Genomic DNA, 111,314 nt, shown 5'->3' with positions numbered 1-111,314 from the left:
GCCGATAGGCGCGATCTCGATCACGCCTTCAGCCAGCATGTCTTTCAGCTGTTTCGGTGAAAGACGATCTGACAGGGCGTCATAAAGAGGGCGCAGGTATGGCGCGAGCTTGTCTTCCATTGCGCCTGGCAGGAAGCCAATCTGTTCGCCGGCTTCGACAGCAGGTCGGGCAAGGACGATCCGGCCCACTTCGCCTTTCTGAAGGGCCTCAACGGCTTTGGTGATCGCCAGATAGGTTTTGCCCGTACCGGCAGGGCCAAGCGCGCAGATGAGATTATGGCTATCTATGGCTTTCATCAGCTCGGCCTGACCCTCAGACCTCGGTTTCACATTCTTCGTATACCGCTGCTCCCGCTGCGGCTCCTTTGGCTTCCGGTTCCATGATCGACCCCGTTCTTCGTCGTCCGGGGACCAGCCGCCATCAATGGCGTACAGGCCTTTGGAGTTGTTCCGGGCTTCATCGTCGAAATAGGCTTCCGTGTTGAATTCGGCATTGCGAATTTTGCGGACTGCAGAACGTTTACCCATGGTACTCTCCTTGGCTTTGCACAAAGAAAAACGCCGCAGGCCTGTGGGGGCTGCGGCGTTCGAAAAAAGCGGGAAAAGAAGCGGCGGCTGCTGCCGCTCGAGTGTCCGGGCCGGGCCCGTCTGGCAAGGCAAATAATGCTGCCACATGCACCTCTTCTGACTGGTGCGAAGATCGGCTTGAGAGCGAATCTCCGCGAATCCTTAGACAAGTCCACCATACAACAGTTAAGAGATATACAAGACGCGTTTTACTGCGAATTTTGTGTGAATACTGAATGGGGAAGCTGAATATGGCGATCTATGACCTTGGAGATAAACAGGTTTCTGTGCCAGGTGAGGGCAAGTACTGGGTTGCGGACAATGCCACAGTACTAGGCAGCGTAGTGCTTAAAGAAGGTGCAAGTGTCTGGTTTAACGTCGTCATTCGGGGTGACAACGACCCGATTACCATTGGCGAGAACTCCAATGTGCAAGATGGAAGCGTGCTGCATACCGATGCCGGCGTTCCGCTCACCATCGGGAAGAATGTTACTGTCGGTCATATGGCGATGCTGCACGGCTGCACCATTGGTGACAATTCGCTCATCGGTATCGGCGCGACGGTTCTGAACCGCGCGAAGATTGGTAAGAACTGCATCATCGGTGCACACGCGCTTATTCCTGAGGGCAAAGAGATTCCTGACAACTCGCTCGTCATGGGCGCGCCGGGCAAGGTCATCCGTCAGGTCGACGAGGGCGGCGAACAAATGCTGACGGCTTCAGCGCTGCATTATGTCGAGAACTGGAAGCGCTACGTCACTGGCCTCAAGAAAGTGTAACTTCGTAACAGTGCGGGTTAAGAATTTGACCTGAATTCTTAACGCTTTGTTTGTCCGACATTCCTATCCTGTAGGTGGATGGGATGAATACAGATGAGCTTCTGGAATATTGCGCAGCAGAATGCCTGACAATGAATTTGTCGTCATTCTGGCGACACATAGAGGGCGACCAGACCGGTCACTATCAGAACCGCGCGTCGGATATCTGGCAGCGCATGATGCTGACGCATCGGCAGCTTATCGAAGAGGGCGGCAGTCAGGCGCTGCATGTGGACCCTGTTCGATGGGGCGGAGCATCCTGGGTGTCCGGCCCCGGCATTCTGATCGTGCAGGACCGGCATGATGATGTCGTCTTCGTCGACAGCACTGCGGACATTCCTGCGCAATATATCATGCATGCAAGGCGTACCCAGCTATCAACGCTGCGCCAGCGCATTGGTGAGCGGTTCCTCAATATGCCATTGCGGCCCGCGGCGACCGGCGGGCAGGCCTTCACTGAGAGCGGAGAGCTGGAAGTCTCCTCATTTCTGCGTTCGTGCCGTGTTTCCTTTTTCCCGGTCCAGATCGGTCGCGCAGAAGTCTGCGAAGACCTGATCGAGCGTCTGCGTCCGGAACTCAATGACTTTACTGGCGCGAGACCGTTTGAGCGCCGCCGCGAGTTTCACAGGCCGACCCACCGAAAGCACCGCATCTGGGGCTAAGTCCTGAAAAGCGGGAATTGTCGGTCAAATACGTGTAAACCTCTTCCCAAATTCCGCGAATTCGCCTCAGGCTTGCCTGAATTGGCGGGAGAATACCGTTCAATAGTGTCAGTCAGGAGAGCGCAGATGAAACGCGTCGCAGTAGTGTATGGCGGTTGGTCCTCAGAGCGGGACGTTTCCATTTCGTCGGGCACGGCTATGGCGAAGGCTGCGCGGGAAACTGGCAAATACGACGTCATCGAAATTGATGCGACACGCGAGCTGGCCCAGCAGCTGAAAGACGCTGCACCGGATGTGATCCTGAACGGCCTGCATGGCCCGGGCGGCGAGGATGGCTGTGTTCAGGGCCTGTTTGAGGTTCTGGGCATTCCTTACACGCATTGCGGCGTGGCAGCGTCCGCTGTTGCGATGGACAAGCGCAAATCCAAGGCTGTGTATGCGCAGAACGACATAGAAATCGCGAAAGACGTGAAAGTTACGCGTGCCGAAGCGTCCGCCGAGCACCCGCTTGAGCCGCCATATGTGATCAAGCCAATTGCGGAAGGGTCCAGCTTTGGCGTTGTGATGGTGAAAAAAGGAACGAATGCACCGGCCGACATTCTGATGTCTGAAAGCTGGACTTATGGCGATAATCTCATGGCTGAGGAGTTCATTCCGGGCCGCGAACTGTCTGTTGGAGTCATGGGTGATCGCGCTTTATGTATTACCGAGATCGTAACGTTAAGAGAGTTTTACGATTTTGACGCAAAATATGCGAGTGGGGGATCGCGCCATGTGGTGCCGGCTGACCTGCCCGAGGATGTGACGAGACGTGCGCTTGAAGCCAGTCTCAAAGCACACCAGGCGCTGGGCTGTCGCGGTGTGACGCGATCCGACTTTCGTTATGACGACGAGAGAGACCGGCTCGTGATTTTGGAAACCAATACACAGCCAGGCATGACGCCAACCTCTCTCGTCCCCGAACAGGCGGCCCATCTGGGAATTTCTTTCCCGGAATTGGTCGAGTGGATGATTGAGGATGCATCATGCCCCAGGTGAAGGGTGGCAATAAGAAGCAAGGTGGCCGTCAGAGCGGTGGTAGTGGACGAGGAAAGAGCAGCGGAAGTCGCACAAGCGGCGGTCGCGCCTCGAATACACCTGCGCGTGATGCGGTAGCCAAGCAGTCGGCTGATGTCGGCTCCATCTTCATGGGCGTATTTTTTCTCGGCGCGATCCTTATCGGCGCGGCCGCGTGGATGGGCAATTCCATTTCGATTGTTGAAGACAAAGCCAATGAGATCGCTGACGGTGTCGCAAAAACATTCGGCTTTTCGGTCCAGACAATCCATGTCGTCGATGATGTGAACCCTGATCAGGAACGACGCATTCTGGATGCACTGGGCGTTGTTCAGGGTGACAATATGTTTCGCGCTGATCCGCACCAGCTGAAAGAGCGTCTGGACGAGCTTCCGGGCTTTGGCGGCATTCAGGTGCACCGGTTCTGGCCGGACCAGATTACAGTCGTCGCAACCCCGTTGGAGGCTTCTGTTCTGTATCGTAACGATCAGACAGGCGATGTTGTGCCGGTTCACATGACGGGCGAAATCGCTGACGAGGTGAGCCAGACGGCGCTGTATCACACAATTCAGGGCGAAGGCGCCCTTGAGGCCTATCCTGTTCTTCACAGCGAACTTCAGGATTTTCCAACGATCGACACGCGCCTCGATTATGCAGAGCGCCGCGGCGAGCGTCGCTGGGATCTCGTGATGGTGTCTGGCACACGCGTGAAACTGCCATCAGGTGATGCACGAAGCGAGGCGCTGGCTGTGCTGGCGGCGCTGCAACGTGAGACGGGCGTTCTGGACCGTCAGGTAGAAATGATTGATCTGCGCGATCCTGCGCGGGTTTACGTAAGACGACGTCAGCTCGAAGCAGGGCTCGCTGGCGTGGAAAGGGCAGGTTAATGTCGAGCCTCGATCAGAGACTGATAGCGGGTAACGTACCGAAGCTCCGCAAAGCGGGGCAGGTGGTTGCGACGCTTGATCTTGGTGCGACCAAGATTGCCTGCCTTATCGTTAGGACTACTGATCCGTCTCAGGGCGGATTTGAACTGCTGGGCTATGGCCAGCAGTCCAGCCGCGGCCTGAAAAACGGCACGGTTATCGACGTGGAGAGCCTTGAGCGATCCATCCGTCTGGCCGTTGCCGATGCCGAGCGCATGGCAGGTCAGCAGGTGAGTTCTGTGCGTCTGGCTATTTCCGGCCCGAGCATGAAAACGCAGCGCGTGAAAGCAAACATCGAAATGGATGGTCGTGAGATCACCCAGAAAGATGTGATGAAGCTTTTGAACCGCGCACTTGAAAGCGGTCAGAACGAAAAGCAGAAAATCCTTCACGCTATCCCGTTCTCTTACATCGTAGACGGCAATGATGGTGTGCGTGACCCGCGCGGCATGTTCGCAGAAGACCTTGGTGTTGTGATGAACCTCGTCACCATGCCCGATGCGACTTACAAAAATATCGTTCTCTGCGTCTCCCGCGCGCATCTTGAAGTCGAGAGCGCGTCCTCCGGCGCAGTTATGAGCGCCGAAGCCGTGCTGGTCGACGATGAAATGGACAATGGCGTTGTCTGTCTGGATATGGGTGGCGGATCTACGGGCGTTACCGTTTATCTCGATGGCAGCCTCGCATTCATGGAAACGCTGCAGGTCGGCGGCAATCACGTGACCTCTGATATCGCCCAGGGCATTGGCACGACACTTCCTGCCGCCGAGCGGATTAAAACACTGAACGGCGCTGTTATGGCGACGGAAACGGCGCGCAAGGAAATCATTGATGCGCCGCGTATCGGTGATGAAGGTCGTCTTGAGGCGGCTGAAATGTCCCGCGGTGATCTGGTTCAGGTGATCGAGCCGCGTATGGAAGAAACATTCGAGCTGATTTCCAAAACACTTTCCAAGTCCGGTCTTGGCGGACGGCTCCCACGCCGTGTCGTGCTGACGGGGGGCGCAAGCGAGCTGCCGGGTGTTCGGGATCTTGCATCCAAAATACTGGCAATGCAGGCGCGTCTTGCGCGCCCTGTTAAAGCGGCACAACTTGGCGATGACTGCGCGCGACCAACTTTTGCGACGGCTGCCGGTCTTCTGACTTTTGATCATACGCGCGGCGGTGATCCGAAGGCGGCAAAAAAGACACCTAAGATTAACAGCGAAAACTCAGGCGAAACAGGCATCTTTGGAAAAGCTGTCGAATGGTTAAAGGAAAACTTTTAACTTTTTCTCGCTTCGTTAACGCTGAATTAAGCCTGCTAAACGACCATTAACCCAATTTCCGGGATTTTTGTGTTCGATAGGGCAAGTCATATGAGTTTAGATTTACAGCCTCGGATCGTAGTATTTGGCGTCGGCGGTGCTGGCGGAAATGCGGTCGATAATATGATTAAAGCGCAGCTTCAGGGCGTTGAGTTCGTTGTTGCGAACACGGACGCACAGGCGCTAGCGCGTTCATCCTGCGAACACAAAATCCAGCTAGGGCTCGAAACGACCTCCGGTCTTGGTGCTGGCGCTCGTCCGGAAGTCGGCACAGCTGCAGCCGAAGAATCCATCGAAGAAATTAACCTTCACCTCGACGGCGCACACATGGTGTTCATCGCTGCCGGCATGGGCGGCGGTACAGGTACTGGCTCTGCGCCGGTCATCGCACGCATGGCTCGCGAGCGTGGTATTCTGACAGTTGGTGTTGTGACCAAGCCGTTCGGTTTTGAAGGCAAACGCCGAATGAACCTTGCCGAGCAAGGTTTGGAAGACATCAAGCAACACGTCGACACTCTGATCATTATTCCGAACCAGAACCTGTTCCGCGTTGCAAACGAGCAGACAACATTTGCTGACGCCTTCCAGATGGCAGACCGCGTTCTGTATTCTGGTGTTCGTGGCATCACAGACCTCATGGTTATGCCAGGCCTCATCAATCTCGACTTTGCAGACGTTCGTACCGTTATGGCGGAAATGGGCGCAGCGATGATGGGCACAGGCGAAAGCGCTGGCGAAAGCCGTGCGCTGGAAGCAGCTCAGGCTGCTGTCGCGAACCCGCTTCTCGACGACATCTCGCTGAAAGGCGCGAAAGGCGTTCTGATCAACATTACCGGCGGCTACGACATGACGCTGTACGAAGTTGATGAAGCGGCTAACGAGATCCGTAACCTCGTTGATCCTGAGGCGAACATCATTCTCGGGTCTACATTCGACGAGAATATCGAAGGCAAAATGCGCGTATCTGTTGTTGCAACAGGTATCGACGATGAAGCACCTGCAGCGAAGCCTGCGGAAAGCATTTCCGGCTTTGCATCGTCTCTAAACCAGCGTCCGGCACCGGCTGAAAAGCCAGCTCCAGCTCCGGAAGTCGTTGCTGAAGCGGCAGCAGTTGAAGCGCCGAAGCCATCTATCGTCGTGTCTGAGCCAGCCAAAGCTGTTGAAGCACCTGTCGAAAAAGAAGTTGTCGCTGAAGCTGCGCCTGAACCAGTTGAAGAAAAGCCGGCTCGCCGTGGTAAACTCGTCGGACGTATCGATGACACTGCGCCATACGATTATGAAGTGGGCGCTTCCTCCTATGGTCAGGACCGTGTGCGCGCAGAAGATATCTTCGGCAAAAGCCACAAGAATGACGGCCGTCGCTCTTCAGAGACAGACCGGTCTATCGAGCAACGCACAAGCGGCCTTCACAACCTCTTCGGTTGGCGCCGTCCTTCAGGCGAAACAGATGCGCCGTTCGAAGATGTGAATGACACATCAAACGACTCAATGGGCCGCGGTATGCCAGCAGATGATTCCGATCTGGAAATCCCGGCATTCCTGCGACGCTCGGCGAACAATTAAGAGCTGACGCTCAACCCGGAAAGAAGGCGCCCCGCGAGATGCGGGGCGTTTTTTTTGTTTCAATACAGTGCCCTTCTGTGTGGCACAGATGTTACATTTTCAGCTTATTGCAGCAGTCTGATCACGGACTGTTACAGTCGAAAATATTTACCATGATGCAGAAATCATAATAAATTCAGATGCTTAGTTCGTGAATTGGAGCTTTTGGGGCTTTGGGGCGTTAAAAGCGTTACGAATCGAAACAAAGCGTGTGTTGAGCCACGGCGCTCAAGCCGCAAATTACTCTCAACAGGAGTATGTTGCGTGACCAGTATCGAATTTCAGCAGACATTAGCGAGTTCCGCGATTTGCGCCGGCATCGGTGTGCATTCGGGCGAACGTGCGCGTCTCACTCTGAAACCGGCACCGGTTGGAACCGGCATCCGCTTCCACCGCGTTGATGTGCCGGACGCGCAAGGCTGGATCGATGCGCGCGGCGACCTCGTGCATGATGTAGCGCTCGGTACAAAGCTCCGCAACGAATATGGCACAACACTGTCTACTGTAGAGCACCTGCTTGCAGCCGTTTATGGCCTTGGCATTGATAACATGATTATCGAGGTCGACGGTCCTGAAGTTCCGATCATGGATGGCTCCTCGTCTCTCTACACCGATCTGATTCTCCGCACGGGCATTCGCCAGCAGGCGCGCCGTGCGCGTTACATCCGCATTCTGAAGCCGATTGAGGTTCAGGACGGGCCTAAATCAGCCATGCTTCTGCCGTCTGATGATAATGGCTTCCATCTGGATGCGACAATCGATTTCGACTCAGAAGCGATTGGCCGCCAGCGTAAGTCTATCCTTCTGACGCCGCGTAGCTTTGCTCGCGAGCTGGCGTTTGCGCGTACATTCGGCTTCTACCGCGATATCAAAAAGCTGCACTCAATGGGCCTTGGTCAAGGCGCATCTATGGAGAACGCGATTGCCGTTGAGGATGATAAAATCCTCAATCCGGAAGGCCTGCGCGTTGAAGACGAATTCATTCGCCACAAAATCCTCGATGCTGTCGGCGATCTGGCGCTTGTCGGTCACCGTCTGATTGGTCGCTATGTGAGTGAGCAGCCGGGACACTCCATCAATAATCTGCTCGTTCGCGAAGTTCTGAACCGCCCGGATGCGTGGGAATTTGATACGCTGGAAAGCGAAAGTACAGATCGCGCTGAGACTGCGCTCGCGCACGCGCTCTAAGCTGTCCCGCACTTGAAACACCATTATAAGGCCAGCCGATCAGGGTTGGCCTTTTTGTTTCTGAAGTTTGCGGATGCGACCAATGGGGCAAGAAGCCCTCTATTAAAGACCTTTCATGGGGAAACGTCTTGGCGTGGCTGGAACAACACGCTATCACCGTGGAACAGTGACGATGTAAGGTGTAGTTCATGAAGTCTCGGGCGAAATCAATTCTGCTAGTTTCAGCCGCAGCTCTCGCAACAGCTGGCTGTAGCGTGCTCGACAACTCTCGTAGCGAAAGCCTTGCTTATGTCGCACGTCCGGTGGAGCAGCTTTACAACACTGCGTCCGAAGCACTGGTAAACCGCCGTTATGATCAGGCAGTGCTCCTTTATGATGAAGTCGAGCGCCAGCACCCGTATTCAGAGTGGGCGAGCCGGTCCAACATGATGTCTGCTTTTGCGAGCTATCAGTCGCGCGATTATGAGCAGGCCATCAACGCAGCGCGCCGTTATATCTCGCTGCACCCGGGCAATGACGAGACGGTTTACGCTTACTATCTGATTGGCATCTGCTATTTCGAACAGATCGTAGACGTCGGTCGTGATCAGGGAATCACCGAGAACGCGTATGCCGCGTTCGATGATGTTGTCCGTCGCTATCCTGAAACCGAATACGCTGCTGATGCGCGTCTGAAAATGGATATGATCCAGGACCAGCTCGCAGGCAAGGAAATGGAAATCGGCCGTTGGTATCTGCGTCGCAACCAGCACCTTGCAGCGATCAACCGTTTCCGCGAAGTTGTCGACGAGTATCAGACGACAAGCCACACACCGGAGGCGCTGTACCGTCTGACAGAGGCTTATCTGTCTGTCGGTCTCGAATCAGAAGCAATGGCTGCTGCATCCGTTCTTGGATATAACTATCCGGCGACCGAATGGTATGCAGACGCGTATGCGCTGATGGAAGACACAGGCAATACGCCTGGTGCAGAGCCGGAATCAAACCGTCGCGGTTTCTTCGGTCTCTTCTAAAAGAATCATTTGTTCGTATTTTGTTCTCATGGTATGTAGGGTGCATGTTAATTGCATTCTCTGTCCGTGATTTCGTTTTAATTGATGCCCTGGACCTTGATGTGTGCCGGGGCTTTACGTCTGTCACCGGTGAAACCGGTGCCGGTAAATCTATCATGCTTGATGCACTCCGCTTCGTGCTGGGCGGGAAGGCTGACAAGCGCTTCATCCGGCATGGCGCAGAACGCACCAGCGTATCGGCGAGCTTCGAACTTGAGGCTGACCATCCGGCACGGCTGGAACTTCTCGAACGTGGTCTTCTTTCCGATGATGAGACGCTGGTCACGTTCCGTCGCCTCTTATCTCAAAGTGGTCCGTCACGGATTTATGCAAACGACCAGATTGTAAGTGCCGATCTTGCGACGCAGCTCGGCAAGGATCTCGTTGAAATCCATGGTCAGCATGATGGCTCTGCGCTTCTGAACCCGAAACTTCATGGTGATGTGCTCGACGAGTTCGCTCAGGCTGGCCCATTGCTAAAGAGCGTCGCAGAAAGCTATCGCCTCTGGGCCGAAGCGCGTGACCGCGTCGAAGAGGTCGAAGCCCGCCAGAATTCTCAGGATGCAGAGATCGCCCAGCTGGAACATATGCTGGAAGAACTGGATCGTCTGAGCCCGGGTGAGGAGGAAGCCTCCCGCCTCGCGCTGGAACGCGCCATGCTTCTCAACAGCCAGAAGCTGATTGAATGCATGACAGATGCAGACGAAGCGCTTCGCAAGTCTGATGGCGCGTCCGCATTCGGTTTGGCGGCCCGTCATCTGGACCGCGCCATGCGCCTGCCTGAACTTGCTGAGGCACCGGAGGATAACCCGCAGCTTGTAGCGTTGAAAACGGCACAGGACGCCGTTGAACGGGCTCTGATCGAAATCAACGAGGCCAGCATTGCGGTCGAAAGCTCAATGACGGCCTTTGATCATGATCCCGATACGCTTGAGCAGGTCGAACAGCGCTTGTTCAGTCTTCGGGCCGCTGCGCGTAAGTTTGACGTCGATCCGGATGGCCTTGCGGCCCTGCATCTCGAGGCACGCTCTAAACTCTCCGAACTGGAAGCCTTTGACGATGTCATTGCATCAGCGCGTAAAGCCATGGCTGAGGCTGAAAAGGTTTACTGCGAACGGGCTGACAAACTATCAGCGCTCCGGAAATCCAGCGGTGAACAGCTCAGTTCGCTTGTGCTCAAAGAGCTCGCGCCCCTGAAGCTTGAGCATGCGAAATTCCGGGTCCGTATCGACCATCTCGAAATCGAGAAAGCAGGGCCTAACGGTCAGGACCGCGTTCTCTTCGAGGTTCAAACCAACCCTGGTGCACCATTCGGTCCTTTGAACCAGATCGCATCCGGCGGCGAGCTTGCCCGCTTTACACTGGCGCTGCGGGTTTGCCTCGCGCATGTCCACTCTGCGACTCTGCTTGTTTTCGACGAAGTCGATCAGGGCGTTGGCGGCGCGGTTGCTGCAGCAGTTGGTGAACGCCTCGGACGTCTGGCCGATATGCGTCAGGTTATGGCCATCACGCACAGCCCGCAGGTGGCTGCGTCCGGTCATCAGCACTGGCACGTTACCAAACGGGTTGATGATGGCGAACGCACTGTTTCCCAACTCAATGAACTCAAGGGCGAGGCGCGTCTGGAAGAAGTTGCCCGCATGCTCTCTGGCAGCGAGATAACAAATGAGGCGCGTGCAGCCGCAGATCGCTTGATGGCAGAGACAGTTTAAGCCAATTCTCTTGGCATGACTGATTCATCTTCTCTGCCTGAACGGCCTGCAACTCTCGATAAGAAAGCCTTATCTCTCGATGAGGCGCAGGCCGCTGCCGAACTGGCCTATCTGGCCGACGTTATTTCACGGGCAGACAATGCCTATTATGATGAAAGCGAGCCGCTCTTTACAGATGCGGAGTACGACTCGCTCCGTCGGCGCAACAGCATGCTGGAACGTAACTTTCCAGCATTGGTCCGCGAAGACAGCCCGACGGAGACCGTGGGCGCTGCCCCATCGAATGACTTCGCCAAGGTCGAGCATCTCGTGCCGATGCTGTCGCTCGATAACGCCTTCTCTGACGATGATGTCGAAAGCTTTGTGGCGCGAATGCGCCGTTTTCTGAAGCTGGATGGCAGTGATGCACTCGCTGTTATGGCCGAGCCTAAGATTGATGGTGTTTCTGCAAACCTCCTTTATCGAAACGGTGAACTGGTTCGTGCTGCAACGCGCGGAAATGGCCGGGTCGGTGAAGACATCACGGCCAATGTTCGCACGCTGAAAGACATTCCTGACAAGCTCACAGGTGACGACATTCCTGCGGAAATCGAAATCCGCGGCGAAGTCTATATGAGCTGGGAGTCCTTTCAGGCGCTCAATGCTCAGGCCGAGAAAAACGGTACAAAGACTTATGTGAACCCGCGTAATACAGCCTCCGGGTCTCTTCGCCAGATTGATCCTGAAGTGACGCGGTCACGACCTCTCGATTTCTTCGCCTATGGCTGGGGCGGTGTCTCCGAACCGTTTGCGACCAGTCAGTTTGAGGCGCTCCAGAAGTTCGGTGAATGGGGCCTTCCGATCAATCCGCTCGTGAGGCGCTGTGAGACGGTCAAAGACCTCATCGAGCATTATAATTTGATTCAGTCGAAACGCTCTGAACTCGGCTATGACATTGATGGTGTCGTCTATAAGGCAGATCTCCTTGAGTATCAGTCGCGCCTTGGCATGCAATCGCGAGCGCCGCGCTGGGCAATTGCCCACAAATTCCCTGCCGAAAAGGCCGAAACCACAGTCGAGGCGATCGACATTCAAGTCGGTCGAACAGGCTCGCTCACACCGGTTGCCCGGCTGACACCTGTCACCGTTGGCGGCGTCGTGGTGTCGAATGCAACGCTCCACAATCAGGATTATATCGCCGGTTACCGCCGGACGGATAAGGGAACTGAGAAAGTTACCCATGACATCCGGATTGGCGACAAGGTTCTTATCCAGCGGGCAGGGGATGTCATCCCGCAAGTCCTGCATGTGGTGAACCCGGATCGCGCCGACCGCGGTGATATCTTCGAGTTCCCTGATACCTGTCCGCGGTGCGGATCGCTCGCGGTTCGGGACGTTGACACTAAAACCGGCGAAGAAGACGCCCGCGTTCGCTGTACGGGCGGGCTGATCTGTCCGGCGCAGGCGCTTGAGCGCCTTAAATATTTCGTGTCCCGCAAGGCGCTCGACATTGATGGCTTTGGCGAGAAGCAGATCGAACTGTTCTGGTCGCGCAACATCGTCAAAACACCGGCTGATATTTTCAGGCTTCCAGAAGCGATTGAACGCGAAGGTTTTGATCCGCTCGGGACATGGGAGGGCTTTGGCGAAACGTCAGCCCGTAATCTGTTCGCGGCTGTTGATGCACGCCGGTCTGTCCCATTTGCGCGTCTCCTGACAGGCCTCGGCATTCGCCATGTCGGCGATGTTGTCGCCAGAAGCATCGCCACCAGCTTTGCCAAATGGCATGATTTCCACGCCCTCATGTGGTCGGCAGGCGAAGTCTCTGAGGGGCTTCAGGCCTATGAGGCGATCCGTCTTGCTAACCGGCTGACAGACCGTGTGGCGCTCGCTCTGTTCGATATTGAACTTGGCGACGATAAAGGTGAAGCTTGGCCGAACCCGCTGATCGAAGCGCTGCATGGTGCCGGGCTGACCTGGCGCGGTGATATCTCTGAGACGCTGAGCGTGCTTTTTGAAGACCGCGCCGCCTTTGAAAGTGAGATTGACCGCCTGAAGCCGGTCCATGCCGCCTTCCGCTCAATTGAGGGGATTGATGGCCTCGGAATGGCGGCGGCCAATTCGCTGATCGCCTTCTATGAAGAGCCTCATAACCGCGATGTGCTTCGTGATCTTGTCGGCGCGCCGGATGGCGAGCGCGGGCTCGTCACCGTTGAGGATGTTGAAGTCGTAGAGGCCAGCGCAGATTCGCCGGTGGCGGGGCTGACGCTCGTCTTTACCGGCACGATGACAGAAATGACCCGTGATGAAGCCAAGGCGCGCGCACTGGCGCTCGGTGCGAAAGTGTCAGGCTCGGTGTCTGCAAAGACCGATATTCTGATCGCAGGTGAAAAAGCCGGCTCCAAGCGCACCAAGGCTGAAAGCCTCGGTGTGCGTGTGATTTCTGAAGCCGACTGGATCGAGATGATTTCCTGATCGCGCCTTTTAAAAAGGCGCGCAGGCGGTTTTCATCCAGTCAGCGACGTCCGGATAATCGGAAAGCATCGGGGTGACCGTGTCAGCGACTTTCTTCAGATAGTCGTTCACCCAGTTCAGCTCTTCCGGCGTCAGAAGCGATGTGTCGATCAGGTTGCGCGCATATGGCGCCAGCGTGATCGGCTCGAAGCCCATAACCGGACGGAAGCTGTTCGGCAGCTCTTCGAAGTCGGTGATGTATTGAAGGTTCTCAATACGGATACCGTACTGGCCTTCAATGTAATAACCCGGCTCGTTGGAAACGATCATGCCCGGCGCGAGCGGCGTTGCGTTCCAGCCTTTTGCAATACGTTGCGGGCCTTCATGTACGCCGAGATACGCGCCGACGCCATGGCCAGTGCCGTGATCATAGTCGAGGCCGGCCATCCAGAGCGGCTGACGGGCAATCGCGTCGAGATGCGTGCCGGTCGTGCCTTCAGGGAAACGGATCATGGACATGGCCACATGGCCTTTCAGCACCAACGTGTAGTGCTTGATCATCTCCGCTGTCGGCTCGCCAATGGCGACCGTACGGGTGATGTCCGTTGTGCCTTCGAAATACTGGCCGCCGGAATCGACGAGGAAGAGATTACCCTCGGTGAAGGTGGCGTTGGACGCTTTGCTAACGCGGTAGTGCGCCATTGCGCCGTTAGACCCGAAGGCTGAAATCGTCTCGAAGGAAATATCCTTCAGAACGCCTGTGTCATTGCGGAAGCCTTCCAGCTTGCGCACCGCGTCGATCTCAGTGGTCTTGCCCGGCTCGATGCCTGTCTCCAGCCAGTGCAGGAAACGCGCAATCGGAACGGCATCGATTTCGTGGGCACGTGCAGCGCCAGAAATCTCCGCAGAGTTCTTTGTAGACTTCGGAAGAGCGACCGGGTCGGCAGCTTCCATAATGGTCGCCTTGCTTCGCTTCAGGGTTGAGAACACCCATTCGGAAGCCGTTGCCGGGTCTGCCCAGACTGTTTTCTCTTTCAGGTCGGCCAGACCTTTATTGAGCTCGTTGATGTCGCGGATCGACACCTGATTGCCGAGGTGCTCGCGGATTTCGTCCGTGACCTTTTTCGGCGCAACGAAAAGCTCTGCGCTGCCATCGGCATGCAAAATAGCGCGGCCGAGCGGCAGAGGCGAGCAGCGCACATCGCTGCCGCGAATATTGAACAGCCATGCAATGCTTGGCGGCGCAGTGATGATAGCTGCATCAGCGCCTTCTTTGCGAAGTTTCGCAGCAATGGCCTCACGTTTTTCCGGCGAGCTTGTGCCAGCGTATTTGAGGTCCTGCGGCACCAGCTCGGTCATAGGCTGGCGTGGGCGGCCTTTCCATGACTGGTCGATCGGGTTCTTCGGCAATGCCTTGGCAATTGCGCCGGCTTTTTGCAGCGCGAGGCGAAGCGCCTTGGCGGTGTGCGGCGTCATCACGCGCGGGTCATAGCCGATGACTTTGCCCTCAAGGTCCATGTCTGCGATCAGATCGAACGGGCCGGGTGGATCGAATTTCTGAATGTCGAACAATTGCTGATCGACTTGTTCAAGCACCTGAATGGAGTAGCGTCCGTCGACATAGATGATGGCCTTGTCGGACAGGATGAACGCCGCACCCGCAGAGCCCGTGAAGCCGGTCGCCCATGTCAGGCGCTGGTTAGCCTCGGGCTGATACTCGTTCTGATATTCGTCTTCGTGCGGCAGGTAAAAGCCGTCAACGCCTCGTGCTTTCATCGTTTCGCGAAGCAAGGGCAGGTGAGTGCGGCCAATTTCCGGGCCGCCGCGGACGTCGAATGTTTGTCTCATACACTAGGAGATAGCAGGGATAAAACGCCTGTAAATGCCCAGCATGTGGGAAAGATCACCGGAAGGCGGTTAAGGACGCAGCTTATGCGTCTTCAAATCCTTCAAAAGCTTTCAGCGCGTCCGTATTGCCAGCCTCAAGCGCTCTAATTAGATCGGCGAGATCGTCTTTGCGCGTCGTCTTCTTTCCGGGCTTCACCGCCACTGGTTTCTGGTAAACCAGAGTGGACCAGCCATCACGGCGGATACGGTCAACCAGCTTCAGGCTGCGGCCCGCAAACGCGCCGCGCACGCTCGGCTCCTGGAAGGTCAGGAGGCCAGACAGAATGACAACGCCGCCCGGCTTCAGAACACGCGTCAGATCACCAGACATGCTGATCAGCGGCTTTGCGAGTATGTTCGCAAAGATTGTATCGTAAGGCGCTGACGTCTGGATCAGTTTCGCCTTCGTGCCTTTGGCCTCGACGAGCTTGACCTGATTGGCGACCTTGTTGTTCTCGACATTCACCTGAGAAACGCGAACGCTTACCGGATCGATATCGCTGGCAATTGCGGACGAACCGCCGCGCTTAACCGCTGCGATAGCCAGAACGCCCGAGCCTGTGCCGACATCGAGCACTTTGCCGATCTTGCGACGGCGCGCATGGTTTTCCAGCGCGAGAAGGCAGCCTGCAGTCGTGCCGTGGTGGCCCGTACCAAATGCAAGACCCGCCTCGATCCAGAGCGGAATACGGCCCGGATGGCCTTTGGCGAGCTGGTGTGCACCGGCGACGACGAACGGACCGGCATGCACAGCAGGAAGTCCTTCGAGAGACATGGCAACCCAGTCCATGTCCTCCAGTTCCTGAACCACCGGGTTCAGATCCGGCGCGATAAGCTCCATAATGCCTGCGCAGCCATAGGCCGTGTCGAAGTCGGACGCATAAGCATCGATACGCCAGAGCGTGCGGCTTTCTTCCTTCGTGTCGACAGCGTCGGCAGGAGACGGATCGAGCCATGTCAGCGCGTCGGCTACGGCTTCAATCACTTTACGGGGTGCAGTTGCAGATACCATGTACATGACGCCCATAAACTACGGAACGGGCGTCGGTGGAATACCTTTTTTTCGTCTCGCGATGAGGCCGGAAAATTGCCTATCGGCTAAGCGGAGCTGCTTCGGTCTCGGTCAGCGCAAGGCGCGGGTCGATCCATGGCGGGAAATCGAATGGATTGCGTGGTGTGAGCCCGCGGCCCCAAACGCCTGCCTGATAGGTGCCGGTCAGAACTTCATAGTGCAGGTGAATGCCCGTCACGTGGCCGGAAGCGCCCATGCGGCCAAGCGGTTCGCCATAGTGCACGGGCTCGCCGACTTCGATATTGTCCTCGACATATTCAAGGTGGGCGTAGCGCGTATAGACGCCGCTACCATGATCAATAAGGATCGACAGACCGAAACCGGAGTTATAGCCCGCCTCAAGGATTGTGCCTGCACCGCCGGAAAACACACGGCTGGCCGGACGGGATGTAATATCCAGCCCGTTATGCGGGCGCGTTCTGCCATTCAGGGTACGAATGCCAAAGCCTGAGCTGACGCAGGCATTGTTGGCCGGAGCGGTCACGAGCGGCACGCCGTTCACGACAACGAGGCGGGAATATTCGATCACTTCGCGGTTGGAGTCTGTGTCGGGCGCATTTGATACCCGCGAGCCGGTGCAGAGGAACAGCCGCTCGTTCGGGTAGAGGCGTTCCACGTTTGCTTGGATGACCGGTCCACTTGCAGGCGGGACTGTCGCTTGGGTGCGTCCGTTTCTGACAGGTGCCGGATTGCTCGCACAGGCGGCGAAAAACAGAGCGCTGGCGGAAAGTACGGCTATCGAACGCAACATGTCTGACCCTCAGGATTTCTTCGCGTGGCGTGGTGTGACTATGGAAAACGCCAGATTAACCCTGAGGGGGTGAACGTTCGATAAATGTCGCTGCGTGCAAGAGTGAAAAACTTCGCTAAGATGGCCAGGAATAGGGAGGGGTGACGGATGAAACGGATACTTACAGCAGCTTGTTTGAGCGCGGCGAGTGCGGTGATCGCGCAAATCGCCTTCGCAGATGGGTATCCGCCTTGCCATTACGCGCCGGGCTATTCGATCGATTACACAGACTCTACCGAAGCCTTCCTGATGGTGAACTGTCTGGCCGATCCTGATCCGGTCATCAGAGACGAAATCGCCTACACCACCATTGTTGAAATCCTGCGTAACCACACACCCGATGCACCGGAACTCTTCGAGCTGATGAACATGCTGGTCGAGCGTCTGGATGAAGCAGGCAGTGACCCGAACGGTTTTCAGGGCCCGTTCGTCGCGCTGGCGCTCGCAGAGATTGCACGGACCGACCGCGTACATGGCTGGATGAGCGCCGAGATGCGATCAGACCTCGTCACGATAGGTGCAGAATACCTCTCCGGCGTGAGTGATTACCGCGCCTTTGATGACGACGAGGGCTGGCGGCACGGCGTCGCCCATGGCGCAGACCTTTTAATGCAGCTGTCGCTGAACGAGGCCATCACCGAAGATGATGCGCTGATGATCCTTGCCGCCATTGCAAGCAAAATCGCGCCGCCGGATGCGCCAGCCTATACTGCAGGCGAGCCGGAACGCCTTGCGCGCCCTGTCGTGTTTCTCGCGCGGTCCGGCAAGGTGAGCGACGAAACCTGGGACGAGTTCTTTGCGATGATCTCGCCTGATGAGAGCGATCCGCGCTGGCAGGCGCCTTACGCATCGCAAGCCGGCCTCAACGCGCTGCATAACACCCGGGCCTTCGCAAACACGCTGTATGTAAATGGCGATGTGAGCGATGCTGAAGCCCTTAACGCGCTTCGGGACCGCTCACTCGAATTGATAATTTCCCTGCCTTAAAAAAGGCGGGTCAGGCGATGACACTAAGGAAGTTCTGAGGGGCAGTGACTGTCGCCTGACCACGCGGAGAGTAGCCGGAAATCTGGGCGCCGCTGAAGCCTGTCTGGGGTTCCAGATCTTCATTGCGGACGTCGAACCCTCGCTCCTGGGCAAAAGCGCGAAGGCCGTCTAAATCGACATCGCCCCGATCCGACACGAAATTCGCAGCCTCATCGCCAAAACGGGCCGCAAGGTCTGTGCGGGTGGTGGCGGTCCGTTCTTCTGCGATGAGGTTTGTCAGGGCGTCGAGATCCACGACGCCTGACTCCGAGACTACTCCGTCGGCACCCTGACCGAATTCATCGGCCAGGCGGGTAGAGAGTGCTTCTGTATCAATCTCGGAACTGCGAATAGAATCCCGAAGTCGCTCAAGTGGTCCTGGGGGTGGAGGAAGATCGAGCTGGCTCGGGCGTTGTGCAGCCTGTTCAGGCTGGACGGGGGCGGAACCACCAAACGGCTGCAATGCAGCGTAAGCTGAGGCTCGCGATATACTATCAACCATATTGTTGCTCCTCGTGTTTACAAGGCGCATCTGCTGGAGGGCATCAGAGCGGCGTTCGCCATACCCATATCTGCCTTCCGCTCGGGCTGGGTGACTTCTGTCACTGCCGATACGTCGGTCTATGGGATTAAGACTATCTTCAAAAGTTTTAACAAACGTTACCAGAGCTTGATGAAATCTTAATGCTCCTCTGGCCTCATGGCGTCAGACAAGCCGGACCATAACCGGCGGGGACAGGGTGAATACCGATGAAGCTATTTCGATATCTTCCGATTGATGATGCGTTCTGGCGCGAACTAACAGGATCAGAGCTGTATTGCGGGCACGCCGACGGGCTCAATATAAACGATCCGCCCGAGTGTCGGATAGATATGGAAGCGGCCATTGCCCGCGCCCGCGCTGTCGTGACAGACCGCGAACGCCTCGAAGAGATTGCCTTTCTGGAGCGCCGCCTCGACCGGTATGAGGAAAAGCGCAGCGCTATGGGTGTCTGCTCTTTCAGCGCCGTGCCAGACAATACCGTGAACTGGTCCCGCCGCGCAGATGACCATAAAGGCGTCTGCCTGACTTATAGCCTGCCTGACGATTATATCATCCGTCCGTTTCCGCGCGCGGACGCTGGCTCTGTCCTCCTTGGTGTGCAGCCGGTGAAATACGGCAATAACGCCGTGACCGAATGGCTGGTGCATGGCGATTTCTACGCCCCGACCGGCGGCTCTATCGTCGATAATGCCGCCGTGCGTTCCGTCACAACCAAAGGCATAGCCTGGGCCTATGAACAGGAAGTCCGCCTTCTGACGCATGAAAAGACCAATTTCCGCCTGCCGCTGGACAGCCTCAATCAGGTCATGTTCGGCATGTCGATCAGCGAGGAAGCTAAACAACAGATTGCCCGACGCGCCAAAGAGCGGAACCCGTCAGTCAAGTTTCTGCAGGCGCAGCCGAGCGCGGCCTCTGACTATGGCATGCACGTCATGCTGACGGATTTCGTCTAGGCAGCCGGCGCGCAGGCGTGGGTGCGGTGCATCTTCGCCTCTTTCAGCCAGTCCCAGCCGAATGCCTCGTCGCTATCGCCATTAGTGCGGCGCAGCTCCAGCTTTTCCAGCGCTTCTTCCAGTGTCGGTTCATGGCCTTCAGGCACCCACCACATAACGAAATGCATCTCGCCAAGCACTTCGAACCATTCCTCGCGGCGCTCGTAAAACTTCTTATGAACCGTGCCCCAGACAAAGCGTTCAAGGCTTTCCACATCGCGCCAGACGGTCAGGTTCGCGACATGCTGCGGGTCGCCCTCAATCGTTGCATCGGTATTGCCGGTGCCCGGTTCGCCTGAGCCTTCCATCATCCAGACAAAGCCCGGCATGCGTTTGCCCAGCCCGTTGATGAGATCGAGATTGTCCATGAAATCCTTCACGCGCGGATCATCCGTCGGCGCAACAAGTCGCCCGACATTCAGCTCTGCCAGATGATATTTCATGATGTGTCCCTTCCGTCCTGCAGAAGAGGTGGGGAGGGCACGCAGAAATGGAAGTCGTAAAATGAAGATATGCAGGCGCAGCCGGGGTGAGCGGCTGATATGCGGGCAGCCCTGAGCGCGACCCATCGCGAAGACGGAGCCGGAGCGGGCGGTCAAACAAAGATGCACACAAGCGACCGCGCAGGCGCAGGGCGAGCGAGGCAACGAGCGATGCGCCCGAGCATAAAATCAGAGGCGTCTGATGTTTGGCGGTGGTGGCGGGTCGAGACAGGATAAATCCGGCAGGCCCGCATAAGGGTCGGGCCGGATACCGTAGCCGATCTCTTCCAGTTTTGCTGACGCAAGATAGTGAACGAAGTTCACGTCTTTGCGCTCAGCCGGTGTGGTCGCAGAGGCCCATAATTTTTCGGGCGGGCAGAAATGTGCCAGCGGCGCGAAATAGAGCGGGTGAGGAGGCCCTTCTCCCTCAGGGAGAAGGGTTTGGGATGAGGGTGAATGCGTCGTGCCAGGTCTGGCGTTTGCGTGTTTAAACGCACCCACCTCACCCCCAGCCCCTCTCCCCCCAGAGGGCGGAGAGGGGAGTTCCGCCACAACCCGACGCGCAAGATTTAGCGCGAACCGGTCAGCGTGCTCCAGCACATGAGACAGGCGTTTCAGGCGGGCAAAGAGGTGTCCGGCTTCCACAAGCTGCAGACGATCCGGCAGGAAGGTGTAACGGCGCGTTGTGCGGCGGCTCTTTCGTCCGCGCTCTTCGATGACAGGTGTCAGAACGCTGAATGCGGGAAGACGTTGCAGGTCGCGAAGCTGGTCGCGCAGGGCTTCATCTTCCTGTTCGGCGAGGCGTTTTTCCTGTGGCGTGTTCTGGCTTTTGCGTGGCTCAGCTGGCGTGTGCCGGCCGAGCGCGATCAGCTCTGCCGTCAGAAACAGGATGAAACAGCGCAGCAGGTATTCCAGCCGTTTCACATGGGTGAGGCCGTCGCTCATAAAGCGACGCTGCATATAGGGGCGTTTCGTCTGAACGCCTTCTGGCGGGGATTCGCGGTCGCCCTCTGCGCTATGATGCGCGCCCGCAATATAGCCCTTCAGCCGACGGGCAATTTCCCGCGGCTCATAGGACAGAATTTCTTCAGGGGCAGACACATCCGACATGACGGGAAGTGTGTGGGTGGAGTGTGCGGCGTTGGATTGTTTTTGTTGGAAAAACGTAGGGTGGATTAGATCGTAAGATCGTAATCCACCGTTAGACGGGTTAGGCCGCGCGTCCCCATTCGTCTTTGTACCGATGCCATGACGAATGTGGCCAGTCGGCTGGATCGGCTACATATCCATGTTTCACCGGATTCCAATGGATGTAATCCATGTGCGCACCGAGGTCGTGTTCATCGCGGATAAGGTGTTCCCAGTAACGCCGTTGCCAGATACCGCGTTCGCCATGGCGGCGCCCCGAAGGCGTTTCATTCAGTGATTTCGTGAAGTGGGTTTTAATCAGCCGCAACCGTGTTGCGAAACCATGATCATCTTCCGGCAGACGCCAGACCGTATGGAAGTGGTCGGGGAGTATCGCCCATGCGACTGTTTCGAAAGGATATTTGGCGCGCACTTTTTCAATGCATTGGTGCAGAAGATTGATTTCGTCCAGCAGCAGTCTTGAAGATCGGTCATCAAGACAAACAGTAAAAGCAAAAGTGCCACCCGGCACGAAGAGACGACGATAATTTGGCATGAAATAGAACATACCAAGAACATATGTGATTGAAAAGATAAAATGTAGGGTGGATTAGCGCAGCGTAATCCACCAATGTTCAGGTTTGTGGTGCATTACGACATGCGTCTAATGCACCCTACGGGGCTAAATCTTTAGTGGAAGAAGGCCCACCCAATGTTTTTACGTTTTGAGAAGTTGAACTTAGAATGCGCAAAGTCGTTTTAGATCAGTTTGAGTTCGATCGTGTTGAGAGCGAAGAGTATCTGATTGTTCAGGTTGCTGACAAACGAGGCCAGCGTCCACAATTTGGTAGTTTGTCCGAGTTTTGTGAAGCGCTGAGAACGGACTGCGAAGATCGTCAGACAATCGAGCAAATCGTGAATGCAATCGATGTCCCGATTAACTTTGGAGAAAACAAATACTTCACATGGGTGACTGAAAATTTGGAACGGAGTCAGATTTTGCGGGACTTTCAAAGATGGAAAGCAAAAGATTGGAAAATGTACAAAGTATACAATGACTGGAATTGGCGCTTTTACATTTTCGAGTCGAGAGAATACTATTTGGCGTACGAATGGTCTACCAGCGCCTGAAGTATTGCCCAAAACTTTTGGATGGAGGGCCAAGGCCCACCCTACCGGCTAAGCCGCTTCCAAAAACGTCGCGATGACCTTCTTCGTGCCGGCTTTTTCGAACTCCACCGTCATTTTTGCGCCTTCAATGACTTCCACGCGGCCATAGCCGAATTTGATGTGGAAGACGCGCTGGCCAATGCTGAAAGAGGATTTGCCGGGCGCAGAGGAGGCGATGAGTTCGGCCTTGCCATCAATGGTTGGCGGTGCAGAGCGCTTGCGCTCTGTCTTTTTCATGCGCTGCCAGCCGGGTGAGGAATAGGTGCTACGCTCGCCCAGATCTTCGAAACTATCCGAGGTTTTGCCACCAAAGCCGGAACTGCCAAAGCTGCCATAGCCCTGGTTCTGGCCATAGCCGGTCTCGCTCACGGCTTCGACATTTTCATGCGGCAGCTCGTCCACAAAGCGCGACGGGATGACAGACTGCCAGCGGCCATAAATCTGGCGGTTGGCGACAAAGGAAATCCGGCAACTCTGGCGCGCGCGGGTAATGCCCACATAGGCAAGGCGGCGTTCTTCCTCGAGGCCTTTATTGCCGTTCTCATCGATAGAGCGTTTAGACGGAAAGACTTCCTCTTCCCAGCCCGGCAGGAAGACGAGCGGCCATTCAAGACCCTTCGCGCCGTGGAGTGTGATGATCTGGACTTCATCATCCGTGCCGCTTTCGGTGGAGGCATCCATGACAAGCTGAACGTGCTCCAGGAAGGCAGCGAGGCTGTCAAACTGGCCCATCGCGTTGACGAGCTCTTTCAGGTTGTCGAGCCGCGTTGCCGCCTGAGGCGAGCGGTCAGCGCGCAGCATGTCTGTATAGCCGCTCTCATCGAGGATTTGCTCGGCGAGCTCGGTATGGCTGATGCCGGCATGGTGTTTGTCGCGCCACATATCCAGATGGTTCATGAAGCTGGTCAGGCCGCGTTTTGCCGAGCCTTTGACTTCGTCTGTCTGCAGAACCATGCGGCAGATCGTGTTGAGCGAGCGGCCATCCTCGCGGGCAATGGCTTGCAGCTTTTGTAGGCTCGCCGCACCGACGCCGCGCTTTGGCTGGTTCACTACGCGTTCGAAAGCGAGGTCGTCATCTTCAGAGCGGATCAGGCGGAAATAAGCCATGGCATCACGGATTTCAGCGCGCTCGAAGAAGCGCGGGCCGCCAATGACCTTGTATGGAATCCCCAGCATGATGAAGCGTTCCTCGAACGCCCGCATCTGCCATGAGGCACGCACCAGCACCGCGCAATCGGCCAGCTGACCGCCGCCGCGCTGCCATTGCTCAATGTCTTCACCGATCAGGCGGGCTTCGGCCTCACCATCCCAGATGCCGCGCAGCTGGACTTTCTCGCCCATATCGCCCTCGGTCCAGAGCGTTTTGCCGAGGCGTCCGCGGTTCTCCTGAATGATGTGGGAGGCGGCTGCGAGAATATGGCCGGTGGAGCGGTAATTGCGTTCCAGGCGGATCACCTCCGCGCCATCAAAATCCTGCTCGAATTTGAGGATGTTCGTCACTTCCGCGCCGCGCCAGCCATAGATGGACTGGTCGTCATCACCCACGCAGCAGATATTGCCCGTGCCGCGCGCCAGAAGCCGCAGCCACAGATACTGGGCGATGTTGGTATCCTGATACTCGTCTACGAGGATGTAGCGGAACTTGTTGTGATATTCCTCCAGCACATCCGGATTTTCCTGAAACAGGCGGATGGTGAGAAGCAGCAGATCGCCAAAGTCGCACGCATTCAGAACGCTGAGGCGTTTCTGGTAGATGTCATAGACTTTGATGCCTTTGCCATCTGCGAACTGATAGGCCTCGTCCGGCGGCACTTTGCCCGGCAGCAGTGCGCGGTTCTTCCAGCCATCGATGAGGCCCGCCATGAAGCGCGGCGTCCAGCGTTTCGGGTCAATGCCTTCGGCTTCAATGATCTGCTTGCAGAGCCGGATCTGGTCATCTGTATCGATGATGGTGAAGGTGGATTTCAGGCCGACCAGCTCGGCATGTTTGCGCAGAATTTGCGCGGAGATGGAGTGGAAGGTGCCGAGCCAGCGCAGGCCTTCGCCTTCCGGTCCGATCAGGTTCATCGCGCGTTCCCGCATCTCGCGGGCGGCCTTGTTGGTGAAGGTCACGCAGAGCGTCTGCCACGGCTTGGCGCGGCCCGTGCGGATGATGTGCGCAAGGCGGGTCGTCAGAACGCGCGTCTTGCCTGTGCCCGCACCGGCCAGAACGAGAAGCGGGCCGTCGACAGTTTCGACAGCGCGTTTCTGCTCCGGGTTCAAACCCTCTAGATAGGAGGTCGGCTGGCCGGCTGGACGTGCCATGGCCATTTGGGAAAGCGGGATCTGGTCTGACATTCTGTACGTACGATTTTTCTAGGGAATGATTCGCGTTTCGTTCTACTCTAACATGGGGTGAGAACGGGGAAAGTCAGCCTCTGAGATTCATCGCATGGCGCTCTGAATTTTCTGAACCTTTCTGCAGTGCGGCGCGTAGAGAGTTCATGGCTGATACGCTCTCCTCTGAAATTACTCTGACACCGACGGCGATCGGTCTTGCTGAAGCCCAAACGGACCGAAGCGGGTTTACCCGTCGCAGATGCGGTCGTGGCTGGACTTATCTGGATGAAAAAGGCGTCACGCTCAGAGCCGAAATACGCAGACGGTGCGAGAAGCTGGCTATTCCGCCGGCCTGGCAGGATGTGTGGATCGCGCCGTCGGCGTCGGCTCATATTCAGGCGTATGGAACAGACGAGGCAGGGCGGCGCCAGTATATTTATCACCCGCTCTGGACGGATGCGCGAGCTGATCTCAAGTTTGACCAGCTGGAGGAGTTTGGCCTTCGCCTGCCGCGTATTCGGAAATGTGTGCGCCGTATCCTGCACGGGTCGCAGGACGAGGAGGCTCTGGCGCTTGCCGGGATTGTCTCGCTGCTTGATCTGGGCGGATTGAGGATAGGCTCTGAGCGGTATCAGACGTCGAGCGGCACGGTGGGTGCGACAACCCTTTCGGCACAGCATATCCGCATCGATAGCGATAAGCTCGAGCTGGATTTTCCGGCGAAGGGCGGCACTCAACGCCATGTCGAATTAGAAGATGAAGATCTGATCGCTGCTGTAAAGCAGTGCCAGAAGTCTGATGCTGAGTATGTGTTTGCCAGAAACGGACGCCCTGTTTCGGCAGGTCGCGTGAATGACTTTCTGGAAGACTGTTGTGGCGCGCGTTTTACAGCCAAGACCTTCCGAACGTGGAAGGGCAGTGTGGCGGCGACGTCTGCGCTGAAAAAGACCTCTAAGCCGACGATCAAGGTCGTCAGCGAAGCTGCGTCTGACGCGCTAGGCAATACGCCTGCAATCGCCCGAAAGTCCTACATCCATCCCAGGATCATTGATGCGGCCTCAGACGGACTTGAAAGCATATTGATGGCAGGTCCAACCCGCTTGCGGGCAGATGAGCGCCGTTGTTTTTATCTGATCACCCGATAAACCGGTCCTGTAACCAGAGAATGCTCGGATAGGCGGCGATCCATGCCAGTACGAACCGGTTAAGGCCGAAGAACAGGGCATTGGACAGTTGAAAGTCAGCCCTTTGTTTTTCGCTGAAAACAGTGCGAAGACTTGGACATGACGGCGTTGATACGGGACAGGAGTCGAAGTGCAGATGAAACGAGTTTCTAAATGGATCGCGCTTTTTGCTTGTAGCTTCGGGGCCGCCGTCTCGGATGCGCAGACAGAACCCACCAAGTGGGAGTTGGGTGATGTTATGCGCCTCGTGACTGTTGAGAAGATTGCTCAGGAACAAATTGATTATCCTGAAGAGATTGTCTGCTTTTGGGAGGCTAGACAGCAACTTGCCGGTCAGCTTCAGGGCGTGGTCATCAATCCGTCGCGTATCGGGCAAATGATGTTCCATTTTTCTGTCGCGCCGGACAATCCGCTGGATATTGCCGCTAGTACTGTGTGGGAAAGCTGTAACAAACCGCTCGATATATCGCTGCGTCCTGATGGAAGTCAGATGGACGATCCTGTCGTGCCCATTTTTCGGGATGGGCCGTTCTGGTCGTTTTACACGATGGAACTGGCTGAGGAGAATGACTATTGGGGGTGGGGAACAGGCGTTGGTGAGCTTGGCGGGAGATTCGGGTATCCGATCGAATTCGTTTGCGCTGATGAAACGTCGGTCTACATCGCCATTTCAGCTCGCGAGCCTTCACCATGGTATTCTGACCAACTCCATAATCTGAATCAGCATTGGGAGAGGATAAGCGACTTCGGAGACGAAGAGCATTGGCGCGAGGACAATGCAGACGGTATCGAAGCATGCAGAACGCGTTAGAAAGCACCCGACTCGCGTGTCTGGCGATGCCTTCGCTCACCCGATAAATCGGTCCTGTAACCAGAGAATGCTCGGATAGGCGGCGATCCATGCCAGCACGAACCGGTTGAGGCCGAAGAACAGGGCGTTGGAAAGGTGAAAGCTCGCCGCCAGCACCAGAAACGGGATGAGCGTGTATTTCGAGGCGAGGCTGAGCGGGAAGAACAGCTCGCAGACCATGACGAGCCAGCTGCCCGCCAGAAGCAGGGTTTTCCTGTCTGCCAGCCTGCGCAAATTTTCCGCGACCGGATAGGCTGAGAAGGCGAATACATCGCGCAGGGCGCGGCCTGTGCGCCAGTCCGGATTTCTGATCTTCACCCAGCCCGAAATGAAATAGGAAAGGGTGAGCTGCAGGCCGAGATAGCCGAAGGCCAGTTCTTTCCAGTTCTCCTGCGGAAGCCAGTGGGCGAGCGTCAGGCAGAACAGAATGAGCAGGCTCATCCTGTCCGAACCACCATTATATGGGCCCTCAAACCGATGCAGAATGAGCACGGCAAGCCCGCTCATGGCGAGGCAGATATAGGCCGAGTACGCGCCGATCTCCGGATAGAGTAGCAATAGGCAAAGTATGAGCCGCAGGCCGAAGAGCAGGCGCTCTTTGCCGCCCGCGCGGATATGCTCGACGCTCGGCATGATGAGCGCGATGGCGAGGAGTATCTCCGTCCAGCGCATGGCAAGATCGAGCGTCATGCGAGCGGCTCCGGCGCTGAAGTGTAGAGGATTTCCTGCGTCAGCGTTTCGTCCTCGCGATGGATGAAGACAAGGCGAAAGCGGAATTGCACGGCGTCCGTTTCGGCTTGCAGGTCGCGCTTCATACGGGTGAGGATTTCGCGTTCCGAATGCTCTGGCGTGATGTCTTGTGAGAGCCGCTCGGCGCAGGAGACGAGGAACAGGCTCTCATTCCAGTGCGGGTTCCAGATGAGGCGTCGCAGCATCGTCAGAAGCGAGATGTTTTCCGGCTTCGCGCGAAAGGCTTGCCAGTCACGGCGTGGCTTACCGGTCTCGTCGAGCAATTGGTACTCAATCCGCGGGGACGGTGCGATCACGTCGAAGAAGTTCCAGGACGGAATAAGCGCGGGCAGAATGAGCTGGACAGTGCGGAGCATGAAACGTCAGGCCTTGAAGAGGTCCAACGCATCATGGTGCGAGCCGGTTAAGAGAAGCTTTTCGCGCCGGCGACCATCAGAACCGGTCTGCGCGTATCTGTTTTTCGAACACGCCGCCGCCGACAGTTGCCTGCACGATCACGGTCGCCATGGATACCGCGATCAGAACCGCCGCTGAGGTTTCATACGACCCTGTCAGTTCGAAGACGATCAGTGTGGTCGAGATTGGCGCACCAAGAACCGCCCCCGAAATCGCGCCCATGCCGACCAGTGTGAAGAAGCTTTGGGCCATCTCACCATGGCCGGTGATTGCTGCCATAATGGCTCCGAAAACGCCGCCCACCATGGCGCCGACAAAGATAGAGCTTGAGAAGACGCCGCCGCCAAAACGCGCGCCAATACAAATAGTCGTTGCCGCGATCTTTGCGACGGCAAGGATTAGCATGAAGGCGGCACTATAGCCGGTCGCGATGGAGGTTGCCGTTGCTTCATAGCCGACGCTCAACACCTGCGGATAGGCGAGGGCGAAGACGCCGATAATGAGGCCGGCGATTGGTGGCAGCATCCAATGCGGAATTTTGATCTTGTCTGCGAACCGGCTGCCAATGTGAGGCGCGGCAACCCATGCGCGGATCATCACAATGGCAAGGCCCGCTGCGATCAGGCCGATAAATGGCGTGCCGATGAAGAAGATCACCGGTGGGTCATCGAATACAGGCGGGGCAAAGACAGCGTTATTGCCGAAGATCAGGCGCGTGACGAGCGAGCCGGATACGCTGGCGACCGCAATCGGCCCGATGTCAGATGTCCGGTAGCGGCCCAGAACGACTTCGTGCGCAAAGAGCAGGCCTGCCAGCGGCGCGTTGAACGAGCTGGCGACGGCGGCCGCCGCGCCGCAACCGAGCAGGGCGCGGATCTGGGCTGGCGTCAGGTTGAAACGGTGCGCAAAAAAGCCTGAGAGCACAGCGCCCACATGCACGGCTGGTCCCTCCCGGCCCGCACTCGCGCCTGAGCCGAGTGATGCGACAGCGATCAGAAAGGTCTGAAGGCCGTCTCTGAGCGACATATGAAGGGAAACGAGCGGCGTTGTGCGCCCGCGCCGGTCCAGCACATGACGGCGGGCTTCGATGACGTCGCGAATGCCACCAATGCGCGGGTCGCCGCGAATGCCGAGCTTGAGGCCGATATACAGCAGGGCGGAAACAACAAAGCCGCCAATGACCGGGATGAGCAAGGCGCGCAGCGGGTGAAGCTGCGTCACCGCGCTGGTAATGCGTTCATCCTGAGCGCCAAAGCCGATAAACTCGATACCGACAATCGCGGCGCGCAGACCTGCCATGACAAGCCCGACCAGAAGGCCGCAGAACAGGGCAAGCAGCCAGACTTTACTCTCGGAGATCAGGCTGCGCCGACTATAGCGCGACACCATCGCTTTGGATTGCGAGGCGCGTTTTTTGATCTCTTCTGTCAGTGGACTGTTTGGTGAACCCATGCCCTCAAAAACGCCTATTGCCGCAGAACGTCAAGTTGATGGAGGGAGATATATCAGGAGAGTCTTTCAAACTCGTGTGAGCGGACTAGATTTGCTTTCCACAGATAATGTTTCGAGCCGGAAATCCGCGACAACACTTTGAAATTCCGTCCGTGTCCGGCCTGCTGCGTTAACCCAAAAAGGCGAATCCAGTTCGCTTATGAAATGAACCCCATTGTGTGATATGATTTGGATCGCTAACTAAGGGCCAAAGGGGAATACATTCGCTTATGACCGATGACATTGGCTATCAGGCGCTATTCGAAGCTGCGAAACGCGGTGTGATGAAAGAGGCGCTTAAAGTGGCAGCTTCACCAGCTGGCCTTCCGGGCAACCACCATTTCTACATTTCGTTCCGTACGAAAGCGCCTGGCGTGCAAATTGCCGAGCAGCTGCTGACGCGTTTTCCGGAAGATATGACGATTGTGATCCAGCACCAGTTCTGGGATCTGGAAGTGCATGATCATCACTTTGAAATCGTGCTTCAGTTCTCTGGCGTGCCGCAGCACCTGCACATCCCTTATGCGGCCGTGACTCGCTTCCTCGACCCAAGCGTCGATTTTGCGATGGAAATTCCGCCTGCGCACATGCACACGGCTGAAACGCTCGACATCTCGGACACTCCGGCAGCTGCCGAGCCTGCTCAAACCGTAGCAGAAGAAAGCGATGATGCTGAACCGTCACGTCCGGCCAGCGATGGTACGGTTGTGAGCATTGATGCATTCCGCCGGAAGTAACTGACTTGGCTGATCCCGCAGACGAAAAACCACGCCTGAGCGACGCAGAAATGCTCGCTAAGTTCAAGAATGCGAAGAAGCGTCCGGCCTGTTCGGAAACGCTTGGCATGGAGCTGATGTCCGTCGATCAGGAGAACATGTCTCTGCGCATGTCTTTCAATATTGGCGAGCAGTTCTCAAACCCGACGGGTGCCATTCAGGGCGGCTTTCTGACAGCCATGCTGGATGAGGCGATGTCAGTCTGCTGCATCATTGCGTCTAACGTGACGATGACTGCGCCAACGCTTGAACTAAAGACGAGCTATTTTCGTCCACTGTTTCCTGGCCATGCCGAAGCCGAAGCGCGCATTCTGCGCCGTGGTAAGTCGATTGCTTTCATGGAAGCAGAGCTTTTCGATCCGGAAGGCCGCGTGGTTGCCAAGGCAAGCGCAACAGCTGCCCCAAAACCGTTCAAGCGTCTCTGACCTTTCATTTTGCCTGAAATTCACCACGTTTTTCGCCTGAAATCACCTTACTGGCTGGTTTGAATCAGGCTGTTTCAAAATCGGGGGATTTCATGAGTTTCAGACTGTCACGCCGCACAATGCTTGTGAGCGCTGCAAGCCTTCCAGTGCTTGCGGCCTGTTCTTCATCTGAGGACGAGCTTCCTACGCCACCGGAAAATGAGGGGCGTATTGAAGGCGTGCGTACGGCAATCGCCTACATGGAAAGCCAGAATGGCGGCCGGTTTGGCGTGTCTGCGACGAACCTTGCGACAGGGCAGACGATCACCCATCGCGGCGATGAGCGCTTTGCCATGTGTTCCAGCTTCAAATGGTTGCTCGCCGCGCTGGTGCTTCAGCGGGTGCAGGCGGGTGAGGAAGACCTGTCGCGGATGATCGAGTTTTCAGAAGCAGATATGGTGATGCATGCGCCTATCACCGAGCCTGCTCTGGGTGAAAGGCGTCTGAGCGTCGAGGCTCTGTGTCGTGGAACGGTTCAGACGAGTGATAATCCGGCGGCGAACCTGTTGCTGCGCACGCTGGGCGGACCGGAAGGCTTCACGCAAATCCTGCGCGACAATGGCGAGATGACGACGCGTCTCGACCGGTGGGAGCCGATGCTGAATGAGAATGCGCCGGGCGACCCGCAGGACACCAGCACGCCGAACGCCATGGTCAGCCTGATGGGATATTACCTCTTCGGTGGCGGGCTCAACGCCGAGTATCAGACCTTGTTGAAAGACTGGATGATTGGCGCAACGACCGGTCTGGCACGTCTGCGCGATGGCATGGATGCGCCATGGATTGGCGGCGACAAGACGGGCACCAGCTCGAACAATCAGAGCAATGACGTTGCCTTTGCCTACCGTCCGGATGCGCCGAATAATCCTATCCTGATCACCAGCTATCTGAATGTCGAAAACCCGGTAGGTGCAGAGACGGATGAGCTGCACGCCACCATCGGGCGTCAGATCATGTGGGCGCTGGCCTAGGTCAGTTCCGGCCCTTCAAAATGGTCCAGAGCGCGTGAGCGGACAATGATCCGCTCGCGCTCGCCTTCGCGGCGCTCCACCAGCAGGCGGGCGACCTGACTGTCATCATGGAAGGCCGCGCCTGTCAGACTGTCCAGAAGGGCTTTGGCGAGGTTGTCGAGGTCCATGATTGGCGGGTCGCCGGTGAATTCCATCACGATGTGGACTTCATAATCGCCATAGCCAGGGCGCACACGCGTGAAGTCCTTGCGGAAGAAATCCTTGAACAGCGGTTTATAGTATTTGGCCTGAGTGGTGATGCCATTGCATTTGGCTTCCAGTGTGCCGTCATCGAGAAGCCGCGCGCGGACTTTCCCTTTTCCGATCCATTCCGGTTCGCTCATGCGTGCACAATCCCTCTCACTGGTTTGTGCATACAGGGCTTTAGGTCGCACGACCAGCGGCTTGACCTTTGCAGGGTGAAGGCGCGATGTGCGCTGACTGAATTTCTGCCGGAGCGACCCGATGACTGATGTGCCTGCATGCCCGAAATGTGGCTGTGACTATGCCTATGAAGACGGCGCTCTGTTCGTTTGCCCGGAATGCGCGCATGAATGGTCCAACGCCCAGCCAGCAGAAGCCGAAGGCCGCGTCTGGCGCGATGCCAATGGCAATATTTTGCAGGATGGCGACACGGTGACTGTGATCAAGGATTTGAAGGTCAAAGGCGCTTCAAAGCCGGTTAAAGTCGGTACAGTGGTCAAGAATATCCGCCTCGTCGAAGGCGATCATGATATTGATTGCAAGATCGATGGCTTTGGCGCGATGGGCCTGAAGACGGAGTTCGTCAAAAAGGTCTGATCGAACCGCTTATGAAACAGCCGGATCGTGTGGGAGCAAATGAACAGCGTTCCGCTTGAGGCGCTTCTGGCGCGCCATGTTCATGACGGACACAATCACTGAAACCAGTGCCGCTTCAGCGGCGAACCAGACGAACCTCAGACTTGCCATGCCTCCAGCCGTGCACGCACGTGCGCAGCAGATTGCAGTGTAAAGAGGGCCCGTTTTGTCTGGTTGTTTCAAGATTATTCTCCTTGTTGCAGAGAGATAATCCTCGATCGATCTAAAAGTTCCGAAGAAATTGTATGTGCAAGCTGGCCGATTACAGCCAGCCGCCCAGCTCGCGCTTCACCAGTGTTTCCAGAAGATCGATCGCAATGTCGGAATCGTTCAGACATGGCAGAGAGGCAAACTTCTCACCGCCTGCTTCCAGGAAGCTGTCACGGCCTTCCATGGCGATCTCTTCCAGCGTCTCAAGACAGTCTGAAATGAAGGCAGGTGCGGCTACGGCGACTTTCTTCACGCCGTCTTCTGGCAGGGCTTCCAGCGTTTTATCTGTGTAGGGCTGGAGCCATTCCTGCGGCCCGAAGCGGGACTGGAAGGTCGTGCGAATGAAGTTCTCATCCCAGCCCATTTTCTCGCGCACGAGACGTGTCGTCTTGTGGCAGTGGCAGTGATACGGGTCGCCCTTGTCGAAATAGCTCTTAGGAATGCCGTGATAGGACATGAGCAGCACGTCCGGCTCAAAGTCGAGTTTCGACAGGCTGTCCTTCAGAGACGCACAGAGCGCATCGATATAGTTCGGGTCATCATGGAAGGCCGGCGTGGTGCGCAGGGCAGGCTGCCAGCGTAGTTTCATCAGCGCCTTGAAGGTGCGGTCGTTCACGCTGGCGGTTGTCGTCGCCGAGTATTGCGGATAGAGCGGCACGGTGAGGATGCGTGTGCATCCCTGATCCTTCAGCGCGTCGATCTTCGACTTGATGCTCGGATTGCCGTAATTCATCGCAAAATCAACGATCAGCGAGTCAGACCCGATGCGTTGGTTTAACTTTTCGGCCTGTGCGCGCGTGTAGAAGAGCAGCGGCGAGCCGTCCTCCATCCAGACTTTCTTATAGGCACGGCCGGATTTTGACGGGCGGAATGTCAGGATCGGGCCTTGCAGGATAAGCTGCCAGATCGGCTGCGGCACCTCAATCACGCGCGGGTCAGACAGAAATTCCGACAGATAGCGGCGCATGGAGCCATAGTCCGTGCCATCCGGTGTGCCGAGATTGATCAGAAGAACGCCAATCTTGCCCTGTTTTACAGGTGGGTGTCCGGAAGGAAGGTGCATGTCTGCCATGAGAGTTCAGCCCGCTTGATTATGTACTCTTGATTTAGGGATTACGCAGGGAACGCAAGGGCGGATGATATTTTCTTTTGCGTTTGCCGGTGGAAGCGGTCAGGTTTGCGCAAAACGGGAGGACAAAATGAAACTCATGAAAATCGGTGCGCTCGCGGGCGTAATGTTGCTTGGCGCTGGCGTAGCTCAGGCAGAGACGGTCTATCGCGATCAGGTCCAGCATATTGTGCTGTTTGATCTGGTGGATGATAGCCCGGCTGCCGTCGATGCGCTGGTGAGCGGCTGTTATGAATATCTGGCTGATATTGATGGCGTGTATGAGATCAATGTCGGCGTGCGTCAGGCGGACCGTACAGGCGGCGCAAACGCAACGGACTATGATGTGGCGCTGACGGTCACACTGGCCGATGAAGCGGCGCATGTCGCTTATGATACCGATCCGTCTCACATGACCTTTATCGGTCTCTTCCGTGAAAATTGGGAAAATGTGCGCGTGTTTGACTCAGCGCTTACCCATTCGCCGGAATAGGCGCCTCTGATCGCTTGATCAGGCCTGGCAGATACGCGCCGAGCGATACGGCGCGTATCGCATACATCGCCAGAAACGCGGCCCAGACACCGGTATTTCCGAACTGTCCGCGCAGAATGATATCGCTCGCCACATAGAGAATTGTCGTGATAACGGCAGCATTGCGCAGCGCCTTGCCTTGCGTTGCGCCTAGGAAGAAGCCGTCCAGCTGCCAGCACGGAATGCCGATGAAGGGGATGACCGCGCAGAAGGGCAGGAAGGCAAGAGCAACCGAGCGGGCTTCGGGATCATTCACAAAGTTGGCGATGATCCAGCCGCCACCGAAATAATAAAGCGCCGAGATAACTGCCCCGCTTAAAAGCGCGAGTTCGGTCGTTACGCGCATGGCGCGGACGAGCCGTCTACGGTTCCGTTTGCCATAGGCCTCGCCAATCTCTTTCTCGGCGACGAAGGCAAAGCCATCCAGAATGAAGGCTGCAACATTCACGAACTGTAGGAGGATCTCATTGCCTGCCAGAATGGCTGTGCCTTGCGTCGCGCCGGAATTCACAAACCAGGCGAAGGTGAAGAGCAAGGCGAGGGTGCGGATCAGCACGTCGCGATTGGCGTTGAAGAGCGCGATCAGCCGCGCTTTGTCGAACAGATTGGCAGAGCGTGAGAGGCCCGCCTTCACAACGAACAAACCGAAGGCGAGCGCCACCCATTCAGCTATCGCCGTGCCTGCGCCAATGCCAGCAGGGCCCCAGTCGAGGCCTGCAACAAACCAGACATCCAGCACGCCGTTGACGCCGTTCATCACAATCTGAAAAGCGAGTAGCCAGCCTGTGCGCCCGGTACCGAGCAGCCATCCGGTAATGCCATATCCCATCAGGACGGCAGGTGCGCCCCAGATTCGGGCATCCCAATAGGAGAGCGCGAGCGTCTTTACATCGTCATTTGCGGCGAAAGGCGTGAATACGAGCTGTCGAAGCAGGGGCGAGAGGCAGAGAATGATGAGCCCCATGCCGCCACCAACAAGCAAGGCCCGCTGCAGCAGGGCATTCACTTCGGCGGTATCGGATGCCCCATTGGCCTGCGCGGTGAGGCCTGTCGTCGACATGCGTAAAAAGCCGAACGCCCAATAGAGAAAGTTCATGGCGACGGCTGCGACACCCACAGCGCCCAGCTCGACCTTGTCTCCGGTGAGGCCCATGACGGCGGTATCGACCACACCTGTAGATGCGGTCGCGGCCTGCGCAAGCATGACCGGCACGGCGAGTGCGATAACTTTGGAACGGGTGAGTGTGCTCGACGTCATCCAAGCGGCTTAGGCGAGGGACGCGTCATTGGCAATTCGGGCGGGGTTACTAAGCCGCGGCCGGAGACGCTTCGAGCGTGGAAAGCAGACGGCGCGCCGTATCTTCGATCAGCTCCAGAACTTCATCGAATGTGCGGGTGAAATACGGATCCGGCATCTCGCGCAGAGGCTGTTCCGGCGCATAGTCGAGGAAGAGCTTCACTGGCGTGTTATTGCCAGCAGGACGTTGCTTCTCGATCTTTTTGCGATTGTCCTCGTCCATAGCGAGAATGAGGTCGAATTTCTCGAAGTCTTCCGGCTTGAACAAGCGGGCACGTAGACTGTTGATATTGTATCCGTGGGAGAGTGCGGCAGCGCGCATCGGGGCGTAGGGATGCTCACCGATATGCCAGCCGGATGTGCCCGCGCTGTCTATCCTGAGTGAAAGTCCCATCTTTTCGCATTGCTGTTTTGCTATGCCTTCTGCAGCAGCAGAGCGACAGATATTACCAAGACAAACGAACAGGACTGAGCCGACCATACAAGAACCACTAAAATCTACGTGTTGCTTAAGTCTCGCCAGTTTGGCGTCGTAATTGGGCGAAACTATGCCGAATTCCTAAAATGCCGGGATTCTCTGTAAATTTGATCAAAAAATTGGCGGACTACAGGTGGTGGATGATCAATTTTCATCATCTGGTCGTCGGTTTGTTTCCGCTGCGGCAACAGAATTTGTCACACGGCACTGAAATAATCCCGTTTCAGGGAATGGATCGCGCCGGAAGGCCATTTACTTGGATTGTTTTGCTCGCTAGAAGGCGCGACTTGCGCGCGGCAAGCAATTTTGTTGCGCGAAACCTATGGAGACCTATTCATGAGCACCCGCTCTTTCCCTTCCAATCCGAATGTCGGCGTTGTCGGCGCAACTGGTATGGTTGGCGAGATGATGCGCGAAATTCTGGCGGAACGTGATTTTCCGCTTAATGAGCTGCGCCTCTTCGCCTCTGCAAAGTCTGCAGGCAAGGAAATTGAGTGGAAGGACCGAAAGATTATTGTTGAGGATGCGAGCACGGCGGACTTTTCCGGCCTCGACATCGTCTTCTTCTCTGCCGGTGGCTCAACATCGAAAGCACTCGCGCCTAAAGCGGCAGCGGCTGGTGCTGTCGTAATCGACAACTCTTCGGCTTACCGTTCCGATCCGGACGTGCCGCTCGTCGTATCCGAAGTGAACCCTTACGATCTCGATGACCTCAAAAAAGGTATCATCGCGAACCCGAACTGCACGACGATGGCGGCTATGCCTGTGCTGAAACCTCTGCATGATGCAGCCGGCCTGAAGCGTATGGTTGCGAGCACTTATCAGGCTGTGTCCGGTGGCGGCGTTGCCGGCGTTGAAGAGCTGGACGAGCAGATCAAAGCAGGCGCTGAAAACGGCGCTGCGTTTTCTACATCCAATGATGCTTCACACCTGCCAGCTCCGAAAAAATGGGCGGTTCCTATCGGCTTTAACGTTGTTCCTCTGAACTATGTTCTGGGCGAAGATGGCTATACCGAAGAAGAGCTGAAAATGCGCGACGAGAGCCGCAAAATTCTTGGCATTCCGGACCTGCCGGTATCCGGCACTTGCGTTCGCGTGCCTGTCTTCTCCGGCCATGCGCTGTCTCTGAACGTCGAGTTTGAACGCCCGATTTCTGTCGAGCAGGCAACTGAGCTTCTTGGTAAGGCTGAAGGCGTTGTTCTTCATGATGTGCCAAACCCGCTGGAAGCGACCGGACAGGACCCTGTCTTCGTGGGCCGCATCCGTCCGGATCCCACTGTGGCGAACGGCCTCGCGCTCTTCGTGGTTGGTGACAATCTGCGCAAAGGCGCCGCGCTCAACGCTATTCAGGTTGGCGAAGTGCTGCTGAAGCGTTTTCCAGAATAAGCGCTGCGGCGAAATTCAACTCAAAGAAACGGCAGGCGAAAGTCTGCCGTTTTTTATTTGTCCTAGGGCTGTATTTCGCCACCGGTATAGCTATCTTCGCGGCACGTATTTCAGGAGAGTTTCATGACGTTTTACAAAGCCGTTTCCGCTCTGGCCCTCAGTGCTGCGCTGGCTGCCTGTAATGGGTCTTCGTCTGGAACAGGTCAGGGGGAAGCGACCATGGTTGAGCTGCCAGAGGCGCAGACGGTGGAAGAACGGTTTGCCACGCTCGCGCTTGAATGTGTGCACCGCCCGTACCCGAACAAGATTTCCCATGTGATGACGTCTGATGATGACATCGCGACGCCGCGTGAGATGACGCCAGCCTTCTATGGTTGTTTTGACTGGCACTCGGCGGTTCACGGCCACTGGCTGCTGACACGCATTCTGCGTACCCAGCCGGACACGGAATTTGCTGAGCCGATCCGTGAGGCGCTGGCGCAGTCTTTCACCGTGGAGAATATGGCCGGTGAGCTGGATTATTATTCGCATCCGGATCGCGGCGGCTTTGAGCGTCCGTATGGCATCGCCTGGTATTTGCAGCTCGTTTCCGAACTCGAAGAGAGTGAAGATCCGCAGCTGACAGAATGGCGTGAAACGCTACGTCCGCTGGAAGATGCCATCGTCGAGCGCTTTTCTGCATGGCTGCCAAATCTGGCTTATCCGGTGCGTCTCGGCACGCATAACCAGTCTGCCTTCGCGCTCGGTCTGATGCTGGACTATGCCCGTACGGTCGGGAACATAGAGCTTGAAACGCTGATCGTCGAGAAGTCGACCGACTTTTTCGGTGAGGATCGCAACTGCCCGATTGGCTATGAGCCATCCGGCGAGGACTTTCTGTCGCCATGCCTGATGGAAGCCGACCTGATGCGCCGTATCATGCCGCGCGGTCAGTTCGCGGCATGGCTGGGAAGCTTCCTGCCAGAAATTCCGCTCGATGGTGCAGGCGACTGGCTGGAGCCGGGTGTGGTGCTGGATGCGTCTGATGGCAAACTTGTGCATCTGGATGGCGTAAACCTCTCGCGCGCCTGGGCGCTGGAAGGTATTGCCTCTGCGCTCAGCGAGGATGACCCGCGTATCGCGGCGCTTCAGGCTGCGGCTGATATCCACAAAGAGGTCGGCATCGCGTCCGTGTCTGACGAGCATTATTCCGGTAGTCACTGGCTGGCGAGCTTTGCGACCTATCTGACCACGCGCCGCGGTATCGCAGCAGAGTAATGCCTGATCCGTGGAACAATCCGATTGATGATTACGTGCCGCCGGAAAACCAGCGGCCGTTCAAATACAATCCGCCGGATGTGCCACTGGACGTTGTCTATGAAGACGATGCGATCTTAGTAATGAACAAGCCTTACGGGCTGCTCTCGGTGCAGGGCAAACCTCTGCACCATAAGGACTGCCTCGAGTTTCGGGTGAAGGATGTCTATCCGGAGGCGACTGCAGTGCACCGGCTAGACCATTCCACGTCGGGCCTCATTCTTTTTGCGCGGACCGAGGCGCTCAAATCTCTCATCTCGCGCCAGTTTCAGGAACGGACGGTAAAAAAGGTCTATCGGGCGCGCGTCTGGGGCGAGGTCGCCGAAGAAGAGGGCGTGATCGACGTGCCGCTTCGCAAAAACTGGGAAGACAGCCCGCGCCAGATGGTCTGTTATGAGCGGGGTAAACGGGCCGTTACACGCTGGAAGGTTCTGGAACGGGGCAAAGGCGCGACTTTGCTTGAGCTATATCCGGAGACGGGGCGCACGCACCAGCTGCGCCTGCATACGCTGCATGTCGGGCATCCAATACTGGGCGACGAGCTATACGCGCCGGACCCGGCCTATGAGGCGGCACCGCGTTTGCTGCTCCACGCCACCGAACTCTCATTCGAGCATCCGGAGACAGGCGAGACGGTGAGCTTCAGGTCCGAGCCTGATTTTTGATATGAAAAAGCCGGGGCGAACCCCGGCTTTTCATCTTACTTCTTACCAGCAGCGGCTGCGGCGCGCTTGGCGTCCATAGCCTTTTTGTGCTCGGAGGCTTTCGTGAATTCTTCGAACTCGCGTGCCTCCTTAGCTGCGGCAGCTTTTTTGGCTTCAGCCGCGCGGCGGATTTGATCCTGCTCCTCAGGGCTGAGCTTTGGTGGCGTTGGTTTGTTCATACTGGGTCCCTCCGTATCAGTGTTTTTAGTGTGCGCCCTAATCGGCCGGTTGGCCAGAGCAGGGCGGATTAAAGGAGGTAAGTGTTACTTGGTGGCGTCCTTCACGGCATCTTTGACATCACCGCCTACTTTGCGGGCTTTGCCTTCTGCCTGATCAACTTCGCCTTCGGCTTCCAGTTTCTTGTCGTCCGTTGCCTTACCGGCAGCCTCTTTAACTTTGCCTTCGGCTTCCTTGGCTGCGCCTTTCAGATGTTCTTTGTCCATTGTGTCTGTCCTTTCTTTCTACACAGAACCAACAAGGCGGAGCGCGGGAAGTTCCGTAACTTCGACGTTTTTCCACTGGCCAGCCCCATCAGGCCGCGCTAAGCAGCGCGCACGAATTCATCCACAGGCTGAGAGGAGCAAACCTATGGGATTGTTTGGCGGCAAATCAGACAAAATGCGCACAGAGACGGACAGCTTTGGTCCATTGGAAGTTCCGGAAGACAAACTCTTCGGGGCACAGACGGCGCGCTCTCTGATCAACTTTCCTATCGGTGAAGAAAAAATGCCGGCGCCGGTCATCCGCGCCCTTGGCATCATCAAACGCTCAGCAGCGCTCGCGAACAAAAAGCTCGACAATATCGAGCCGGAGATTGCAGACGCTATCGTGAAGGCGGCTTCTGAAGTTGCCGAGAACAAGCTGGACGATCACTTCCCGCTCTCTATCTGGCAGACAGGTTCTGGCACACAGTCCAACATGAACTCTAACGAGGTCATCTCTAACCGTGCGATCCAGATCATGGGCGGTACGGTCGGTTCTAAAGAGCCTGTTCACCCGAACGACCACTGCAACCGTTCACAGTCTTCCAACGACACGTTCCCGACAGCGATGCACATCTCTGCGGCTGAAGAAATTCACCACCGTCTTCTGCCTGCGCTGCAATACATGCGCAACGCGCTGAACGACAAAGCTGAAGCGTTCAAAGACATCATCAAAATCGGTCGTACGCACACGCAGGACGCAACACCTCTGACGCTCGGTCAGGAGTTCTCCGGCTATGTGGCGCAGATGGACCTCGGCATTAAGCGCGTAAAGGAAGGTCTCGAGCACCTCTGGCCGCTCGCACAGGGTGGTACAGCTGTTGGTACAGGCATCAACGCGAAAGTCGGTTTTGCTGAAGCGTTTGCTGAAGAAGTTGCCGCCTACACAGAGCTGCCATTCGTCACAGCGCCGAACAAGTTTGAAGCGCTCGCGGCGCATGACGCGTTCGTTTATGCACACGGCGCGCTGAACACGGTTGCTGCATCTCTCTTCAAGATCGCTAACGACATACGTCTTCTGGGCTCTGGTCCGCGTTCAGGCCTCGGTGAGCTGGCGCTTCCGGAGAACGAGCCTGGCTCTTCCATCATGCCGGGCAAGGTGAACCCGACACAGTGTGAAGCCATGACAATGGTCTGCACGCAGGTGATGGGTAACAACACAACGATGACGGTTGCTGGTTCCCAGGGGCATTTCGAGCTGAACGTCTATAAGCCGGTTATGGCTTACAACATGATCCAGTCTGTTCGCCTGATCTCTGACGCATGTAACTCCTTCACCGACAAATGTGTGGTCGGCATTGAAGCGCGCGAAGACAATATTGCTGATCTGATGAACCGCTCTCTCATGCTGGTGACTGCGCTCAACCCGCACATCGGCTATGACAATGCGACGAAGATTGCGAAGAAGGCTCACAAAGAGGGTACAACTCTCAAGGAAGCTGCGATCGCGCTCGATCTGCTGACATCAGAGCAGTTCGACGAGTGGGTTGTTCCTGCGAACATGATCAAGCCGAGCTAGGATCTGGCTCTATCCATTTAAGAGAAAGGCGGCTCACTGGGCCGCCTTATTTTTGTTTTACTGGTCCTCTGCGAAATCCGGACCATTGCCTGTATTTGCGGGGCGCTGGGTATAGGTGAGGCGAATGCCTCCGCCATCCGGGTCGCGCCATTCTGCAAACATCTGATGCGGATTTGAGGTTTTCTCAGCCGAGACGTCATAGCCGAGCTTCGCCATACGGTCGCGCGCGGCCCGCCATTCTGCCAGATCCCACATGCCAATCTCAAGCATATGCTCGCGGCTCTCTATGTCGGGATGGTCAGCATACTCATTCAGACAGAGCGACAGGCTTGGCAGGCGGGTATGGTTGAGGAAGGTCTGGCGGCGTCCGTCGCGTCGGGTCGTGCCGACAACGGCAAACCCAATGCCTTCGCAATAAAAGCGTTTGGTGGCTTCAGTGTCGGTGATGGCGGTGTGAAGTGTGGCGACGAATTCATCACGGTCGCGTTGTAGCCCCTGACTTTCATTCCCGAACCAGACCCTGACCATGTACCCCTCCGAATCGCAGACTTTTCGTTTCAGCTAACAGAACACCAGAAGCGGGCCGATGGTTCAAATTTTCTCGGTGGGCGTCGCGTTCAGGCTGCGACGCTATGGCCATTTTTAGCGGCTTGTGATGCCTCAACTTTAAGACCATAATTTCTTTATGGTTTTAGGAGGGCTAGATCATGCCAAACGTTACCGTAGACCCGCTTGCGATTGCTGCACTCGTCGGATTTGCCTCGCTGATCATCGTATCTCTGGGCGTTGTGGTCGTTTTCTGGAAGCTGTCCAAACAGTCTTAGAGTTCTCATTCTTGTAAGATGACAGACGCGCCGCCGCGCGTTAGCGTCGCCGCATGAAAATGAGAATGTCAGTTCCGCTGGCTGCCTTTGGCATGCTGGCCATGAGCGTCGTCGCAGGGTGCGCGACAACTGTTGATCCGTGCTCGACAGCGGGGATTGATCGCCGCGTATCGTCAACGCTGAGCGACTTTGCCAGAGAGAACCGGGCAGACCTTAATGAGGTTAAACGGGCTGTTGCTTACTTTGATGGTGAGACGGTGCTGGGCACGATGCGCATCGCGCAGGCTGTGAGCGCGCTGCGCCGCGTTGCGTCCGGCTTTGATGACGATGTCGTTCCGGAACTGCAGGCCATATCCCAGCAATGCGGGACGGCAGGGAATATGCGCGAAATCTTCGTCGATTTTCTGCGCGATGAAGGCTTCAACAGCCGCGTGCTTGAATGGGTTGAAGATTTCCGCTTTGATTTCGAAGCCTGATCGCATCTACGCAGATGTGACTGCGCGGATGCAATTGACCGGTTGACCAAGATCGGGGGAAGGCGCAAAGGGCGCAAATGAATCCCGTTATCAAGTTTCTGAACCGAATGGATAAATCCGCCTGGCGTGCGGTGATCGTGACAGCTTTGCTGCTCGCGGGCGTTCTCGGTTTGCTGATTGTTGGGAAAACCTATTTCTTCTCCGGGTCTGAACGCGGTCTGTTGGGGGATCTGCAATCCTTCCTGATGGAGCACAGAACCAATCCGATCATGTTCTTCGTGGTTGTCGCGATCTATTGCGCGCTCTCTTTTCTGGGCGCGCCGCAATTTGGTCTGATCGGGATGACGGTTCTGGCTTTCGGCACGGTGATGGGCTTTGCTTATTCATGGCTGGCGACGCTTTGTTCTGCGAGCATGGCGTTCTGGATTGGCCGGTCTTTCGGCATGAAACTGGTCCAGCGCTATGGCGGTGATTCTATCCTGCGCCTGTCCCGCTTTATGGGGCGCAATGTGTTCATTGCCAGCATGATCGTTCGTAACGTTCCGACCGCGCCGGCAATTGTTGTGAACATGGCGTTCGGCGCGACCGAAGCCCGCTATAGCTGGTTCCTCGCGGGCGCAGCCATCGGCATTATTCCGAAAACGCTGCTGATCGCGTTGTTCGGGCAGGCGGTGGCGCAAAGCCTGACTGGTAACCCGATCTTTGCCATCGCTTCCGTTGCGGCAGGGGCATTGCTCTGGATACCGCTTATGCTGTTCGCACGATCTAATCTTGCGCAGGAACGCGCACCAGCTTCCTCTGAAAACACCTCTGAAGAGGCAGAAAATACTCCGTAAGTTCGAATTGAGGGAAAATACGGGTTTCAGTGCCTATTTTTCTTGACTTATCGGGCAATTATTTGCGTTATGGGCAACATGAATACGGTTCTTGAACTTCTTCTCCTGCTCGAGGGGCTTACAAGCCCCTGTCCGCGTCTGAACTAGGACCCGGTATGGGTCCGCGCGGTCAGGGGGTGTCGTTTCGATGCAACTTCAGAACCAGCGTGAACCTAAATGACAAACGAACCACATATCCGAATTTTTGACACCACAATGCGCGACGGTGAGCAGTCACCCGGCGCCAGCATGACCTTGCGCGAAAAGCTCGATCTGGCCGAACTCATGTGCGAGATGGGCGTGGACGTGATCGAAGCCGGCTTCCCGGCAGCCTCTGCGGGCGACTTTGATTGCGTTCGTCAGATTGCCCAGCAATCACAGAGCGACACCATCATTTGCGGTCTGTCCCGCTCGACGCCAGGCGATATTGATCGCTGCGCCGAAGCAGTAAAGCACGCTGCAAACCCGCGTATCCACACGTTCATCGCGACCAGCCCGCTCCACATGGAGCATAAGCTGAAAATGGGTGAGAACGCGGTTCTTGAAGCCATTGGCCGGTCTGTTGCGCAGGCGCGTAATCTGGTTGGTGATGTGGAATGGAGCGCAGAAGACGCGACCCGTTCCGACTTCGACTTCCTGTGCCGCGCAGTAGACGTTGCTATTCAGGCGGGCGCGACAACCATCAACCTGCCGGACACAGTCGGCTATGCACACCCTGAAGAGTATGGCGCGTTGTTCCGCCGTATCATCGAAGCTGTGCCTGACTCCGACAAAGTAATCTGGTCCACACACTGCCATAACGACCTTGGTCTGGCTGTCGCGAACTCGCTGGCTGGCGTCACGAATGGTGCGCGTCAGGTCGAGTGTGCGATCAACGGTCTGGGCGAGCGTGCGGGCAATGCTGCGCTGGAAGAAATTGTCATGGCGCTGAAAGTCCGCCGCGACACGCTTCAGGCGACGACTCGTGTTGATACGACCAAGCTGTCCCGCGCATCGAAAATGGTGAGCCAGATCACAGGCTTCCCTGTTCAGTACAACAAAGCCATTGTCGGTAAGAATGCGTTCGCGCACGAAAGCGGCATCCACCAGGATGGCATGCTGAAGAATGCGCAGACCTATGAGATCATGAACCCGGCGGATGTCGGCGTCGCTGAAACTTCTCTGGTCATGGGTAAGCACTCTGGCCGTCATGCCTTCCGCGATAAGCTGGCAATCTTGGGTTATGATCTGGCTGACGATGCGCTGAACGATGCGTTCAAGCGCTTCAAGGATCTCGCCGACCGCAAGAAGCATGTATTCGACGACGATATTATGGCGCTGGTTGATGACCAGCTGTCAGCTGAAGGTGAACGTATCGTCTTCAAGCGCCTGCGTGTGGTTGCTGGTTCTGAGGGGCCGCAAACAGCCGAGATCGATCTCGAAATCGCGGGCGAGCACAAATGGACGACTGCGCGTGGCAATGGTCCGGTTGATGCGGTCTTCAATGCGATCCGTGAAGTCATCCCTCATGAGGCCGTTCTGGAACTCTATCAGGTGAGCGCGGTCACGCAGGGCACAGATGCTCAGGCAGAGGTCAGCGTTCGTCTTTCTGAGGATGGAATTGTCGCAACGGGCCGCTCATTTGATCCGGACACGTTGTGTGCCAGTGCAAAAGCCTATCTGCATGCGCTGAACAAGCTTGAAGCGCGTCGTCAGAAGCGCATGGCCGCCTGATCCATCCTAAAGCCTTAAAAGCGCCGTAATTACTGAAAAATATGCAGGCGGAACGATGTGTTCCGTCTGTGGTAATTTTATGCAGAAACACCCCCTTGCTTTACAAATTGTAAACCGGCACAAGCAAAGAAGGGGAAGTGTTGTGAATGAAGCGCAGGGTTAGTGATTCTCTGCAGAATGCGGCGGTAAAATATGCTTGGTAGTCTTCTTGGCCTCTTGTCGACGGATATGGCCATCGACCTTGGTACGGCGAACACTCTTGTTTACGTAAAAAATCAGGGCGTGGTTATCGATGAGCCTTCGGTTGTGGCTTATCGGAAAGAGGGTAACCGGAAGATCCCTTACGCGGTTGGTGCGCAGGCGAAAGCAATGCTCGGTAAGACGCCGATTGCGATGGAAGCCATCCGCCCGATGAAAGATGGTGTGATCGCCGACTTCGAAGTTGCCGAAGAAATGATCAAGGCCTTCATCCGTAAGGTTCACAACCGCCGCGCTTTCGTTTCCCCGCTGATTATTATCTGTGTTCCGACGGGTGCTACACCGGTTGAACGCCGTGCAATTCACCAGTCCGCGCTTCAGGCAGGCGCCCGCCATGTTGAGATGATCGAAGAGCCGATGGCCGCCGCAATCGGTGCCGGTCTTCCGATTGATGAGCCGTCAGGTTCCATGGTTGTTGATATCGGTGGTGGTACCACTGAGGTCGCCGTTCTCTCTCTTGGCGGTATTGTTTACTCTCGTTCTGTCCGCGTCGGTGGTGACCGTATGGACGAGGCGATCGTGAACTTCCTGCGCCGTCATGAGAACATGCTGATCGGTGAGATGTCTGCCGAGCGTATCAAAAAAGAAATCGGTACGGCTAAAGCGCCTGACGATTCCATGGGCATGTCTCTGGAAATCAAAGGCCGCGACCTGATGAACGGCGTGCCTAAGGAAGCTGAAATCACAGAAGCGATGGTTGCGGATGCTCTGAGCGAGCCTGTGCAGTCGATCATCGACGCTGTGAAAACAGCGCTTGAAGCTATGCCACCGGAACTGGCTGCCGATATCGTTGATAAAGGTATCGTGCTGACCGGTGGTGGCGCGCTTCTGCGTAACCTTGATGTTGTGATCCGCGAGCGTACACAGCTTCCGGTCACGATTGCTGATGATCCGCTGAAGTGTGTTGTTCTGGGTTCTGGTAAAGTTCTCGAGAACTACTCAGCGATGCGCGGCGTCCTGTCTCCTGACGTCTGATCTGAAATCACCGGCCTGATGAGGGGCCAGACCAGAAGGGTTTAAAGCATGGCAACGCTAGGGCGTGACCGTAAGGCGAAACGCCAGGTCGTCAGGACCTTCGTTGTTGTTGCGATCGTTGTTGCTCTGGCGCTGGTCCTGTTTCAGACCGCGCCAAGCATTCGCGGGGCAAGCCAGCCCTTGCGCGCGGGAATGGATGATATCGTCGTCCAGTCTGCCTCATCGACCCGTCCGGGCTCTTTGTTTGACTTCAATAATGATGAAGAGCTTCAGGCTGAAATCGAACGCCTGCAGGTCGAGAACCGCCAGCTTGCGATCTGGCGCGATGCTGCGACATCCATGACGGAACGTTTGCAGCGTTATGAAGAGCTTCTGAACCTTGCCAGCGAGCCTCTGCCACAGGGTATTTCAGCGCGCGTCGTGACTGAAACCGATGGTCCGTTCGCTGAAACGCGACTTGCCAATGCCGGCGCTTTGCATGGTGTGCAACTCGGGCATGTCGCGGTGAATACGCAGGGCGTGATTGGCCGCGTTATTCGTGTCGGGAACAGATCGTCCCGTATCCTTCTTGTGACTGACTTTAACAGCCGCGTACCTGTCATGGGTGAGATTAGCGGCGTGCGCGCTATTCTTGCGGGTGGCTCGGGTTCTGAATTCGGGCAACTGATCGACCGGCCTGAGCAAGCGCCATTCGTTCAGGGCGAGAGCATTGTGACATCCGGTGAAGGTAATGCCTTCCCGCGTGGGCTTCGTATTGCCCGTGCTGTTCTTTCTGGCGAAGAATGGGTGGCGCAGCTGTCACTCTCCGAAGCGCCGGTTGATTTTGTGCGTCTCTTGCCAGCGCAAACCATTCCGACACCAGAAGAAGACCCGCTGCCGGAACCGGTTGAGGCCGAGCCTGAAGCAAGCGCCGAGATGGGGCAGAGATGAGCGGATTTGCCAACAAGCCGTCTGCATGGGGACGTACAGGAAGTACGGCCCGTCTCATTATCGGAGCCATTTTTGTTCTTTTTGTCGGCTATATCGGTGTCGTTTTTATCGCGCCGACCGGGCTTGATGTATTCTGGCCATATGCGCCGCTCTGGGCCGCCGTTGGCTGGGGCGCGAGCCGTCTTTCTTTCCGTCCTGCTGGGGCTCTGGTGCTTCTCGGACTGATCATGGATCTGGTGACGGATGCGCCAGTTGGCTGCTGGTCTTCAATTTTGCTGGTCGCTTTTCTGACAGCATCGATATTCCGCCAGCAGGCGCTCACAGACAAAACCGGCGTCATCCGCTTTTTCGGTGATGTTTCGGGCTTTGTACTGAGTTTTATGTTCGCCCGCTGGCTGATGGGCTCCTATCTTGGGGGCGTGGAGACTCGTGAGATTATTGGCGGGTTCCTCTCAGCAGCACTACTTTATTACCCTCTGAGACCATTATTCAGACTGACCACAGATGAGCGGGTGGACTGATGGGCCGTAAACGCGAAGTCAAGGAACTCGATACAACACGTCGCCTGTTTATTGCTGGCGCGGCCGGTGGCCTTGTGTCCAGCGTGCTCGTTGGTCGGCTTGTCAATCTGCAACTTCTCAATCAGGAAGAATTCGAGGCGCGCGCGCTGGTCAATCAGATCAGCCTTGTGCCGGGCGTTCCGCGTCGGGGGCTGATTTTCGACCGTTTTGGCGAACCGCTGGCTACGCATCGGACGAGTTGGAACGTGTATGCTGCTCGTGAGGACCTTCCTGATCTTGAAGAAACGCTCGCGCGGATCGCTGAAGTCGTTGATCTCTCGCCGGAGCGTCAGGAACGTCTTGTACAGAATTTCCGCCGTGAGCAGTCCTTCATTCCGGTTTCGATCCTGACCGACCTGACCTATGAGCAGTTCACGCGCCTCAGCGTGATGCGACCGCAATTGCCTGGCGTGACGATTGAAGCGTCTCACGCGCGGTCTTATCCGCGTGGACGGGATTTTGCGCACGTGGTCGGTTATGTCGCGCGCGCAAACCAGTCTGAAATCGACGCCGCTCTTGAAGGCCTCGACCCTGAAATAGACCGTCAGCGTATTTCGCGTATTCAGGGCGTGCTGAAGCACCCGAATATGCGGGTGGGGCGTCTTGGCGTTGAGAAGGAAATGGATGACTGGCTTGGCGGTACGCCCGGCAATCACCGCTATGTCCGCAACGCGCAAGGCCGCACCATCCGCCGCCTCGATGATGATGAGAACGCGCCTAAGCCAGGCAAGGATGTGCACCTGACAATTGACGCCGACCTGCAAAGAGAGGCGATCCGTCTGTTCGGCGACCAATCGGGCGCTGCGGTTCTGATGGATGTGAACTCGGGTGATATCCTGACACTCGCATCCAACCCGACCTATGATCCGAACGACTTTGTGAACGGCATTTCCAGCGTGGATTACAATGCGCTGCGCGAGAATGAGCGCGCGCCGCTCTATCACAAGGCTTATGACGGTGTGTATCCGCCAGGCTCGACCTTCAAAATGATTGTCGGTGCGGCGGCGCTGCGCGCAGGGCTGACCGATTCAAGCGAGCGGGTGTATTGCCCCGGGCATTATGACTTTGGCGGTCGCCGCTTCCACTGCTGGGAACGCCGGGGCCATGGCAGCGTCAATCTGAAGGGTGCTATCCAGAGGTCCTGCGACGTCTATTTCTACGAGATTGCACGTCGCCTTGGCCCGGAGCGTATTGCTGCTGAAGCGCGGACATTCGGTCTCGGCATCAGCTATGAGCTTGGCATGACAGGTGGCGCGTCGGGTGTTGTCCCGAACGACGACTGGAAGCGCCGTCGCTTTAACGAGCCATGGTATGACGGTGAAACACTGAACTATGGCATCGGGCAGGGCTATCTGACCGTCTCGCCGCTTCAGCTCGCAGTGATGACGGCGCGGCTTGCACGAACAGATGGCGTAGCGGTTATGCCGCGCATGGTTGGCGTAGGCGATGCGGTGCCGCAGAATCCTCAATTCGGCGCAATGCCGGACGCAGCCATCATGCAGCAGCTGCGCGAGGGCATGTTCGCTGTGACATCCGAAACGGGCGGTACGGCGCTGCGTGCTGGTGACATCAACTTTAACGGCTATCGGATGGCGGGTAAGACAGGCACAGCGCAGGTGCGTGTGATTTCTGCCGCCGAGCGTGTGACGGGCGTGATTGATAACGCGGACCTCCCACGTCGTTTGCGTGACCACGGCCTGTTTGTTGGCTTCGCGCCTTATGACAATCCGAAATACGCGGTGGCCGTCGTTGTCGAGCATGGTGGCGGCTCAAGCTCTGCCTATCCGATTGCGCGCGATCTTATGCATGAGGCATTCGTGCGCGATTCAGGCCGAGCCGCGTCTTACCAGATTGCGTCGAACGCAACAGACACTGAGGCGATCTGATGCCAACATCATTTGCACAGACCAATGATGATTTCGTCTCACGGGTATTCCGACTGCCGTGGATCATGATCCTGATCATGCTGGGGCTGGGTATTTTCGGTGTCGCGGTCCTTTATTCGTCCACGATCACCAACCCGATTGAAGCGGGCCTTCCAGCCAAACACGCCGTGCGTCTGGGCATCGCGTTCGTCTTTCTGTTTGCGCTCGCCATGACGCCGCTCGGCTTCTGGTCAGCAGTGTCTTACACCGGGTATCTGGGGGCATTATTGCTTCTTGTCGGGGTAGAGTTCTTCGGCGCGATGGGCGGCGGGGCGCAGCGCTGGCTGGATATCGGTCCGATCCGCGTGCAGCCATCAGAGTTTATGAAGCTCGCCTTATTGCTGGCATTGGCGCGGTTTTATCATCAGGTGCGTGCGTCTGGTGAGGTGAAGTTCTTCCACCATATTTTTGCGCTTCTTATGATCGCCGCGCCGGTTATGCTGGTCTTTCGTCAGCCTGACCTCGGTACGTCGCTCATGCTGGCGGCAACCGGTTTTGCGGTCATGTTTTTTGCCGGCATGCGCTATTGGATCATCATCGCCGGTCTTGTGGCTGTCGTGCTCAGTGCGCCGCTCGCTTACTTCTATGTTCTGAAGGACTATCAGCGCGAACGGGTTCTGACTGCCATCGATCCAAGCCGTGATCCTCTGGGCGCAGGCTATCAGATTCAGCAGGCTGAAATTGCGATCGGTTCTGGCGGCGCGGAAGGGCGCGGCTATATGCAGGGCACGCAGAGCCAGCTCGACTATATTCCGGAGCAACATACCGACTTTATCTTCACGGTGATCGCCGAGGAATTCGGCTTTGTCGGGTCTGTTGGCCTGATCGGGGCATGGATCGCACTCTTCGCCCTCGGGCTGATGGTTGCCGGTCGAAGTCGTTCGCATTTCGGATATCTGGCCTCCAGCGGCGCAGTGGTCACAATTGCGTTTTATGTGTTTGTGAACATCGCTATGGTGAGTGGCATGCTGCCCGTTGTGGGGGTGCCTTTGCCGCTGATCTCTTACGGCGGAACAGCGATGTTGACCGTTATGGCCGCCTTCGCGGTAATTTGTGCTACCAATCTCGACAGAGACAAGCATCTTTCGATCAGCGGTTTCTTCTGATCGGGCAAGATCGTCTAACGCCAATTGACCTTTTCACGAAGCGCTGCAAGTTATGCGGTGGGATGACGCAGGGCTGACCTCTGCGTCCACGAGTGCGGAGTAGCAGTATGGCGGGTCCGGTAGTCGCCGGTAAGTCGGATCATTGGGGATCTCGATTCGGTTTTATCATGGCAGCGGTTGGTTCCTCGGTTGGTCTGGGGAATATGTGGCGGTTTCCGTACATCGCAGGTGAGATGGGCGGCTCTGCGTTCATTCTCGTGTATCTGGGATGTATTCTTTTGTTCGGCCTGCCGGTTCTGATGGCGGAATACGCGCTTGGCCGTTACGGCCAGCGATCTTCCATCGCCAGCATCCGTAAGATCGTGACCGAAGAGAAAAAGCCGATTGCCTGGGTCGGTATGGGCTGGCTCGGCGCGATCGCGTCTCTTCTGCTCTTCTCTTTCTATATCGTCATTTCAGCCTGGGTGTTCGACTTTATCCCGCAGGCTTTCATGGGCGATTTCTCAGGCTTTGACGCGGCTGCATCGGGGGCAAACTTTGATGACACGACCGGCAATAAGCTTGAAATCTTCGCATATATGGCAGGCTTCCTCGCGCTGAACGTGATTATCGTGGCACGTGGCGTCCATGGCGGTATCGAGAAGGCGGCTGAGATCCTAATGCCCGCCTTTTTTATTATGCTTCTGGGCATGGTCGCGTTCGCGGTCTTCACCGGTGATGCGGCAGCGACAGTACAGTTCCTGCTGACACCTGACTTCAGCAAGATGGGCTTTGAGACGTTTATGGCGGCCGTTGGTCAGGCCTTTTTCTCTCTGAGTGTCGGTAGCTGTGTGATGTTCACCTATGGTGCGTATCTGACGCGAGACACCAATATTCCGAAGAACGCAGGCCTCGTTGCGAGCGCGGACACATTCGTCGCGCTGATCGCGGGCTTCGCTATCTTCCCAATCGTCTTTGCGTTCGGTCTCAACCCTGCTGAGGGTCCTGGCCTGTTCTTCGTAACTATGCCGGTCGCGTTCGGTCAGTTGCCGGGCGTTGTAGGCGGTGTGTTCTTCACGCTGGCACTCTTTGCGGCCTTCACGTCTTCGATTTCGCTGCTCGAGACCGGCGTATCATGGCTGGAAGATCAGAAGTCTATTGGTCGTCTGAAAGGCGCAATCGGCCTTGGCGTGATCATGCTGGTCCTCGGTGCAGGCTATATCTGGGCGCCAGAGTTCATTGACCATGCAAGCTTCCTCTCCGGCGATGTGATGCTTCCGCTGGGTGGCGTTCTCATCGGTATCTTTGCAGGCTGGGTCGTGCCGAAGCGTATTCTGGCGTCCGAGCTGGGCGAAGGCGTGCATCTGGAGATCGTTCTGGTGCTTCTGCGCTTCGTTGTGCCGGTCGCGATTTCAGTGATACTCGTGATGGGCCTGATCAACAAATTCGGTTGATACACACGAGATATGAAAAAAGAAAAGGGAGGCTCGGGCCTCCCTTTTTTGTATCTGATTATTCGGTGAAAGATTAGCCGAGAAGCTGCTGGAATTCTTCAGTCGCATTGATCAGGGCATTCACAATGCCAGGCTCGAGGCTTGAGTGTCCTGCATCCGGAATGATTTCCAGACGGGATTTTGGCCACGCCTTGTGCAGTGCCCAGGCTGACGACATTGGCGTCACAACATCATAGCGGCCATGCACGATGACGCCGGGAATATCCTTCAGAATATGTGCCTGATCGAGCAGCCATCCGTCTTTCTCGAAAAAGCCGCCATTGTGGAAATAGTGGCACTCAATACGAGCAAAGGCGTCTACGAAGGCGTTGTCGTCGAAGCGCGGCGGGCGTACGGCTGGCCCGCGAATAGACAGGGTTTCGCCCTCCCAGCACGCCCATGCCCGCGCGGCTTCCAGACGTGCTTGTTTGTCGTCTGACATCAGGCGTTTGTAGAAGGCCTCAAGCAGGTTATCGCGCTCGTCTTCCGGAATTGGCGCGATATAGCGGTCATAGGCGTCAGGGAAGATATGGCTTGCGCCTTCCTGATAGAACCAACGCAGCTCACGCTGTGTCAGCAGGAAGATGCCGCGCAGAAGAAGACCGCTCACGCGCTCCGGGTGTGTCACCGCATAAGCCAGAGACAGCGTGGAGCCCCAAGAGCCACCAAAGACGAGCCATTTCTCAATACCGAGTTCTTTGCGAAGCTTTTCAATATCTTCGATCAGATCCCATGTGGTGTTGTCTTCCAGAGAGGAATAAGGCGAAGAGCGTCCGCATCCGCGCTGGTCGAATAAGACGACGCGGTAATGGCGGGGATCAAAAAAGCGGCGCATCTCTGCGCTCGCGCCACCGCCCGGGCCGCCATGCAGACCGAGCACCGGAATGCCGTTCACAGGGCCGGCGTCCTCCCAGTAGAGTTCGTGAAGGGATGAAACCCTGAGGCGACCTGCGCGTCTGGGATCTGTATGCGGGAAGAGTTTTCTTCGGGAAACGGGCTTAGTATTCATGCATGCTTCACCTATAGTAGGTCAAAACATAGATAAAGACTGGACGGGCGTTAAAAATTCCAGTTCTGTACCATTACAGAACATAAAATGAGAGTTTAGGGCGATATGGTTTTGCGTTTTTTGGGTACCGCGGCTCTCGCAGTACTTTGCGCAAGTTGTGCTACGGTGTCTATGCAGCCGGCCAGCATGACAGCTTCAATAGTCAGACCGAAGTCTGACCTTCAGCAAACAGCTGAAGCCTTCAGTGACGACGCTGCCGACGCTGGCTGGGTCCAGAGTCGCGATGCTGTCTCCTTCATCACAAACAGTCTGTTCGGAAATAATGACGACGAGAGCGCTACTGCTGACTATGTCGAAGTCATTCAGGCAAACTCAGCGCCGGTCGCAGATGTGCAAAGCCGTCTTCAGGCTGATACAGAGCAGACGCTCATCGCGCTGACTGAGATCAATGCACAGGCAAATGCGCTTCTGTCTTCAGAAAATGAAATCGTTCGCGGTGATGTCTCCAGCTTTGAAGATGTGCTGATCACCGCGCGTGACTGCCGCCGGTCTTTCAATCACGCAGCGGATGCTCTGGCTGAACGCGACGCCACTGTGACAGTCGAAACGGAAATAGCGCTCTCAGGCCTTGATGAGCAGATCGACCGTATGAGCGGCCTTGCGGACCAGCTGGTAGAGCGTTGGCGCAATGAGGACGTCGCAACGTCCTAAGTTGAGCTCGATTAAAGGCGTGAGCGATAGCCTTCAAAGGCAAGCCACGCCCAAGCAATCAAAAGACTTATGCCGCCAATCGGCGTGAAAGCACCTAGCCAGCGCGGCGCGCCGAGAGCCATGCTGTAGAGCGTGCCTGCAAAGACCAGAATACCAATGAAGAATGCGAGTGCCGGGCCTCTGAGGAGTTCCGCGCGGGCCTTATTCAGGCCAATAGCAATCATCGCGACAGAGTGGGTTAGGGCGTAAAGCGTCGCGGTATCCCACCAGTCGCCTGCGTCACCGACCAGAACATCACTCAAACCGTGCGCGCCGAACGCGCCGCAGGCTACGCTGATAAATCCGCAAATCGCGCCAAGTGTCAGAATAAGCATCTGGTCAGTTCCCGTCGGACATCTTCTTTGAAGGCAGAGCATAGGTCACAATCGAGTGGCTCGCCGGTTCGTCCATTGTTTCTTCGCGTACATCAACTTCGATGACTGCGAGCTTCTTCCCGATTTTCAGAACCTTGCCCTGAGCGAGCACATTGCCAGCCTTGCAGGCGTTCAGAAAATTGATGTTCAGGTTTGATGTGACTGCATATGGTTCGATACCCGTGCGGGTAAAGATCGCAAAGTAAGCAGCACAATCTGCGAGCGCCATTTGTGTCGGACCAGAAATGACGCCGCCAGGCCGCAGCATATTATCGTCATACGGCATGCGTACGGTAACTTCACCGTCGCCGACATGCGTAACTTCCATACGCGGGTTTTGTCTCTCGCTTCCAAACGCCTTGGTCAGAAAGGCGTTGATCTCCTCTGCGCGCACTTTTGACGTCACGGGAGTCCTCCAATTTTTTTGAGCAAACTAACGGGACTGACGCGCAGGGAAAGCATACATTTAGCCGCAGCTAAGCAGTGTACGAATTCTGTGCGCTCCCTTGGTAAATTTACTACACCTGTGAGGAGAAACTCGCCTGTATGTAGAAGAGACATGGTTTAGACACAGTGATTCCCGTATTTTCGGGTTTCGTAATTTTAAAGTGGAATTCTGAGCTTGAGCGCGTTCCGGGTGGACAATCAAAACGGTGAGGCGGTGCTTCACGTTGAAGGAGACTGGACGGTCAAAACCGTCGGGGCTCTGGAGCGTGAGATTCGCCGTGCGCGTTTTGAGAGGGCGCCGCAGCTTGTCGATGTCAGCGCGCTTGGTGCTGTGGATACCGCAGGCGCCTTCCTCATTCATACCATGCTCGAAGATGGGGGCATCGAGGCCGACAAAACCTATCAACTGATTGGCGAGCATGCGCAGGCCAAAGCCTTGCTGGAGCTTGTATCCGGACGTGAGCGTCAGGAGAAGGTGGTCGCTTCGCAACCGCTTTCGATCATCGATCTTCTGGCCCGTGTCGGCAAGGGCAGTGTTCACTTCATGGACGAGGCTGTCGGTACGCTGAGCTTTATCGGCGAAGCCATGCTTACAACGTTCAAGCTGCTCCTGCAGCCGCACAAAATTCGCTGGACCAGCGTGTTCGCCGTTATGGAAGAAGCCGGGCTGGATGCGCTACCAATCGTGTCTTTCCTCTCGTTCTTTGTTGGCATGGTGATCGCCTTTATTGGCGCGACCATGCTTCAGCAAACGCTTGGCGCGACGGTGTTCACTGTCGAGCTGGTCGGCTGGGCAGTTATGCGTGAATTCGGCGTGGTGCTGACAGGCATTCTTCTGGCCGGGCGGACCAACTCCTCGTTTACTGCGCAGATTGGCTCGATGAAGATGCGTCAGGAGATTGATGCCATGCGCACGCTTGGTATTGATCCGATCGAAGCGTTGGTGACGCCGCGTATTCTGGCCATGCTGATCATGACGCCGCTTCTGGCGTTCGGCGCAACACTTTCCGGCCTGTTGGGCGGGCTTATGATTTCATGGGTGGCGCTGGATATTTCGCCTATCCTCTTCATTACCCGCATCCAGGATATTGTAATCATCCAGAACTTCTGGGTGGGCATGTCCAAGGCGCCGGTCTTTGCGGTGGTGGTTGCCATGATTGCCTGCCGTCAGGGGCTGCTTGTACAGGGCGATGTTCAGTCGCTCGGCAAAGCGACCACGGCGTCGGTCGTTCATGCCATTTTCCTGATTATCGTCGTCGATGCGATTTTCGCCATGATGTATATGGAGCTCGGCATATGAGCGATCCGATCATTCAGGTGCGCGGGCTTAAAACCCAGTTCGGCGATCATGTGGTTCATGAGAACCTCGACCTCGATATCTATCGCGGCGAAACAATTGGCGTTATTGGCCCGTCCGGTTGCGGCAAGTCGGTTCTGTTGAGCGAGATTGTAGGCCTGCTGACTCCCACGGCGGGCTCCGTCACCGTGTTTGGCGAGACACTATCTGAGCTATCCGATAGAGACCGCCAGGCCATTGAGCGGCGCTGGTCGGTGATGTTTCAGGACGGCGCGCTCTTCTCAAACCTCACCGTGCGCGAGAACGTGATGGTGCCGATGAAAGAGCACACAAACTTCTCTCATGATTTGATGCACGATCTGGCTGACCTCAAGATCAGCCTGTCCGGCCTGCCGCTCAACGCTGCGGACAAAAAGCCGTCCGAACTCTCTGGCGGTATGCGCAAAAGGGCGGCAATGGCGCGTGCACTGGCGCTTGATCCGGAGCTTGTGTTTCTGGATGAGCCGACAGCGGGTCTCGACCCGATTACAGCCGGACGTTTTGACTCGCTCGTGCGTGAACTCAGCCGCCTTCTCGGTCTGACGGTCTTTCTCGTGACGCATGATCTCGACACGCTGAAGGCGACATGTGACCGGATTGCGGTGCTTGGCGACAAGCGGGTAAAGTATACCGGAACGCTCGAAGAAGTTTCACGGATCGATGATCCGTGGGTGCAGGAATATTTTGGCGGCCCACGCGGGCGGTCGGTGGTAGGATAGTTATGGAAACACGTGCCAGTTATGCCCTGATCGGCGCAGCAGTTCTGGCTGCTTTCGCTGCACTCATTGCCTTCACCATCTGGCTGGGCAAGGTCGAGTTTGATCGTGAGTTCTCAGAATACGATGTTGTGTTCGAAGGCGCGGTGAATGGCCTGTCGGAAGGCGGGCAGGTCCGTTATCTGGGCATTAATGTCGGCGAGGTGGTCAGCCTCTCACTTGATCGCGAGAACACCGAGAATGTCATCGCCCGCATTCGTGTTGATGCCGATACGCCGGTTCGTACAGATTCTACAGCCTATCTCGACTTCGCAGGACTGACAGGCGTGACGTTTATCCAGATCAGGCCGGGTTCGGCTCAGGCCGATCTGATGCCCGGTAGTGCGACGAACCCGCCCGTGCTCGAAACGGAGCAGACACAGCTGCAGGAAATCTTTCAGGGTGGTCAGGATCTGATGGCCAACGCGCAGGTGACGTTGTCACGTTTGAATGCCGTTCTGGACGCAGAGAACGCGGAGACCTTCCGCCAGACGCTCGGCAATATCCAGCGCATTACCAACGCGTTTGCTGAAGACGAGCAGCTTATGCAGGATGCTGGCGCTGCGCTGCGTTCGCTTGCCGATGCGGGTGAGGCAGTCGCTGATGCGGCGCGCAGCTTCGGATCGCTCGAAACGGATATCCAGACGGCGCTCACGGACATTGCTGACAATGCAGATGCGTTGATTGATGATGCGCGGCGCCTGATCCAGACATCTGAAACGGCGGTGCTCGAAACACAGGAAAGCATGCGCGGTGTGCGTGAGGCCGTCGAGGAACCGGCAGAACAGACCCTGCAGGAAATCCAGCGCCTGACGACCGATATGCGATCGCTTGTGCGCCGCCTTGATCGTATCGCACGCGAAGTCGAGCAGAACCCGCAGAGCTTCATTCAGGGCCAGCCGCGGCCTTACCGAGAGGATTGATGATGAAACTGAAGACAACCGTTCTCAGCCTCACGGCTCTATCGCTTGCCGGATGTGTCTCGGTTTTGCCTGAGCCTGTCGTACCTGATGCGCTCTACCGTTTCACCAGCACCTCTCAGCCGATGAGCGGTGCGCCGGTTTCGCTGCCCGCCAATATCATCGTGTTCGAGCCTGAAGGCTCGTCTTTGCTGCTGGGCCGCAATATCGCTTATGAGAGCGAAGACGGGGCGCTGAGCGTTTTGCCGGAAGCCGAATGGACAGAATCCGCTTCGCGCCTTTTACAGTCCGCGCTTCTGGATCGATTGTCGCTTCAGGGCGCTGACAGTGAAGGCGTGGCTGTGGACGAGCGCCTGACGCTCAGCGCGGCGTATGAACTGCACTGGACTGTACGCGATCTGGTCATTGGCGAGGAAGATGCGGTGGTGACGGCGCGTGTTGAGATTCTCAACGGGCGTACGGGCGGCATTGTTGGCCAGACCTTCATCACCAAACGTGAGTCCTATACCGGCAGAGCGGATACAGAGGGTACGCGCGCACTTATTCGTGCGGCACGCGGCGTGATCGATGAGATTGCGGCAGAGCTGCCCGACCTGATGTCAGACAGCTGATCTGCTAGTTCTTCTGGCTGTGAAACGCTGCATCCAGAAGTAGGAAGGCCGTCAGGCGTTTGGCTGCGGCGGTGCGGCTGCGATCCGCCTCATTCAGAGACCGCATCGCATCCGTCGTTTCTTCAGAAAGGAAGCGTTCGACAGCCGCGTGGAAATGCTCCTGATCTTCGATACGGTATTGCAGTTCCTGAACCTTTGGTCCCGCAAACTCGCGAACAGCGCGGCGGCGATTGCGTTCATTGCGACGTGACGCACCCGCAATTTTACGCGTTTCCTTCATCGTGAACGCATCCGTCAGCGCGATGCCCATATCCTCGACTTCGCTCAGAATGATGCGGGCTGCATCGTCACGTTCTTCTGGATCGGAGGACAGGCCGGCCAGAAGGTCTTTCCAGGACAGGCCCATTTCTTTTTGCGATGCGCTGTCGAACGCGAGATCAAACAGAGAGCTTTCCTCGCTGGTTGTCTCACTGTTTTCCGGCGCGGGAGTGCGTTCCTGAACGCTCGTTTCGCCATCGTTTTGCGTTGCAGCCTTCTGCCTTGGCTGCGACAACAGCATGGACGAGGTGCTCTTATCCGGTTCGCCAAGCGTCTCGAAGGATGGTTTTGGCTCATCCGTATCAGGCTGGCGCCGGCGCAGATTTTCCGGTGGTGCCGGTGCTGGTGTTGGAGCAGGCGGTTGAGGCTGCGGCGCTACGGGCTGGGCCGGTGGATCCGGCATAGCAGGCGCTGCGGAAAGAATGTCTCCGTCGCTTAGACCGTTCAGCAGCGCAGAGGCGCGCTCAATGCGCTGACGGGCGCGTTCGAGACCGGCTTCAGCGGTGGATGTCGCACGCGTTGCTGCGTCATACAGCATCTGCGAGAGCGCCATGATGCGGTGTTCTGTTTCATCGGCCTGAGAGCGCGCAGCATCGCCTGCGGCACGCGTAGCCGCTTCAGCCTGCTGACCAGCCGTCTTGAGCTCGGCAAGACCTTTGAGGGCTTCCTGAACGGCTTCGCGGGACTGGGCTCGGATGAACTCAGAGGCTTCGCGTGTACCATCAAGCGCGTTTGCGACAGCCGAATTGAGGGCGTCGCCCGTCTCGGTCGCAGCCGTCGCCGCAAGCTCGCTCGCGCGGATCGCTGTTTCGACAGTTTTGGAGGACTCCGTGAGGCGTTGCTCGATCTCTTCAACAGACGTGTTTATGCGCGCAGAGCGGGCTTCAGCATCTGCAGACATCGCGTCGAGCGCAGCCAGCTTGTCGGTGAGCGTCATCGTTGAATCGTTGAGAGATGTCAGACGGTCATCCAGCGCCTTGTCGGCTTGCGCGACCTCGTGTTGGGCAAGGCGTGCTGCCTCGGCCATGGCGCGGGCCTGACGTGGAATGGCTTCGGAAATTGCGGCAGTTTGTGTCTCAACGGCGCTGGAAAGCTCGCCGAGGGCCTGACGCTCTTCTGCGAGCTTGTTCATCATGCTCGCAATGGTTTTCGTATTCTTGGTGACGAGCTCCGAAAACTCTTCACGCTCAGTGCCCAGTGTGGCGCGCAGCTCAACCAGTGAGGCGTGAGCGGTTTCAACCAGCTCGTCGACCTTCTGTGTCTCTTCGCGGACCTTATCTGTCAGCGTCTCAATACGTGAGCTCGCAGCATCGGCTGGCATGAGCAGCATTTGTGAGGCGCGAAGAACCAGCGTGTTAGCGCGTGCATGGCGCATGGACTGGCGGCCCATAAAGCCAGCGAGAATGATTGCGATCGCAGGCCCTGCCAGAATAGTGGCGCCAGCAGCGAACCAGAGCGGGTTCATGAGAAGGAAAGCTTGGGTGCCCAGTGCTGCCCAGGCCGTAAGAACAGCGCCTACATACAGAAATGCGGCTGCAGCAAAGCCTGCGGTAACCATCCAGGTACCGGCTGTTCGGATCTGTTGAAGCTCTTCCTGAGTTTCCTGAAGGGCTTTCAGATAGTTTTCATCACGCGACTGGGACATGGGGACAGATACTGCAATATTTTGCGGGATCATGCGACCGGCAAACGCAGTATTTTTTTAATTTTGTGTTAACAAAACGGCCGGATTCTGCGGCTTGCGGACCGGAGTTCACTTAAGACCGGAAAAGCTCGTGCTGTGTCAGCGGTGTGTCTTTACGATAAACCGGCGCAGAGATCAGCTGAACAGGGGCTTCTGTCTGCATGTAGATTTTTGCAGCCTGACGCTGCTCTGCAGAACGATCGGGCTGCGATGTGTAATCAACACCGATCCAGCTCAGAACGGTGACGAGGATTACGTCTCTCAGTATGACAAGAATTTCTAACATCACTGACTCCAGACCCCTTGAAGCATGCTTAATATCGCTGAAAATGGCATCTACAACAAGACTGCGGCGCCGATTATTTGATGAAACCCTGTTAATGTATTCCTGCTACTGCGAGTACTCTGGAAGCGTTCGCACAGGATATCATTATGGACCGCTGGATCGACCGGCAGCAGCTCGCAAACAATACCGCTCTGGATGCGGAGCTTGCTCTTGAAGTTCTTGAGATTTTCAAAGGCCAGGTTGAAACCTGGGGGCAGATGCTGGACGCAAATGATGCGCCCGAACGCTGGGCTGATGCGGCTCATACCATTAAGGGCGCAGCGTTGGGTATCGGTGCCGGACCGCTTGCAGAGGCCTGTAAAGCGGCAGAAGCGGCGGGTCGGTCAGAGCCACCGCCATCAAAAACGCGCGCAGCCGTACTCATCAACGATATCCGCGATGTTCTATACCCCACGCTGGAAAGCGTCGCGCGCGTCGATCACGAATTGCGCGTGTCGGGCTTTTTGAGATTGTCGTAGGATTTGAATTCGTAAGCGATCGACTGCTCGATCAGGAGGCGCCAGACAGGCTCTGCAATTTCAGGCGCGAGGCCGTATTCCTTGCAGGCTTCCAGAACATTTGAAACGACCTGCTCGATGCGTGGTTCGTCGCGAACGGCCTCACGTTTTGGCTTGATGCGAGCCGCTGCGTCCATGAAGGTCTGGCGTTCAGCAAGAATCTCCACGAGCACCCGATCCAGCCGGTCCACTTCATAGCGGACGTCCGACATCGTTTGAGCTGTCTCTGCAGTGTGCTTGCGCGGCACGGACGTATAGCTGGTCATGTGAAACTGGGCTCCTGACATCTCTCTGTTAAGACCGGAGCCCGTTTGCAATGTAATCGCTACCGCGTCCACGATATGCCATAGTAATGGCGGCGTTTAGCCCGTTGAGACGATGCGAACCGTGCCGAGATTTGGCTGTTCTCCATCGGGAGAAAACAGCGTTTCTATGGTATGTTGTGAGCTTCGGATCTCAATCAGGTCAGAAAGCTTTTCCGGACGCCCGAGCAGGAAGCCCTGAATCTCGTCACAGCCTTCTTCTTTCAGAATGCTGAGTTGAGCCGCGCTCTCGACGCCTTCAGCCAGAACCGGAATGGAAAGACTTTTGCCAAGCGACAGAACCGAACGCACGAGTGCGCGGGATTCACGGCTGACCTCGATTTCCGACATGAAGAAGCGGTCCAGTTTGATCTTGTCGAAGGGGAAGGAGCGGAGAATTTCCAGCGAGGAATAGCCTGTGCCGAAATCATCCAGCGCCACCTTAACGCCGAGCGCTTTGATCTGGCGCAACACGTGGAGAGATCGGTCACGGTCTTCCAGAATTGCGGTTTCCGTTAGCTCGATTTCGAGACGGTGTGGCGGCAGGCCGGTCTCCAGGAGTGTCTGGTGGACGATGCGCGGCAGTTCTACCTGCGTAAGCTGCAGAGCCGACATGTTTACAGCGACTTTGTCTTCCGATTCCCAGCCTGCAGCATCTTCACATGCACGGCGCAGAACCCATTCGCCGAGACGAATGATAAGCCCGCTTTCTTCCGCGATAGGGATGAAGACGCTTGGAGAGATCGGCCCCAGCTTTGGATGCGTCCAACGCAGAAGCGCTTCAAGGCCGCTGATTTTGCTTGATTTAACAGATGCCTGAAGCTGGTAGTAAAGCTCCAGCTCATTGTTTTCCAGCGCTTGTGCCAAAGATGCGGCAAGCTCCCGCTTCTGCCGTGCTTCTTCGTCCATAGAGGCGGTGTAGAAGCAGATTGAGTTGGAGGCATGTATCTTCGCGCGATACATTGCGAGGTCGGCATTATTGCGCAGCGTGTCGCTGTCTTTGCCGTCGTCAGGGTAGCAGGCGATACCAATGCTGCCGCTCAGATGGAGCGTGGTTTCATTGACCTGAAGGCGCGTATTCAGTGCCGATTGAAGGCGCGAGAGAAAGTCTTCCAGCTCTTCCTCGGTGGAATATTCCTTCGTCGCGGCGAATTCATCGCCGCCGAGCCGCGCGACAATTTCGCCGCTATGACATTGCGCTTTGAAGCCGTTGGCGAGCGCGATCAGAGCTGCATCACCAGCTTTGTGGCCATGGGAGTCGTTAATGTCCTTGAACCGATCCATATCAATGCCAATCACGGCCAGACGCGAGCCTGTACGCTCCGACTTCTCGATGCGGCTGTTCAGGTCATCCATGTAGGCATTGCGATTGGCCAGACCCGTCAGCGTGTCCGTCATCGCCATTTTCAGGAGTTTTTCATAACCCGCTTTCTTCTGGTCCTGATCGAGGAAGAAGGTGGCCGCGCCAAGAGCAATCACCATCATACCCGCGAATGCAGTCGCAATAGACAGCGCCGTAAAGGTTTCAGCATCCATAGGCATATCGGAAATGGACAGAGATGTGATCTCCATCGCGGACATGCCGGTGAAGTGGAGGCTGATAACGCCCAGCGCGTACAGTGCGACGGAGGGCAGGTTGAAACGCAGGTTCGAGAAACGATTAAACGCCCAGCCGGATGCTGCAGTGAACAGGCAGCTGAGATTAACGGACGCGGCAACGTAGGACATGTCCCACTCAACAATGCCATCCACGCGGTATGCGAGCATGCCCACATAATGAAGTGCAGCCATGCTGCCACCCAGTGTGAGATTGCCTGTAATGACTGTAAGCGGCGTGCGCCCATAGATCACAAGTGCTGTCGCCATGAAGAAGCCGAACATTGGCGCAATCAGCGACACCAGTGTGAGGACGGGATCGAGAACGACGGGTACATGAGCTTGGAAGGACAGCATTGAAATGAAGTGTGTACACCAGACGGTCGTACACAGCGCCGCGGCGCTGATGCCCATCCAGCTAACTCTCACCAGGCCTGTCGAGTGCAGACACTGTCTTAAAAGCTGTACGTAGGTCAGAGACCCGGCAATACAGATGAAAGCTGCGAGCAATACGAGACGAATGTCATGCTCGAAAGCAAGGCAGTAAATAACGTTTATCATCGAGTCCCGGCGAGTGATTTGTGTTGCAAACCTGAGTAAACTCGTCGGATTAAGATGGCGTTCGAGAGATCGGATAATTTGTCCGAATGCGTTTACGTTTGAGTATGAAAAAAAAGCCACCGGCAGGGCCGATGGCTTTTATGTTTTTCAGTGTGTTAGCAGTCGTTAGCCTGCGAAGGCTTTCTCAATAACAAAGTCGGCTGGCGCGGCATTGGAGCCTTCAACCAGGCCTGCCTTTTCGCAGAGCGCTTTGGTGTCCTGAATCATCTGCATGGAGCCGCAAATCATGACGCGGTCTGTCTCTGCATTGAGGGGTGGAACACCCAGATCTTCGAACAGTTTTCCGCTCTCCATCAGGTCAGTGATACGACCCATGCGCGGGAAGTCCTCACGTGTGACCGAGTTATACAGACGGAATTTATGCGCATACTCGTCGCAAAGCGGATCGTCCGGCAGAGCTGCTGTCAGCTCTTCGCCATAGGCCAGCTCTGAGATTTCACGACAGGTGTGTGTGAGGATCACTTCGTCGAACTTCTGGTATGTCTCTGGATCGCGCATCAGGCTCGCGAATGGCGCGATGCCTGTACCGGTGGAAAACATGTAGAGACGTTTCGCCGGTGTGAGTGCGTCATGCACCAGCGTGCCTGTCGGCTTCTTGCCAAGCAGAACCTTATCGCCCGGTTTAATGTCGCAGAGGCGGGATGTCAGAGGGCCGTCCGGCACTTTGATTGAGAAAAACTCAAGCTCTTCATCCCAGGACGGGCTGGCGATAGAGTAAGCGCGCAGAAGCGGTTTGCCGTCTTCTTTTGGAAGACCGATCATTACGAATTCACCCGAACGGAAGCGGAAGCTACCTGGACGCGTGATCCGGAACTTGAACAAACGGTCTGTATAGTGTTGGACGGAAAGTACCGTCTCCTCTGTCGGCGCGTTCGGATTTACCTTTTTCACCGGGCTGGCTGCTTGCGTCTCGCTCAACGGCCTGTCCTCTTTTCTTTAGGTTATAACGTTTCTGAACTTGCGGGTCAGCATTTACGCTTGGATAGACATAGGAGCAACCGGTCAACAAGTCGCGCCTGTCTAACAGAGCCTTGAGAAATGCTAAACTCCCACAATTTCATCGCGGATGGCTTCGGTTTTGAGCCATTTAATGAAGGTTCTGGATTCAATGGTCTGGGTCCGGCCCCTCGGCCAGACGACGAAGTAAGCAAAATCGATCAGCGTCGAGCCATCAGGGAAGGGCGCGACCAGTCGGCCACTCGCAAGGTCAGCTGCGGCAATCGCTTTCTTGGCAAGCGCCACACCACGTCCTGTCGCTGCGGCTTCGATGGCCAGCATAGATTGGTTGAAGTGCGGCCCTTTATGGCCATCAATATTCTCAACGCCGCGTGCACGTAGCCAGCTAGACCAGTCCGGACAGGACGGATCGCGCTCGGTGCCCGCATCATGCAGCAGCGTGTGCCGCGCAAGGTCTTCCGGGCGCTTGATCGCGTCCGGACCTTCCATCAGATGCGGAGAGCAGACCGGCAAAACTGTCTCTTCCATAAGTTTTTCTGATTTGAGGCCCTCATACACGCCGCGGCCATACCGGATGGCGAGGTCGGTATCGGCGGTCGTGAAATCGGTGAGCCCCATATCGGCGGAGACCCAGGCTTCTATTTCTGGGTGGGCTGTGTGGAACCGGTCCAGTTTTGGCGCGAGCCATTTGGCGGCAAAGCTCGGCGCGCAGGAAATCATCACCTTACCCTTACGGGCAGGGGCGCGCATGATCCGGCCAGCTTCAACCAGCTTGTCAAAGGCGTCGCGCACCAGCGGCAGCGCAGCCTGCGCTGCATCCGTCAGAAGGACCTGACGGCCCGTGCGGCGGAACAGAGGCACATTGGTGTATTCTTCCATCAGCCGGATTTGCTGACTGATCGCGCCCGGCGTTACGTCCAGCTCTTCGGCTGCCTTCGTGAAGGAAAGATGGCGGGCAGCGGCTTCAAATGCCTTCAGCGCATTTAGAGGAGGTAATCTGTCTTTTGAGTCCGACATAAGGCAGGGGTCCCGAAAATGGTGTATAGAAAGGCTTTTGCCGCCTGTATTCCGCACAATACATAAAGGCCTATCGCAAAATTGTAAGATAAGTATTTCTAAACGGTCGCATTAATGGTGAAGACTTGTGATAAGCGCCTCAGACGGCATTTTGCAGACTGAGGCTAACTGACTAGCCATTGGAGCGTCGCGTGGAACTGTTTCCCGTCTTTTTCGGTACAAAATCTCTGAACGTCGTTGTGTTCGGCGGCGGAGAGAATGCGCGACGTAAGGTGCGGCTTCTTGCGAAAACTCATGCGCGCGTCGATGTGATTGCGCCTGTCTTCTCGCCGGAGTTCGTCAACGAGTTTGCGGGCCGCGTCGGTTTCGCGCCTGAAGCGCTGACCGAAGTGCTGGTCTCTGAAGCCAAGTTTGTGATCATTGCGATTGAGGATGCCGAACCGGCGCTTGAAGCGGCGCTGCACCTTGTGCGTCAGTACAATCTGCCTGTGAACGTGGTGGACCGTCCGGAGCTTTGCGACTTTACCGTTCCGAGCATTCTGGATCGCGGCAGCGTAGTTGGCGCTATCGCAACAGGTGGTGCTGCTCCTGTCATGGCGCGCAATATCCGCTCTCGCCTCGAGGCCTTGCTTCCGAAGCGCACGGGCGATCTTGCAAACTTTGCACGCGGATTTCGCGGCAAGGTAAAGGCGCGTTTTGCCGAAGAGTCCGACCGCCGCGCTTTCTGGGAAAACATGCTGCGCGGACCGATCGCGGAGAGAGTTCTCGCTGGCGATGAAGACGCAGCGCGTGTGGAAATGGACGCTGCCATTGAGGCAGGCAAAACCGAAAAGACCGGCATTGTTCACATTGTCGGGGCAGGGCCGGGTGATCCGGAGCTTCTCACGCTGAAAGCATTACGCGTGCTTCAGGATGCCGACATCGTTTTCTATGATAATCTCGTTGGCGCCGACATTCTGGACCTTATCCGCCGCGATGCGGATCGTGTGTCTGTCGGCAAGTCCAAAGGCTATCACTCAGTACCGCAGGAAGACATTCACGAGCTTCTGATCATGGCGGCGAAGGCTGGTAAGCGTGTTGTACGCCTCAAAGGCGGCGATCCGTTTATCTTTGGTCGCGGCGGTGAGGAGCTTGGCGCGCTTCTGGCTGAAGGCATTGAGGCGCAGGTTGTGCCGGGCATTTCGTCTGCGCTTGGCTGCGCGGCGAGTGCAGGTCTGCCGCTTACCCATCGTGACCACGCTCAGTCTGTAACCTTCGTAACCGGCCATGCCCGCAACGGGCAGGTGCCTGATCTCGACTGGCCATCCCTTGCACGCCAGAACCAGACCGTCGTCGTCTATATGGGCGTCGGAACATCCGCGCAGATTTCAGAGAATCTGATAGCGGCAGGCCGAGGCGCCGCCACACCGGTGGCGGTTATCGAAAACGGCACACGCGAAAATGAAATCCGCGCTTATGGCGAATTGAGCGAGCTGGCGAACCTGATTGAAGGCAATGGCATTAAAGGGCCTGCGCTTCTGATTATTGGTGAAGTCGCGGCTCTGCCTGAACAATTTCTATCATCCATGCAAAAGAGTCTGGAGATCGTTGAATGACATCTGTACGTCCGAAACTTAAGGCTGACATTCCTAAAGTTATCACAGCCTGGGACGTTGCGACCGGCGCGACTGTGTACCAGACGGCTGACCGTAACTGGTCTGAGAACGTCGCTGACGCAGAAGTGGTCGTCGGTGAGGCTGCTGATGCAGCGCTTGAAGCAGCGCAAGGTGACGAGCTTCGCATTCTTGACCCGTATGTCATGGAAGTGACCGAAGACGGTGAAGTGACTGGCCGCGAAACGCTGCGTGAAACCATTCGCGCAACAGGCCCGACAACGCACACAGAATTCCACAAGGCTGCGCGGGGCGTAGTCGATGCCTGATCGCGATATCACGCGTCTGACGCTCTACGGGGATTCCATCTCCGGCAACTGCATGAAGACCAAGTGGGTCGCAGAGCTGCTCGAGCTAGATTATGACTGGGTCGAGATGGACCTGATGGCGGGTGCCACGCAGACAGAAGACTTTCTAGCGTTGAACCCTGTCGGTCAGGTGCCGCTGGCGCGCTGGCCGGATGGCCGCGTTCTGCCGCAGTCAAACGCCATAATGCTGTATCTGGCCGAACAGGCTGAAAGCGATCTGGTGTCGAGTGATCCGTTCACGAAAGCACAGATGATGAGCTGGCTCTTCTGGGAACAGTACAGCCATGAACCTGCGATCGCCGTGCGCCGCTTCCAGAAGCTTTATCTGAAGAAGTCCGATGATGAAATCGAGCCGTCTCTGATGGCGAAAGGCCGGCGCGCGCTCGGCGTTATGGAGCTTCAGCTGACACGTACGGACTGGATCGTCGGTGACACCTTCACCCTCGCGGATATCGCGCTGGTCGCGTATACTCGTTTGGCACACGAAGGCGGATTTGATCTGAGCGAGTTTCCGTCGGTTGAACGTTGGGTCAGCCGTACCGAGGCAGAGCTCGGCATTCCGCATGCCATGCCGAAGGAGGGGCACGCGCTATGACGAACGTCGAGAATTCCATCAATTATATCGAGTTTCCAATGACTGACCCGGAAGCGGTCATCATGTTCTATGAGACCGTATTCGGCTGGACATTTCAGCGATGGGGCGACGACTATATCAGTTTTAATGGCGCGGAAGTCGAAGGCGGCTTCAACCGTCAGGCTGACGTGAACACCGGTCGCTCCGGCGCTCTGGTGATCCTCTATACAAACAATCTTGAGAAGAAACTGGACCAGATAAAAGTGGCTGGCGGCACAATTGTGGAAGACATTTATGCCTTCCCGGGCGGTCGCCGTTTCCACTTCACAGATCCGTCGGGCAATGAGCTCGCCGTCTGGTCCGAAAAAGGGTAATCCATGTATCGGTATGACGAATTTGACGCTCAGATCGTTCGTGAGCGTGCGGCGCAGTTTCGCGGGCAGGTCGAACGTCGTCTAAGCGGCGATATCACTGAAGACCAGTTCAAGCCGTTGCGCCTGATGAACGGCGTTTATCTGCAGCTTCACGCGTATATGCTGCGTATCGCTATTCCTTACGGCACGCTGCGTGGCGAGCAGATGCGCAAGTTTGCGCATATCGCGCGCAAGTATGACAAAGGCTATGGCCACTGGACGACGCGTCAGAACATCCAGTTCAACTGGGTTGCGCTGAAAGATATTCCGGACGTTCTGGACGAGCTGGCGGAAGTCGAAATGCACGCCATTCAGACGTCCGGTAACTGCATCCGTAATACGACGTCAGACCAGTTTGCCGGTGCGACAGCCGAAGAGATTGAAGACCCGCGCCCATGGTGCGAGATCATCCGTCAGTGGTCCACCTTCCACCCGGAATTCTCCTTCCTGCCGCGTAAATTCAAGATCGCTGTTACTGCGGCTGAAAACGACCGCGCTGCCATCCGTGTTCACGACATTGGCCTTCACATGCGCCGCAATTATGCGGGTGAAACTGGCTTTGAAGTGATTGTCGGTGGTGGGCAGGGGCGTACGCCTCATGTTGGCGTGACGATCAAGCCGTTCGTCGCGAAAGATCAGCTGCTTGATTATCTGGAAGCCATTATGCGCGTTTACAACCGCTTTGGCCGCCGCGATAACAAGTACAAGGCGCGCATCAAAATCCTCGTCAGCGAAACAGGCGCAGACGAGTTCACGCGTCTGGTGGACGAAGAATTTGAAGCCCAGCGCGACGCTGAGAAGATCGTTCTGCCGCAGGCCGAAGTCGATCGCATCACGCAGTATTTTGCGCCGCCAGCGTTCGAAGACCTGCCGGACACATCTGATGTTCTGGAAGCGGCGAAAGCTAAAGACGAAGCCTTTGCCCGTTGGGTGCGCGTGAATGTGCGCCCTCACACACAGGCTGGCTACGGCATAGTGACGATCAGCTGTAAGCCAATCGGTGCGCCTCCAGGCGACGTGACGGATACGCAGATGGAGGTCACGGCCGATCTTGCAGAACGTTACAGCCTTGATGAAATCCGTATCACGCACGAACAGAATATGGTTCTGCCTCACGTGAAGCTGGATGACCTGTTCGACCTTTATCAGGAGCTCGATAGCGCAGGTCTGGCGACAGCTAACTATGAGCTGATTTCAGACATTATCTGCTGCCCGGGTCTCGACTATTGTAACCTTGCTAACGCGCGTTCCATTCCGGTTGCTCAGGACCTGCAGAACACATTTGCAGACCTTGAGCGTCAGGATGATATCGGCGAATTAAAGATCAAGATTTCAGGCTGTATCAATGCCTGTGGCCACCACCATGTCGGCCATATCGGCATTCTCGGCGTCGACCGTAAGGGCGAGGAATTCTACCAGATCACCTTTGGTGGCCGCGCGGACGAAAAAGCGGCTATCGGCCAGATCGCCGGTCCGGGCCTTCGCGCCGAAGACGTACCGTCTGCGCTGGAGCGTGTGATCGAGGCATATCGCGAAGTTCGTAACTCTAAAGACGAACGCTTCATCGACGCGCTGGAGCGTGTCGGCCATGACCCATTCAAGGAGGCACTCTATGCCGCTGGTTAAAAATGGCGAAGTGACCGCCAATCCGCACGGTGAAGTTCTGACGCTTGAGCCGTTTCTCGAAATGGCTGCAGCTGATCCGAAAGATGCTGTGATCGTTCGCCTGATGCCGGATGATTGCCCGCTAAAGCTTGAGCCGTTTCTCGACCAGCTTGAAGTGGTTGAGATCAGCTTCCCGCGCTATGCCGATGGCCGTGGCTATAGTCAGGCACAGCTTCTTCGCCGCCGTCTCGGCTATAAGGGTGAAATCCGCGCTGTAGGTGACGTGCTGCGTGACCAGCTTCTTTTCATGCTGCGGTCTGGCTTTGATGCTTTCGAGCTTGGCCGTGAAGATGCGGCTCAGGCATTTGCGGCGGCGTCTAAAGAGTACAGCCATTTCTACCAACCCGCGGCGGATGGTGAGTCGGGCGTGTTTGCACGTCGACACAGCTGATAATTTGCACTCATTCAAACACGAAAAAGGGAGCTACGCGTGGGCTCCCTCTTTTGTGACTGGCACCTCCGCAAGACGTGATTTTAGCTCACGTAAGCGGGAGTAAATGTCAATTAAATCAAACGCCTATTTGGTTTGTCTGTGACTGGTTCTTTCCCTTTATCTGAAGGGCGCAAACGCGTTTCTTCTTGGAAAGGACACTTTATGGACAACCGCAAAATTCTGCTCTCGCTCGCTCTTCTGGGCGGCGTCGCTTCAACCTCTATCGCTCACGCTGAAACCGGCTGGTACTTGCTTGGTGGTGTGAACTCGACAACAGTCGATCAGTTCAACTCCCGCAACACAGGCACGTCTGACCCGAACCAGGGACCTGTTGGTGGCCCGAGCATCTCAGTCACCGATTCAGACACAGGCGTCAGCGCCTTCATCGCCGGTGGCTATCAGTATGACTTCTCACCTGATTTCTACGGCGCGGTAGAAGTTTTCTACTCAGATGAGCAAGCTGAGACACAGACGTTCAACAGCGTGAAAATCACCGATATCGAACTTGATGCCTCTTACGGTATCGACTTCAAATTCGGTCACAACGTAACAGACCGTCTGGCAATCTATGGTCTTCTAGGTGTTACCCAGTTCGATTTCGACGGTCAGGCGTCTTACACGTTTGCACCGCCAGTTGATGACCTGTCAGACGAAGAAGCTGCCTTCGTTTACGGTGGTGGCCTGGAAATCAGCTTTGATGATCACTGGTCCACAATTGCCGAATTCCGCCTCTCCAACGATGTCGAGTTCGATACACCAGTTGACCGCGGCGGCGTTCAGTCTGAAGACGAGTTTGACTTCGCTGTCATCCGTACCGGTCTGAAATACCGCTTCTAATTTCGCGCGATCCGCCCTCGCGCGGGCCCCTGTCCCCGGTCGAAACAGCTGTTATAGTGACAGACTGTAGCGACTGGGGAAGGTTGCCAGATGATATGGTGGATTATTCCGGCGGCAGTCGGATTTTTTGGACTTGTGGTCACGCTGGCCGGTTTCGCCCGCATGGGTAAGCGCAAGGCCATGTCCGGTGGAATGCGCTTTATTGGCGGCATTCTTGTGCTGTCTGCGGCAGCACTGCTCACTATGGTCGGCATTAATCTGCAAACCTATTCCCGTCTCAATCAGGAACGCCACGTCGCTGATATCGAGCTGGAGCGTGTCGACGATCAGCATTTTCGCGCCGAGGTGACGCTGGACGGTGAAACGACACCGACGGACTATGTGATCCGCGGCGATGAAGTGCTGTTTGAGGCGCGCATCATCAAATGGACGCCGTGGGCAAATGTGATCGGCTATGATGCGATCTATAAGCTCGACCGTATGTCCGGCCGCTATACCTCCATTCAAGACGAACGGACAGGCGAGCGCACGCTCTATGCGCTGCAAAACGATCCCGGTGTCAGTGCGTTCAACCTCATCAACGAACATGGCAAATGGCAGAGTACGGTCGACGCCTATTACGGGTCCGGCACGTATGTACCGATGATCGATGGCGCGCGGTATGAGATCCGCATCACGCAAAGCGGCCTCATCGCCCGTGCTTTGAATGAAAGCGCGGAAGACGGTCTGCGACTTTGGGCGTCGCCCACGCGCGGAGAATAGGGAGAGCGACTATGGGATTTTACAGCCGTTATATTCTGCCGCCGCTGATTGATTGCGCCTGCTCGACAAAACCGATCATGAAACAGCGGGAAAAAGTGGTGCCTCATGCTGAAGGTCGCGTGCTGGAAGTCGGCTGCGGAAGTGGCACGAATTTTGGCCTGTATGATAGCTCTAAAGTCTCTCAGGTTTTCGCGCTGGAGCCGGACGCGCAAATGATCAAAAAGGCTCAGAAGCGCGCGGATGCTGCCGATGGGCTGAACATCGAATTCATGGAAGCGGGCGGCGAGGCAGTGCCGCTGGAGGACAACTCCGTTGATACAGTCGTCTTCACTTTCACCATGTGCACCATTCCGCCAATCGATGCGGCGCTCGCCGAAGCGCGACGTGTTCTGAAGCCCGGCGGTAAGCTGCTCTATTCAGAACATGGCGGTGCGCCGGATGAAGGCATTCTGAAATGGCAGAGACGCCTTGAGCCTATCCAGAAAACGCTCGCCGGTGGCTGTCATCTGACGCGTGTGCCGCCGCGCATGCTCGAACGTAACGGCTTCACTGTCACGGATGGCGAGACGATGTACTTACCGAGTACGCCGAAAGTGCTGGGTTTTGCGTATTGGGGGCAGGCAGTCGTTAGTTGATGGGTATGCTTCGAACGCCGCCTCATCTGCCGTTTCTCGATGGGCCCGCTGTGATGGCGCCCAAGCTCAGACCGATTGACGAAGGCGCGTGGCTCTTTCCGGATACCGAGGCGGAGGCATGGCTTGAGGATAAGCGTCGATTGATGGTCTCACAGCGCGATCAGGTGTGCGCGCAAGCTGGAGACTGGGCGACCGACGCAGCTGAAGAAGCCGCAGCACTGGTTCTGAATACGCAATTATCAGCCCCGCTCGAGAATGAGGATGTAACGCCAATCGAACGCGCGGCTTCAACTGTCAGCGATGATTTATGTGTGATGGTGCCGCGCGACGGTCAGTTTGTGCTTGGTGCCGCCAGCCTCTGTGCGCCGACATTCTGGTCACTCAAGGAGAATATCGGAAAGCCTCTGTCGGGGCTGCATTCGTTGCTGCCGCAGGGCGGGACGGAGCTTTCATCGCGTATCAACCGGATATTTGCGGGTCTGCAGTCCGGATCGGTTCTGGAGCGGTTCAACTGGACAGTTCAGCTCGGGGGAGAGCGGTTTACGCCGTCGTCGGTGCCTATGAAGCGTGCGCTGGCTGAACTAAATGAGAAAGACGCCGCGAGCGATTTGTTCATGCGGGTCGAACGCCAGACCATCCGTAAATTGCCTGAGACGGGCGCCGTGCTGTTCAGTATTCGCATCTGTGTGGATCCACTTCCACCAATTCTGGCGGATGGTGAGATGAAAAAGCGGTTCGCGCAGGCCTGGCAATCTACTGCAGAGGATGTCGCCGCCTATAAAGGCTGGCCGCACTATCAGCACGCTATTGATTGGCTACTAGCCTCGGCATAGCTTCATCGCACGATAGGAGATGTGCCATGGCATACTGGCTTTTTAAATCCGAACCGTCCGCATGGAGCTGGGACCAGCAGGTTGCCAAAGGCGATGAAGGTGAAGAATGGGGCGGTGTTCGTAACTATCAGGCGCGCAATTTCATGCGTGAGATGAAGGTCGGCGATAAGGGCTTTTTCTATCATTCGCGTGAAGGGCTGGAAGTTGTTGGAATAGTCGAGGTCTGTGCAGAGGCGCACCCTGATTCTACGACGGACGATGACCGCTGGGAGTGCGTCGACATCAAAGCTGTAGAACCCGTGCCGAATCCTGTCTCGATGAAGGATATCAAAGCTAATCCGAAGCTTGAGGATATGGTTCTGGTGAAGAACTCACGTCTGTCGGTTCAGCCTGTCACCGAAGACGAATGGAAAGAGGTTCGCCGGATGGCAGGTCTCAAATCATGAGCGAGATACCTGAGCGCAAACCCGTTCGCAGCGCTGCACAGGCGGCTGCGCTCATCCTGTTCGTCGTTGCCCTCGCTAACCTGATTTACGGGGCATATTTCGGCGGCGGGCCGCCTTTGATCGTGATGAGCATTATGGGCTTTGGCATGTCCTTCATCCTGTGGCGGATGAAGCCGAAGGACTGATCAGCGGGCGCCGTCTTCAAAGTCGGCCAGCGCCCATTCAGCGAATTGGTGCACGTTTCCGCCGGTAAAGAAGAAGCCACCCACGCCCGCGGCGTGTGCTGCTTCTATGTCTGTCTGTTTGTCGCCTATCAGAAAGCTCTTCTCACGCGCGATAGGGAAATCTGCCATCGCCGACATGAGCATGCCGGGCTTGGGCTTGCGGTCGAAACTGTCTTTGCGATAGCGCTTGATCTCGCCTGCTTCATGGAAGGGGCAATGGTAAAACCGGTCGATATGCGCGCCGGTTTTCGCAAGCTCTACGGACATATGGTCGTGCAGGGCTCGCATATCGTCTTCGGTGTAATAGCCGCGTGCAATGCCTGATTGGTTCGTGACGACGAAAACCCACCAGCCGCGGTCGTTGAAGGCTTTGACGCATTCTCTGGCGCCTTCAACCCATTCGAAGTCTTCCACGCGGGAGACATAGCCCTTGTCGACGTTCAGCACGCCGTCACGGTCTAGAAAGAGGGCAGGGCGAATGCGGTCCATGAATCGATCTATGAGCTTTGCAGGTTGAAAGACAAATCAATTTGTCTGGCTGCTGGCGCTTTCCGTGTCGCTGCCTTCAGCTTCGGCAGCAGTGTTGGCTTCAGCGAGTTCGGCAACCTCTTCGGCTGATTTGGGTGTGTCGCCATGCTTCACCTCTTCATCGATAGAGCGGACGACGCCTTTATTTGCGCGCACACCTTTCATGAACGGGATAAAGGCGAGGGCCGCCAGAATGCCCGCGAGGACAAAGTTAGCACCTTTAAACTGAATAATCGCTTCGGGCTTGGCGAAATAGCTCAGCGTCTGAGACATGATAAGCGGACCGATAATGGTCGTGCTCAGCGCCTGTACGCTCGCCAGTGCGCCCTGTAGTTCGCCTTGCGCATTCTTTGGCGTGACACCCGTCATCAATTGTTGGGTTGCAGGACCAGCTACACCGCCAAAGGCTGAAACGGCGAGGAAGGCATAGGCCATCCATCCGTAAACGGCGCTTGCGAACAGGAACATGCTGAATGTTGTAACGGCGAGGCCAAACAGCGCGGTCCGGACTGGACCTATGCTTTTAGTCAGGCGCCCTGTCAGAAAGCCCTGAACGAATGCCGAGCCTATACCTACAAGCGCAAGTGAGAGGCCAATCTCATTCGGCGTCCACTCATACCGGATTTCACCGTGATAACTCCAGGTCGAGGAAAAGACAGAATGAGAGAGGCCGAAAATGCCTACGCCTACAATGAACCAGCTGACTTGTGGAAGCTTGGAGAAGTGCTTGAAAGCGCCGAACGGGTTGGCGCGCCGAAGCTCGAACGGGCGACGGTTTTCTTTCAAAAGGGATTCTGGAAGCACCAGTAGACCGTAAAGGAAATTGCATGCGGCTATGCCAGCGGCCACGAAGAATGGCAGGCGTGTGTCGATGTCGCCCAGAACGCCGCCAATGATTGGTCCAAGGACGAAGCCGATACCGAAGGCTGCGCCAATCATGCCGAAGGCTTTGCCGCGCTCCTCAGGTTCGGTGACGTCTGCGATATAAGAGCTCGCCGTGGAATAGGTTGCGCTCGTGAGGCCAGCCAGTGCGCGCCCGATGAATAGAACCAGCAAGGAGTGCGCAAAGCCCATAATGATGAAGTCGATGCAGAGGCCGGCTATCGAAATAATCAGAACCGGGCGTCTGCCGAATTTGTCTGACAGATTGCCAATGATAGGCATGGACAGGAAATTCACCACGCCGAAGGTCGCCATCAGAAGGCCGCCGACCAGAACCGTATCTTCACCCGGTTTGCCCGTGATTTCTTCCAGATAGGCGGGCATGACCGGAATGAACAAGCCGAACGCCAGCATATCCAGCGCGACGCAGACTATTACGAAGAGGAAGGCGTTTTTGCCGTGCTTGCCGCTCAATTGTATTGTCCCTCAACGCGTTCATATCCCGTTATGTTGGCAATAGGACGTTTCAAATTGGAAGTCGATAGACGTTCTGGCACAGGTGTTCACGAGTGTCCGCCATGCTGAAATTTTATCGTTAAAAGAAAAAAGGATGGGTGCAACTCAATCTGACTCATTATAGGTTCACCTGAAATATATCGGTGGGATGATGGGACGTACTGATCAGAGTGAGATGAAATCGCTCCGCGGCAAGATTCGGGACGGGGAGCTCATTCCGGCATTGGAGCAATGCCAGAGATTGCTGCAATGCGATCAGAATAATCCGTATCTCTGGCTCGTGTGTTGTGAAGTTCTCGAAAACCTCGAACGCTTTGGCGATGCGCTGGACAGCCTGCGTCGAGCCAAGCGTCTGAGTGGTGACGCGGTGACTGTCGCGGATCGGGAAATCCAGCTGGCCCGGACAATGCAGGATGATGCTGCTGAGTTTACAGCGCTCATTCGCAAGGGCTTTCTTTGCGATCAGGCTGACTTGAAACACTGGTACTGGATAAGAGTATCCACACTGGCATGGCAGACAGGCGAAAAGCCGATCGCGCTGAAGGCGCTTTCAGAGGCGTTCTCGCGGTATCATGCATGTGAGACGAGCCGTCACGAAGGCGCGCAGGCTATTCTGAATGTCCCGCCCTCTCTGCTTGCCGAATTACTGCCTTTGGTTGCGCGGCTGTATCAGGACTGCGCGTTTCTGTATGAAGCGCTCTTTTATGCGCGTATGCTGGAAGGCCAATCCAGCCTTGCGATAAATGCGTTCCTGGAGGCGAGAAAAATTGCGCCTGAAAACCGGCTTTCAAAGCCGTTCCTGGAGCGGTTCAAGCGTGAGGAGATAGATTGGGATGTGTTCGAGACACTTGCGCTCGATTACGTCACCGACGGCACGGCATGTGCCGAGCTCATCTGGCTGCTCGTCTGGTATCGTCAGTACTCGGGGAGAGTTCCTGATGCGGTCGCGCTCTTAAAAGACAATATCGATCTCCTGCGATCAGAGCCTTTGCCGTTATTTATGGCTGCGCTCGATTTTGCGTCTTCTGCCGGTATCAGTCTCAAGCAGATCGACAACGAAAAAATCTCGCCCATGGCGGCGTTCCAGAAAGCCGTGAACGAGGACCGGTGGCATGATGCTATCGACTACACGGACAACGAAGATCTGAAGTCCTTCGTGCGACAAGCGCTGCCGTTGCTGGATTCAGGTAGGCCGAGGCTAAGTCATCCGGCTCTGGAGGAGGAAGTGATCATCTCCGGGCCGGAGCGGCCTAATGGTATTGTCTTTATCTTCACCGGCTTGGCGGATGCGCTGATCGTACCCATCAACCTGATTGACGTTTTTCTCGCTGAATTAGGACTGACGGCTATTTACTGCCGCGACTTCCAGCGCATGATTGGCTGTAACGGCATCAAATCTCTCGGAAACGACTTCGACGAGACAATTGACGGCTTCAAGTCACTCATTGCGCAGTATGGTGAGAACAAGCCTGTCTTCACCATGGGGAATTCCGCAGGTGGCTATCTGGCCGGGATTTACGGAGCGAAGATCGGCGCTCAAGCGTCTTTGCTCTTCTCGCCCGTCTATTCAGTGGATGCCGCAGAACTTCTTGACCGTTTTCAGGATAAGCGCGCGCGTGTCGTAATTCGCCGCATCAATAAATCATGCGATCTGAGCCGGCTTCGGATGCCGGATGCCATGGAAGAAATGGGTGATCGTCCTGTCACTGCATATGTACCCACAGGCAATAACGAGGATGCCCGCCACGCGCAGGGGTTTGCCAGCCATCCGAACGTTACGATCCACGAGCTTGACCACTTTACAGGTCACGCGACGATTACCCGTGCGGCAGGGCAGCGGGGCTTTCTGAACGTCGTGAAAGACGCTTACGGCTTGTAAGCGCCTAGACCTAAATTATCGGGACAGCTCTTTCATAGCGTCTTCGAGACCAGCAAGTGTCATCTGGAACATGCGGTGCTGTCCGATGAGTTCGCCGATCAGCTTTACGGATGCAGTATACTGCCAGGAGCCTTCCGGAGACGGGTTCAGCCAGACAAGGTCCGGGAATTGCTGAACGAGACGCTGTAGCCAGACGCCGCCAGCTTCTTCGTTCCAATGCTCGACGGAGCCACCCGGATAAGTGATCTCGTACGGGCTCATGGTTGCGTCGCCCACAATCATCACTTTGTAATCGGATGAGAATTTGTGGAGCACATCCCAAGTCGGGATTTTGTTGTTGTGACGGCGACGGTTGTCCTTCCACAGCCCCTCGTAAATGCAGTTGTGGAAATAATAATATTCGAGGTTCTTGAACTCTGACCGCGCTGCGGAGAACAGCTCTTCACACACTCGGATGTGCGGATCCATCGAACCGCCAACATCGAGGAATAGAAGCAGGTTCACAGAGTTGCGGCGCTCCGGACGCATGACGAGGTCCAGATAACCTTGCTTGGCCGTTGCGCGGATTGTGTTGTCGAGATCGAGTTCGTCCGGCGCACCCGTGCGAGCCCACTTACGTAGGCGACGCATCGCGATCTTGATGTTGCGCGTACCGATCTCGACCGAATCGTCGAGGTTTTTGTATTCGCGCTTGTCCCAGACTTTTACGGCTTTGCGGTGGCGGGATTTGTTCTGCCCGATGCGCACACCTTCAGGGTTATAGCCATTCGCGCCAAATGGAGAGGTGCCACCTGTACCGATCCATTTATTGCCGCCTTCATGGCGTTTCTTCTGCTCTTCCAGACGCTCTTTCAGCGTATCCATGAGCTTTTCCCAACCGCCGAGAGATTCGATTTTCTCCATCTCTTCCGGCGTCAGGAACTTCTCAGACAGTTTACGCAGCCATTCTTCCGGCAGGTCCTGCACATCCACGGCATCGCCCATGGATTCGATGCCTTTGAAGGTTTCTCCGAAGACTTTATCGAACTTGTCGATATTGCGCTCATCCTTCACCAGCGCTGTGCGCGACAGGTAGTAGAACTGCTCGACTTCCATATCGATAACGCCCTTATCCATGGCATCCATAAGGGCCAGATATTCTTTGAGCGTGACCGGAACTTTGGCGTCCCGCAATTCGGTGAAGAACTTCAGAAACATTGTGCGCTTTCTCCCATTACTCTGAACCTAGCGCGATGTGGTGCGTCTGTCCAAGAGAGAAGCGCGAATTCGGCGGGTATTACGGCTTGTAGGGGCCAGACTTTCCTAACCAATCGGTGCTATAACTGAGTCATGACTTCAAACACTTCTGCCACCGAACCCGTTCAGGGCTCCAAGGAAATTGGAGCGATCGCTCACCTTTACCGTGCGGAAGCTTACCGATCGACGATCTGGCGCCAGCGTCTCGATATGACGACCAACTGGGCCGTTGTGACGACAGGTATTGCCTTGTCGCTGACGTTTTCCAGTGCGGACGCTTCCGCTTTGCCGCTTGTGCTCGTCGGGTTGCTGGTTGCGATGTTCCTGCATCTGGAAGCGCGCCGATACCGGTATTTCGATGTGTTCCGCTTTCGGGCCCGTATTCTGGAAATCGGTTTTTACGTGCCAATCCTTCGGGGTCAGGAAGCGACCATCCCGCAGGATAAAGGCAATCCGCTATCTGAGGATTATATTCGCCCGCGTTTCAGAACCTCATATCTGAGAGCCGTCGGTAAGCGCCTGCGCCGGAACTATTCTTTCATCTTCATCATCCAGCTGATGGCGTATTTCGGAAAACTGGAAATCCATCCGACCGATCTCGAATCCTATGAGCAGCTCATTGAACGCGCTGCGATCGGTCCTATCGACGGTCATATCGCGCTCGCTTGTGGCGCTGTCTTTCACATCGGTTGGGTGCTGATTGCGATCTACACGCTGTTCCAGGAACGCGCGGATAAGTCTGAAACCAAGGATGTGCTGGATTGGGATGAGGTGCCGGACGACCAGCCGCCAATCTGACAGGAAAGACGGCCTATTTTTTCAGGGCGTCCAGCAGTTTGTCGATGATGTCGACAGCCTTGTCGCGGTCAATTACGTCAACCCATAGTTCATCGCCTTCGACCTGCAGCGCGATGGCGCCAGATTTCTCGATCTCACGCAGGATCGAGGCGGTTCGCCCGTCCAGACCGCTGGCCATCATCGGCTCGAGCGCTTTGTCTGTTTCTTCCAGAATGCGCAGCAGCGCATCCATGTGAGGCGCCGGCGCGACGGTCTGTATTGCAGGTTTAGCTGCGTCTTCAGATTTCTTCGGCGTCGGGAAGGTCATTCTACTTACTCAGAGTTGGTACGTGTCACATTCCGAGTTTTGGCAGGGAATGTGGAGAGTTCATGGCATAGAGTGACAGAAACTGCATCCTGCCTAGCTAAGCATGTATCTGCCGTAAACGCATCAGCTGTATATGCTGATTGACGATTCACAGGGTTTCACATCTGTTGGAAACAGGTTGCGGGAGAAAGATCATGAGAAAAGCCGTCATTTTAAGCCTGTTCGTTCTGACAGCGCCAGCCGCGTCTGCGCAGTCCTTCGGGGACTTTTTGCGCGGGGTGTTGGGCAATGAGACCGAAGAAGAAACGACTAGCCAGACAAGCAATTTCAATATCAGTGCGTCGGACGCAGATGCCGGATTGCGTCAGGCGCTGACGATTGGCGCGCAGGCGGTAGGCCAGCAGCTTTCGCAGTATAACGGCTATTTCGGTGATGGAGACATCCGTATTCCGCTGCCGGGGCGACTGGGCGAGCTTCAATCCCAGCTTTCAAGGCTCGGACTGTCTGGCCCGCTGGATGATTTGCAGGAGCGCATGAACCACGCGGCAGAGGACGCAGCGCCATATGCGGCCGATCTTGTGGTCGATGCGGTCAGCTCTATCACAATGGGCGACGCTCTCGAGATTTTGAACGGCGGCGATACCGCCGCAACAAACTATCTGCGCGGACGCACCGAGGCAGACCTGATGGTGCTGGTTGAGCCGTATATGCGTTCGGCGCTCGAAGATTCAGGCGCGCTGACTATGGTAGACTCAGTTGCGGGTCGTTATGGCTTACAGAGTCTCAGTGGCGATCTCCGCGACCAGTTAATTGACCATGCCGTAGAGCGAGGACTTGACGGATTGTTCTTTTATCTTGCCAAGGAAGAGCAAGAGATACGGAGCAATCCGGTCAAACGGTCTACCGACCTGCTAAGGCGGGTCTTCGGGGGTTAGGTAAATATGCGTCGGTTTCATGTGGAGCTGGAGGATGGTCGCCTTGCGGGCATCGCCTTCGGAGACCCAATTCGCTCCGTAGATTGCCTGCTTCTGCATGCCAATGGCTTCAATGCCATGACCTACCAGTCCATTCTGGCGCCGCTTGGTCTGCGTGCACATGTGGCCGCGCTGGACATGCGCGGTCATGGTCGCTCAACCGTGGAAGCCAATCCCCGTAAGCAAATCGGCTGGGATGTTTATCGCGACGATGCCATCGCTGCGCTCGAAAAGCTCGCGCCGGAGGGGACAGTTCTCGTCGGGCATTCAATGGGCGCGACCACCGCTATTCTGGTTGCCGGAAAACGCCCTGACCTTGTGACCGGTCTAGTACTGGTCGATCCGGTTCTGATGGCGCCCTCATTCTACCGGTATATGCATTTGCCGCTGGTCCCATCCATGTCCAAGCGCGGATACCCGATGGCAAAACAGGCAGCCCGTCGCCGGAACAATTTTGAAAGTCCGGACGCGGCTATTGAAAGCCTGACAGGACGCGGCGCTTTCAAATCCTGGCGCGAACCGTTTCTGGAAGACTATATCACTGACGGCTTGAAGCCTTCGGAAGAGGGCGAGCATTGGGAGCTATCCTGCTCGCCGGAATGGGAAGCAGCCAATTTTGGCGCGCACCGGTATCGCCCTTGGGCAGCTGTAGGGGCGATTAAAGCGCCTATCGTGCTGATTCGTGCTGAGCGTGCCTCGACAATGCCAAAACCGTCCCTGCAACGCTTTATGCGCGCACAGCCATATACTGTCGTGCTGGAGCCGTCTGGCACGACTCACTTCGTTCCAATGGAGCGGCCATATGTGGTCCGCGATGCGATTTCTGAATATCTGGCGCGCTTTGTCGAAGGATTCGAAGTCGGCGAAGAAGGACGCGTACAAAGAAACCTTGGATCTCATATTGGTGAGAAGGACTAGCCCAACCACGCACTTGAAGTGTGACATTTTGGGCTCATGCTGCACGTGCGAGATATTTGCGGCATTGCGAAAAACTTATTAAAAAACAAAGAAAAACAAACTTCGAGTAGGGGCGCTATAGCCAAGTCTGTTCGGCAGTAAATACTGCCTTTAGAAAAATTTTCTTGCGTCGCACAACCGATCTGTTGTCTTTTCAGGCAAAAATAATCTCGAAGTGGGTATTATGAAAATTGTTGTTCTAAAAGAACGCAGCTCTGAAGAGAGTCGCGTTGCAGCCGTTCCCGAAACGGTCAAGAAGCTAACGGGAGCCGGTCACACACTCATCGTTGAGCCGGGTGCAGGCCTCGTTGCGGGTTTTCCTGATGCGGCCTACGAAGAAGCTGGTGCGCAGATTTCCAATAAGGAACTGGGCAATGCTGATCTGGTCATGGGCGTGCGCCGTCCACCTGCAGAGGTTCTCTCTCAGGTGAAAGAAGGCGCGGGCGTTATTGGCCTTCTGGAGCCGCACTCCATCAAAGACAGCCTCGGCGACTTCAATGCGCGTAAACTCATGGCTCTGTCCATGGAATACACGCCGCGTATCACACGCGCGCAGTCTATGGATGCGCTGTCATCCCAGTCCAACCTTGCGGGCTATCGTGCCGTGATTGAGGGCGCTGCTCTCTATGGCCGCGCCATGCCAATGATGATGACTGCGGCGGGCACAGTTGCGCCAGCTAAAGTCTTTGTGATGGGCGCTGGTGTGGCAGGCCTTCAGGCTATCGCGACAGCGCGTCGTCTCGGTGCGATTGTTACTGCGACTGACGTACGTCCTGCTGCAAAAGAGCAGGTCGCGTCTCTCGGCGGTAAATTCATCGCGGTTGAAGACGAAGAGTTCAAAGCCGCGGAAACTGCAGGCGGTTACGCCAAGCAGATGTCTGAAGAGTATCAGAAGAAGCAAGCTGAACTCACGGCAAGTCACATCGCCAAGCAGGACATTGTCATCACGACAGCTTTGATTCCTGGCCGTCCGGCGCCAACGCTCATCTCTGAAGAGATGGTCGCGAACATGAAACCGGGCGCTGTCATCGTCGATATGGCTGTGGCGATGGGCGGCAACTGCCCGCTCTCCAAGCCTGACGAAGTCGTCAATGTGAACGGCGTTAAGGTTGCAGGTTTCTCTAACCTGCCAGCCCGTCTCGCAGCGGACTCGTCTTCGCTTCTGGCGAAAAACCTCGTTTCATTCCTGCCGCTCATCACTGGTGAGAACGGCGAATTTGCTCCTAAATTCGACGATGAAATCGTTGCGGCCATGACACTGACCCGCGACGGAGAAACCGTCCATGCAACACTCAAGGAGGGTTGATCACATGACCTTCGTTCGTGCGCTGACTGCGCTTTTCCTTTCGGGCCTTGTGGCCCTTCCGGCTTTCGCAGCCGGCGGAGCAGGTGAGGGCGTTGACCCGATCATCTTCCGTTTCGCTATTTTCGTGCTTGCGATCTTCGTGGGCTATTACGTTGTCTGGTCCGTTACACCGGCGCTTCACACGCCTCTGATGGCTGTGACCAACGCGATTTCTTCTGTGATCATCGTTGGTGCACTCATCGCTGCGGCGGCTGGTGCGGGCATGGAACTCACAGGCGATCTCTGGATATCAAAAGGCATGGGCGCAGTCGCGGCCGGCCTCGCAGCCGTCAACATTTTTGGCGGCTTCCTCGTAACCCAGCGCATGCTGGCTATGTACAAGAAGAAGGAGCGCTAGAGTCTCATGAACGCGAATATTGCTGCGCTTCTGTATCTCGTATCCGGGATACTCTTCATCATGTCCCTTCGCGGACTTTCGAGCCCTGCCACGTCTCGTCAGGGTAACTATTACGGCATGATCGGTATGGCGATCGCTGTCGGCACAACGCTGGCTGTGCTGGCGACCGGCGGTGCGCTTGATGTCGTCACGCTCGGCCTGATCCTCGGTGGTATCGCTGTCGGTGGTATTGTCGGTGCGATCATCGCCAAGAAAATTCCGATGACGGCTATGCCTCAGCTCGTTGCGGCCTTCCACTCTCTGGTAGGTTTGGCGGCTGTGCTTGTGGCGGCGGCTGCGCTCTATGCACCGATCAATTTCGGCATTGCAGAGCTCAACGCTGACGGCTCTATCGGCAATCTCCACACAGCCTCTCTGATCGAGCTATCGCTGGGTTCTGCGATTGGTGCGATCACCTTCACTGGTTCCGTTATCGCGTTTGCCAAGCTGAACGGCAACATGTCAGGTGCGCCGATACTTCTGCCAATGCGCCATGTTCTGAACATCCTGATCGGTGTCGCAATCGTCGCGCTGGTTGTGATGATGGTTCAGACAGGTGGTTCTCAGCCATGGATGTTCTGGGCGATTACGGGCCTCGCGCTTCTGCTCGGCATCACGTTGATCATTCCTATCGGTGGCGCGGACATGCCTGTTGTTGTGTCCATGCTGAACTCATACTCCGGTTGGGCGGCTGCCGCGCTCGGCTTCACACTGGCAAACACGGCGCTGATCATCACGGGTGCTCTGGTTGGTTCGTCCGGTGCGATCCTCTCTTACATCATGTGTAAGGGCATGAACCGTAGCTTCATCTCGGTCATCCTTGGTGGCTTTGGTGCAGACGATTCCGGCGCTGGTGCTAGCGGCCCACAGGTCGACCGTCCGGTGAAAATGGGTTCGGCTGACGACGCGGCCTTCATCATGAAGAACGCGGGTAAAGTCATCATCGTACCAGGTTACGGTATGGCGGTTGCTCAGGCTCAGCACGCTCTGAAAGAGATGGCTGAGAAGCTGAAAGAAGAAGGCGTCGATGTCGCTTACGCGATCCACCCGGTGGCCGGCCGTATGCCGGGTCACATGAACGTGCTGCTCGCTGAAGCGAACGTGCCATATGACGAAGTGTTCGAGCTTGAAGATATCAACTCTGAATTCTCCCAGGCAGACGTAGCCTTCGTCATTGGCGCGAACGACGTCACCAACCCTGCGGCGAAAACAGACCCGACATCTCCGATTTTTGGCATGCCGATTCTGGACGTTGAAAATGCAGGCACGGTCCTCTTCATCAAGCGTTCGCTTGGCTCCGGCTATGCGGGCATCGAAAACGAGCTGTTCTTCAAGGACAACACAATGATGCTGCTCGCAGACGCTAAAAAGATGGTCGAAGACATCGTGAAGGGCTTGTAATCACAAGCAAATCACTTGAGCACTGCACTCACTAAATGCACCCTTATGCCCCGGAGGTCTTCACGATCTCCGGGGCTTTTTTTATTTTTTAATTGCGGCTATGGAGCAAATGTGAGCGCGTTATGTGCGATCAGGATGACAATTATTCCTGATGAGGATAACCTCTGGCATGGCCCGGATTGAGAACGATAAAACATTACCGCATGCCGAACGTATTCTGACGACGATTGAGTCGGGAGCAGCGGCAGCCAAGTCCATGGTGGTGGCATCATGGGCGCGCTCGGTGAATGTGCACGGGCTTGCGCCTGATTTGTCTCCCAGCGTGCAACGCTGGAGCGAGAGCGACCTGTCTGAGCGCCGCGATCGCATGTCCCGCATGCTTCATGTCTCCCAGCCGACTGTTGAACGCCTTCTTGGCATGGTCTCGCTGGCAGGTTGCGCGGTCTTCCTATGTGACAAAGACGGCGTGATTCTCGAAAGCCACAGCACATCGAATGATCGCGATCATTTTGAAAAAGTTGGCCTCGGTCGTGGCGCAGACTGGTCTGAGGGCGCACAAGGCACGAACGGTATTGGAACCTGCATTGCCGAGGGCAGGGCGGTTTCTATCCATCAGGACCAACACTTCATCGCCAGCAATACGCCGCTTCACTGTATGGGCGCGCCGATTTTCGACGTTGAGGGCAATCTGGCAGCGGTGATCGATATTTCTGCCTGCCGGTCTGACCTTAACGGCGCGATGTCCACGCTCATCTCTCAGGCCGTGAATGATGCAGCGGGTCAGATCGAGGCAGATAATTTCTGCGACGTCTATTCCGGTATGCGCATCCTGAAAGGCAATAGCGATAACCGTCGCACGCCGGTGCTGCTAGCGGTGAACAGCGATGACCTTGTGATTGGTGCAACCCGTGCTGCGCGCAAGCTGTACGGCCTGCCGACCAGGGAAGCCTTCACGCCTAAGCCGACAGCTGATCTGCTTGGTGAACAGGAAGTGCGCGGTATTGGCCTCGACAATGCCGAGCGCCGTGAAATCAATCGCGCCATCGCGCGTGCCAAGGGCAATATGAGCGAGGCAGCCCGTCTTCTCGGCGTTAGCCGCGCCACGTTCTATCGCCGCGCCAAGAAGCTCGGCCTGCTGAACGGCTAACGCAATTCCCAATGAAACTGTGTCTCAGAAGTGAGACAGAACTGTCTCAGCCGCTGTTTCACCCCCGCTGACAGGTCGCCCACGTTCCGTCAGACATATCTCCAGACGCCCCGATCTCATGATGGGCGCAATTCTGGAGGAAAAAATGGCAGACACGCTTCATTCAAGCGACGCTAAGTACACGTCACCGTTCAAATCCCGCTATGACAACTTCATCAACGGCCAGTTTGTTGCGCCGAATGCGGGCCGCTATTTTGACAACACATCTCCGGTCACCGGCGGTGTCATCTGTCAGATCGCACGGTCGGACGCGTCTGATATCGAAGCTGCACTCGACGCGGCACACGCTGCGAAAGATGCATGGGCACGCACATCAACAACAGAGCGTGCCAACATTCTGAACCGTATCGCAGACCGTATGGAAGAGAACCTCGAGCTTCTCGCCACATGTGAGACCTGGGATAACGGCAAGCCGATCCGTGAAACCATGGCAGCTGATATGCCGCTCGCGGTTGACCACTTCCGCTATTTTGCCGGCTGTATCCGTGCGCAGGAAGGCGGCATTTCCGAGATCGATCACGACACAGTCGCGTATCACTTCCACGAGCCACTGGGCGTTGTCGGCCAGATCATTCCGTGGAACTTCCCGATGCTCATGGCAGCATGGAAGCTGGCGCCAGCGCTCGCGGCAGGTAACTGCGTTGTTCTGAAGCCAGCAGAGCAGACACCGGCAACAATCCTCGTTTTTGCCGAGCTGATCGCTGACCTTCTGCCGCCTGGCGTTCTGAACATTGTGAACGGTTTCGGCCTTGAGGCTGGTAAGCCACTGGCTTCCAGCTCTCGCATTGCGAAGATTGCTTTCACGGGTGAAACGACAACAGGTCGTCTCATCATGCAGTACGCGTCTGAGAACCTCATTCCGGTCACGCTGGAGCTCGGCGGTAAGTCTCCGAACATCTTCTTCGAAGACGTGATGCGCGCCGACGATGACTATCTCGACAAGGCGATTGAAGGCTTTGTTATGTTTGCGCTCAACCAGGGCGAGGTTTGCACCTGTCCGTCACGCGCACTCATTCACGAGAACATTTATGACCGCTTCATGGAGCGTGCTCTGAAACGCGTTGAGCAGATCGTTCAGGGTGACCCGCGCGACATCAACACCATGATTGGTGCGCAGGCTTCTTCCGAGCAGAAAGAGAAAATCCTGTCTTATTTCGACATTGGTCGTCAGGAAGGCGCGGAAGTTCTCATCGGTGGTGAAGCTGCGAATCTCGACGGCGAACTAGCGAATGGCTATTACGTTCAGCCAACCGTCCTGAAGGGCCACAACAAGATGCGCATCTTCCAGGAAGAGATCTTCGGTCCTGTTGTGTCGGTCACGACCTTCAAGGACGATGAAGAAGCGCTCTCCATCGCGAACGACACGCTCTATGGTCTGGGCGCTGGTGTGTGGAGCCGTGAGGCAAACACTTGCTACCGCTTCGGCCGCGCCATTCAGGCGGGTCGTGTCTGGACAAATTGCTACCACGCATACCCTGCACACGCAGCGTTCGGAGGCTACAAACAGTCCGGCATCGGTCGTGAGAACCACTCCAAAATGCTCGACCATTACCAACAGACGAAGAACATGCTCGTGAGCTACGCGCCACAGAAGCTGGGCTTCTTCTAAGAACTACCACTGAACTGGCAGGCTCTCAGACGTTAGGCTGACTGACGTTTCCTTCCCTCCCTTGAAGCAGTCGGCGTCTGCTTAGCTAAGGGCCTGCCACTCTTTTTTCAGACAATTTCTGACTTCACGCGCTGACGCTCAATGATCAGTCGGGAGTCCCCGTTTGCCTTCGGATAGGGGCGAAGCACCGGACAATTCTTAGGCGAGAGACTGAAGAGGAAAAAATACCTCGGGAGGAAAAGGAGTCTCATCCCATGTTGTACAGAGTAACAAAAACACTGATCGGGGCGTGCGCAGCTTGCGTACTTGGTTTCAGCGGCGCAGCGAATGCTCAGGACGCAGAACAAAATGAAATTTCATGGTCAGCCTCGCTGACCGGCGCAACAGAATATATCTGGCGCGGCGTAGAACAGTCAGCCGGTGACCCGGCAGTGTTCGCAGCCGTCAGCGCATCTTACGGCAACTTCTATGCTGGTGCAGGCATTGAGAATGTCGACTTTGCAGGCATCGACACTGAATATGATTTCTGGGTCGGCTACGCGGCGCCAATCGCCTACGGCACGACCTTTGATATCGGTCTTGTCCGCTATGGATATCTTGATGCGCCATCTGGTCTTGATCTTGATACGGTCGAATTGAAGCTGGCTCTCAGTCATGACTTTGGCGGTTTTTCCGCAGGCATCACCGCGATGATTACGGACGACTTCTTCGCAACCGAAGCAAGCGCCCAGCACATCGAAGTGAATGCCAGCACGCCGGTGTCAGAAAACTGGACCATTTCCGGTTCGGTTGGCCATCAGATGCTGGATAACAGCACGGGCAATTACACACATTGGAATATCGGTGCCTCACGCAGTGTTGCTGGCAACGTAACCCTTGATATCCGCTATATTGATACCGATGCCGACTATCTCGGCGGCGCGGCTGACGAGCGCATTGTCGCGTCGTTCAGCGTCGCGTTCTAACTGTCTCTCGCCTGCTCCCGATGTGGAGGCCGGTGCTGTTACATCTGCAGGCGCATCGGGAGACTTTTTGTAAAAGATAAAGCAGGAGGAAGAGAATGACTGATCAGCCAAACCGCGTGAGCGCAACCGATGCGGCAAAGGCCTTTATCGCCGAGATCAGAGCAGATCATCCGGAGATTCTCTTCCATCAGTCAGGCGGGTGCTGTGATGGCTCCAGCCCGATGTGCTATCCCGCTGATGATTTCAAAGTCGGCGAGAGCGACGTGAAGCTTGGCGAGATTGATGGTGTGCCGGTCTATATCTCAGCTTCGCAGTTTGAGGCGTGGAAGCACACGCAGCTGATTCTGGATGTGGTGCCGGGACGCGGCGGCATGTTCAGCCTGGACAATGGCCGCGAGAAGCGCTTCCTCACCCGATCCCGCGTGTTCACGGATGAGGAAATGGCGTCTCTGGGTTAGACCTTACGGCCAGCTTCTTCCCAATATGGCGCGCGCAGCTTAGCCTTGAAAATCTTGCCGCTATCCTGACGTGGCAGTTCATCATGGACATCCAGCTTGCGTGGGATTTTGAACTTCGCAAGACGCGGTTCCAGCCAGGCTTTTACATCCTGAAGCGTGACCGACTTATCGGGCTGGCAGGTGACTGCAGCGACGATTAATTCGCCAAATTCCGGGTCAGGCGCACCAAACACCGCGCAGTCGGCAATCTCTGGCATAAGAATCAGCTCTGCTTCGATCTCCGCAGGGAAGATGTTCGCGCCGCCGGAAATGATCATGTCCTTCTTCCGGTCGGAGATGAAAATGTACCCGCCCTCGTCGACATATCCCATATCGCCAACGGTTGAGAGATTGCCCTGTCGCTGGCCGTCCAGATTGCCATCCTGATTCGTGTATTCGAAATCGCCATAGGTTGGCAGATGGATGTAGAGCGTGCCGACTTCGCCCGTCGGGACTTCGTTGAAGTCATCATCCAGCACTTTCACCGTGCCGCCTGGCAGGATTTTGCCTACAGAGCCCGGCTTGGCTTTGGCTTCATCTGAGCTGATCAGGGTCATGAAACCGATCTCGCTCGCGCCATAGGATTCGTTGAGGATCGGCCCGAACCAGTCGATCATCTCGTTCTTCACCTCAATCGGCCAGGGCGAGCCGGTAGAAATGGTGAAGCGGAGCGAGCTGACATCGTATTTCTCGCGTACTTCCTTCGGCAGTTTCAGAAGCCGGATGCACATGGTCGGCACGATATAGGCGTGGGTGATGCCGAACTTCTCAACGGTCTGGAGGAAGCCTTCAGGATCAAATTTCGGGTCAACGAAGATATCAACGTCACCCGCTGCGAGGCAGAAACTGGAAAGCGTGTTCGGTGCACTGTGGTAGAGCGGGGCAGAGACATAGAACCGGTCGCCATCCTGCGCGCCCATCAGGTTTCGACAGAGGCCAAGAAAGGCATCCCACCTGTCCGGCCCGTCCTCATTGAAGGCGCGCTTAATGCCTTTCGGGCGGCCGGTGGACCCTGAGGTATAGGCGAACATGCCGCGCAGCTTCTGGGCTTCGCCTTCATACTGATCTGTCGATGCCAGTAGCTTTGTGAGGCTGATCGTACCAGCCGGGCTGCGGTTATCTACGCCATACGACAGCTGGATGCATTCCGGCACGGGAAACGCGATGACGGGCAGGTCTGTGCTCAATTCAGACATGACGGGCTGCAAAAGATCGGAATGCCCGTAGAGGATTTTCGACTGCGAATCCTCGACGATGTATTTCACTTCCTTTGGTGCCGCATGCCAGTTGATCAGCGCAAAGCGAACGCCAACAATGCGGCACGCTTCCATCAACGCGAACATCATCGTGTCATTGCGAAGGAGGACCGCGACAGAATCATTCGGTTCTACGCCGCGTGAAACCATATCGGCCGCAATGCGACGGGCGTTTGCAAGATGCTCGGACTGGCTCGTCCGTACACCTGCCAGATAAAGATCTCCGGCCAATTATTCCTCCCAGAATGATGTTTTCAGAGAGCATGCTTTGAAGGCGGGGGAGGCGTCAATGATGACTCTGCGGTAGGTCGGAACATCAGTAAGGGCATCATGATTTGAAGCCGTATTTCATCACTAAGGTGTGATCAGGTTTCGGAGCGTGGCTGCTATGCTCAAATGCATGAAACCCCACATGTTTTCAGACGTTTGCAAGACGAACAATGTTACATGAAAGGCATTAGAAAATGAGTGAGACTTTTGAGATTGCGGTCCTTGTAGGTAGCCTGAGAAAGGAATCGCTGAACCGGAAGCTCGCTGAGGCGATGACAGCGCTCGCACCGGACGGTTTATCGTTCGAGTTCGTTACAATCGGTGATCTGCCGCTCTACAATGAAGACTTGGAAGCGGATGTTCCCGACGCGTGGACGCGGTTTCGCGACACGATAAAGACCAAACAAGGCGTTCTGTTCTTCACACCGGAGTATAACCGGTCGGTTCCGGGCGCGCTGAAGAACGCGCTGGATGTCGGATCAAGGCCTTATGGCCAGAGCGTCTGGGACAAGAAGCCGGCAGCGATTGTCACGGCATCACCGGGGGCTCTGGCAGCATTCGGCGCTAACCACCATCTGCGTCAGTCTCTGGTCTTCCTGAATATGCCAACTCTACAGCAGCCTGAGGCCTATATCGGTCAGGTCAATAAGTTGCTCTCTGAGGACGGTGAGATCGTCAGTGATGATACCAAATCCTTCCTGACGACTTTCATGAATGCCTTCGCTTCATGGGTGGAACGTCACAAGGATTACTAATCGGCGCGCAGACTGCGGGGCTAGATGGTCAGGCCCCGCACGGCTCGCTCTTCCAGCAGAGCCATATGCTCCGGATTAGCCTGAATTACTTTGCGGGTGTCCAGATCAAAGGTCACGGCGACGGCCTCTGAGGTGCACCATGCCTTGCCAGTGCGCGGGTCCATGATCCAGTGCACAAGGCTGTGGACCTTTGGCATGACTTTACCGAGGCCCGTGCGGACTTCGACAACATCGCCAGCTTTCGGCCATGCTCGGTATTTCAGGCGGTATTCCAGCACGGCAGCGCCAGAGCGTACCTTTTCGCCTTTGGCTTCGGCGGCTTTAGCAACTTCATCGCGCCATGCCGCCATGAGGTTTGGAACAGAATCAGAAACGCGCCCGATGAAGTGTTCCGGCATCATACGGCCATGTGAGTCGCAATGCTGGATCTGAACTGCGCCGCGTCCAATCACCGGCACGCCCAGCTTCTCCGGAAGCGAGGCGACGGCTTCATTGTCCGGCAGGCATGGGCCATTAGGATCAAGCGAGCGCGGCGCCGTATGGTCTGGCGGCGTTACGCGCAGCTTTTCAAAGGCTGAGAGTGTTTCATCCTTCCAGGCAAAGCCGCGAAGCGTCTTTGATTCGACATGGCGAACACGCGTGCGGAAGGCTGCTGCCGTGTCACCTGAAACAGCGTGAATAAGCTCCTGATATAGAACGACTTCTGTCTCGGTCACATCAAGTACGCCGCCCACCATATAGATTGGTCGACCCGGATGAACTTCCTTCATGAAGCGAATGTGTTGGTCTACAGGCACCAGTGTGGAGGAATTCTCCGGCGTAAACGCATTCGGCAGCCCAATCGCATGAGCCAGAATATGCAGGCCTTCGGTCTGCTTGTTCACATAGAACCGCACATTCATGTGCCCCATCTCATCGCATTCCCATGTGTTGGTGATGCCTCGATAGAGCTCGATCATGCTGGTTCCCTCGCGTTGATTTCAGTTTTGGTGCTGATTGATCGGACAACTGTAGAGGGGGTGATGTGATTTGCCTACAGCTCGCGTCGCGGCAGGTAGCTAATTTATTCGCGCGGTTACCGGGTGGTAGCGCTTTCCCTTGCAAGGTCGATCAGCCGGGCTGTGATAACCGCCTGATCCGGCAGAACGGGCAGGGGAGAACCGGAGCGCAAAGCTTCTGCAAGCATTTGATAGAAGGTCAGCCAGTTTCCGGTTTCGATAGTGAGGTCTTCACTGGCGCCATCAGGCATGTGCCGCTTGCCGGAGAGGTGCCCATCAGGGTGGCCAAAAGCTGGGGCATCGGCTGGAATACCATCGCGGAGTTGAGGCTCCTGCGGATCAATGCCTTCCATTTTGAGGCTTGCTTTGGTGCCATCGAGGCGGATTTCCCGCGATGGGCCTGCGGCGAGCGAAGACGAAGAAAGCTGTACGCGCAGGCCATCCGGATATCCGAAATTGATTAGGAAGCTGTCATCCACCGCGTCTGGCGCATTGCTACGCGCTGACCAGATATCCGCCTCAATCCATTCTGGTGGGCCGAATAGCGTCACAGCCTGATCAATCAGATGGGCGCCGAGATCAATGAATACGCCGGAGCCAGGCCCGGGTTTTTCCCGCCAGCGATCGCGAACTTCATTGCGATGGCGGTGCCATGCGGAAACGAGGCGTACCGGCCTGCCAATCTCGTTATTATCAATGGCGCGTTTCAGGGTGAGGAAATCTGCATCCCACCGGCGATTCTGGAAAACAGTGAGCGGCGTGCCCGTCGTTTCATACAGCTCCGCCAGTGTTTCGACTTCTTCCGCCGTAACCCCAAGAGGTTTGTCGACGAGTACAGGAATACCAGCCTCGAGCGCTTGGCGTGTCTGGTCGGCGTGCAGATAGGACGGCGTTGCAATGACGAGCAGTTCAGGTTTCGCCTTGATCAGATCGTCAAACGTGGCAACCGCAACTGCGTCAGGCCAGACTTCAGCAACTTCACTCGCGCGGCTCGTCTGGATGTGGCGGACATCAAAGCCGGCAGCTTTAAGAAGCGGAGAATGAAGAGTTCGACCGGCAAGGCCAAACCCTGCCAGTGCTGTACGGATAGGGGGTGTCATTCAGTCGGGAATCAGGCCGCGGCCGCGCAATTCGCGCATTTGCCGTGAACTTCCATCACGCTGGATGTGCGATCAAACCCTGCGGCCTGAACCTCTTCATCCAGCGCAGCATGGGTTTTATCTGCATGCAGCTCTGAGATGGCCTTGCAGTTATCGCAGATCAGGAAGACTGCCATGTGCTTATGGCCCCAATGGCCACATGCAACATAGGCGTTCAGGCTCTCAATCTTGTGGGCGAGACCCATTTCCAGAAGGAACTCGAGCGCGCGGTAAACCGTCGGCGGCTTGGCTGCCCCTTCGCCATCCAGGCGTTGAAGCAGGTCATAGGCTTTTGCTGGCTCGCGGTGTTCCAGCATGAGGCTGAGAACCTTGCGACGGATCTTTGTCAGACGCGCGCCGCGTGCTTCGCATACGGCTTCTGCTTCATTCAGAGCTTCGTCGACATCAGTCGGAGCGCAATCAAGATGTGAGTCGGTCATAGGCCTTTTTCGCAGGAATGGCGCATTTCGCCAAGTCCTAACCCGCAGGGTGCGAATACGAAGGAGCGCCCGTGGAATACGGGCGCTGTGTGGTCGCTGTTAGCGTCGATCCATAACCAGCCAGACTGCGTGCACCTGCGCGGGCAGATAGAACAGAATGGTGAGCAGCAGGTTCAGCCAGAAGTGACCACGAAAACCGGTCACGAGGAATGCTGCGAGGGGTGGGATGAGAATAGCCAGGACGATCAGAAGGATGCGGCTTGCGACGCCATCTTCTGCTCTGTCATCGCCGTAATCGCGGAAGGCGTGGCGACGACGATCATAACGGCGCTCATAGTCGTATGAGTCATAACCATCATTATATCGGACGTTCATTGTATTGCCTTTCAAACAAGTCTTATTGAAAAACAATATAACTGATTATTCGGAAAACGCAAGCAGATTTATCGAAAAACATAAAACGGGCCGTCCGTGTGGACGACCCGTCTTATCAGTTTCTAGCTCGAAAGTCCGGCTATTCGCGAACTTCGATGCCGTCTTCATTCACAGAAATGGAGAAGTCTGCATTGTCAGAAGGCGTGCCTTCAAGGCCACCGAAATAATAGACACCGAATGCGGCGACGACTGCGACGAGCGCGCCAACGATGAAGTAAATTGCGCCATTACCGCTATTGGAATTGTTGTTAGCCATTTCCGTCTCCTGTAATCAGAACGCGTTTTTGCGATGAGGAGAAAACGGAATTGTAGCTACACGGTTCCAAAATACCGTGCTTCAGCGCCAGCTAACCGGCGCTGAAGAAATAAACATTAAGATGCCAGGCGAGGACGCAGGCGAGATAAATCGAGAAGAAAACGGCGAAGAGAGCCGCCAGATCATCGACGAATTTTTTTGTCACCTGCTGCTCCTTTCAGATCAGCCTTCAGGACCGCGGCGTTCGCGGCGTGAGAGGAATGCCAGACGCTCGAACAGCTGGACATCTGCCTCGTTCTTGAGGAGCGCGCCATGAAGTGGCGGCGTCAGCTTGTCCGGGTTCTGCTCTTTCAGCGTATCCAGGTCCACATCTTCATTCATGAGGAGCTTCAGCCAGTCGAGCAGTTCTGACGTAGACGGCTTCTTCTTCATGCCCGGAAGGTCGCGCATGGAGTAGAAAGTCTGCAGCGCGTCTTTAACGAGCTTCTGTTTGATACCCGGATAGTGGACTTCGACGATGTCGCGCATCGTCTGGTCGTCAGGGAATTTAATGTAGTGGAAGAAGCAGCGGCGCAGGAACGCGTCTGGAAGCTCTTTCTCATTGTTCGACGTAATGATGATGATCGGGCGCTGTTTCGCTTTGATCGTTTTGTCGAGCTCGTAACAGTAGAACTCCATGCGATCGAGCTCCTGGAGGAGGTCGTTCGGGAATTCGATGTCGGCTTTATCGATCTCGTCTACGAGCAGGACCGGGCGCTTGTCAGCTTCGAATGCTTCCCAGAGCTTGCCCTTTTTGATGTAGTTGGAAATGTCTGTCGCGCGCTCGTCACCCATCTGGCCGTCACGCAGACGCGATACGGCGTCATACTCATAGAGGCCCTGATGCGCTTTGGTCGTAGACTTAACGTGCCATTCGATCAGTTCTGTACCGAGCGCCTTAGCGACTTCGATCGCGAGGACGGTTTTACCCGTGCCCGGCTCACCTTTGATCAGAAGAGGGCGCTCCAGCGTGATCGCAGCGTTGACTGCGACCTGTAGGTCGTCTGTCGCCACATAGTTATCTGATCCTTCAAAACGCATAAAACCTCTCCCGCGGGTCCAACTGATTATTGGCGCTAACACTAGTTCATGCCGCGCATGTTGCAAGCGCTAACCATGCGTCACGCAGCGGAAGAATTTGCAATGGAGAAATCTCGTGATAGCTCAGTATCACAATATGTATCGCCGCAGAGCGATCAGGGAGGAAAAATGAAACATCTCTTCAAAGGGCTCACCGCCCTCAGCCTGTGCTGTATTGCGCCTGCCTCTTTTGCTCAAAGCGAAGGTGATGCGCCGCATCCGGGCGCGGCTGTCTATGAAGAGTATTGCGCCGCCTGCCATGACAATAGTGAAGTGACGCGCGCACCAAGCATGGATGCTCTGAATCAGTTCGACCGGACGCAGGTTCGCGCTGCGCTCGTGTCCGGCATTATGAGTGCGCAGGGCGGGATGCTTTCCTCCGCCGAACTGGAAGCGGTTGCTGATTATCTCGGGCGCGCCGGTCCGGTAGAGACGAACTGGACAGGGGCCATGATGTGCGAGGCAGATCGCGCCGCGCCATCCCTCAGTGCGACGCCGACTGTCACGACATTCGGTTTTGACCTCAATAATTCACGCCAGCTCAGCTATCAGCAGGCCGGTCTTGAGGCTGAAGATTTTGAAAATCTGGAACTGGCCTGGGCTGTGGGCTTCCCGGGTGCTGTTTCCATGCGCTCTCAGGCCGCTGTCGTCGGTACGTCTATTTTCCTACCCGTGGGTGAGAGCGACCAGCGCCTGTTCGCTTTTGATATTGGCGGCGAAGCGCCGTGCATTGAGTGGATTTACGATACGGATATGACGCTCCGCTCCAGCGCAGCTTATGGCGTGCTGCCAGATGGAACCGAGGCAGTGTTCGTTGGTGATCGGGCGGGCGATGTTCACATGCTGAAGGCCGAGACGGGCGAGCTTGTCTGGAAAGCGCCAGCCGGTCTGTTCGGTGGTTCAATGATAACCGGCACGCCGGTTCTCTTCGAAGACCGTGTGTTTGTGCCGATCTCACAGGCGGAGATCATGCAAGGCGCAAACAATGCTCACCTCTGCTGCACGACGCATGGCGGCGTGGTCGCGCTCGACGCAATGACAGGCGAGCGCATTTGGGAAATGCACACAATGCCGGATGCCGAACCGGTGCGGGATCGCGGCGACGGCCAGATGTTGCTCGGGCCATCTGGCGCGCCGATCTGGAATTCGCCTTCGATCGATCCGGAGCGCCGCCAGCTTTATGTTGGTACGGGTGAGGCGACCTCTCCGCCAGCGCATCCGAATACAGATGCGCTGATCGCGGTCGACCTCGATACAGGTGACATCAACTGGTCCTATCAGGCGACGGCGAACGATATCTTCCTTGTGGGCTGCCGGAGCGAGGAACAACTCAACTGTGTTCCACGCACGGAAACGGTTTTCCGTGACGTAGACTTTGGCGCATCAACCATCTTGGCCACGACGCCTTCAGGCCGTGAGCTTCTGATTGGCGGCCAGAAGTCCGGAACGGTCTGGGCGCTTGATCCCGCCTCCGGTGAGGTAGTCTGGCGCCGCGATATCGGCACGGGCGGGCCAAGCGGCGGTATCCATTGGGGCATCGCCGCCGATGAGACACACGTTTACGCGCCAATCTCTTTTCCGGGTCGTGACCTGCCGGACCAGACGGTTCCAGATGACATCAAGCCGGGGATTTACGCAGTGAATCTCGAAACCGGCGAGATTGACTGGGCTTTCCATGTCGAAGCCAGCTGTACAGAAGAAGAGCGCGAATTGATGCCGCGCTGCGCTGCGCTCTATGGGCTTTCCGGTGCACCGTCAGTCATTGGTGATTATGTCGTGACGGGTGGCCTTGATGGCATTCTTTATGTGCTGAACCGCGACACGGGAGAACTTGTCTGGCAGTACAGCACGGCCCGCGAATTCGAGACGGTGAACGGTGTCGAGGCTCATGGTGCGGCTATTGATAATGCCTCCATCATCGCAACCAACGGGCTCCTCATTATGAATTCGGGCTATGGCCTGTTCGGGGCAGGGGCAGGCAATGTGATGCTCGCCTTCCGTCCAAAAACCGACTGATTTGCCCGAGGCAATCTGCGCCAGTGAGGGCTGGCGCAGACCGTGGTAGTGTGTTCGCCGAAAGGTGAGCTCATGCCCAAGCTCGTTAAATTCCTGATATTCCACGCCTTGCTCGGATTCGTCATCGCGCTTGCCGGTGTGCTCGTGATTTTGGCGCTGGATATTGCGAGCCTTCGGACGTTGATCATGTCATCCGATGTGAAATGGATGGCGGCGTTTGCGCTCATCTTCCTGATGACGATCACCATTGCGTCGGTCACCATGGGCGTTGCCGTGATGCGGCTGCCTTATGATGATGACGATGATGATTTGCCGGGCGGCGGGCTGCGCCAGCACGATATTGGCGGAATGATCCTCGGGCATCACATTCTGCAGCCTGCAAAAATCCGGCGTCCATAGCCGCTCTGCCTGAGATTCAGGCTGGGCCTCGCTTTCTTCTAAACAGGGTTTGCCATGGCGAATTTGCCAGCATAGCCTCGCTGACAGGGAAATGGAGAAGGTAGATGACTTTCAAGACAGCGCTCGCAAGCGTGAGCATTCTGGGGCTGTTGGCTGCGTGCGGGCCAACAACGACCGAACCTGCAACCGACACAAGTGCAGCCGAAGCGGTGGAAACAACGGCAACCGCACTGCCTGAATACGATGCGGCCGCGTTCTTTGATACGGTTTCGCTCGGCAATACATCGCCAAGCGGTTTCGCATTTTCGACGGATGGTTCGAAAGTCCTGATCAGCTCCGATGAGACGGGCATCTACAATGCCTACACAATCGATATCGAAACGGGCGAGCAGGTCGCGCTGACGGATAGCACGGTCGATTCAATCTATGTCGACTCGTTCTTCCCGAATGACGAACGCATTCTCTACAACGCTGACAATGGCGGCGATGAGCTGAACCATGTGTTTGTTCGCGAGCTTGATGGCACTGTTACGGATCTGACGCCGGCTGAGAATACCAAAGCCGGCTTTATGGGCTGGAGCGATGATGGCAGTACATTCTATGTCATCACCAATGAGCGTGATCCGCGCTTCTTCGACGTCTACGCCTATAGCGCAGAAGACTATTCACGCGAAATGATCCTAGAGAACAATGATGGCTACAGCCCGGCCGAAGTGTCCTCTGATGGCGCCTACATTGCGCTGGGGCGTGAGCGGACAGCAGCTGATTCCGATGTCTTCCTGTATGAAGTTGCCACTGGCGAAATGACGCTTGTGACCGAGCATGAGGGCAATATTGCCTACGGTGTGTACGGCTTTACGCCGGATAATTCGGCTCTGGTCTATGCGACGAACGAATTCGGTGAGTTCAATCAGGCTTGGGAGTACGGCATCGAGTCAGGCGAGAAAACCGAACTCCTCAGCGCCGACTGGGACGTTTCTTATGTGAGCTTCTCGCCGTCAGGTGATTATCGCGTGCATGGCGTGAATGCTGATGGCCGCACTGAAGTGGAAATCACGGCTATCGGTGATGTCGATTTCCCGGGCCTCGATATTCCTCAAGGGCAGATTGGCGGCGTTCGGTTTAATCAGGATGAGACAAAGATCGCCTTCATGCTGAGCCGTGACACGTCTCCAAACAATCTTATGGTTGTTGATCTGGCAACCGGCGAGGCTGAGCAACTGACCAACACGCTGAACCCTGCCATCGACGAAGAAGTTCTCGTAGACGCACAGATCGTGCGCTATCCGAGCTTTGACGGTCTCGAAATTCCAAGCATCCTCTATGTGCCGCATGGCGCGTCGGCAGAAAATCCGGTTCCGGCACTCGTCTGGGTGCATGGCGGACCAGGCGGACAGACACGCGCAGGCTATTCTGCGACCATCCAGCATCTGGTGAACCATGGCTATGCCGTTCTGGGCGCGAACAATCGTGGCTCATCCGGTTATGGCAAAACCTTCTATCACATGGATGACCGTCGCCATGGTGAAGTCGACCTACAGGATATCGTCTATGGCGAGCGTTGGCTTGCTGAACAGGACTGGGTGAACCCTGATCAGATCGGCATTATCGGTGGCTCTTACGGCGGCTATATGGTCGGTGCGGCGCTCGCGTTTGAACCTGACGTCTTCAAAGTCGGCGTGAATATTTTTGGTGTCATGAACTGGGTGCGCACTCTGGAAAGCATCCCGCCTTGGTGGGAAAGCTTCCGCGAGGCGCTCTACGACGAGATGGGTGATCCTGCGACCGACGGCGAACGTCACCGCGCAATTTCTCCGCTCTTCCATGCGGAGAATATTCAGGTGCCGCTTCTGGTGGTGCAGGGTGCAAACGATCCGCGCGTTCTGCAGGTGGAAAGCGACGAGATTGTTGAAGCCGTCCGTGAAAACGGCGTTCCGGTGGAATACGTGATCTTCCCCGATGAGGGGCATGGCTTCTCGAAACGGGAAAACCGGATCACCGCCTCGGAGGCTTTTGTAAGTTTCCTCGACACCTATCTGGTCGGCGAAGAGTAAATCCTAAGAGCCCCGTCAGTCACTGGCGGGGCTTTTTCTTTCATATTCCTTCAACTTTTGTCGCGTGTGAGGTGAAATTTCGCGCGCGCGCTCGTGAGGACTATCGACTCTTTCAATTCAGGCTTATAAGCCCGTCGCACAGAACGTTTCCACAGAATGAGCTAGAGAGGATATCTCATGAAAGAACCAGTTCGCGTTGCGATTACAGGTGCAGCGGGCCAGATCGGCTACGCGCTTCTTTTCCGTATTGCTTCAGGTGCAATGCTTGGCCCGGACCAGCCGGTTATCCTTCAGCTCCTCGAGATCACGCCAGCACTCGGCGCGCTCGAAGGCGTTTGCATGGAGCTGAACGACTGCGCATTCCCGACACTCGCGGGCATCGTTCCAACTGACGATCCAAACGTTGCTTTCAAAGACGCTGACTACGCTCTGCTCGTAGGCGCTATGCCACGTAAAGCAGGCATGGAGCGTAAAGACCTGCTCGAAGCAAACGGCGGCATCTTTGGTCCACAAGGTAAAGCCCTCAATGATCACGCTAGCCGTGACGTGAAGGTTCTCGTTGTTGGTAACCCTGCGAACACAAACGCGCTGATCGCTCAGCAGAACGCACCAGACCTCGACCCGGGCTGCTTCCACGCAATGGTTCGTCTCGACCATAACCGCGCGATGAGCCAGCTGGCTGAGAAGACCGGTACGCACAACACAGATATCAAAAACATGATCATCTGGGGCAACCACTCTTCTACGCAGTATCCGGACATCCATCACTGCACAGTCAAAGGCGGCGCTGCGAAGCCGATGGTTGACGAAGCATGGTACACAGACACGTTCATTCCGGACGTTCAGCAACGTGGTGCGGCGATCATTAAAGCACGCGGCGCGTCTTCTGCTGCGTCTGCGGCATCTGCTGCTATCGACCACATGCGCGACTGGGCTCTCGGCACACAAGACGGCGAGTGGGTATCTATGGCTGTTCCGTCCGATGGTTCTTACGGCATCGAGCCAGGCATCATCTACGGCTACCCTTGCACATGCAAAGACGGCAAATACGAAATCGTTCAGGGCCTCGAAATCAACGAGTTCTCCCGTGCGAAAATGGACGCGACAGAAGCTGAGCTCCGTGAAGAGCGCGCAGCTGTTGAAGGCCTGTTCGGCAAATAAGCTTTCCGGAAACGGTTTTGAAAAGGCGGGCTTCGGCTCGCCTTTTTTTATTGCGCTATAGCGTGAATTCGACGGCAAAGCCGCCATCAAGCCAGCGCGCAACTGTGCCTTTACGGATGCCGCACGTGACGCTTTCGCCAATAAACGGGCGCTCGTCTTTCGTTTTGACGGCCACACCCGTCAGCGACATATCCATGACATTGCAGGAGAGGGTACGCCCGTCTTCACATGTGACCGTGAGATCGCCCGATGCGGCGACGCGCTCGGCCATGCGTTCTTCTTCCAGCCCGAGGCGATCCTTATTGATCAACCACGTTATCTGGTCAGCCATTCGGTCTCGCTTGGCTTCGGAGATATCAAACGCGAAGGCGACATTATCGCCACTGACGCGAGCGACCTGACCTTCAAACCGACCGAGAAATTTAAAATAGCAGACGAGCTGATCGCCATGGCGCAAACGGGTCTCCGTCTGAAAGTGGACGCCACTCGTTGAGACGTTCATAGTCATACCGTGACCCTCGACATCCGAGGCCGTTATGAACTTAACCGGTATGCGAAGTTTTGCGCGCGCATTCAGGCGGCGATCGCGCTTTCGCACCGTCACGGCAGAGCCGGGCGGAGAGAGGATTATGTCCTGCGCCATGCCGTTAGGTAACCCTTCCCACCAAGGTTAAAAAAGATGACTCCCGCGTCAGTTTAGCTTGCTGGTCCTAAGAAATGCCTTACCATCGAGAAAAATATTATGAGGGAGAGAGACGCAGATGGCTCAGTCAAATGCGGGATATGACTATATCATCGTGGGCGCGGGCAGCGCCGGTTGCACGCTGGCAGGGCGGCTGACCGAGGACCCGAATATCCGGGTCGCGCTGATCGAAGCGGGTAAAAAAGACGATTCACTGCTGGTTCGTATGCCAGCTGGTGTTGGCAATCTGATCGGTGACCAGAACGATTATAACTGGGGCTTCTGGACCGCGCCGCAAAAGCATCTGAACAATCGCAAGCTCTGGTGGCCGCGCGGCAAAGGCTGGGGCGGGTCATCCTCGATCAACGGGATGATCTATATTCGCGGCCATGCCGGTGACTATGATCAATGGCGTCAGATGGGGCTGAATGGCTGGGGCTATGATGATGTCCTGCCATACTTTAAAAAATCCGAGACGCTGGATAAGGGCGCAGATGAATTCCATGGTGGCGAGGGACCGCTCCAGGTCTCTACCAGCGCTGCCAGCGAGCCGCTTTATGAAGCCTTTATCGAAGCCGGCAAGGCGTCCGGTTATCCGTACACGCCTGACTTTAACGGTGCGCAGCAGGAAGGTGTTGGCCCGTATCAGCTGACAATTCATGACGGTGAGCGCTGGAGCGCGAGTTTCGCGTATCTGCGTCCGGCGCTGGAGCGTCCAAACCTGACGGTTATCTCCACGGGCCGCGTCACCAAAGTGCTGGTAGAGAACGGAAAGGCGGTCGGTGTCGAGTATGTAGCAGGCAAGCGCGGTGTGCCGGAACAGGTCTACGCCGATGCGGAAGTTCTGGTTTGTGCCGGTGCGGTACAGTCTCCGCAGATTCTCCAGCTCTCAGGCCTCGGCAAGGCGGATGATCTGCGCGCGCAGGGTATCGACGTGAAGGCTGATCTGCCGGGTGTCGGCGCGAACCTGCAGGACCATCTCGACATCTCTATGGTCTATAAATGCTCGCAGAAGATCACGGCTTACAGCAAGCAGTCCGGCATCAAAAAGCTGTTCGTCGGTCTGAACTATATGCTTCGTAAACAGGGGCCGGGCCGCGATAATTTCCTGCAGGCAGGTGGCTTCCTGAAATCCCGCGAAGGCTTGGATCGTCCGGACATCCAGCTGCACTTTGTGAACGCGGCTATGATCGATCACGGTAAGGGCGATGCAGATTATGATGGCTTCACCATCCATGCCTGCCAGTTGCGTCCGGAAAGCCGCGGTACAGTCGGACTGACTTCGGCAGATCCGTTTGCAGACCCGCTGATCGATGCAAACTATCTGGATAGTCAGGAAGACATGCGGGTCATGCGCGAGTCTGTGAAGATGAGCCGTGAGATCGCCTATCAGGCTGCGTTTGATGAGTACCGCGCGTCGGAAGTTCTGCCTGCCAAAGCGCCGGAATCAGATGCCGATATTAATGACTTCATTCGTGCGAATGCGGAGACGATCTATCACCCGGTCGGCACGGTTCGCATGGGTGCTGACGATGCTGCGCCTCTGGATGATCAACTGCGTGTTCGCGGCGTTGACGGACTTCGTGTGGTGGATGCGTCTGTCATGCCGACGCTGATCGGTGGCAATACAAACGCGCCAACCATTATGATTGCAGAAAAAACGGCCGACCTGTTAAAGGCCGGCCGGTAGTGTCCCCCGCATAAGTGAGCGTCTACTCGTTGCTTGCAACGAGGCGGAGCTGAGGTTCTTCCCGCGGGGCTTCCGGCGGGAAGATAGCGCCAACACTGTGGCGCCAGATCGGACGGCCGGCGAGAAGACCTTCGCCGCCAAGCATTTGATAAAGGCCGAGAATACGGTCTGCATTCGTGGTCGGTGAGCGAAGCGGAGCCAATGCAACTTCGATCTCGACAACCTGACCTGAAAGGGTTTCGGCGCGGCCACGGATGATGCCCGGTGCAGAGCCGTAACGAACGGCATCCAGCTGTGCGCCAACCAGAGACATGTCGCGTCCACGCCATAGCTTCAGGAAGTCATGGTCTAGAAGTTCGCGGCCGATGACATTGTGAATGTCCTTACCGGCATTGGCGAACGTCCAGATGCCATCTTCCGAGTGACGCAGAACGAAAAGGCTGCCGAGAAGATTCGGAAAGTCTTCGATTTTCGGATCAGCAGTGTTCTGGTCCGCATTCGAGGATAGGCGTCGCCACGCATCAATAATTGCACGCGTGTGAGGATGAGCTGCCCGATCTAGCATTATGTGTGTCTCTTTGGCTTCGAGTTCATGATTTCTGATCTGGAAAGGCAAAGTCTGGGCCAACCCGTAAACGGTTTATCCATGGGTGAGGGGTATAAAAACGGTGCAAGCTTCGCGTCGTGGGGGAAGAAAGCACGATTTATGTGCCTTTCCAGACGACTTTTCAGGGAGACGCCGCATGCATGTATCATGGCGACACACATTGGCGACGGGTAGTGCGCTCGCAGCTCTGACGCTGGCAGCACCAGCTTTTGCGCAGAGCGATTGCTGCACGCCGCCGCCAGACTGCTGTAATGGCGGGTCGCACAACATCACGCCGCCGGGCATTTCGATTCCGAGCCCGAACATTGTTTATACGCCGGGCTCTGCGCGCACGGGTACAGAGTACGTTTATGAGGGCTCAGGCAGTTATTCTCAGAGCGGCTATGTTTCAAATCGCGACTCTCGGACGACCTTCTACGCAAACGGTAGCTACATTCCGATGGCGGATCCAATTCCGCAAACAACGCTCAGCCTGAACGTTGCCGGATCACAGCAAGTCGTTGAAACCGTTGAAGAGCAGATCGCAGTCGAAGAAGAGATCTGCGCGCCGCGCGTTATCTTCGAAATGGCAACGGCAGCTATTCAGGCGACATGTATTGATGCTACGGGCACGCCGCATCCGGCATCGCGCGTAGATGATACTGAACTTGTGCCATCTGAATACACTGGTGAGCTTTATCGCTGTATGGCGGGTACGAGCATGCAGGTCATGATTGGCGAAGTCATTGATGGACAGGCCAGCTTCCAACATGCGTCCGGCTTTAGCTGTGCGCCTGGTGAAGCGCTCGTGCACAGCCCGCTTGAAGGTCTGATGTGCGCGCCGCAGGTTCCACAGCGTAATTGTAACGAACGTTCGCTTCTGCGTCGCTATGGCCCTGGCATTAAAGTGGTTCAGACCCGCGTTCAGCGCGAGATCTGTGAGCCGCAAATCCAGACACGTTATGAGACGGTCGAACGTGAAGTTATGGTGCAGCGCCCGCTGCCACAGACGTCTATCACACTTGATGGTGGTGTCGGTCAGTATCTCGGCGAGTAACGTCAGCCGCAGATAGAACGAATTTTTGAAAGCCTTCGGCCTCGGACCGGAGGCTTTTTTCGTATGTACTTGCGAGAGGGCGGGGGCCAAAGAAAAACGCCCCGCACCAATGGTCCGGAGCGTTTCTTCACCCAACGCCTCAACGGGCGCTTTTTATATTCAGAGATTACTGGTTCGCAGCAGTCGACTGATAGGTCGAAGAGTTGCCGATCGCATTGGCTGCGCCAGACGCATAACCGCCAAGGCCGGAATTCACTGTGCCGCTGGCGACGATGTTGCCATCATTGCGCTGCTGCGTGCTGCCATAAAGTGTCGTGTCAGGTCCGCAGGTCCGGCAAAGGGCTGCTGTTGCTGCGTTACCAATTGCAGTTGCGCTCGCATAGCCGACGCTGCCATCCGGCGATACGCCGCCGTTGAAGCTGGCCGTCGCAGAAACCTGGCCCTGATTGTTCTGGACGGCATAGAGGCCGGTATCAGATCCGATATTGGAAATGAGCGCAGAGTTGCCGACGCCATAAGACGTAGAACCTGAAGGGCCTGTCCAGTTGGTGAGCGTGACGGCTGAGTCAGCGTCGACTGCAGCACCGTTATACTGGAAGACTTCCGAGCCATCGCGGCCGAGCGTTGCAAAGCCCCATTCATTGTCGACTTCAGTGCTGTTACCAGCAGCGCTGGCTGAAGCAGCAACATTGTTGGCGTAGGCCACAGTCGCGTCAGCCTGAGCTGAAACCGATGTGCCGTCAGCCATCGTCTGAACTGCGCCAGTAAAGCTTGTTGTCGTGCTGCCGGTCGCAAGATGTGAGTTGCCCGTCGCAACAGAGCCGAGCGCGGCGAAATCTGTCACCGTATCGAATGTGCCGGTCGTTGTGGCTGATACGTTGGCATTGCCGGTCTGGGTCTGGAAGCCGCGATTCTCACCGTTCACATTGTGATTCTGGGAAACGTTCGCTGCCGCCGTGGTGTTTGCGGAGACGCCATCAACGACCAGAAGGTTCGTCGTGGAGTCGGCGCTCACGTCATTATTGCTGGTCTGCGTGATGTAATGAAACGTCGAGCCATTTGAGGTCGAAGTCGTCGCAGAGTTGCCGTAAGCGGTTGTTTCGCTGCTCGCGCCATTGCCGCCGCCATAGACCGACCCTCCGGTGAGGGAGGTAGACGCGGACACGGTGCCGTCCTGTTGCTGGACGCCATCGAAATCAATGTCGTTGTCGATAGATTCAGCTGTCGAGATATTGCCCGTCGCAATCGCAGAAGCCGACGCATTCGGTTCTGTGTCTGCAATAACGACATTCATATCAGCAAAGACGTTGCCGAGAATGACCTGATCAATCACCACCACGTCCGCGCCAGGCGCTGGATCGGGAAATACTTCCTGTGCGAATGCCGGCGCTGAGGCGAGGGCCATCAGCGCGGTGCCTGTCAGAAGTCTGGTCGTGATATGGCGCATAATGTGCGCTCCTTCAGGTGTTTTAAGTCAGAGCCCGTAAAGCCTGTGGCCGCCTATTGGCGACCACGAAGTGCTGTGCGCAGGGCGCGGTCACGGTTTTCGTTCCAGCGCGCATCGTCGTCACGCGTAGACGCGTTGTTCGTGCCAATGCTTGGTGGAACCAGCGTAAAGCCGCCGGACGCGCCAGTTGTTGTAACCATATCGCCGCCAATGCACGCATCCGGTCCTGGAATTCCGTAAAGTGTCGCTGTCATTTCAACGACTGCACGTTCGACAACAGAGCGGATTGCCAGCTGGATTGGTTCCTGAGCACGTTCGCCGAGACCGACGTCAAACACGTTGCCGTTCAGGAAGTCGAACACGCCAGCTGAGATTTCACGGCCGATGATCTGCTTCTGATAAGAGATGACATCAACGACTTCGAGAGACTGTGTGTCGACGAGGCGAAGATCGAGGCCGACATTGATCACGAACATGCGGTTCGTGAATGTGCCGTTCAGGTCTTCAATGTCCTGATCGCCAGCATAAGCTTCGAGACCGAATGAACGGATATTGTAGTTCATCTCGGTGATGCCGCCGACGAGATAATAGTCAGAGCCCGGAATGGAGCCTGCGTGAATCTCGCGGAAGTTTGCACCATCGTCGCTGATGAGACGGTTGTTTGTATAAGTGAGCTCAAGCTCGGATACAGATGTATCGAAACGCTCGACAAGGCTGACGCCGGCTTTCGCGAAAGCAGAGATCGCCATGAGAGACGCGCCCTGAGTGACGCGGCGGCCACCTTCAAGGTCGGCTTTGCCTGTATAGTCGAGGATACGGCCAACGGCGACGCGCGGTGCGCGCAGATTGTTGACGGATGCATAGTTCGCAAGACAGTTCAGAGCCGTGGAATACGGTGTCGGGTTCGTTGTCACCGGTGCGTTGCCAATCGGCGCAGTATAGTTACCGCGCGGGCCTGCTACCGGGCTGACACAACCGGCGAGCGCGAGAGCGCCGACCGTAGCGAGAGCGACGAACTTGGTGGCGTTACGCTTCTGCGATTTCACAAAGTTACTCATTGTTAGCCTGCTCTCCGTTCAGAATAGCGGTCTGGTTGCCATTATTGATTTGTGTGCTGTCGATAATGATCGTGTTGTTGTTGCCGTTCGTGATGACGTTCAGCTGGTTACCGATAGCCATGTTGTAGCCCAGCATGCCGGAACCGGAGGTCGCGCCCCAGGGCGTGTTCATGCCGGTGCCCAGTGTTGAATATGTGCTGGAATTGATGATGCGTCCGTCGATGACGAGCCGGTTTCCGGCTGAATCGCGAGTAGTCGGATCATAAGGCGTCTCAGCCAGACCCAGCCCCATGCCATAAGGCACTTCAAACTGACCGGAGAACTGTGCTGCCTGTCCATGTGCAGCGGACGTCATGCTGAAGCCGGTCGCAGCAATTGCGATCATGCCAGCAGAGAGTGTCTTTGCGCTGTACTTCATACTTAATCCCCATTCGCGGGGGGAGGCGTAGTGCAGAGGAATCTGCAGCCCGCAAGCCACCCCGTCTCGACGTGCGATAATCCTGTTCAATATCGCTTCTACGGGGAAAAGACGGATTTTAAGTTAAGATACGTGTGAAACTGCGTTCCGAAGCATCAGTTATCGTTAAGAAATTTCGAGGGCGTTTCATTGCGGGACGCATCTCGCAGGCGCCGAACCTGACTTACTCATTATGCGGCCTGCGCGTTTTTGACCAATGGTGCGGCTCAATAAAACTCCCAATATTTATACGGATAATTAAGGGAGCTTTTCATGAGCCATACACCACACGAACTGACTGAAGAATTTCCTGAGGCTGCAGAGCTGATCCACAAGCTCAAAACCAGTGATGCTCACTTTGCAAAACTGGCTGACGCGTATCACGATATCAATCGCGATATTCACCGGGCTGAAACGAAGGTGGAGCCCGTGAGCGATCTGGCAGAAGAAGACATGCGAAAGCAGCGTATGAAGCTGAAAGACGAGATCGCAAAAATGCTGCGGGACTCTGCCGCTTAGCGAACCTCAAAATCAGCTTGGCATCACGCTCTGTATATAGAGTGATAAATACCAGTACGCGGGACCCGGGCTTGCCTCCTGATTCCCGCGTGGCTTGCCTGAAAACGCGTTTAAGCGCACTCTCCTTACTATAAGGCCCGAAAGAGGCCGTCAGGGTAGGAGACTTGGATATGAAACTTTTCAACATTCTCAACGATAAAGGTCGCGATATCGTTGCGCTCGATCCGCGTATGGATTTGCAGGAAGCCGCGCGCATTCTTGATTCCAAGAGAATCGGCGCCGCTGTTGCCGTGAATGCGTCGGGTAAACTCGTCGGCATGTTGTCCGAACGGGATATTGTAAGGCTTATCGCAGAGAAGGGCGCAGATGCGCTGCAGCTGACCGTCGCTGATGTGATGACTCGCAATGTCATCACGGCAAGCCCGGATACGTCTATTGAAGACGGCCTGGAGCGTATGACCGACCGCAGGATTCGTCACCTTCCGGTTATGGATGGCGATAAGCTTGTCGGAATCGTTTCGATCGGAGATCTCGTGAAACAGAAGATTTCCGTGGCTGAGGCCGAAGCCGAAGCGATGAAACAGTACATTGTCGCAGGCTGAGATCGAAGTTGGCGGGCAGGGCGTTATGCGTCTGGCCCGCAAATTCCCTGCTATCAGGGTTTATCCACACGGCCTCCACAGCTGTGGAAAAGAAAACGCATTTTCATGCAAAAAAGCCCTTGCCGAGTCAGAAGTACGAGGCTTATAAGCGCCCCTTCTTCAGTCAACGACGCGAACGCGCCGGTCACTTATTGAGGCCGACACGGGAGTTTCTTTGTCACTTTCGCTGGGTAAACGGACTAACCGTTCTTCTGGTAAAAAGAGAAAAAGATGGTTGACTGCGGAGATTGAGGAGAGTATCAACGATCCTCTTCTCCAGTCGAAGCGCTCTCGGGTGCGAAACAAATTAAACGTTTCGCTCTGAGTGTTTTTGACGCCTGAATTTGAGGTTTTCTGCTCCGCAGAAAAAATTGAAAAAGGCTTCAAAAGAGTGGTTGACTGGATGGATTGAGGGGCATATATCCCGCTCCTCGCCGAG

At 56.1% G+C, this 111,314-nt stretch carries 117 protein-coding genes (1 of these 117 running past the window's edge); 71 read left to right on the top strand and 46 right to left on the bottom strand.

Annotation, left to right across the window (positions count from 1 at the left end; genetic code table 11):
- Positions 1-528, bottom strand: the 5' portion of a protein-coding gene (locus tag P1U45_RS15150; RefSeq protein ID WP_301059825.1) for a PhoH family protein. 279 nt of this gene lie to the left of the window's left edge; 528 of the gene's 807 nt are visible here — the first part of the coding sequence; it begins with the start codon at positions 526-528; the stop codon falls past the left edge of the window.
- A gap of 290 nt (positions 529-818) precedes the next feature.
- Here P1U45_RS15150 and P1U45_RS15145 point away from each other — a divergent pair, with 290 nt between their 5' ends.
- The 10 genes from P1U45_RS15145 to ligA all read left to right on the top strand — a co-directional run bounded on the left by P1U45_RS15145 (position 819) and on the right by ligA (position 13,344).
- The gene (locus P1U45_RS15145) at positions 819-1,346 is read left to right on the top strand and encodes a gamma carbonic anhydrase family protein (RefSeq protein WP_366145012.1); all 528 of its coding nucleotides are present in this window, start codon (positions 819-821) and stop codon (positions 1,344-1,346) included.
- An 83-nt stretch (positions 1,347-1,429) separates the two neighbouring features.
- On the top strand, positions 1,430-2,047 hold the full coding sequence (locus P1U45_RS15140) for a hypothetical protein (RefSeq protein ID WP_301059823.1): 618 nt from the start codon (positions 1,430-1,432) through the stop codon (positions 2,045-2,047).
- Positions 2,048-2,173: 126 nt separating this feature from the next.
- Positions 2,174-3,085: a D-alanine--D-alanine ligase gene (locus tag P1U45_RS15135; RefSeq protein ID WP_301059822.1), complete on the top strand. Its 912-nt coding sequence runs from the start codon at positions 2,174-2,176 to the stop codon at positions 3,083-3,085.
- Positions 3,073-3,990, top strand: coding sequence for a cell division protein FtsQ/DivIB (locus P1U45_RS15130; protein ID WP_301059821.1), 918 nt, complete (start codon positions 3,073-3,075; stop codon positions 3,988-3,990). The genes P1U45_RS15135 and P1U45_RS15130 overlap by 13 nt, the downstream gene beginning before the upstream one ends.
- Positions 3,990-5,297 (top strand): cell division protein FtsA, encoded by a 1,308-nt coding sequence (gene ftsA, locus P1U45_RS15125; protein ID WP_301059820.1) that lies wholly within the window; start codon positions 3,990-3,992, stop codon positions 5,295-5,297. Before P1U45_RS15130 ends, ftsA begins: the two co-directional genes overlap by 1 nt.
- A gap of 90 nt (positions 5,298-5,387) precedes the next feature.
- Positions 5,388-6,899 carry a cell division protein FtsZ gene (ftsZ, locus tag P1U45_RS15120; RefSeq protein ID WP_293608697.1) on the top strand — a complete coding sequence of 504 codons (1,512 nt, stop codon included), beginning with the start codon at positions 5,388-5,390 and terminating at the stop codon, positions 6,897-6,899.
- A 303-nt stretch (positions 6,900-7,202) separates the two neighbouring features.
- A complete protein-coding gene (gene lpxC, locus P1U45_RS15115) occupies positions 7,203-8,126 on the top strand; it encodes a UDP-3-O-acyl-N-acetylglucosamine deacetylase (protein ID WP_301059819.1) in 924 nt (307 codons plus the stop codon).
- Positions 8,127-8,314: 188 nt separating this feature from the next.
- Entirely contained in the window at positions 8,315-9,139 is an 825-nt protein-coding gene (locus P1U45_RS15110) for an outer membrane protein assembly factor BamD (RefSeq protein ID WP_301059818.1), read from the top strand.
- Between the two features lie 44 nt (positions 9,140-9,183).
- Complete coding sequence (gene recN, locus P1U45_RS15105; RefSeq protein WP_022696154.1) at positions 9,184-10,890, top strand: DNA repair protein RecN; 1,707 nt, start codon at positions 9,184-9,186, stop codon at positions 10,888-10,890.
- A 15-nt stretch (positions 10,891-10,905) separates the two neighbouring features.
- Positions 10,906-13,344, top strand: coding sequence for an NAD-dependent DNA ligase LigA (gene ligA / locus P1U45_RS15100; protein ID WP_301059817.1), 2,439 nt, complete (start codon positions 10,906-10,908; stop codon positions 13,342-13,344).
- 9 nt (positions 13,345-13,353) lie between these two features.
- On the opposite strand, the gene P1U45_RS15095 is transcribed toward ligA, so the two are convergent.
- The 3 genes from P1U45_RS15095 to P1U45_RS15085 all read right to left on the bottom strand — a co-directional run bounded on the left by P1U45_RS15095 (position 13,354) and on the right by P1U45_RS15085 (position 17,033).
- Complete coding sequence (locus P1U45_RS15095) at positions 13,354-15,171, bottom strand: aminopeptidase P family protein (protein ID WP_301059816.1); 1,818 nt, start codon at positions 15,169-15,171, stop codon at positions 13,354-13,356.
- Between the two features lie 82 nt (positions 15,172-15,253).
- Entirely contained in the window at positions 15,254-16,222 is a 969-nt protein-coding gene (locus P1U45_RS15090) for a 50S ribosomal protein L11 methyltransferase (RefSeq protein WP_301059815.1), read from the bottom strand.
- 79 nt (positions 16,223-16,301) lie between these two features.
- Complete coding sequence (locus P1U45_RS15085; RefSeq protein ID WP_301059814.1) at positions 16,302-17,033, bottom strand: M23 family metallopeptidase; 732 nt, start codon at positions 17,031-17,033, stop codon at positions 16,302-16,304.
- A gap of 147 nt (positions 17,034-17,180) precedes the next feature.
- Between P1U45_RS15085 and P1U45_RS15080 the strand changes: the two genes are divergently transcribed.
- Entirely contained in the window at positions 17,181-18,059 is an 879-nt protein-coding gene (locus tag P1U45_RS15080; protein WP_301059813.1) for a DUF2785 domain-containing protein, read from the top strand.
- A gap of 10 nt (positions 18,060-18,069) precedes the next feature.
- On the opposite strand, the gene P1U45_RS15075 is transcribed toward P1U45_RS15080, so the two are convergent.
- Complete coding sequence (locus P1U45_RS15075; protein ID WP_301059812.1) at positions 18,070-18,600, bottom strand: hypothetical protein; 531 nt, start codon at positions 18,598-18,600, stop codon at positions 18,070-18,072.
- Between the two features lie 248 nt (positions 18,601-18,848).
- Here P1U45_RS15075 and P1U45_RS15070 point away from each other — a divergent pair, with 248 nt between their 5' ends.
- Positions 18,849-19,595: a DUF2971 domain-containing protein gene (locus P1U45_RS15070; RefSeq protein ID WP_301059811.1), complete on the top strand. Its 747-nt coding sequence runs from the start codon at positions 18,849-18,851 to the stop codon at positions 19,593-19,595.
- Here P1U45_RS15070 and P1U45_RS15065 read toward each other — a convergent pair.
- The 3 genes from P1U45_RS15065 to P1U45_RS15055 all read right to left on the bottom strand — a co-directional run bounded on the left by P1U45_RS15065 (position 19,592) and on the right by P1U45_RS15055 (position 21,812).
- Positions 19,592-20,077 carry a DUF3291 domain-containing protein gene (locus P1U45_RS15065; protein ID WP_301059810.1) on the bottom strand — a complete coding sequence of 162 codons (486 nt, stop codon included), beginning with the start codon at positions 20,075-20,077 and terminating at the stop codon, positions 19,592-19,594. The genes P1U45_RS15070 and P1U45_RS15065 overlap by 4 nt on opposite strands.
- Positions 20,078-20,305: 228 nt before the next feature.
- Entirely contained in the window at positions 20,306-21,226 is a 921-nt protein-coding gene (locus P1U45_RS15060) for a hypothetical protein (RefSeq protein ID WP_301059809.1), read from the bottom strand.
- A gap of 100 nt (positions 21,227-21,326) precedes the next feature.
- Complete coding sequence (locus P1U45_RS15055) at positions 21,327-21,812, bottom strand: transposase (protein WP_301059808.1); 486 nt, start codon at positions 21,810-21,812, stop codon at positions 21,327-21,329.
- Between the two features lie 176 nt (positions 21,813-21,988).
- On the opposite strand from P1U45_RS15055, the gene P1U45_RS15050 reads away from it, so the two are divergent.
- Positions 21,989-22,375, top strand: a complete 387-nt coding sequence (locus P1U45_RS15050; RefSeq protein WP_301059807.1) for a hypothetical protein — start codon at positions 21,989-21,991, stop codon at positions 22,373-22,375.
- A 48-nt stretch (positions 22,376-22,423) separates the two neighbouring features.
- On the opposite strand, the gene P1U45_RS15045 is transcribed toward P1U45_RS15050, so the two are convergent.
- Positions 22,424-24,751 carry a UvrD-helicase domain-containing protein gene (locus tag P1U45_RS15045; protein ID WP_301059806.1) on the bottom strand — a complete coding sequence of 776 codons (2,328 nt, stop codon included), beginning with the start codon at positions 24,749-24,751 and terminating at the stop codon, positions 22,424-22,426.
- A gap of 146 nt (positions 24,752-24,897) precedes the next feature.
- On the opposite strand from P1U45_RS15045, the gene P1U45_RS15040 reads away from it, so the two are divergent.
- Both P1U45_RS15040 and P1U45_RS15035 read left to right on the top strand, forming a co-directional pair.
- Positions 24,898-25,878: a hypothetical protein gene (locus P1U45_RS15040; RefSeq protein WP_301059805.1), complete on the top strand. Its 981-nt coding sequence runs from the start codon at positions 24,898-24,900 to the stop codon at positions 25,876-25,878.
- A gap of 175 nt (positions 25,879-26,053) precedes the next feature.
- Complete coding sequence (locus P1U45_RS15035) at positions 26,054-26,728, top strand: hypothetical protein (RefSeq protein ID WP_301059804.1); 675 nt, start codon at positions 26,054-26,056, stop codon at positions 26,726-26,728.
- A gap of 36 nt (positions 26,729-26,764) precedes the next feature.
- On the opposite strand, the gene P1U45_RS15030 is transcribed toward P1U45_RS15035, so the two are convergent.
- The 3 genes from P1U45_RS15030 to P1U45_RS15020 all read right to left on the bottom strand — a co-directional run bounded on the left by P1U45_RS15030 (position 26,765) and on the right by P1U45_RS15020 (position 29,365).
- Entirely contained in the window at positions 26,765-27,457 is a 693-nt protein-coding gene (locus P1U45_RS15030) for an HTTM domain-containing protein (protein ID WP_301059803.1), read from the bottom strand.
- On the bottom strand, positions 27,454-27,873 hold the full coding sequence (locus P1U45_RS15025) for a hypothetical protein (protein ID WP_301059802.1): 420 nt from the start codon (positions 27,871-27,873) through the stop codon (positions 27,454-27,456). Before P1U45_RS15025 ends, P1U45_RS15030 begins: the two co-directional genes overlap by 4 nt.
- A gap of 76 nt (positions 27,874-27,949) precedes the next feature.
- Positions 27,950-29,365 (bottom strand): chloride channel protein, encoded by a 1,416-nt coding sequence (locus tag P1U45_RS15020; protein ID WP_301059801.1) that lies wholly within the window; start codon positions 29,363-29,365, stop codon positions 27,950-27,952.
- 269 nt (positions 29,366-29,634) lie between these two features.
- Between P1U45_RS15020 and P1U45_RS15015 the strand changes: the two genes are divergently transcribed.
- From P1U45_RS15015 to bla, 3 genes are all read left to right on the top strand, one after another.
- The gene (locus tag P1U45_RS15015) at positions 29,635-30,141 is read left to right on the top strand and encodes a ClpXP protease specificity-enhancing factor SspB (RefSeq protein WP_293608677.1); all 507 of its coding nucleotides are present in this window, start codon (positions 29,635-29,637) and stop codon (positions 30,139-30,141) included.
- A 5-nt stretch (positions 30,142-30,146) separates the two neighbouring features.
- Positions 30,147-30,605 carry a PaaI family thioesterase gene (locus tag P1U45_RS15010; protein ID WP_293608676.1) on the top strand — a complete coding sequence of 153 codons (459 nt, stop codon included), beginning with the start codon at positions 30,147-30,149 and terminating at the stop codon, positions 30,603-30,605.
- Positions 30,606-30,697: 92 nt separating this feature from the next.
- Positions 30,698-31,615 carry a class A beta-lactamase gene (gene bla, locus P1U45_RS15005; protein ID WP_301059800.1) on the top strand — a complete coding sequence of 306 codons (918 nt, stop codon included), beginning with the start codon at positions 30,698-30,700 and terminating at the stop codon, positions 31,613-31,615.
- Here the strand turns inward: bla and P1U45_RS15000 are convergent.
- Positions 31,612-31,998, bottom strand: a complete 387-nt coding sequence (locus P1U45_RS15000) for a RusA family crossover junction endodeoxyribonuclease (RefSeq protein ID WP_301059799.1) — start codon at positions 31,996-31,998, stop codon at positions 31,612-31,614. The genes bla and P1U45_RS15000 overlap by 4 nt on opposite strands.
- Positions 31,999-32,119: 121 nt before the next feature.
- On the opposite strand from P1U45_RS15000, the gene P1U45_RS14995 reads away from it, so the two are divergent.
- Positions 32,120-32,455 carry a zinc ribbon domain-containing protein YjdM gene (locus tag P1U45_RS14995; RefSeq protein ID WP_301059798.1) on the top strand — a complete coding sequence of 112 codons (336 nt, stop codon included), beginning with the start codon at positions 32,120-32,122 and terminating at the stop codon, positions 32,453-32,455.
- Positions 32,456-32,464: 9 nt separating this feature from the next.
- On the opposite strand, the gene P1U45_RS14990 is transcribed toward P1U45_RS14995, so the two are convergent.
- Positions 32,465-32,605: a hypothetical protein gene (locus tag P1U45_RS14990; RefSeq protein ID WP_301059797.1), complete on the bottom strand. Its 141-nt coding sequence runs from the start codon at positions 32,603-32,605 to the stop codon at positions 32,465-32,467.
- Positions 32,606-32,756: 151 nt separating this feature from the next.
- On the bottom strand, positions 32,757-33,776 hold the full coding sequence (hemH, locus tag P1U45_RS14985; protein ID WP_022696176.1) for a ferrochelatase: 1,020 nt from the start codon (positions 33,774-33,776) through the stop codon (positions 32,757-32,759).
- Positions 33,777-33,903: 127 nt separating this feature from the next.
- Here hemH and P1U45_RS14980 point away from each other — a divergent pair, with 127 nt between their 5' ends.
- Positions 33,904-34,305, top strand: coding sequence for a Dabb family protein (locus P1U45_RS14980; RefSeq protein ID WP_301059796.1), 402 nt, complete (start codon positions 33,904-33,906; stop codon positions 34,303-34,305).
- Here the strand turns inward: P1U45_RS14980 and P1U45_RS14975 are convergent.
- Together P1U45_RS14975 and P1U45_RS14970 are read right to left on the bottom strand one after the other, a co-directional pair.
- Positions 34,286-35,602, bottom strand: coding sequence for an MATE family efflux transporter (locus tag P1U45_RS14975; RefSeq protein ID WP_301059795.1), 1,317 nt, complete (start codon positions 35,600-35,602; stop codon positions 34,286-34,288). The two genes, P1U45_RS14980 and P1U45_RS14975, sit on opposite strands and share 20 nt — an antisense overlap.
- 49 nt (positions 35,603-35,651) lie before the next feature.
- The gene (locus P1U45_RS14970; RefSeq protein ID WP_301059794.1) at positions 35,652-36,122 is read right to left on the bottom strand and encodes a low molecular weight protein-tyrosine-phosphatase; all 471 of its coding nucleotides are present in this window, start codon (positions 36,120-36,122) and stop codon (positions 35,652-35,654) included.
- A 333-nt stretch (positions 36,123-36,455) separates the two neighbouring features.
- On the opposite strand from P1U45_RS14970, the gene P1U45_RS14965 reads away from it, so the two are divergent.
- From P1U45_RS14965 to P1U45_RS14955, 3 genes are all read left to right on the top strand, one after another.
- Positions 36,456-37,505: an aspartate-semialdehyde dehydrogenase gene (locus tag P1U45_RS14965; protein ID WP_301059793.1), complete on the top strand. Its 1,050-nt coding sequence runs from the start codon at positions 36,456-36,458 to the stop codon at positions 37,503-37,505.
- 123 nt (positions 37,506-37,628) lie between these two features.
- The gene (locus P1U45_RS14960; protein ID WP_301059792.1) at positions 37,629-38,762 is read left to right on the top strand and encodes a DUF2891 domain-containing protein; all 1,134 of its coding nucleotides are present in this window, start codon (positions 37,629-37,631) and stop codon (positions 38,760-38,762) included.
- Positions 38,762-39,466, top strand: coding sequence for an RluA family pseudouridine synthase (locus tag P1U45_RS14955; RefSeq protein ID WP_301059791.1), 705 nt, complete (start codon positions 38,762-38,764; stop codon positions 39,464-39,466). The genes P1U45_RS14960 and P1U45_RS14955 overlap by 1 nt, the downstream gene beginning before the upstream one ends.
- A gap of 35 nt (positions 39,467-39,501) precedes the next feature.
- Here P1U45_RS14955 and P1U45_RS14950 read toward each other — a convergent pair whose 3' ends face one another.
- Together P1U45_RS14950 and P1U45_RS14945 are read right to left on the bottom strand one after the other, a co-directional pair.
- Positions 39,502-39,684 carry a hypothetical protein gene (locus P1U45_RS14950; RefSeq protein ID WP_301059790.1) on the bottom strand — a complete coding sequence of 61 codons (183 nt, stop codon included), beginning with the start codon at positions 39,682-39,684 and terminating at the stop codon, positions 39,502-39,504.
- Positions 39,685-39,768: 84 nt separating this feature from the next.
- Positions 39,769-39,948, bottom strand: coding sequence for a CsbD family protein (locus P1U45_RS14945; RefSeq protein WP_293608663.1), 180 nt, complete (start codon positions 39,946-39,948; stop codon positions 39,769-39,771).
- Between the two features lie 145 nt (positions 39,949-40,093).
- On the opposite strand from P1U45_RS14945, the gene fumC reads away from it, so the two are divergent.
- Positions 40,094-41,506 carry a class II fumarate hydratase gene (fumC, locus tag P1U45_RS14940; protein WP_301059789.1) on the top strand — a complete coding sequence of 471 codons (1,413 nt, stop codon included), beginning with the start codon at positions 40,094-40,096 and terminating at the stop codon, positions 41,504-41,506.
- Between the two features lie 57 nt (positions 41,507-41,563).
- On the opposite strand, the gene P1U45_RS14935 is transcribed toward fumC, so the two are convergent.
- The gene (locus P1U45_RS14935) at positions 41,564-42,034 is read right to left on the bottom strand and encodes a VOC family protein (protein WP_301059788.1); all 471 of its coding nucleotides are present in this window, start codon (positions 42,032-42,034) and stop codon (positions 41,564-41,566) included.
- Between the two features lie 361 nt (positions 42,035-42,395).
- Here P1U45_RS14935 and P1U45_RS14930 point away from each other — a divergent pair, with 361 nt between their 5' ends.
- The 9 genes from P1U45_RS14930 to P1U45_RS14890 all read left to right on the top strand — a co-directional run bounded on the left by P1U45_RS14930 (position 42,396) and on the right by P1U45_RS14890 (position 52,581).
- Positions 42,396-42,806, top strand: a complete 411-nt coding sequence (locus tag P1U45_RS14930; RefSeq protein WP_301059787.1) for a hypothetical protein — start codon at positions 42,396-42,398, stop codon at positions 42,804-42,806.
- Between the two features lie 77 nt (positions 42,807-42,883).
- Positions 42,884-43,642 carry a VTT domain-containing protein gene (locus tag P1U45_RS14925; protein ID WP_301059786.1) on the top strand — a complete coding sequence of 253 codons (759 nt, stop codon included), beginning with the start codon at positions 42,884-42,886 and terminating at the stop codon, positions 43,640-43,642.
- Positions 43,643-43,858: 216 nt separating this feature from the next.
- Positions 43,859-45,394 (top strand): 2-isopropylmalate synthase, encoded by a 1,536-nt coding sequence (locus P1U45_RS14920; RefSeq protein ID WP_301059785.1) that lies wholly within the window; start codon positions 43,859-43,861, stop codon positions 45,392-45,394.
- 192 nt (positions 45,395-45,586) lie between these two features.
- Positions 45,587-46,627 (top strand): rod shape-determining protein, encoded by a 1,041-nt coding sequence (locus P1U45_RS14915; protein ID WP_293608658.1) that lies wholly within the window; start codon positions 45,587-45,589, stop codon positions 46,625-46,627.
- Positions 46,628-46,675: 48 nt separating this feature from the next.
- Positions 46,676-47,557 carry a rod shape-determining protein MreC gene (gene mreC / locus P1U45_RS14910; protein WP_301059784.1) on the top strand — a complete coding sequence of 294 codons (882 nt, stop codon included), beginning with the start codon at positions 46,676-46,678 and terminating at the stop codon, positions 47,555-47,557.
- On the top strand, positions 47,554-48,078 hold the full coding sequence (locus P1U45_RS14905) for a hypothetical protein (RefSeq protein ID WP_301059783.1): 525 nt from the start codon (positions 47,554-47,556) through the stop codon (positions 48,076-48,078). The genes mreC and P1U45_RS14905 overlap by 4 nt, the downstream gene beginning before the upstream one ends.
- Positions 48,078-50,003, top strand: coding sequence for a penicillin-binding protein 2 (gene mrdA, locus P1U45_RS14900; RefSeq protein ID WP_301059782.1), 1,926 nt, complete (start codon positions 48,078-48,080; stop codon positions 50,001-50,003). The genes P1U45_RS14905 and mrdA overlap by 1 nt, the downstream gene beginning before the upstream one ends.
- Positions 50,003-51,148, top strand: a complete 1,146-nt coding sequence (rodA, locus tag P1U45_RS14895; protein ID WP_293608654.1) for a rod shape-determining protein RodA — start codon at positions 50,003-50,005, stop codon at positions 51,146-51,148. The genes mrdA and rodA overlap by 1 nt, the downstream gene beginning before the upstream one ends.
- Before the next feature lie 107 nt (positions 51,149-51,255).
- Positions 51,256-52,581: a sodium-dependent transporter gene (locus P1U45_RS14890; protein ID WP_301059781.1), complete on the top strand. Its 1,326-nt coding sequence runs from the start codon at positions 51,256-51,258 to the stop codon at positions 52,579-52,581.
- A gap of 73 nt (positions 52,582-52,654) precedes the next feature.
- On the opposite strand, the gene pip is transcribed toward P1U45_RS14890, so the two are convergent.
- Positions 52,655-53,629 (bottom strand): prolyl aminopeptidase, encoded by a 975-nt coding sequence (gene pip / locus P1U45_RS14885; protein WP_301059780.1) that lies wholly within the window; start codon positions 53,627-53,629, stop codon positions 52,655-52,657.
- A gap of 186 nt (positions 53,630-53,815) precedes the next feature.
- Here pip and P1U45_RS14880 point away from each other — a divergent pair, with 186 nt between their 5' ends.
- Positions 53,816-54,340, top strand: a complete 525-nt coding sequence (locus P1U45_RS14880) for a hypothetical protein (RefSeq protein ID WP_301059779.1) — start codon at positions 53,816-53,818, stop codon at positions 54,338-54,340.
- Between the two features lie 11 nt (positions 54,341-54,351).
- Here P1U45_RS14880 and P1U45_RS14875 read toward each other — a convergent pair whose 3' ends face one another.
- A complete protein-coding gene (locus P1U45_RS14875; protein ID WP_301059778.1) occupies positions 54,352-54,714 on the bottom strand; it encodes a DUF423 domain-containing protein in 363 nt (120 codons plus the stop codon).
- 4 nt (positions 54,715-54,718) lie between these two features.
- The gene (locus P1U45_RS14870; protein ID WP_301059777.1) at positions 54,719-55,159 is read right to left on the bottom strand and encodes a PaaI family thioesterase; all 441 of its coding nucleotides are present in this window, start codon (positions 55,157-55,159) and stop codon (positions 54,719-54,721) included.
- A 216-nt stretch (positions 55,160-55,375) separates the two neighbouring features.
- On the opposite strand from P1U45_RS14870, the gene P1U45_RS14865 reads away from it, so the two are divergent.
- Genes P1U45_RS14865 through P1U45_RS14850 form a run of 4 tightly spaced genes read left to right on the top strand, consistent with a single transcriptional unit; the run spans position 55,376 to position 58,822 of the window.
- A complete protein-coding gene (locus tag P1U45_RS14865) occupies positions 55,376-56,500 on the top strand; it encodes an ABC transporter permease (RefSeq protein ID WP_293608648.1) in 1,125 nt (374 codons plus the stop codon).
- On the top strand, positions 56,497-57,255 hold the full coding sequence (locus P1U45_RS14860; RefSeq protein WP_022696200.1) for an ATP-binding cassette domain-containing protein: 759 nt from the start codon (positions 56,497-56,499) through the stop codon (positions 57,253-57,255). Before P1U45_RS14865 ends, P1U45_RS14860 begins: the two co-directional genes overlap by 4 nt.
- Positions 57,256-57,257: 2 nt before the next feature.
- On the top strand, positions 57,258-58,214 hold the full coding sequence (locus P1U45_RS14855; RefSeq protein WP_301059776.1) for an MlaD family protein: 957 nt from the start codon (positions 57,258-57,260) through the stop codon (positions 58,212-58,214).
- On the top strand, positions 58,214-58,822 hold the full coding sequence (locus tag P1U45_RS14850) for an ABC-type transport auxiliary lipoprotein family protein (RefSeq protein WP_301059775.1): 609 nt from the start codon (positions 58,214-58,216) through the stop codon (positions 58,820-58,822). Before P1U45_RS14855 ends, P1U45_RS14850 begins: the two co-directional genes overlap by 1 nt.
- A gap of 4 nt (positions 58,823-58,826) precedes the next feature.
- On the opposite strand, the gene P1U45_RS14845 is transcribed toward P1U45_RS14850, so the two are convergent.
- Together P1U45_RS14845 and P1U45_RS14840 are read right to left on the bottom strand one after the other, a co-directional pair.
- A complete protein-coding gene (locus tag P1U45_RS14845; protein WP_301059774.1) occupies positions 58,827-60,785 on the bottom strand; it encodes a hypothetical protein in 1,959 nt (652 codons plus the stop codon).
- A 112-nt stretch (positions 60,786-60,897) separates the two neighbouring features.
- Positions 60,898-61,110, bottom strand: a complete 213-nt coding sequence (locus tag P1U45_RS14840) for a hypothetical protein (protein WP_293608643.1) — start codon at positions 61,108-61,110, stop codon at positions 60,898-60,900.
- A 146-nt stretch (positions 61,111-61,256) separates the two neighbouring features.
- Between P1U45_RS14840 and P1U45_RS14835 the strand changes: the two genes are divergently transcribed.
- Positions 61,257-61,628, top strand: coding sequence for an Hpt domain-containing protein (locus P1U45_RS14835; RefSeq protein ID WP_293608642.1), 372 nt, complete (start codon positions 61,257-61,259; stop codon positions 61,626-61,628).
- On the opposite strand, the gene P1U45_RS14830 is transcribed toward P1U45_RS14835, so the two are convergent.
- The 4 genes from P1U45_RS14830 to gcvA all read right to left on the bottom strand — a co-directional run bounded on the left by P1U45_RS14830 (position 61,589) and on the right by gcvA (position 66,160).
- A complete protein-coding gene (locus tag P1U45_RS14830; protein WP_301059773.1) occupies positions 61,589-61,933 on the bottom strand; it encodes a chorismate mutase in 345 nt (114 codons plus the stop codon). The two genes, P1U45_RS14835 and P1U45_RS14830, sit on opposite strands and share 40 nt — an antisense overlap.
- Positions 61,934-62,029: 96 nt before the next feature.
- Positions 62,030-64,126, bottom strand: coding sequence for an EAL domain-containing protein (locus P1U45_RS14825; protein ID WP_301059772.1), 2,097 nt, complete (start codon positions 64,124-64,126; stop codon positions 62,030-62,032).
- 165 nt (positions 64,127-64,291) lie between these two features.
- Positions 64,292-65,104, bottom strand: a complete 813-nt coding sequence (locus tag P1U45_RS14820) for a ferredoxin--NADP reductase (protein WP_301059771.1) — start codon at positions 65,102-65,104, stop codon at positions 64,292-64,294.
- 123 nt (positions 65,105-65,227) lie between these two features.
- Positions 65,228-66,160, bottom strand: coding sequence for a transcriptional regulator GcvA (gene gcvA / locus P1U45_RS14815; RefSeq protein ID WP_293608638.1), 933 nt, complete (start codon positions 66,158-66,160; stop codon positions 65,228-65,230).
- A 191-nt stretch (positions 66,161-66,351) separates the two neighbouring features.
- Between gcvA and cysG the strand changes: the two genes are divergently transcribed.
- From cysG to P1U45_RS14755, 12 genes are all read left to right on the top strand, one after another.
- A complete protein-coding gene (gene cysG, locus P1U45_RS14810; RefSeq protein WP_301059770.1) occupies positions 66,352-67,755 on the top strand; it encodes a siroheme synthase CysG in 1,404 nt (467 codons plus the stop codon).
- Entirely contained in the window at positions 67,752-68,081 is a 330-nt protein-coding gene (locus tag P1U45_RS14805; protein ID WP_293617329.1) for a DUF2849 domain-containing protein, read from the top strand. The genes cysG and P1U45_RS14805 overlap by 4 nt, the downstream gene beginning before the upstream one ends.
- Positions 68,074-68,715 (top strand): glutathione S-transferase family protein, encoded by a 642-nt coding sequence (locus tag P1U45_RS14800; protein ID WP_301059769.1) that lies wholly within the window; start codon positions 68,074-68,076, stop codon positions 68,713-68,715. The genes P1U45_RS14805 and P1U45_RS14800 overlap by 8 nt, the downstream gene beginning before the upstream one ends.
- Positions 68,712-69,068 (top strand): VOC family protein, encoded by a 357-nt coding sequence (locus P1U45_RS14795; RefSeq protein ID WP_301059768.1) that lies wholly within the window; start codon positions 68,712-68,714, stop codon positions 69,066-69,068. Before P1U45_RS14800 ends, P1U45_RS14795 begins: the two co-directional genes overlap by 4 nt.
- 3 nt (positions 69,069-69,071) lie before the next feature.
- Positions 69,072-70,733, top strand: a complete 1,662-nt coding sequence (locus P1U45_RS14790; RefSeq protein WP_301059767.1) for a nitrite/sulfite reductase — start codon at positions 69,072-69,074, stop codon at positions 70,731-70,733.
- Positions 70,720-71,163: a DUF934 domain-containing protein gene (locus tag P1U45_RS14785; RefSeq protein WP_301059766.1), complete on the top strand. Its 444-nt coding sequence runs from the start codon at positions 70,720-70,722 to the stop codon at positions 71,161-71,163. The genes P1U45_RS14790 and P1U45_RS14785 overlap by 14 nt, the downstream gene beginning before the upstream one ends.
- A 204-nt stretch (positions 71,164-71,367) precedes the next feature.
- Positions 71,368-72,042 (top strand): outer membrane beta-barrel protein, encoded by a 675-nt coding sequence (locus P1U45_RS14780; protein ID WP_301059765.1) that lies wholly within the window; start codon positions 71,368-71,370, stop codon positions 72,040-72,042.
- A gap of 90 nt (positions 72,043-72,132) precedes the next feature.
- Entirely contained in the window at positions 72,133-72,804 is a 672-nt protein-coding gene (locus P1U45_RS14775) for a hypothetical protein (protein WP_301059764.1), read from the top strand.
- 11 nt (positions 72,805-72,815) lie between these two features.
- Positions 72,816-73,439, top strand: coding sequence for a class I SAM-dependent methyltransferase (locus P1U45_RS14770; RefSeq protein WP_301059763.1), 624 nt, complete (start codon positions 72,816-72,818; stop codon positions 73,437-73,439).
- Positions 73,439-74,272 (top strand): heme-dependent oxidative N-demethylase subunit alpha family protein, encoded by an 834-nt coding sequence (locus P1U45_RS14765; RefSeq protein WP_301059762.1) that lies wholly within the window; start codon positions 73,439-73,441, stop codon positions 74,270-74,272. Before P1U45_RS14770 ends, P1U45_RS14765 begins: the two co-directional genes overlap by 1 nt.
- A gap of 26 nt (positions 74,273-74,298) precedes the next feature.
- Complete coding sequence (locus P1U45_RS14760; protein ID WP_301059761.1) at positions 74,299-74,718, top strand: EVE domain-containing protein; 420 nt, start codon at positions 74,299-74,301, stop codon at positions 74,716-74,718.
- The gene (locus P1U45_RS14755) at positions 74,715-74,903 is read left to right on the top strand and encodes a hypothetical protein (RefSeq protein WP_301059760.1); all 189 of its coding nucleotides are present in this window, start codon (positions 74,715-74,717) and stop codon (positions 74,901-74,903) included. The genes P1U45_RS14760 and P1U45_RS14755 overlap by 4 nt, the downstream gene beginning before the upstream one ends.
- Here the strand turns inward: P1U45_RS14755 and P1U45_RS14750 are convergent, their stop codons facing one another.
- Both P1U45_RS14750 and P1U45_RS14745 read right to left on the bottom strand, forming a co-directional pair.
- Positions 74,904-75,431 carry an HAD family hydrolase gene (locus P1U45_RS14750; protein ID WP_301059759.1) on the bottom strand — a complete coding sequence of 176 codons (528 nt, stop codon included), beginning with the start codon at positions 75,429-75,431 and terminating at the stop codon, positions 74,904-74,906.
- 36 nt (positions 75,432-75,467) lie between these two features.
- Entirely contained in the window at positions 75,468-76,826 is a 1,359-nt protein-coding gene (locus P1U45_RS14745; RefSeq protein ID WP_301059758.1) for a TCR/Tet family MFS transporter, read from the bottom strand.
- A 217-nt stretch (positions 76,827-77,043) separates the two neighbouring features.
- On the opposite strand from P1U45_RS14745, the gene P1U45_RS14740 reads away from it, so the two are divergent.
- A complete protein-coding gene (locus P1U45_RS14740; protein ID WP_301059757.1) occupies positions 77,044-78,747 on the top strand; it encodes a hypothetical protein in 1,704 nt (567 codons plus the stop codon).
- Positions 78,748-78,762: 15 nt separating this feature from the next.
- On the opposite strand, the gene P1U45_RS14735 is transcribed toward P1U45_RS14740, so the two are convergent.
- Positions 78,763-79,944 (bottom strand): VWA domain-containing protein, encoded by a 1,182-nt coding sequence (locus P1U45_RS14735; protein ID WP_293608621.1) that lies wholly within the window; start codon positions 79,942-79,944, stop codon positions 78,763-78,765.
- A gap of 132 nt (positions 79,945-80,076) precedes the next feature.
- Between P1U45_RS14735 and P1U45_RS14730 the strand changes: the two genes are divergently transcribed.
- Complete coding sequence (locus P1U45_RS14730) at positions 80,077-80,781, top strand: DUF2270 domain-containing protein (RefSeq protein ID WP_293608620.1); 705 nt, start codon at positions 80,077-80,079, stop codon at positions 80,779-80,781.
- Between the two features lie 13 nt (positions 80,782-80,794).
- Here the strand turns inward: P1U45_RS14730 and P1U45_RS14725 are convergent, their stop codons facing one another.
- Positions 80,795-81,088, bottom strand: coding sequence for a hypothetical protein (locus P1U45_RS14725; protein ID WP_293608619.1), 294 nt, complete (start codon positions 81,086-81,088; stop codon positions 80,795-80,797).
- Between the two features lie 194 nt (positions 81,089-81,282).
- Between P1U45_RS14725 and P1U45_RS14720 the strand changes: the two genes are divergently transcribed.
- The 9 genes from P1U45_RS14720 to P1U45_RS14680 all read left to right on the top strand — a co-directional run bounded on the left by P1U45_RS14720 (position 81,283) and on the right by P1U45_RS14680 (position 90,401).
- A complete protein-coding gene (locus P1U45_RS14720; protein ID WP_301059756.1) occupies positions 81,283-82,023 on the top strand; it encodes a DUF4197 domain-containing protein in 741 nt (246 codons plus the stop codon).
- Positions 82,024-82,029: 6 nt separating this feature from the next.
- On the top strand, positions 82,030-82,980 hold the full coding sequence (locus tag P1U45_RS14715) for an alpha/beta hydrolase (protein ID WP_293608617.1): 951 nt from the start codon (positions 82,030-82,032) through the stop codon (positions 82,978-82,980).
- A gap of 223 nt (positions 82,981-83,203) precedes the next feature.
- A complete protein-coding gene (locus P1U45_RS14710) occupies positions 83,204-84,325 on the top strand; it encodes a Re/Si-specific NAD(P)(+) transhydrogenase subunit alpha (RefSeq protein WP_301059755.1) in 1,122 nt (373 codons plus the stop codon).
- Positions 84,326-84,329: 4 nt separating this feature from the next.
- Entirely contained in the window at positions 84,330-84,722 is a 393-nt protein-coding gene (locus P1U45_RS14705) for a proton-translocating transhydrogenase family protein (protein WP_022696235.1), read from the top strand.
- Between the two features lie 6 nt (positions 84,723-84,728).
- Positions 84,729-86,162, top strand: a complete 1,434-nt coding sequence (locus P1U45_RS14700; RefSeq protein ID WP_301059754.1) for an NAD(P)(+) transhydrogenase (Re/Si-specific) subunit beta — start codon at positions 84,729-84,731, stop codon at positions 86,160-86,162.
- A 169-nt stretch (positions 86,163-86,331) separates the two neighbouring features.
- The gene (locus P1U45_RS14695; RefSeq protein WP_301059753.1) at positions 86,332-87,309 is read left to right on the top strand and encodes a GAF domain-containing protein; all 978 of its coding nucleotides are present in this window, start codon (positions 86,332-86,334) and stop codon (positions 87,307-87,309) included.
- Positions 87,310-87,454: 145 nt separating this feature from the next.
- On the top strand, positions 87,455-88,978 hold the full coding sequence (gene adh, locus P1U45_RS14690; protein WP_301059752.1) for an aldehyde dehydrogenase: 1,524 nt from the start codon (positions 87,455-87,457) through the stop codon (positions 88,976-88,978).
- A 254-nt stretch (positions 88,979-89,232) separates the two neighbouring features.
- Positions 89,233-89,943: a TorF family putative porin gene (locus tag P1U45_RS14685; RefSeq protein WP_301059751.1), complete on the top strand. Its 711-nt coding sequence runs from the start codon at positions 89,233-89,235 to the stop codon at positions 89,941-89,943.
- Between the two features lie 95 nt (positions 89,944-90,038).
- On the top strand, positions 90,039-90,401 hold the full coding sequence (locus tag P1U45_RS14680) for a DUF779 domain-containing protein (protein WP_293608611.1): 363 nt from the start codon (positions 90,039-90,041) through the stop codon (positions 90,399-90,401).
- Here P1U45_RS14680 and P1U45_RS14675 read toward each other — a convergent pair.
- Positions 90,398-91,927, bottom strand: a complete 1,530-nt coding sequence (locus P1U45_RS14675; protein ID WP_301059750.1) for an AMP-binding protein — start codon at positions 91,925-91,927, stop codon at positions 90,398-90,400. The two genes, P1U45_RS14680 and P1U45_RS14675, sit on opposite strands and share 4 nt — an antisense overlap.
- Before the next feature lie 233 nt (positions 91,928-92,160).
- Here P1U45_RS14675 and P1U45_RS14670 point away from each other — a divergent pair, with 233 nt between their 5' ends.
- Positions 92,161-92,721 (top strand): NAD(P)H-dependent oxidoreductase, encoded by a 561-nt coding sequence (locus tag P1U45_RS14670; RefSeq protein ID WP_301059749.1) that lies wholly within the window; start codon positions 92,161-92,163, stop codon positions 92,719-92,721.
- 20 nt (positions 92,722-92,741) lie between these two features.
- Here P1U45_RS14670 and P1U45_RS14665 read toward each other — a convergent pair whose 3' ends face one another.
- From P1U45_RS14665 to P1U45_RS14640, 6 genes are all read right to left on the bottom strand, one after another.
- Positions 92,742-93,680: a thioesterase family protein gene (locus P1U45_RS14665; protein WP_301059748.1), complete on the bottom strand. Its 939-nt coding sequence runs from the start codon at positions 93,678-93,680 to the stop codon at positions 92,742-92,744.
- 116 nt (positions 93,681-93,796) lie between these two features.
- Positions 93,797-94,819 carry a Gfo/Idh/MocA family oxidoreductase gene (locus P1U45_RS14660; RefSeq protein WP_301059747.1) on the bottom strand — a complete coding sequence of 341 codons (1,023 nt, stop codon included), beginning with the start codon at positions 94,817-94,819 and terminating at the stop codon, positions 93,797-93,799.
- A gap of 11 nt (positions 94,820-94,830) precedes the next feature.
- Positions 94,831-95,298, bottom strand: a complete 468-nt coding sequence (locus tag P1U45_RS14655; protein WP_022696244.1) for a transcriptional repressor — start codon at positions 95,296-95,298, stop codon at positions 94,831-94,833.
- A 99-nt stretch (positions 95,299-95,397) separates the two neighbouring features.
- Positions 95,398-95,673, bottom strand: coding sequence for a YqaE/Pmp3 family membrane protein (locus P1U45_RS14650; protein ID WP_051134882.1), 276 nt, complete (start codon positions 95,671-95,673; stop codon positions 95,398-95,400).
- A 139-nt stretch (positions 95,674-95,812) separates the two neighbouring features.
- Positions 95,813-95,989, bottom strand: coding sequence for a hypothetical protein (locus tag P1U45_RS14645; RefSeq protein WP_301059746.1), 177 nt, complete (start codon positions 95,987-95,989; stop codon positions 95,813-95,815).
- A 222-nt stretch (positions 95,990-96,211) separates the two neighbouring features.
- Complete coding sequence (locus tag P1U45_RS14640; protein WP_293608606.1) at positions 96,212-97,069, bottom strand: MoxR family ATPase; 858 nt, start codon at positions 97,067-97,069, stop codon at positions 96,212-96,214.
- Between the two features lie 168 nt (positions 97,070-97,237).
- Between P1U45_RS14640 and P1U45_RS14635 the strand changes: the two genes are divergently transcribed.
- The 4 genes from P1U45_RS14635 (at position 97,238) to P1U45_RS14620 (ending at position 102,738) form a co-directional block, all read left to right on the top strand.
- The gene (locus tag P1U45_RS14635; RefSeq protein WP_301059745.1) at positions 97,238-99,124 is read left to right on the top strand and encodes a PQQ-binding-like beta-propeller repeat protein; all 1,887 of its coding nucleotides are present in this window, start codon (positions 97,238-97,240) and stop codon (positions 99,122-99,124) included.
- A 72-nt stretch (positions 99,125-99,196) separates the two neighbouring features.
- Positions 99,197-99,523 carry a hypothetical protein gene (locus tag P1U45_RS14630; RefSeq protein ID WP_301059744.1) on the top strand — a complete coding sequence of 109 codons (327 nt, stop codon included), beginning with the start codon at positions 99,197-99,199 and terminating at the stop codon, positions 99,521-99,523.
- 104 nt (positions 99,524-99,627) lie between these two features.
- Complete coding sequence (locus tag P1U45_RS14625; protein ID WP_301059743.1) at positions 99,628-101,577, top strand: alpha/beta fold hydrolase; 1,950 nt, start codon at positions 99,628-99,630, stop codon at positions 101,575-101,577.
- A 177-nt stretch (positions 101,578-101,754) separates the two neighbouring features.
- A complete protein-coding gene (locus P1U45_RS14620; protein ID WP_301059742.1) occupies positions 101,755-102,738 on the top strand; it encodes a malate dehydrogenase in 984 nt (327 codons plus the stop codon).
- A gap of 55 nt (positions 102,739-102,793) precedes the next feature.
- Here the strand turns inward: P1U45_RS14620 and P1U45_RS14615 are convergent, their stop codons facing one another.
- On the bottom strand, positions 102,794-103,381 hold the full coding sequence (locus P1U45_RS14615) for a PilZ domain-containing protein (RefSeq protein ID WP_301059741.1): 588 nt from the start codon (positions 103,379-103,381) through the stop codon (positions 102,794-102,796).
- Between the two features lie 118 nt (positions 103,382-103,499).
- Here P1U45_RS14615 and P1U45_RS14610 point away from each other — a divergent pair, with 118 nt between their 5' ends.
- Positions 103,500-105,110 carry a choline dehydrogenase gene (locus tag P1U45_RS14610; protein ID WP_301059740.1) on the top strand — a complete coding sequence of 537 codons (1,611 nt, stop codon included), beginning with the start codon at positions 103,500-103,502 and terminating at the stop codon, positions 105,108-105,110.
- A gap of 22 nt (positions 105,111-105,132) precedes the next feature.
- Here the strand turns inward: P1U45_RS14610 and P1U45_RS14605 are convergent, their stop codons facing one another.
- On the bottom strand, positions 105,133-105,675 hold the full coding sequence (locus P1U45_RS14605) for a PAS domain-containing protein (RefSeq protein WP_301059739.1): 543 nt from the start codon (positions 105,673-105,675) through the stop codon (positions 105,133-105,135).
- 178 nt (positions 105,676-105,853) lie between these two features.
- Between P1U45_RS14605 and P1U45_RS14600 the strand changes: the two genes are divergently transcribed.
- Positions 105,854-106,753 (top strand): hypothetical protein, encoded by a 900-nt coding sequence (locus P1U45_RS14600; RefSeq protein ID WP_301059738.1) that lies wholly within the window; start codon positions 105,854-105,856, stop codon positions 106,751-106,753.
- A gap of 166 nt (positions 106,754-106,919) precedes the next feature.
- Here P1U45_RS14600 and hfaD read toward each other — a convergent pair whose 3' ends face one another.
- From hfaD to hfaA, 3 genes are read right to left on the bottom strand one after another with little or no spacing between them, the layout of a single operon-like run.
- On the bottom strand, positions 106,920-108,200 hold the full coding sequence (gene hfaD / locus P1U45_RS14595; RefSeq protein ID WP_301059737.1) for a holdfast anchor protein HfaD: 1,281 nt from the start codon (positions 108,198-108,200) through the stop codon (positions 106,920-106,922).
- 53 nt (positions 108,201-108,253) lie between these two features.
- Positions 108,254-109,258, bottom strand: a complete 1,005-nt coding sequence (gene hfaB / locus P1U45_RS14590; protein WP_301059736.1) for a holdfast anchoring protein HfaB — start codon at positions 109,256-109,258, stop codon at positions 108,254-108,256.
- Complete coding sequence (gene hfaA / locus P1U45_RS14585) at positions 109,251-109,676, bottom strand: holdfast anchoring protein HfaA (RefSeq protein ID WP_301059735.1); 426 nt, start codon at positions 109,674-109,676, stop codon at positions 109,251-109,253. The genes hfaB and hfaA overlap by 8 nt, the downstream gene beginning before the upstream one ends.
- 312 nt (positions 109,677-109,988) lie before the next feature.
- Here hfaA and P1U45_RS14580 point away from each other — a divergent pair, with 312 nt between their 5' ends.
- A complete protein-coding gene (locus P1U45_RS14580; protein ID WP_301059734.1) occupies positions 109,989-110,234 on the top strand; it encodes a YdcH family protein in 246 nt (81 codons plus the stop codon).
- Positions 110,235-110,404: 170 nt separating this feature from the next.
- Positions 110,405-110,836 (top strand): CBS domain-containing protein, encoded by a 432-nt coding sequence (locus P1U45_RS14575; RefSeq protein ID WP_293608593.1) that lies wholly within the window; start codon positions 110,405-110,407, stop codon positions 110,834-110,836.
- A 159-nt stretch (positions 110,837-110,995) separates the two neighbouring features.
- Here P1U45_RS14575 and P1U45_RS14570 read toward each other — a convergent pair.
- On the bottom strand, positions 110,996-111,314 hold a 319-nt coding region (locus P1U45_RS14570), incomplete at its 5' end, for a hypothetical protein (RefSeq protein ID WP_301059733.1).

It is taken from the genome of Ponticaulis sp., assembly GCF_029210165.1.
Classification (GTDB): Bacteria; Pseudomonadota; Alphaproteobacteria; order Caulobacterales; family Hyphomonadaceae; genus Ponticaulis.
This window is presented reverse-complemented; position numbering and strand designations above follow the sequence as displayed.

Excerpts from the sequence above, each read along its gene's own strand:
- P1U45_RS14575 (WP_293608593.1), top strand. The coding sequence starts at position 110,405 with ATGAAACTTTTCAACATTCTCAACGATAAAGGTCGCGATATCGTTGCG.
- P1U45_RS14710 (WP_301059755.1), top strand. The coding sequence starts at position 83,204 with ATGAAAATTGTTGTTCTAAAAGAACGCAGCTCTGAAGAGAGTCGCGTT.
- P1U45_RS14930 (WP_301059787.1), top strand. The coding sequence starts at position 42,396 with ATGTCAGTTCCGCTGGCTGCCTTTGGCATGCTGGCCATGAGCGTCGTC.
- P1U45_RS14840 (WP_293608643.1), bottom strand. The coding sequence starts at position 61,110 with ATGTTAGAAATTCTTGTCATACTGAGAGACGTAATCCTCGTCACCGTT.
- P1U45_RS15030 (WP_301059803.1), bottom strand. The coding sequence starts at position 27,457 with ATGACGCTCGATCTTGCCATGCGCTGGACGGAGATACTCCTCGCCATC.
- ligA (WP_301059817.1), top strand. The coding sequence starts at position 10,906 with ATGACTGATTCATCTTCTCTGCCTGAACGGCCTGCAACTCTCGATAAG.
- P1U45_RS14875 (WP_301059778.1), bottom strand. The coding sequence starts at position 54,714 with ATGCTTATTCTGACACTTGGCGCGATTTGCGGATTTATCAGCGTAGCC.
- P1U45_RS14715 (WP_293608617.1), top strand. The coding sequence starts at position 82,030 with ATGCGTCGGTTTCATGTGGAGCTGGAGGATGGTCGCCTTGCGGGCATC.
- pip (WP_301059780.1), bottom strand. The coding sequence starts at position 53,629 with ATGAATACTAAGCCCGTTTCCCGAAGAAAACTCTTCCCGCATACAGAT.
- P1U45_RS14860 (WP_022696200.1), top strand. The coding sequence starts at position 56,497 with ATGAGCGATCCGATCATTCAGGTGCGCGGGCTTAAAACCCAGTTCGGC.
- P1U45_RS14640 (WP_293608606.1), bottom strand. The coding sequence starts at position 97,069 with ATGCGTTTTGAAGGATCAGATAACTATGTGGCGACAGACGACCTACAG.
- recN (WP_022696154.1), top strand. The coding sequence starts at position 9,184 with ATGTTAATTGCATTCTCTGTCCGTGATTTCGTTTTAATTGATGCCCTG.
- P1U45_RS14635 (WP_301059745.1), top strand. The coding sequence starts at position 97,238 with ATGAAACATCTCTTCAAAGGGCTCACCGCCCTCAGCCTGTGCTGTATT.
- P1U45_RS14665 (WP_301059748.1), bottom strand. The coding sequence starts at position 93,680 with ATGATCGAGCTCTATCGAGGCATCACCAACACATGGGAATGCGATGAG.
- ftsA (WP_301059820.1), top strand. The coding sequence starts at position 3,990 with ATGTCGAGCCTCGATCAGAGACTGATAGCGGGTAACGTACCGAAGCTC.
- mrdA (WP_301059782.1), top strand. The coding sequence starts at position 48,078 with ATGGGCCGTAAACGCGAAGTCAAGGAACTCGATACAACACGTCGCCTG.
- P1U45_RS14805 (WP_293617329.1), top strand. The coding sequence starts at position 67,752 with ATGACATCTGTACGTCCGAAACTTAAGGCTGACATTCCTAAAGTTATC.
- P1U45_RS15060 (WP_301059809.1), bottom strand. The coding sequence starts at position 21,226 with ATGTCGGATGTGTCTGCCCCTGAAGAAATTCTGTCCTATGAGCCGCGG.
- P1U45_RS14645 (WP_301059746.1), bottom strand. The coding sequence starts at position 95,989 with ATGGCTAACAACAATTCCAATAGCGGTAATGGCGCAATTTACTTCATC.
- P1U45_RS14600 (WP_301059738.1), top strand. The coding sequence starts at position 105,854 with ATGCATGTATCATGGCGACACACATTGGCGACGGGTAGTGCGCTCGCA.
- bla (WP_301059800.1), top strand. The coding sequence starts at position 30,698 with ATGAGTTTCAGACTGTCACGCCGCACAATGCTTGTGAGCGCTGCAAGC.
- P1U45_RS14695 (WP_301059753.1), top strand. The coding sequence starts at position 86,332 with ATGGCCCGGATTGAGAACGATAAAACATTACCGCATGCCGAACGTATT.
- P1U45_RS14750 (WP_301059759.1), bottom strand. The coding sequence starts at position 75,431 with ATGGACCGCATTCGCCCTGCCCTCTTTCTAGACCGTGACGGCGTGCTG.
- P1U45_RS15130 (WP_301059821.1), top strand. The coding sequence starts at position 3,073 with ATGCCCCAGGTGAAGGGTGGCAATAAGAAGCAAGGTGGCCGTCAGAGC.
- hemH (WP_022696176.1), bottom strand. The coding sequence starts at position 33,776 with ATGGCAGACATGCACCTTCCTTCCGGACACCCACCTGTAAAACAGGGC.
- P1U45_RS14955 (WP_301059791.1), top strand. The coding sequence starts at position 38,762 with ATGCCTGATCCGTGGAACAATCCGATTGATGATTACGTGCCGCCGGAA.
- P1U45_RS14755 (WP_301059760.1), top strand. The coding sequence starts at position 74,715 with ATGAGCGAGATACCTGAGCGCAAACCCGTTCGCAGCGCTGCACAGGCG.
- P1U45_RS14890 (WP_301059781.1), top strand. The coding sequence starts at position 51,256 with ATGGCGGGTCCGGTAGTCGCCGGTAAGTCGGATCATTGGGGATCTCGA.
- P1U45_RS15035 (WP_301059804.1), top strand. The coding sequence starts at position 26,054 with ATGAAACGAGTTTCTAAATGGATCGCGCTTTTTGCTTGTAGCTTCGGG.
- fumC (WP_301059789.1), top strand. The coding sequence starts at position 40,094 with ATGGGATTGTTTGGCGGCAAATCAGACAAAATGCGCACAGAGACGGAC.
- P1U45_RS14670 (WP_301059749.1), top strand. The coding sequence starts at position 92,161 with ATGAGTGAGACTTTTGAGATTGCGGTCCTTGTAGGTAGCCTGAGAAAG.
- P1U45_RS15020 (WP_301059801.1), bottom strand. The coding sequence starts at position 29,365 with ATGGGTTCACCAAACAGTCCACTGACAGAAGAGATCAAAAAACGCGCC.
- P1U45_RS14610 (WP_301059740.1), top strand. The coding sequence starts at position 103,500 with ATGGCTCAGTCAAATGCGGGATATGACTATATCATCGTGGGCGCGGGC.
- P1U45_RS14935 (WP_301059788.1), bottom strand. The coding sequence starts at position 42,034 with ATGGTCAGGGTCTGGTTCGGGAATGAAAGTCAGGGGCTACAACGCGAC.
- P1U45_RS15015 (WP_293608677.1), top strand. The coding sequence starts at position 29,635 with ATGACCGATGACATTGGCTATCAGGCGCTATTCGAAGCTGCGAAACGC.
- P1U45_RS14615 (WP_301059741.1), bottom strand. The coding sequence starts at position 103,381 with ATGGCGCAGGACATAATCCTCTCTCCGCCCGGCTCTGCCGTGACGGTG.
- P1U45_RS15000 (WP_301059799.1), bottom strand. The coding sequence starts at position 31,998 with ATGAGCGAACCGGAATGGATCGGAAAAGGGAAAGTCCGCGCGCGGCTT.
- P1U45_RS15145 (WP_366145012.1), top strand. The coding sequence starts at position 819 with ATGGCGATCTATGACCTTGGAGATAAACAGGTTTCTGTGCCAGGTGAG.
- P1U45_RS14945 (WP_293608663.1), bottom strand. The coding sequence starts at position 39,948 with ATGGACAAAGAACATCTGAAAGGCGCAGCCAAGGAAGCCGAAGGCAAA.
- P1U45_RS14980 (WP_301059796.1), top strand. The coding sequence starts at position 33,904 with ATGAAACTCATGAAAATCGGTGCGCTCGCGGGCGTAATGTTGCTTGGC.
- P1U45_RS15045 (WP_301059806.1), bottom strand. The coding sequence starts at position 24,751 with ATGTCAGACCAGATCCCGCTTTCCCAAATGGCCATGGCACGTCCAGCC.
- P1U45_RS14975 (WP_301059795.1), bottom strand. The coding sequence starts at position 35,602 with ATGACGTCGAGCACACTCACCCGTTCCAAAGTTATCGCACTCGCCGTG.
- P1U45_RS14785 (WP_301059766.1), top strand. The coding sequence starts at position 70,720 with ATGCCGCTGGTTAAAAATGGCGAAGTGACCGCCAATCCGCACGGTGAA.
- P1U45_RS14855 (WP_301059776.1), top strand. The coding sequence starts at position 57,258 with ATGGAAACACGTGCCAGTTATGCCCTGATCGGCGCAGCAGTTCTGGCT.
- P1U45_RS15050 (WP_301059807.1), top strand. The coding sequence starts at position 21,989 with ATGCGCAAAGTCGTTTTAGATCAGTTTGAGTTCGATCGTGTTGAGAGC.
- P1U45_RS14770 (WP_301059763.1), top strand. The coding sequence starts at position 72,816 with ATGGGATTTTACAGCCGTTATATTCTGCCGCCGCTGATTGATTGCGCC.
- P1U45_RS15065 (WP_301059810.1), bottom strand. The coding sequence starts at position 20,077 with ATGAAATATCATCTGGCAGAGCTGAATGTCGGGCGACTTGTTGCGCCG.
- P1U45_RS14740 (WP_301059757.1), top strand. The coding sequence starts at position 77,044 with ATGAAATCGCTCCGCGGCAAGATTCGGGACGGGGAGCTCATTCCGGCA.
- P1U45_RS14845 (WP_301059774.1), bottom strand. The coding sequence starts at position 60,785 with ATGTCCCAGTCGCGTGATGAAAACTATCTGAAAGCCCTTCAGGAAACT.
- P1U45_RS14825 (WP_301059772.1), bottom strand. The coding sequence starts at position 64,126 with ATGATAAACGTTATTTACTGCCTTGCTTTCGAGCATGACATTCGTCTC.
- P1U45_RS14775 (WP_301059764.1), top strand. The coding sequence starts at position 72,133 with ATGATATGGTGGATTATTCCGGCGGCAGTCGGATTTTTTGGACTTGTG.
- P1U45_RS14830 (WP_301059773.1), bottom strand. The coding sequence starts at position 61,933 with ATGACCAGCTATACGTCCGTGCCGCGCAAGCACACTGCAGAGACAGCT.
- P1U45_RS14735 (WP_293608621.1), bottom strand. The coding sequence starts at position 79,944 with ATGTTTCTGAAGTTCTTCACCGAATTGCGGGACGCCAAAGTTCCGGTC.
- P1U45_RS15070 (WP_301059811.1), top strand. The coding sequence starts at position 18,849 with ATGAAGCTATTTCGATATCTTCCGATTGATGATGCGTTCTGGCGCGAA.
- P1U45_RS14970 (WP_301059794.1), bottom strand. The coding sequence starts at position 36,122 with ATGGTCGGCTCAGTCCTGTTCGTTTGTCTTGGTAATATCTGTCGCTCT.
- P1U45_RS14950 (WP_301059790.1), bottom strand. The coding sequence starts at position 39,684 with ATGAACAAACCAACGCCACCAAAGCTCAGCCCTGAGGAGCAGGATCAA.
- hfaB (WP_301059736.1), bottom strand. The coding sequence starts at position 109,258 with ATGAGTAACTTTGTGAAATCGCAGAAGCGTAACGCCACCAAGTTCGTC.
- P1U45_RS14700 (WP_301059754.1), top strand. The coding sequence starts at position 84,729 with ATGAACGCGAATATTGCTGCGCTTCTGTATCTCGTATCCGGGATACTC.
- P1U45_RS14960 (WP_301059792.1), top strand. The coding sequence starts at position 37,629 with ATGACGTTTTACAAAGCCGTTTCCGCTCTGGCCCTCAGTGCTGCGCTG.
- P1U45_RS14990 (WP_301059797.1), bottom strand. The coding sequence starts at position 32,605 with ATGGCAAGTCTGAGGTTCGTCTGGTTCGCCGCTGAAGCGGCACTGGTT.
- P1U45_RS14580 (WP_301059734.1), top strand. The coding sequence starts at position 109,989 with ATGAGCCATACACCACACGAACTGACTGAAGAATTTCCTGAGGCTGCA.
- P1U45_RS15080 (WP_301059813.1), top strand. The coding sequence starts at position 17,181 with ATGAAACGGATACTTACAGCAGCTTGTTTGAGCGCGGCGAGTGCGGTG.
- P1U45_RS14760 (WP_301059761.1), top strand. The coding sequence starts at position 74,299 with ATGGCATACTGGCTTTTTAAATCCGAACCGTCCGCATGGAGCTGGGAC.
- P1U45_RS14850 (WP_301059775.1), top strand. The coding sequence starts at position 58,214 with ATGATGAAACTGAAGACAACCGTTCTCAGCCTCACGGCTCTATCGCTT.
- P1U45_RS15140 (WP_301059823.1), top strand. The coding sequence starts at position 1,430 with ATGAATACAGATGAGCTTCTGGAATATTGCGCAGCAGAATGCCTGACA.
- P1U45_RS14630 (WP_301059744.1), top strand. The coding sequence starts at position 99,197 with ATGCCCAAGCTCGTTAAATTCCTGATATTCCACGCCTTGCTCGGATTC.
- P1U45_RS14765 (WP_301059762.1), top strand. The coding sequence starts at position 73,439 with ATGGGTATGCTTCGAACGCCGCCTCATCTGCCGTTTCTCGATGGGCCC.
- P1U45_RS15075 (WP_301059812.1), bottom strand. The coding sequence starts at position 18,600 with ATGGTTGATAGTATATCGCGAGCCTCAGCTTACGCTGCATTGCAGCCG.
- P1U45_RS14800 (WP_301059769.1), top strand. The coding sequence starts at position 68,074 with ATGCCTGATCGCGATATCACGCGTCTGACGCTCTACGGGGATTCCATC.
- P1U45_RS15110 (WP_301059818.1), top strand. The coding sequence starts at position 8,315 with ATGAAGTCTCGGGCGAAATCAATTCTGCTAGTTTCAGCCGCAGCTCTC.
- P1U45_RS15135 (WP_301059822.1), top strand. The coding sequence starts at position 2,174 with ATGAAACGCGTCGCAGTAGTGTATGGCGGTTGGTCCTCAGAGCGGGAC.
- P1U45_RS14720 (WP_301059756.1), top strand. The coding sequence starts at position 81,283 with ATGAGAAAAGCCGTCATTTTAAGCCTGTTCGTTCTGACAGCGCCAGCC.
- P1U45_RS14965 (WP_301059793.1), top strand. The coding sequence starts at position 36,456 with ATGAGCACCCGCTCTTTCCCTTCCAATCCGAATGTCGGCGTTGTCGGC.
- P1U45_RS14705 (WP_022696235.1), top strand. The coding sequence starts at position 84,330 with ATGACCTTCGTTCGTGCGCTGACTGCGCTTTTCCTTTCGGGCCTTGTG.
- P1U45_RS14685 (WP_301059751.1), top strand. The coding sequence starts at position 89,233 with ATGTTGTACAGAGTAACAAAAACACTGATCGGGGCGTGCGCAGCTTGC.
- ftsZ (WP_293608697.1), top strand. The coding sequence starts at position 5,388 with ATGAGTTTAGATTTACAGCCTCGGATCGTAGTATTTGGCGTCGGCGGT.
- P1U45_RS14655 (WP_022696244.1), bottom strand. The coding sequence starts at position 95,298 with ATGACCGACTCACATCTTGATTGCGCTCCGACTGATGTCGACGAAGCT.
- P1U45_RS15085 (WP_301059814.1), bottom strand. The coding sequence starts at position 17,033 with ATGTTGCGTTCGATAGCCGTACTTTCCGCCAGCGCTCTGTTTTTCGCC.
- P1U45_RS14660 (WP_301059747.1), bottom strand. The coding sequence starts at position 94,819 with ATGACACCCCCTATCCGTACAGCACTGGCAGGGTTTGGCCTTGCCGGT.
- P1U45_RS14625 (WP_301059743.1), top strand. The coding sequence starts at position 99,628 with ATGACTTTCAAGACAGCGCTCGCAAGCGTGAGCATTCTGGGGCTGTTG.
- mreC (WP_301059784.1), top strand. The coding sequence starts at position 46,676 with ATGGCAACGCTAGGGCGTGACCGTAAGGCGAAACGCCAGGTCGTCAGG.
- P1U45_RS15025 (WP_301059802.1), bottom strand. The coding sequence starts at position 27,873 with ATGCTCCGCACTGTCCAGCTCATTCTGCCCGCGCTTATTCCGTCCTGG.
- P1U45_RS14905 (WP_301059783.1), top strand. The coding sequence starts at position 47,554 with ATGAGCGGATTTGCCAACAAGCCGTCTGCATGGGGACGTACAGGAAGT.
- P1U45_RS14605 (WP_301059739.1), bottom strand. The coding sequence starts at position 105,675 with ATGCTAGATCGGGCAGCTCATCCTCACACGCGTGCAATTATTGATGCG.
- P1U45_RS15090 (WP_301059815.1), bottom strand. The coding sequence starts at position 16,222 with ATGGTATCTGCAACTGCACCCCGTAAAGTGATTGAAGCCGTAGCCGAC.
- P1U45_RS14880 (WP_301059779.1), top strand. The coding sequence starts at position 53,816 with ATGACAGCTTCAATAGTCAGACCGAAGTCTGACCTTCAGCAAACAGCT.
- hfaD (WP_301059737.1), bottom strand. The coding sequence starts at position 108,200 with ATGCGCCATATCACGACCAGACTTCTGACAGGCACCGCGCTGATGGCC.
- P1U45_RS14650 (WP_051134882.1), bottom strand. The coding sequence starts at position 95,673 with ATGAACGTCCGATATAATGATGGTTATGACTCATACGACTATGAGCGC.
- P1U45_RS14730 (WP_293608620.1), top strand. The coding sequence starts at position 80,077 with ATGACTTCAAACACTTCTGCCACCGAACCCGTTCAGGGCTCCAAGGAA.
- P1U45_RS14835 (WP_293608642.1), top strand. The coding sequence starts at position 61,257 with ATGGACCGCTGGATCGACCGGCAGCAGCTCGCAAACAATACCGCTCTG.
- P1U45_RS14620 (WP_301059742.1), top strand. The coding sequence starts at position 101,755 with ATGAAAGAACCAGTTCGCGTTGCGATTACAGGTGCAGCGGGCCAGATC.
- P1U45_RS14925 (WP_301059786.1), top strand. The coding sequence starts at position 42,884 with ATGAATCCCGTTATCAAGTTTCTGAACCGAATGGATAAATCCGCCTGG.
- P1U45_RS14780 (WP_301059765.1), top strand. The coding sequence starts at position 71,368 with ATGGACAACCGCAAAATTCTGCTCTCGCTCGCTCTTCTGGGCGGCGTC.
- P1U45_RS14680 (WP_293608611.1), top strand. The coding sequence starts at position 90,039 with ATGACTGATCAGCCAAACCGCGTGAGCGCAACCGATGCGGCAAAGGCC.
- P1U45_RS15055 (WP_301059808.1), bottom strand. The coding sequence starts at position 21,812 with ATGTTCTATTTCATGCCAAATTATCGTCGTCTCTTCGTGCCGGGTGGC.
- P1U45_RS14915 (WP_293608658.1), top strand. The coding sequence starts at position 45,587 with ATGCTTGGTAGTCTTCTTGGCCTCTTGTCGACGGATATGGCCATCGAC.
- P1U45_RS14790 (WP_301059767.1), top strand. The coding sequence starts at position 69,072 with ATGTATCGGTATGACGAATTTGACGCTCAGATCGTTCGTGAGCGTGCG.
- P1U45_RS15040 (WP_301059805.1), top strand. The coding sequence starts at position 24,898 with ATGGCTGATACGCTCTCCTCTGAAATTACTCTGACACCGACGGCGATC.
- hfaA (WP_301059735.1), bottom strand. The coding sequence starts at position 109,676 with ATGAAGTACAGCGCAAAGACACTCTCTGCTGGCATGATCGCAATTGCT.
- P1U45_RS14995 (WP_301059798.1), top strand. The coding sequence starts at position 32,120 with ATGACTGATGTGCCTGCATGCCCGAAATGTGGCTGTGACTATGCCTAT.
- P1U45_RS14795 (WP_301059768.1), top strand. The coding sequence starts at position 68,712 with ATGACGAACGTCGAGAATTCCATCAATTATATCGAGTTTCCAATGACT.
- gcvA (WP_293608638.1), bottom strand. The coding sequence starts at position 66,160 with ATGTCGGACTCAAAAGACAGATTACCTCCTCTAAATGCGCTGAAGGCA.
- rodA (WP_293608654.1), top strand. The coding sequence starts at position 50,003 with ATGCCAACATCATTTGCACAGACCAATGATGATTTCGTCTCACGGGTA.
- adh (WP_301059752.1), top strand. The coding sequence starts at position 87,455 with ATGGCAGACACGCTTCATTCAAGCGACGCTAAGTACACGTCACCGTTC.
- P1U45_RS14725 (WP_293608619.1), bottom strand. The coding sequence starts at position 81,088 with ATGACCTTCCCGACGCCGAAGAAATCTGAAGACGCAGCTAAACCTGCA.
- P1U45_RS14920 (WP_301059785.1), top strand. The coding sequence starts at position 43,859 with ATGACAAACGAACCACATATCCGAATTTTTGACACCACAATGCGCGAC.
- P1U45_RS15095 (WP_301059816.1), bottom strand. The coding sequence starts at position 15,171 with ATGAGACAAACATTCGACGTCCGCGGCGGCCCGGAAATTGGCCGCACT.